The following is a 115,343-nucleotide window of genomic DNA, read 5'->3' on the forward strand; positions in this document are numbered from 1 at the left end:
CTTCGACGGCGAGGGTAAAACCTTCACCGCCGGCGCGGCACTGGGGGACGGCGGCCAGAGTGAGTCGCAAAAACCGATCTTCGAGCTGGCCGAGGGGGCGACGCTCAAGAACGTCATCATCGGTGATAACGGTGCCGACGGCGTCCACGTCAAGGCCGGCACCGATAAGGCTGTAAACGTCGACAACGTGCACTGGACGAACGTCGGTGAGGATGCGCTGACGGTCAAGCCAGGCGGCGCCTCGGTGACCAACCTGAACATCACCAATAGCAGCGCCCAGGGTGCAAACGACAAAATCTTCCAGCTCAACGCTGATGCCAACGTCAACGTCGATAATTTCAAGGCCCGGGATTTCGGTACTTTCATGCGCACCAACGGCGGGCAGCAGGGCGAGTGGAACCTGAACCTGAGCAACATCAGCGCCGAGAACGGCAAGTACGCCTTCGTGAACAGTGATGCCGAGGGGGTGCACCTGACCACCAAAAACATCGATCTGAACAACGTGCAGAATGCCTACAGCAAATTACCGCAGTCTACGAACATCAAGGAGGCGTGAGATGAGCGCAGCACAGACCGGCGCGATGTTCCCCGAAGGCAGCTGGAGAGCGCTGGTGCAGGGTGAAGGCTACCTTAGCGCTGAGCAACGGTTGGCGTATCAGCGGGCTATTGATCTGGTGACTGAGTCATTGCGCGACATCCTGGAGCAACCCGCTTCGACCGTTCACGGGCGGTTCAACCTGACTGCCTATATCGACAGCCTCGAAGCGCAGTTCCGCCGCCACGCCAAGGCTGATGAGGTGCGCGGCGACGCGGCGCTGACGGCCTTCTGGGTGCTGCGCATTTTGTCCGATCGACTGCTCAAGGCGGGAGGTATCGACCGGCGCTGGTAGGTTGGCCATCACTGGGAAAAGAGGCTCGTCAGATGATGAGCCTTTTTTTTGCGAGAGTGGTTTGTCTGCGGGTGTTGACGGTGGATGTAGCACGGCAATCGCGAGCAGGCTCCCACATGGGGTCGCAAAGTGGTCACCAAATCGGTGACCATCCCCAATCCCCGTGGGAGCGAACCTGCGCGCGATTGCTTAATGCGGCGCGCGAGGGATCGTCTTGAGCAGGTCTTCCGGGCTGATATGCCCGACGACCGGCTGCGCGGTGCTGCCCGGCAGCGGTAGGTCGAGGATGTGCCCCTTGATCTTGCCGACCACATGCATCTCGCAGGGTTTGCAGTCGAACTTCAGCGTCAGCACCTCGTCACCATGGATCAACTGCATCGGCGCAACCTTGGTGCGCACGCCGGTGACGCCTTTGGCCTGCTTGGGACAGAGGTTGAACGAGAAACGCAGACAGTGCTTGGTGATCATCACCGGAACTTCACCGGTTTCTTCGTGGGCTTCGAACGCCGCATCAATCAGTTTCACCCCGTGGCGATGATAAAAATCCCGGGCCTTCTGGTTGTAGACGTTGGCCAGGAACGACAGGTGCGACTCCGGGTACACCGGCGGTGGATTGGTCTCGGCCTTGCGCCCACCACGCGGATGGGCTTCGATGCGAGCCGCAGTCAGGGCTTCGATGACTTCGCGGCGCACTGCCTTTAGCTGCGAGTTGGGAATGAAATACGCCTGGGGCGCATCCAGCTCGGTGGCGGTGGCGTGGTACTCGGTGGTGCCCAGTTGGCCGAGCAGGTCGTGCAGTTGCTCCAGCGCCTGTTCCGGCTTGTTCGCCAGGCCGAATGGCCCGTCCAGGCTAACGCTGGCGCTGACGCCTTCCTCGCTGGTGGCAGTCAGCTCCAGGCGCTCTTCGCGCAGGCGTGCATTCCAGGCCAGGCCCACGCGACGCTCTGAGGAGGTCTTGAGCAGGGCTTGCTGCCAGTTGTGATCCAGGTTGCGGCTCAGCGGGTGGTTGGGGCGCAACTGGTGCAGGCCGCCGGGCATCTCGTTGGGCTCGACCCGGTAGCGGTAACGCTTCTGGCCGTCCTCTTCGAATTCGCCCTTGGGCTCGGCAATATTGGCCCGAAAACCCACCACTTCACGCTTGACCAGCACGTTGAGGCCATCGCCGTTGGACAGCGGATCAAAAGTCACGACTTGCAGGTCGCGCTTGCCGACTTTCTCCACCACGCCCACCGGCACGCCGGTAAAGGTCGGGGAATCGAAGGCGCCGATGTCGATCTTGCGCTCGCTGACGAAGTAGTCGGTGCTGCCGCGGTGGAAGGTCTTGTCCGGGTCGGGTACGAAGAAATGCGCGGTGCGGCCGCTGGAAGCGCGGGCCAGGTCCGGACGGTCTTCGAGGACATCGTCCAGGCGTTGGCGGTAGTAGGCGGTGATGTTTTTCACATAGCCCATGTCCTTGTAGCGTCCTTCGATCTTGAACGAACGCACGCCGGCTTCCACCAGGGCGCGGATGTTGGCGCTCTGGTTGTTGTCCTTCATCGACAGCAGGTGTTTCTCGTAGGCAACCACCCGACCCTGGTCGTCCTTGAGGGTGTAGGGCAGGCGACAGGCCTGGGAGCAATCGCCACGGTTGGCGCTGCGGCCGTTCTGGGCGTGGGAGATGTTGCACTGGCCGGAAAACGCCACGCACAGCGCGCCGTGGATAAAGAACTCGATGGCCGCGTCGGTTTCGTCGGCGATGGCGCGGATTTCCTGCAGGTTCAACTCCCGTGCCAGGACCAGTTGGGAGAAGCCGGCCTGATCAAGGAACTTTGCCCGTGCCAGGGTGCGGATGTCGGTCTGGGTGCTGGCGTGCAGCTCGATCGGCGGGATGTCCAGCTCCATCACCCCTAAATCCTGGACGATCAACGCATCGACCCCCGCATCGTACAACTGGTGGATCAACTGGCGGGCCGGTTCCAGTTCGTTGTCATGCAGGATGGTGTTGATCGTGGTGAATACCCGGGCATGGTAGCGATGGGCAAACTCCACCAGCCGGGCGATATCACTGACCTCGTTACAGGCGTTGTGACGCGCGCCGAAACTCGGGCCGCCGATGTACACGGCGTCAGCGCCATGCAGGATGGCCTCGCGAGCGATGGTCACGTCGCGGGCAGGGCTGAGCAATTCCAGATGATGTTTGGGCAAGGACATGTTTTTTATCAGGCAGGTCACGGTCGAAGCGCGCATTGTAGCCGCCAGGCGCCCGGCAGGCACCTGTGGACTTGGATTTGCGCGATATGACCGATATGCGGCTTTCGCCTCGTGGGATCACCCCGGCGAAGCATCAGGGCTGCACCAGCGGTTTCTCCCGGTGTTTTTTGCCAGATACAAGAAGGCATCAGCGGCCTTGATCAGCATGGCCGGAGTCACCTCCTCGGTGCTCGGCCGGCAGGTGGTGATGCCCGCGCTGGCGGTGACCAGGCCCAACGGATGGTCGAGGTGTTCGATGTGCAGCGCCCTGATGGACTCCAGGATCTCTTGTGCGATCTTGGCGGCTCCCGCGCTGTGGGTGTCGGGCAGCAATATGGTGAATTCTTCACCCCCGTAGCGCACCGCCAGGTCACCGGGTCGTTTGATCGTTTGTTGGATCGCTCCGGCGATCGCGCGCAGACAGTCGTCCCCGGCAGCATGCCCGTATTTGTCGTTGTAGCGTTTGAAGTAATCGACATCAAGCATGATCAAGGCCAAAGAGGCGTTCTGACGCCTGGCCCGGCGAATCTCATCGGCCAATGCAATGTCCAGCCGCCTGCGGTTGCCCAAGCCGGTCAGGCTGTCGGTCAGTGCCATGTCCCGCATGGTTTGGTGGGCGCTGCGAATCTGTTTCTCCATGGTCATCCTGTAGCGCAACTGGCTCAACACGATCAGCCCGAAGCCGACGAGTATCACGATCAGGAATATCAGTACGAAGCCGGTCTTGAGCAGATCGTGACGCCAGGGGGCGATGATCGATTCGCGAGACAATCCGGCCTCGACCACCAGCGGATAAGTGGTCAAGGCCCGATAGCCGTACAGGCGTTCGGTGTCGTCGACGACGGCCCTGGCCTCAGCGACGCCCTGATTGGAGTTGGGCAAGTGGTCACGGAAGATCACGCTATTGACCAGGCTCCTGCCGACCACCGAGGCGACGAAGGGTCGCCGGACCAGAATGGTGCCATTTCGCAGAGCCAGGACCAGGGCTCCCTTGTCGTCGATCTTGAAGTCGCCGTAGTAATCCACGAAATAGCTGACTTTGACCGTTGCCAGCAGCACACCGGCAAACGAGCCGTCAGGATTGTTCAAGCGGCGGGAGATGGGGATGATCAGGTCATTGGTGGATCGGCTCCTGATCACTTCGCCGATTCGCACGTTTCGGTCCTCGTGGGTGCGGTGATACTGGAAGTAGTCGCGGTCGGCATTGTTCGCCAATTCCGGTGTTGCTTGCTTGTCCGTCACTATCCACTGCCCGTCGGGGCCGTAGATAAACAAGCCGTGCAACTGCGGCATGATGACCGACTGTTGCACGAGCAGTTTATGGATGCGCGGGATGTCGATGTTCTGCAGGCCATCGCCTTCCACTCGCTCGCTGAGTGCGGCGGTCACCACGTCCACTTGCCGGATGGTGTCTTCGGCGTGCTGGGCGGTCGCCCGCGCCAGGTTCGTCACCGAATCGCGGGCTGAGGCAAAAGCAGAGCGATAGTCACGCCATGTTCTCCAGCCTTCAACGGCCAGGAACACGATCACCACCACCAGCATGAAAGTGATGGTGAGCCGCAAGGCAGCTCCGGCCCGCGCTACCTGAGGGGGAAAGGATTCGTCAGCACTTTCTTTCTTTAGCTGCGGCCGTTCACGTCCGAGCATCAACATTTCCTTCTACAGCAACGCGACTGCGAATTATTAGGACGCAGGCTACCTTATCCGATAACAGCACGTTAGCTGAAGGATTCGAGGCAGGCACAGATCGCAAAGGCAGGGTGGATACCAAGGGCCATAACCCGCAGATCCTCTCAAAAAAGCTGTACAAATCATATTTCATGTACAACTATTGAGTGACCTTCGGTAATCCAGTGATGTTTTTCAATGGCCAGGTCGTTTGCGCTCAAGAAAAGCCTGAACCGGTTCATGGCCTGCGTTTTGGTGCTTTACGCCAGCCAGGCTCTCTGCGACTGGCGCACGGTATTGCCTGACGCCCGTCTGGTGGGGCAAGCCGATTATTCTTGGTACGGGTTCGATCTCTACCAGGCCAGGTTATGGAGTGCTGCTTCGCAACCCAGCCTGGAAACGCCGCTGGCACTCGAGCTCAATTACCGCCGCACGATCAGCAAGCAAACACTGGTGCAAGCGAGCATCGAGGAGATGCTCCGAATCGCGGGTACATCCCTGGACCCCGGACGGCTCGACAGTTGGACCGATGACATGCGGCGGTCCTTCGTCGACGTCAGGCCAGGCAGTCAAATCACCGGGCTTTACCTGCCCGGCAAGGGTTGCCGCTTCTATGTCGACGGGCGCTTGACCCATGAGGTCGCCGACCCAGCGTTCGCTCGAAACTTCTTCGCCATCTGGCTCGATCCCCGCACTCGGCATCCGGAGTTGCGGCAACAGCTGCTGGGGCTCAACAACACGCGCGCGGGAGGAAAAACACCATGACTCGTTTGATGGTTGTGTGGCTTTTAATGATGAGTTTGACCAGCTGCGGCAACGTCAATGTCGATCGTTATGCCGACCAGCAACCGCAGCTGGATCTGGTGCGCTTCTTCAGTCAGCCAATCAAGGCCTGGGGCATCTATCAAAAACGTTCGGGCGAAGTCATCAAGCGCTTCGAGGTCGAGATACTCAGTCACCGCGAAGGTGAACGGCTGATACTCGATGAGCGCTTTCTCTACAGTGATGGCAGCCGACAACGCCGCGTATGGACGCTGACCCCCGATGGCCCGGGGCTCTGGCGCGGTCGCGCCGACGATGTGATCGGCGAGGCGCGGGGAGAGGTGGCCGGCAATGCGCTGCGCTGGCGCTATCGATTGAACCTGCCGGTAGACGGATCGACTTACGAAGTGTCCTTTGACGACTGGATGTACCTGATGGACGAAGACACGCTGATCAACCGTTCGAGCATGAGTAAGTTCGGCGTCGAGTTGGGGCAGGTCACGCTGTTTTTCCGTCGTCAGGGCGGGGGCACGCCATGAACCTGCAAACCCTGATCGAGCTGGCCATCGAAGGCCGGGTACACGAGCTGGAGTTGTGGTCGCTGGAGGGCGGTATCTACGTGTTGCGTGCGCGACTGGACCGTGGGTTTCGTACGTTGCTCGACGACTCGGGACGAACATTGCACTTGCGATCCACCACCCATTTGCGTGAGTTGCTGCGTGACGCGCCGCGGTTACCCTGCATGTTGGTACAGCATGTCGTTCACGACGAAATGTGTGGCCAGCGCGAGGGGCCGATAGAGCCTTTGCGCGTGCCACTTTTTCTGGATGAACCTTGGTAATGATCCTCGCCTGGTGCGGGTTCTGACCTCAGTGGGGATCGGCCAGGCGCAACGCCAACGGCAGCCAGAGTGCCCACAAGGGCGCCAGCACCAGCGCGGTTCCCACGATGCCAAGCGGCAGCGCAACGCCGGCCAAGGGTGCTCCTGCGCAATAGGCCAATGGACCGCCGATCATGCCCAACAATGCACCGCGCCATACTGGCCGCACAGCCCAGGCCAGGCTGTGCCGCAAGCTGGTGGCAAATACCAGCCAGAGCAGCACTAGCCAGAGAGGCAGGGCGCTCTGGCCGAATCCGAACAGACCCAGCACACCGAGGCTCCAGTCCAGCAACATGCCGCACAGCCCCACGCGCATCACCGCCCGCAGCTCGGCCCGGGGCTGTGGGCAGAAACTCAGGTGAGCCAGCAACCCCGCTGCCACAGCCAGGAGCCACCAGGCATTCTGCGCACCCAGCACACATCCCCACCAGCCCAATTGGACCCAAAGTGCGTTGACGATCAGGCTTGCGCGGCTCATCACGCCTGCCGCCGCTCCAGCATAGAGACCTGACGCGCCCCGGGAGCGGCAAAGAGCAGTTGCGCGACGCCGATGGCACGTTCCTGGAATCCACCTTCGCAGTAACACAGGTAGAACTCCCACAGGCGTTGGAAGGTTTCGTCGTAACCCAGTTCCAGCAGAGCTTGGCGTGATTGACGCAAGTTCTCGTGCCAGTGCTTCAGCGTGCGGGCGTAGTGCGCGCCGAAGTCTTCCAGGTGCAGCAGGTTGAGCGGTGTTTGACGGCTGGCGGTGTTGAGCAGGACGGACAACGATGGCAACGCGCCGCCGGGAAAAATATGCCGCTGGATAAAGTCCACCGAGCGTCGTGCCTGCTCATACCGCTGGTCGCGAATGGTGATGGCTTGCAGCAACATCAGGCCGTCATCCTTGAGCAGTGCGGCGCAGCGCCGGAAGTACTCGGGCAAATAGCGATGACCGACCGCTTCGATCATTTCGATCGAGGCCAACTTGTCGTAGCGCCCCTCCAGGTCGCGATAGTCCTTGCACAGCACTTCAATGCGCTGCTGCAGGCCCAGCGCCTCGACGCGCTGGCAGGTGTGGGCATACTGTTCGCGCGATAACGTTGTGGTGGTCACCTTGCAGCCGTATTGGCTGGCCGCGTAAATCGCCAGGCTGCCCCAGCCGGTGCCGATCTCCAGCAGGTGGTCGCCGGGCCGCAGGTCGAGCTTGCGGCAGATGCGTTCGAGCTTGTTGAGCTGGGCGTCTTCCAGGCTTTGTTCGGGGCTTTCGAACAGGGCGGCCGAGTACATCATGGTGGGGTCGAGCAAGCGCTCGAACAAGTCATTGCCCAAGTCGTAATGGGCAATGATGTTGCGCTGCGAGCCGCGCCGGCTGTTACGGTTGAGCCAGTGCAGCCAACGCAGCAGCGGGCGGCCGAGGCGAGCCAGGCCGCTGTCCATTGCATCGAGCACGTCCAGGTTGGCGACGAACACGCGGGTCACCGCCGTCAGGTCGTTGCTGCGCCAGTACCCCTGGATATAAGCCTCACCGGCGCCGATCGAGCCGTTACTGGCGAGCATGCCCCAGACGGCGTCATCCAGAATTTCGACTTCGGCCTGCAGAACACTGGCCGGATCGCCGAAGCTCAACGATTCTCCCTCAAGCAGCAGGCGCAAGTGGCCTTGACGCAGGTGTCGTAATTGGCCGAGGACGACTTGCTTGAAGACGCCGCCGTTGAACAGGCGAAAGCTGCCGGCCTTAGTAACGCTCAGGGTGGGTTCGGGCATGGTCGGGGTCCTTGTGGGCGGTTTCGCCGACGCTCAGGCCGTTTTGGCAGGCCTGATGGTCGTGCAGGGGGGTACGTTTGAAGAGCAGGCGCAGGGCCTGCCAGTAAATGGCGCTCAAGGTGCGCAGGCTCATCCACGGGAAGGCCAGAAAGTGACGACGTACGGCTGCGGCATCGAGAGGCTGGCGCTTGAGCGCGAGGTCGGCCTCGAACACCTTGCTGCCATCGCGCCAGTTCTCCATGTGCACGCGGATATGTGAATCCGCGACCAGGAAACGCATGCGGTAGTCCATGTCCTGGGGCAGGAACGGCGACACATGGAACGCCTTGGCCACCCGGAACGCATGAGGCGCGCCGGGGCTTACCGGCAACACATAGTGGTAGCGTTCGCGCCATGGGGTATTGCGCACTTCACAGAGAATGGCCGCCAGCTGCCCATCGGTTTCGTGGCAGAAATAGAAACTCACCGGATTGAAGGACAGGCCCCAGCTGCGCGGTTGGGTCAACAGCTGAATGGCGCCCTGGGGCGCGGTGCCCAGGGCTTGGGCCAGTAGTTCGCGCACCGCCTCGACCAAGGGAACACCCAGACGTGTGCGAGCGGGCAGGTAATCGCGCTCGCGCCAGCACAGCGGTGCCAAGGGCCAGCCCCGCAGCAGGCGGGACAGGCCCAGCACCTGGCTTTGTTCGGCGAGGTCCAGATAAAGCATGCCGATGGGGTATCGGAATCCATGGGCGCGGGGTGAGTAGCGGCGATGGTCGATCCAGCCGCGGCACAGGCTGCTGTTCAAAGGTATTCTCCGAAATGCCCGGCCACATCCAGCGCACTGACCACGCCGTCTTCGTGGAAACCATTGGCCCAATAGGCGCCGCAGAAATAACTGTGCTGACGCCCTTGCAGATCACCCTGGCGAGCCTGGGCGGCGACGCCGGCGAGGCTGTATTGCGGATGCGCATAATCGAAGCGGGCAAGCACCTTGGCCGGATCCACCACGTCACTCTGATTGAGGCTCACGCAGAAGGTCACTGGGGCGTCCAGGCCCTGGAGGATGTTCATGTTGTAGGTCAGTGCGGCAGGCGCTCGCATTGAACCGCCCAGTCGGTAGTTCCAACTCGCCCAGGCCTGGCGTCGTTGCGGCAAGAGACGAGTGTCGGTATGCAGCAGCACTTCATTGCTGGCGTAGGCCAGAGCACCGAGCACCTCACGTTCCGCTTTGCTTGGCGTTTCAAGCAGTGCCAGGGCCTGGTCGCTGTGGCAGGCAAACACCACTTTGTCGAAACGTTCAAGGCCGGCTGCGCTGAGGATGTCCACCCCTGTAGTGTCGCGGCTCACTCGCTGCACCGGGCAGTCGAGCCGGATGTGCTGGCGAAAGTGCGCGCACAATGGGTCGATGTAACCCCGGGAACCGCCCTCGATCACCCGCCATTGTGGCCGTCGGTTGACCGATAGCAGGCCGTGGTTATGGCAGAAGCGCACGAAGAACTGCAGCGGAAACTCCAGCACTCTGGCAGGCGACATCGACCAGATCGCCGATCCCATGGGCACGATGTAATGGTCGATGAAACGTTGGCCATAATTGTGGACATGCAGGTAATCGCCGAGCCGGGTGGTGCTGTCGATGCGTTGCGCCTTCAAGTCGGCCGTGGCCTGTCGGTTGAACCTGAGGATGTCCTGCAGCATGCCCCAGAAGCTCGGCGACAGCAGGTTGCGCCGTCGGGCGAAAAGGCTGCGCAGGGTATGCCCCTTGTACTCTTGGCCAGTGGCTGGATCATGTACCGAAAAGCTCATTTCAGTGGGGCGGGAAGGCACACCCAACTGGTCGAGCAAACGGATGAAGTTCGGGTAAGTCCAGTCGTTGTAGACGATGAAACCGGTGTCTATCCCATAACGCTGGCCTTGCCATTGCACGTCCACGGTGTGGGTGTGGCCGCCGATCCGGTCGTCGGCTTCGAACAAGGTGATCTGGTGCTGGCGAGCCAACAGGTACGCGCATGTCAGTCCCGATATGCCGCTGCCGATGATTGCGATGCGCATGTTTCAAGACTCCTGGGAAGAACGTGCCAGGCGCCGGCCAAGGGCCAGGCGCCACCGGGCGGGCAAGTGTCCGAGCAGGCGCAGGACGAAGGTGAAGGACCAGGGGAACGCGATGTCCAGCGGTCGCGCCGGCAGGCGTTGGGCGATATGCCGCGCCGCACGTTGTGCCGACCAGCGCATGGGCATCGGGAAGTCGTTGCGGCGGGTCAGCGGTGTGTCGACAAAGCCGGGGCTTATCAAGGTGACATCGATACCCTCGGCCGCCAGGTCGATGCGCAGCGATTCGAACAGATAGCGCAGCGCCGCTTTGGACGCGCCATAAGCGCCGGCACGCGGCAAGGCCAACCAGGTCACCGCGCTGCACACCCCCACCAGATGCGGACGTTGGCCTCGACGCAGCAAGGGCAGGGCCGCTTCCAGGCAGTGGCTGGTGCCCAGCAGGTTGGTGGTCAATACCCGTTCGACCAGACGCGTGTCGAAGCGCTCCGGCTCCAGGTATTCGCAGGTTCCGGCATTGAGTATCACCAGGTCCAACGCCCCCCATCGAGCGTCGAGGGTCTGGCAGATATCGGCCACTTGCGCCGGATCGGTGAGGTCACCCGGCAGCACCAGGACCTGATCCCCATAGCGAGTCGCTAACGCCTCAAGAGGCGCAACCTGGCGCGCACTCAGCGCCAGACGGTGGCCTTGCTCAAGAAGCTCTGAGGCCAATGCCGCCCCGATACCGCTGCTGGCGCCGGTCAACCAGATGCGACTCATGCCAGCCTCCGCTTGAACCAGCCGATCACCGATCCGAACAGGGGCAGGTGCTCGTAGAGCAGGGCGCCAGCGTCGAAGAAATCCTGATGCAGGTAGACCCGTTCGTTCCAGCGTAAATAGCTGCAGCCTTGCAGGGAGATGAGTGCACCGCCGGCCAGACGTGGGTGGCTGTAATGCAACGTCCAGCGTAGATAGCCCGCGCCGGGGCCGACCTCATCAAAGCCATGAAAGTCGTAGCGCACCTGATCGACGTTGGCATACATCTGCGCGAAGTAGTCGCGCAGGGCAGGCAGGCCTTCGATCCGATGCAAGGGGTCCTGGAACTGTATGTCGGCGCTGTAGAGCGCATCGAGCTCGTCCAGGTGACTGGCGTCCAGCTCGGCGAAGGCGCGGGCAAAACGCTGGAGGTAGGCAGACATGTCAGGCTCCGAATTATTGTACAGGTAGTAATTCCTGTACAAGTTTTCGCAGCCTACTGCACGAGTTGTACGTTTAAAAGTATTTTGTATAGGTATTTGTAAGTTTGTATAGATTTTCCGCACGAATCGCCTCGCAGGCTTGGCGCAAAGAAGCATCGTCCAGTGCGTAGGCCATACAGCAGTTTTTTCCTTTCCAGCAACGATAAAAACCCTCGTTTCGCAAATCCCCGCCTGCCAACACAATCGCTTCGACACCTTCTGTCGATCGTCGTAAACGCAGAACAAGAAAAAATCCAGACCCGAGGCGGCGCCATGCCGGCCTGAACCATCCCACTGCCGGAAGTGCACAGACATGCCCGTTGAGACAATACACATAGACACGCTTGTTATAGGCGCCGGCCAGGCCGGCGTGGCCATGAGTGAACATTTGAGCCGCCAAGGGGTGCCTCATCTTGTGGTGGAGCGCAACCGTATTGCCGAGGCCTGGCGCACTGCGCGTTGGGATTCGCTGGTAGCCAACGGCCCGGCCTGGCATGACCGCTTTCCGGGTCTGCAATTCCAGGGGCTCGACCCCGATGCCTTCGCCACCAAGGATCAAGTGGCCGATTACTTCGAAGCCTATGCCAGTACATTCAACGCGCCGATCCGTACCGGTGTGGAGGTCAGGAAGGTCGAGCGTAATATCGGCCGTCCAGGCTTCAGCATTGAAACCAGCGAGGGCCCGATTGAGGCCATCCACGTGGTGGTCGCCACCGGGCCCTTCCAACGGCCAGTGATTCCGCCTATCGCTGCGAATATGGCGCACGTCACCCAGATGCACTCCGCCCAATACCGCAATCCCCGGCAGCTCGCTGATGGCGCGGTGTTGGTGGTGGGGGCGGGTTCGTCCGGGGTGCAGATTGCCGATGAATTGCGGCGCGCCGGCAAGCAGGTCTACCTTTCGGTGGGCGCCCATGATCGCCCGCCACGGGCCTATCGCAACCGGGATTTTTGTTGGTGGCTGGGGGTGCTCGGCGAGTGGGATGCGGAGGCCGTCCAGCCGGGCAAGGAACACGTGACCATCGCCGTGAGCGGTGCCCGTGGGGGCCATACGGTGGACTTTCGCAGGCTGGCCCATGAGGGCATCACCCTGGTGGGCCTGACGAAGTCGTTCAACGGTAGCGTCGTGACGTTTGAGCCCAACCTTGCCGAAAATATCGCTCGTGGCGATGACAACTACCTGGCGCTGCTGGATGCCGCCGATGCCTACATTGCCCGCAACGGCCTGGACCTGCCGCCGGAACCTGAAGCCCGGCATCTGTTGCCTGACCCGCACTGCCTGACCCATCCGATCCTGGAACTGGATCTGGTGGACGCTGGGGTGAGCACCGTGATCTGGGCCACCGGCTACTCGGTGGATTACAGCTGGCTGAAGGTCGACGCGCTTGACGCCAACGGCAAGCCACGGCACCAGCGGGGTGTTTCCAGCGAACCGGGTGTGTATTTCGTGGGCCTGCCATGGCTGTCACGGCGCGGTTCGGCGTTCATCTGGGGCGTGTGGCACGACGCCCGGCATATCGCTGACCACATCGTGAAACAGCATACCTATCTGAACTACCGAGACGCTTCGCAGCGCCAGAGCGAGGACGCTCAACCCCCGGCACTCGATAGCGATTCGAACAGTTCGAAAACCAGCCTCATGGGAGTCCGTTGATGCCTACCCACACTCGCATTCGCATGTTCAACACCAAAGACACCTATCCCAACCAGACGCTGGACAACGACTTATGCCAGGCCGTGCGGGCCGGCAACACCGTCTACGTGCGCGGCCAGGTCGGCACTGACTTCAACGGCCAGTTGGTGGGCCTGGGCGATCCCCGCGCTCAGGCCGAACAGGCTATGCGCAACGTCAAGCAATTGCTGGAAGAGGCCGGCAGCGACCTGAGCCATATCGTCAAGACCACCACTTACCTGATCGACCCGCGCTATCGCGAGCCGGTGTATCAGGAGGTGGGCAAATGGCTCAAAGGGGTGTTCCCGATTTCCACAGGACTGGTGGTCAGCGCCCTCGGCCAACCGCAATGGCTGATGGAAATCGACGTGATCGCGGTGATCCCCGAATAAGGAGAGTGGAGCATGACTTTTTCCATTGTCGGGCGCTGCGCCGAGACGGGCCAGTTGGGCATCGCCATCAGTTCCTCTAGCATTGCCGTCGGTGCCCGTTGCCCCTGGTTACGGGCCGGTGTTGGCGCGGTGTCAAGCCAGAACATCACGCTGCCGGCCCTTGGTCCGCAGATCCTCGACGAACTGGCCGGCGGCCTGGCCGCCCAAGAAGCTGTCGACCGCGCCCTGGCGCGCAATGGCTACAGCCAGTACCGCCAGGTGGCGGTGGTGGATGCCCACGGAGGCACGGCGATTTTCAGCGGCAGCCACGCCTTGGGCAGCCATCACGCGCTGGCCGGTGAGCAATGCGTGGCGGCCGGCAATCTGTTGGCCAGTGTGGGCGTGATCGACGCCATGGTTGCAGCATTCGAACACAGCGAAGGCTGTCTTGCTGCGCGCCTGATGAGTGCTTTGCAGGCCGGGCAGAGCGCCGGTGGTGAAGCCGGAGCGGTGCACTCTGCAGCGCTGTCGGTGGTGGATGAACTCACCTGGCCGATCGTAGATTTGCGTGTCGACTGGGCCCAGGAAGATCCCATTGCTGAGCTGCAGAAACTGTGGCTGGCCTATCAGCCGCAACTACAGGACTACCTGACCCGCGCCCTCGATCCGACCCAGGCCCCCAGCTACGGAGTGCCGGGTGATGAGTGAGCTGCGCAGCCGCGCACTGCTCGCCCGCCTGGTGGGCTTTGCCACGGTCAGTCGCGAGTCGAACCTGGCGCTGATCGAGTTCGTGCGTGGCTACCTCCACGATCTGGGCGTGAGTTGCGAACTGATCTACAACCCCGAGCGGACCAAGGCCAACCTGTTAGCCAGCATCGGCCCAGCGGTGCCCGGTGGCGTCGTGCTGTCCGGTCATACCGATGTAGTGCCGGTGGACGGACAGCACTGGACGGTCGATCCGTTTTGCCTGAGCGAGGCCGGCGGCAAGCTGTACGGCCGGGGCACCGCCGACATGAAAGGTTATTTGGCTGCAGTGCTGGCGGCGGTGCCGATGTTCCTCGCCAACCCGCTTCGCCGGCCCGTGCATCTGGCGTTCTCCTATGACGAAGAGGTCGGTTGCCTGGGTGTGCGCAGCCTGCTGCAAGTGCTGGCGCAACGCATTCCCCCGCCTGCGTTGTGCCTGATTGGCGAGCCCACCCAACTCCAACCGGTGTTGGGCCACAAGGGCAAGTTGGCGATGCGTTGCCATGTCAAAGGGGCGGCCTGTCATTCGGCCTATGCGCCCTACGGGGTGAACGCCATCGAACAGGCAGCGCGGCTGATCGGTCGGTTGGGGGAGATCGGCGCGAATCTGGCCGAACCGGCGCTACACGATCGGCGCTTCGATCCGGCGTACTCAACGGTACAGGTGGGCGTGATCCAGGGCGGCACCGCGTTGAACATCGTCCCGGGGGATTGCCGCTTCGATTTCGAAGTGCGCGCCTTACCGGATTTCGCCCCGCAGGTCGTCGTCGAGCAATTGCGCGATTACGCCGAGCAGGCGCTGCTGCCAGCGATGCGGGCCGTGCAAGGCGACACCGCGATCCGGTTTGAACCCCTGTCCGCCTACCCGGGCCTGGCAACCGCGCCGGACAGCGCCGCCGCGCGTCTGGTTGCCGAGCTGTGCGGCAGTGATGCCTTCAGCACCGTGGCATTTGGCACCGAAGGCGGCCTGTTTGATCAGGCTGGAATCCCGACCGTGGTCTGCGGCCCCGGCAGCATGGATCAGGGGCACAAAGCCGATGAATACGTGAGCGTTGAACAGATGGTGGCCTGCGACCGATTGATGGATCGCCTGGCGAGCCATCTCAGCGAACCCAACGACTTCTTGAGACAGGGAATTTGCGGTGAACGATTTCAATGATTGGAAAGCTCGGGCCGTGCAACTGCGCTTGAAGAATAACGCCCTGATTGACGGCCGGCCTCATGAGGCCGGCACCCTGGGCAGGATGATCATGGCCCCGGCGCTGGTAGCCAGCCATGCCGACATCAACGAACTGGTCGACAAGACCCGTATTGCTGTAGATCGCACCGCCCGCGCTTACGGTCGCCTCTGAGTCCCGTCGCCGGCTCGTGCGGGCGAGCCGGCTTTTCGAGGAACCGCTTCATGTCCAGATCCTTGCGTTGCAATATTGCGTGTGCCCTGGTGCTGTTGAGTGGCAGTGTCATGGCCGCGCCACAGAGCCTCACCGTGATCTCTTTTGGTGGCGCCACCAAGCAGGCCCAGGACAAGGCCTACTTCCAACCCTTCAACGCCAGCGGTGCAGGAAGCATCGTCGCCGGCGAATACAATGGCGAGTTATCGAAGATCAAGGCCATGGTCGCGGCCGGCCACACCAGTTGGGACGTGGTCGAAGTCGAAAGTCCCGAGCTGTTGCGCGGTTGTGAGGAGGGCCTGTTCGAAAGGCTCGATCTGAGCGCCTTGGGTGATCCGGCGAATTTTGTGCCGGGGACTCTCACCGAATGTGGTGTGGCCACTTATGTCTGGTCGATGGTCCTGGCCTATGACCAGAGCAAGTTGGCCAAGGCACCCAAGTCCTGGGCGGATTTCTGGAACGTCACCGAATACCCGGGCAAGCGCGGGTTGCGCAAGGGGGCCAAGTACACCCTGGAAATTGCCTTGCTGGCCGACGGGGTCCAGGCGCAGGAGTTGTACAAGGTGCTCAACACCCCCGAAGGCGTGTCGCGGGCATTCGCCAAGCTGGACCAGATCAAGTCGAACATCCAGTGGTGGGAGGCAGGTGCGCAACCGGCGCAGTGGTTAGTGGCGGGGGATGTGGCGATGAGCGCCGCCTACAACGGTCGCATCGCTTCAGCGCAGAAGGAGGGCATGAAGCTGAGTATCGTCTGGCCGCAAAGCCTGTATGACCCGGAATACTGGGCGGTGGTCAAGGGAACGCCGAACAAGGCCTTGGCCGAGCAATTCATTGCCTTTGCCAGCCAGCCGCAGGCGCAGAAAGTGTTCTCGGAAAACATCCCTTATGGACCGGTGCATCGCAAAACGCTGGCGTTGCTGCCTGGAGCAGTCCAGGAGCAGTTGCCTACCGCCGAAGCCAATCTGGCCGAAGCCCGGGCCGTGGATGCCGAGTTCTGGGTTGACCATGGCGAAGAACTGGAGCAGCGCTTCAACGCCTGGGCAGCTCGCTAGCCATCGAACCATTCTTGCGGCGAGCAGAGCCTTTTGTGGCGAGGGAGCTTGCTCCCGCTGGGCTGCGCAGCAGCCCCAACACTGGTTCTCGCGGTGTGCCAGGTTGATCCAGTCGGTTGGGTTTGGGGGCGCTTCGCCCCCAGCGGGAGCAAGCTCCCTCGCCACAGGGTTCGGTGTTTGACTGGGCATCAGGCCAGCCATTGTTTGAACTGCTCTTTGCAGTAATCCACGAATAACTGCGCAGGTTTGGTCAGGTGCGCGCGCTTGAGCCATCCCGCCGCCAGGGCCGAACCGGTGACGTCCTCGGCGATGTTGACGCGCACCACTTGCTGCCCATCGTAGGTGCAGGTGGAATGTGGCCGGGTTACCAGCAGCGCAAAGCCGAACGATTGCCCGACCATACCACGCACCATTTCGATCGAGGGTGAGCTGAAAACGATGTTCGGTGTCAGGCCCAACTCCTCGAAAATGCTCACGAAATAGGTCCGGCTGGGTTGCACGTCCAACAGAATCATCGGCTCCAGTGCCAAGTCGCGCAGGGACACCTGAGCCTGGCTGGCAAAGCGGTGCCCCGCTGGCAGCAGCGCGTAGGGTTGTTGCGGCGCCATCAGCGCCTCGGTCTCGATGGTGCCGTCCAGGTCGTGCTCATAGAAAATCGCCAGGTCGAAACGCCCCCCCGTCAAACCTTGCACCAGCTCCTGTTGCTCACCGTCCTGCAGACGGATCTCCACGCCTGGGTAACGCTGGCGGAAACCGGCGATCAATCGGGGCAAATACAGGGGTGCGACAGTCTCGAAGCAGCCGATGTCGATCTGACCGCTGACCACGTCGTTATCGGCCAGCGCGTTCTGCTCGAACTCTCGCGCCATGCGCAGCAGTTCCTGGGCCTTGCGATAGAAGCGCGCACCGCTGGGGGTTAGTGACACACCCTGGGCGTGGTGACGGATGAGCAACTGCACGCCGAAACTGTCTTCCAGCCCTTTGACGGCGGTCGCAATCGAGGGCTGGGCGATGTACAGCTTGCGGGAGGCTTCAGCGACGCTGCCACACTCGACAGTGGTGACGAAGTATTTCAGCTGACGCAGGGAATAGGAGGCCACGGTACACCTCGATCAGGATGATTTTTGTCTACCTTACCTTGTGCCGCTTGTGCGAGGGGCGGGCATTGCAACGCATTTTGCTGGGCAATGGCGATATTTGAACTGGGTGAGGATAAGCACGGTTTTGGAACGTACGGCGCCCAGGTTGAGCTCCATAGACCGAAGAGAGAACGGCACCATCACCCATGCCGAAGGACCGATGGGTTCGAAACGTGGCACATGGACTGAAAAAACACCTGCCCAAAAAGCAACGGCAGGTGTTCGGGAAAACCGGCACAGAAGGAGGGGACTGGCCGGGCTATGGCAGGTGAGTCAAGCCACCGGAATCAACGGATCAGCCGCAGCCAGGGCTGTGGCACGGTCGGCGGCCGGAGGGTAGATCCACACCGTGTTGATCTGGGTTTTGAGTTCCTTGGCTTCCTGCCCGACCAGTTTGAGCTGGCGGTCCCAACCTTCGGTGAATACCGCGCCCCAGGCACCCAGGTCCAGGCAAGTCACGTACTTGGGCTGGCTGTAGGTCATCGGCGCGACACCCAGTAGGTCCGCCGCGACGTTGTGGCCAGCATAGCGCCCCAGGGCGATGGCGTGCTGGCAGGACATCGCCGCGTAGTTGCCAAGCGTGTCGGTGGCGGCATAGGCCACGTCACCGCTGGCGAATATGTCGTTCTGTCCCACTACCTTCAGATGTCCATCGACGTGCAGGCGACCTTGAGGGTCGCGAGTGCCCGGCACTTGTTGGGTTAAAGGGCTGGCACGGAAGCCCACGGTCCAGATCACCGTCCTGGACTCGATACGCTGGCCATCCGAAAGGGTGACGCCGTCAGCATCCACCGAGTCGACCGACACATTGACCCTCCACTCGATGCCCAGGTGGTTGGACGCTTCGATGATGGACGGGCGAATACCGTCGCCCATCGACGCGCCGATTTGCGGCCCACGCTCCACCACGATGACGCGGATGTTGGCGTCCTCGCCCAGGATGGCGCGTAAACGCGCCGGCATCTCAGTCGCGGTTTCGATGCCGGTGAAACCACCACCGGCCACCACTACGGTGTTACGGCCAGGGCTGTCCGGCAGATTCTTGAGGGACTTGATGTGGGCTTCCAGGCGTGTTGCCTGTTCGATCTCATCGACGTCGAACGCATGTTCCATCATGCCCTTGAGGTCGGGACGGATCAGTTTGCTGCCCGCCGCCAGCACCAGGCGGTCGTAGCCCAGCGTGCCCTGTGTCCCGAAGACGTCCACGTAGCCAACCCGTTTGCTATCGACGTCGATAGTGCTCGCCGAGCCCTGCACGAATGTTATCCCCACCGCATCGAACAGCCCGCCCAGCGGAGCCATCATGGTGTGGACATTCGGCTCATAGAACCGGGGCCGGATTCGCAACTCCGCTTGTGGCGCCAGGACCGTAATCTGTACGTCATTGCGATCGTGCTGGTCCAGCAGGCGGGCTGCACCGAGGGCGCTCCATACCCCGCCGAAACCTGCGCCAATCACCAGAATATGCTGTTTCATGATTTGCTCCCGAAGACAAAATCGATACGTTGAAAGGGTGGGTTTGCCCCGCGTGCCAGTGCTGCGAAATACCCAAAATTGCGTGGCTTGGATGCTTGAACATCCAGCGCATCCAGCTTCGGCTCGCTGCAGCAGATGGTATTCGCGGCGATCACATCCAACACTTCTACATAGGGTCATCGGGCCTATGCGTGGGTAGGGGGTGAGCTATACGAAGGTATGGGCGGCGCAAGTCAAAAAGGACGTTCAAGTACCGACTCGATGCAAGCGATCAGTGCAGCGCAGTCGAACGGCTTTGGGAAAAATGCCAGCGGTTTGGGAGCCGCCGCGCTGAGACGGGGTGGAGCGCCGGGATGGCCGGTAATGAAGATGACCGGGATACGAATGCCCAGGGAAGACAGCTGTTCATACATCTGAATGCCCGTCATGCCAGGCATTTGTATATCCGATATCAGGCAGGCGGTTTTGCCAGGCTCACTGGAAGACAGAAATTGCAGGGCGTTGGCGAATGTGTTGACCCGATAGCCGTGGGAGCGTAACAAGCCATCCAGCGCAATTCGGACCGATTCGTCATCATCAACGACTGAAATTATTGCGCTGTTGGACATGTTGATACCTGGCAGTGATATCAGGTAGCCATAGAGCCACCCGCGATCATTGCAAGATACGCGGTCCGGGCGTCCCGCCAAGTATACGTGGGTATGAAAACGTTACTGGTCGCGGGCAAGTTCCAAGGCCTGGGCCATGCGTACCAGGTCAGCAAAGGAGCGCGCGGACATTTTGCGCATGGCCTGGCCACGGTGAATCTTGACCGTGATTTCGCTCAAGCCTATCTCGGCGGCAATCTGCTTGTTCATCAGGCCCGACGCCGCCAGCGCCATGACTTGCTGCTCCCTCGGCGTCAGGGTGATGTAGCGCTCAAGCAGGTGTTGGTGGTTGCGCTCGGCCTCGCGACGCAGCCGATCCTGTTGATGGGCGGCGGCCACAGCATCGATCAGGTCCTGCTCGCGAAACGGCTTGGCAAGGAAATCCACCGCGCCAGCCTTCATCGCTCGAACGGTCATGGCGATATCGCCATGGCCGGTCATGAACACGATCGGTAGTTGAACGTTGGCGGCAACCAGCTCGCGCTGGCAATCCAGGCCGCTGGTGCCCTGCAGGCGTACGTCCAGTACCAGGCAACTGGGCAGATCGGGCCTGGGATGCTGCATGAACCCTGCGACCGAGCTGAACAGTTGAACCTGCAGGCCAATGGAGCGCAGCAAGCTGCCGAGGGATTCGCGCAGAGGGGCATCGTCGTCAACGATGTAGACGAGGGGGGCGGTGCAGGTGACTGGATTCTTGTGGGAATAAGGATTCATTGGGGCTCCCCGGACAACGATGCGCACGTTAACAACGGCAGTGCGAACCTGAATGATGTGCCTTGGCTAGCCTCGCTGGTTGCCCAGATCCTGCCCTCATGAAAATCGATGATGGACCGGCAGATGGACAGGCCCATGCCCAGGCCATTTTCCTTGGTGGTGAAAAATGCATTGAACAAGGAGGGCAGAATGTCGGCGGCGATGCCGGTTCCTTGATCGGTCACCTCCAGCACAGCCTCATTGTCTTGCAGCCAGGTGCGGATCTGCAGAATGGGCTCGCGCAGCTTGATCCCGTCCATGGCATGGCAGGCATTGATGATCAGGTTGATGATCACTTGCTGCAGCTGCACGCGGTCCGCGCTGACCTGCATGCCGCTCGTCGCCAGATCCACTTGCACCCTGACTTTGTGATGAGCCAGTTGCTGCTGGACCAAGTAGAGCGTCTCGCTGACGATATCGTCCAGCGGCTCGGGTCGACGCATCGGATCACACTTGCGTGACAGCGCCCGGATGCGGCTGATGACCTCACTGGCGCGACACCCGTTGGCGATGATCCGGTCGAGGGAATCGAGGGCTTCCTTAAGGTCGGGTTCGGGGCGTTGAAGCCACCGGCGGCAGGCTTCGCCGCTGCTGGTAATGGCCGTCAATGGCTGGTTGACTTCGTGGGCAATGGAGGCGGCCATTTCCCCTAGCGAAGTCAGACGGGTGACGTGGGCCAGTTGGGTCTGAGCGCGGAACAACGCTTCTTCGGCCTGCTTGCTGGCGGTGATGTCCATGAGCGCGCCGAGGTACTGGAAACGGCCGTGTTGCAACAGCGAGGGGCTGGCGATCATGTGGATATGCTTGATACGCCCGTCAGGCATCAGCAGGCGCAGCTTGACCTCAATCTGCGGTTCGCGGCGGGCGGCCTGTTCGAAAACTCCGCGTGCCAGCTCAAGGTCTTCGGGGTGCGTGCGTTCGAACATCATCGAAACCGTCGGCGCCTTGCTGGGTGGGTATTCGAAGATCCGTGCAGATTCCTCCGACCAGGATATGTTTTGCCGATCACCGCGAAAGCCCACGCTGCCAGTCTGGCTCAAACGCTGGGCACCGATCAGGTAGGCCTCGTTATGCCGCAAGCTGTCTGAAGCCTGCTTGCTGCGCAGCGCCAGGAAGGCAATGGCCGACAGCGCTGTCAGGCAGCGGAAAAAACCGGTGGTCGAATCCCAGCGATGGTAGCCGCCGTTGTACAGGAACATCGCCGTGAGCAAGAGCATGCACATTAATGCGACGGTGATCACCAGGTTGATCGAGAACAGATTGGCCGCCATCAACAGCAAGGTGATGTACAGCAGGGTGGGGGCCAGGTCGGAGTGGGTTTCTGAATTGATGATGACAATCCCGCAGGCCACCACCAGGCCTACCAGCCAGCCGAGGGCGTTGACCAGCGGATGGGTACTGATTCCCATCGACAGTCGCGGCCCCCTCTGGCATGGGGTGTATCGCAGGCTGTCATAGACGTTCTTGAGCATCGCGGAGGGTAGGGGCACGCTGGCAGACCTTTTGTTTTTACGTGGTCTCGCTCTGGGATGTCGGGGGACAGAGCATCGGTTCGTATCTTAGAAGCGCCGCTTGGGCCGAGGTAGGACATAAAACCCTGAAATTCCGCCAGGCCGTGCCCACACCTCCCTTGTGGCGAGGGGATTTATCCCCGCTGGGCTGCGAAGCGGCCCCTAAACCAGGCAACTCGGTGTGCCAGGAAGATTGAGTTCACTGCTTTAGGGGCTGCTGCGCAGCCCAGCGGGGATAAATCCCCTCGCCACAAAGGCGGTGTTCGCCAGGGGGAGATATACCGAAGTATCGATGATGTTGCCCAAAGGGTGGGCTGAGTGTCCCCACGTACGACAGACACGGGTCCGGTAGGGGAATAGTCTCGTAACACCCCTTCGCCGCAGTGTCTTGATGATGGCGCAGGTGATGAACTTCTCTACCCTGACTCAATGGCCTGGCGCCTGAGGCGACGACTATGATGAACAGAAATGACCTGCGTCGTGCTGACATCAATCTGCTGGTTGTCTTCGAAACCATGATGCATGAGCAAAATGTCACGCGCGTCAGCGAAAAGCTGTTCCTCGGACAGCCCACCATAAGCAACGCTTTGGCGCGCTTGCGGGTGATGTTCGATGACCCCTTGTTCATTCGGTCCGGGCGACTGATGGAACCGACCTTCAGAGCGCGGGAGATTTTTTCTAATCTTTCTCCGGCATTGGACTGTATCGCCGCAGCTTTGAGCCGCTGCCAGACATTCGAACCGGGCACCAGTGAGGCCACTTTCCATATCGGGCTCTGCGACGACGTCGAATATGCGTTATTGCCGGACCTGCTGCGACGGCTGCGAGGCGAGGCGCCGGGCATGACGCTGGTGGTGCGCCGGACCGATCAATGGCAGATGTCGCAGCTCTTGGCCAGCGGAGAGATTTCCTTGGGGATCAGCCGACCCTGGAGCTGCCGGCCAACGCCCGGCGCAAGATGCTACGTGCGGTCCGGCCGATGCTGTTGCGGGCCGATTCTCACCCCGACAAGCTAACCCTGGACCAATTCTGCTGTCGGCCCCATGCCGTGGTGTCGTCCATGGGCAATGTCATTGACGATTCGGACCGAGCGTTATGCCAGATGGGCCGACAGCGTCGGGTGGTGCTGACGGTGCCGCAGTTCAGCGCCTTGCCGGTGTTACTGGCGCAAAGTGACATGATCGCCATCGTGCCGGATTATGTCGCCCGAGCGATGACGATGGCGCCAGGTTTACGGACCGAACCGGCCCCGATTCGCTTGCCTGAGCACGAACTGTCCATGGTCTGGCGCGCAGCCTCCCACAATGATCCGGCTGAACGTTGGTTACGCTCCCGCTGCAGCGCGTTCTTGGCCGAGCAGGCCGATCCGCAGGCGCCATCCAGAAAAGTCGCCTGACAGTAGGGGGCTGGCGCCGTCAGCGGGAAAACCGGTTGCGGTACTCCCGGGGGGAAATCGAGAGATGGCGCTGAAAGGTGTGGCGCATCCGCTCCTCGTCACCGAAACCGCATGAGCGCGCAATCTGGTCGATGTTGCGCTGGGAGTCTTCCAGCAGCCGTCGTGCGGCTTCCAGGCGGAACATCTCGACCGCTTTGGCCGGGGTTCGTCCAGTCTGGCGTTTGTAGACCCGGGCAAAATTGCGCGGGCTCATCCGCGCCTGCCGGGCCAGCCGCTCGATGGTCAGGTCATCGTCGGCCAGATGCTCGGCAATCCATAGGTGCAATGCCTCGAACCCGGCGCTGTCCTGCATCTGTGATTGCAACAACTGGCTGAACTGCGCCTGCCCACCGGGCCGCTTGAGAAATACCACCAGTTCCCGGGCCACCTGCAAGGCCACGTCGCGACCGCAATCGGCTTCGACCAAGGCCAGTGCCATATCAATACCGGCACTGACGCCTGCCGAGGTCCATACGCTGTCCTGCTGGACGAAAATCGCGTCCAGGTCCACTTCGATCAACGGGAAGCCCGTCTTGAGCATCTCGCACATGGCCCAGTGCGTGGCGGCCCGTCGTCCGTCCAACAACCCGGCCTGAGCCAGCAGAAACGTTCCGCTGCATACCGACGCGGTGCGCCTGGCCTTGACTGCGGCCTTTTGCAACCACTGCACCAGATCGACACAGTCGATCATCGCCTGCCGAATGTCCGGTGCGCCGGGGACGATCAGCGTATCGATGAGCGTCCCGTCGAGCTCCCGCAGGGCACGGGTATCCACGACCAAGCCTTCGGCGCTTTGCATCAATCCGCCTGCCAGGCTGGCGGTGTGCATGGCGTAGCCGGGCAGGCCGCGTTCGGTCATGGCCTTGGTGGCGGCCCAGAACACCGTTTGGGCGCCGGTCAGGTCCAGCAAGCCCATCTGCGGATAGGCCAGGAATACCAGGGTGCGCGGTTGGGAAATGGACTCGGCGGCGAGGCCGACATCCAGGGTCATCTCGTTCATGATCGTTTCGCGCTGGTGTTTGTCAGGGCCGGTGAAAGAGTCTATCCGTTTTCGGCACAATTGAACGAGTGGCCTACCAGGCGGAATGGAACTTGCCTGAGCTTGGACCCATAAGCCCTGGAATCATCAAAGGTCGGGTCAATGAACAATGACAACATGGCGCAGCCAGCGGTCTCGTCGGACGGGGTGCCGATGCTGCCGATCAATCGGTTCCGCACCACAGACATCGACGAGCACGCCCGGAACATGGGCGGCTGGCAGGTTAGCTACGACCAGTTGACCCCCGGGCGCTTCGACGGCGAGTTGATCGAGTTCCGCTCCGAGTGGATGCAACTGGTGCGCGACCGCTCTAATCAGGCCCTGACCAAGCAAGGCACGGCCTGGGAGGGCGCCATCACCTTCAGCGTGCCGCTGAGTGCGGACGGGCCGGTCTTTTGTTCCGGGCACCCGATTGTCGAGCCCAGCCTGTTGGTGGCCCGTGGGCATAACCTGCCCGAGCTGCGCACCCCCCAGCATCTGGATCTGCTCGGTGTCGCCATCGACGAGCAGGCGTTGGAGCATGTGCTGGAACGTCAACGCAGCCGCTTTCGAATTACCGATCTTCCCAAGTGTTACCGTCTGGGCAACTCGACGCTGCCCGCCGAGCTTGCGGCGTTATTCGATGAGCTTGAAGGGGGCGAGCAGGGGCGTGACTCATTGCTGGGTTACGAGTCGATTCGTCGTGGCCTGCGTGACACGGTGATGCTGCACATACTGGAATTGGTGGCACCGGACGAGGCGCCGCCGCTCAACCCCACGGCGCGCAAGCGCATGGTCGACCGCGCCCGGGAGTACGCCTTGGCCCATGTCGATGAGCCGCTGTCGATCCTTGACCTGTGCAACCACATCGGTGCCAGCCGACGCAAACTGCAGTATTGCTTCCAGGAAACCCTGGGTATCAATCCCGTGGCCTATTTGCGGGCGTTGCGCCTCAATGCCGTGCGCCGTGAACTGCGTAACGGCGATCAGGCCCTGGGCGTCCAGGAGGTGGCGGCACGTTGGGGCTTCTGGCACTTGAGCCGCTTTTCCAGCGATTATCGGGTGCTGTTCGGTGAGACACCTTCCCAAACCCTGCGTCGCACGCATCTGTGCTGAAAACGGATAACGGTTGACCGGCCGGCTCCCTAGGATGACCCCCAACACCACAGGGTTGGAGGGGCATTCGATGAATCAAAATAAAAAAGCAAACGCCTGGCGCTGTACTTGGTTGACCTTGGGGCTGATCGGTATGGGGGGCGCTGCCCATGGCACCGAAAACGGTGCACCGACCACGGCGGTCGGGGTCTATGATTTCGGCGCGGGCATGATGCCGCCGGCCACGCCCTTTGGCACCGTCGGCCTGCGCACCGCGTTCTATTCGGCCAACGTGCAGAAGGACCGTCACGGCAAGTCCGTGAACAACAATTTCTCCCTGGATGTGCTGTCCATCGGCGTCGCCTATATGCGCATGACCGATTACACCGTGCTGGGCGCCAAATATGGCTTCGGCGCCGTCGTGCCGTTCTTCCAGATGGACGCTTCGGTACAGGTGCAGACGCCAATCGGTCCGCTGGATCTTGCGGCCGATCCGTTTCGCATGGCCGACATCCAGTTGTTGCCGGTGATCCTGCAGTGGACCCTCTCGCCCAACCTGTTCGTCAACACCCAGTTCCAGATCCAGGCACCGACCGGCGACTACGACAAGAACCGCCTGATTTCGCCGGGGCTCAACCACTGGACCTTTTCGCCGATCCTCAACGCCACTTACCTCTCCGACAGCGGTTTTGAAGTGTCTTCCAGTTTCGAAGTCGACATCAACACGCGCAACCCTGCCACTGACTACAAGAACGGCATTGAGTACCGCCATGAATTTGCGGTGGGCCAACACGTCGGGCCCTGGACCGTGGGCGTGGGCGGTTATTACTACCGCCAGTTCAGCGACGACGATGCGCCAGGACTGCAAGCGGGCAATCGCGCCCGGGTGATGGCTGTCGGGCCGGCGGTGAGCTACTTCAAGCCCGGTATGCCGCCGGTGTGGTTGCACGTCTACAAGGAGTTCGACGCGCGTAACCGTGCCGAGGGCTACACCACGGCGCTGCGCATTTCTCAAAGTTTCTGAAGGGACTCGCCATGAACCAACCAAGTAGCGTTTCAACGGCCCCGTTGCGTCAGGCAGGCCTGCGTCAGGGCTTGGTACTGATGCTGGGCAGCAGTTTGACCATTATGGGGTCGGTGATGGTTTCTCCCGTCCTGCCCCGCTTGGGTGCCGAATTCGGCCCCGTGGAACCCCGGGCCGATTTGCTGTTGCCGCTGGCGGTCACCGGGCCGGCCCTGGCAATCGCCCTGTGCGCACCCCTGGCCGGATGGTTGGCCGATCGCGTCGGGCGCAAGGCCTTGCTGGTGCTTGCCACGTTACTTTACGCCGTGCTCGGCGCCTTGCCGGCCATGCTCGATAGCCTGCCCGCCATCGTGGCGACGAGGCTGTTGTTCGGTTGTACCGAAGCGGCGGTCATGACCTGTTGCGCCACGTTGATTGCCGACTACTGGCACGACGAGGAGCGCTTGCGCTACGTCAATCGGCAGGTGGTGACCATCGGACTGGTGGGGGCGCTGTTCTTTGTGGTGGGCGGCGCGCTCGGGGAGCATTCGTGGCGCCTGCCGTTTCTGCTCTATCTCCTGCCGTTATTGCTGGTGCCGGTAATGATGAAGGTGCTGTGGGAGCCGCCGCTGGCGCGGCGCACCGTGACCGAGCAGCCAAACGGCGGGGCAGGGTTGGCCAAAGTGGCGGTGCTGCCGCTGGTGGTGGGCAACCTGATGATTTTTGGCGGCATGGTCCTGGCCTTCGTTTTACCGGTCCAGGCGCCGATGCTGTTGGTCAGCCTGGGCATTACCTCCAGCACCATGATCGGCATGGCAGCGGGGCTGAGCCTGTTGGCGACCCTGGTCGGTTCGCTGATGTGGCCAATGTTGCGCCGTCGCTTCGGCATCGCCGGTTGCAATGCGCTGCTGCTGGGGCTGGCGAGCCTTGGACTATGGCTGCTGACGCGCGCGCAAAGCTACAACGAGGTGCTGGTTTCAGTATTCATCCAGGGCCTGGGGTTCGGGTTGTTGGTGCCCAACGTGATGGCACCGGTGATGAACGCCCTGACCGCCAGCACCCGTGGTCGGGGGTTGGGCGGGTTCACGGCATTTCTCTATCTCGGTCAATTCGCCAGTCCTCTGGTGGTGGCGTGCGTGGGAGGATTCGCCGGCGATCTGCGCCAGTCCATCCAATGGTTAGCGTTCGCCAGCCTTGTCGTAGCACTCCTTTGGCTAATAACCGGTCTGCGCAGGCGTGGTCACGACCAGACCAGCCCTGTCGGCTCACGTCCATCGTCATGAATAAGGAATCCCAAACATGAGTATGCAAGACATCCACCAGTTGATGGATCGCGAAGACGCCATGGGGCTGGCCGAGTGGGTCAGGCGCGGCGAGGTCCGGCCTGGCGAATTGCTCGAGGTGGCCATCGAACGTCTCGAGCGGGTCGAGCCGCAACTCAATGCCGTGGCCGAGCGATTGTACGATTCGGCACGGGACGCGGCGCAAATGCCCCAAATGGGGCAGGGCCCGTTGGCCGGCGTGCCAACGTTGATCAAGGACCTGTTTTCGCCGGTCAACGGTGCGGCGATGACCAACGGCTCCCGCTCCCTGGGAAGCGCGCGGGCGGATTTCGAGGCGGAAGTCGTGACGCGTTTGCGGAGGGCAGGGTGCCAGTTGGTCGGCACCAGTACATCGCCGGAGTTCGGCACGTCGTACTCCACCGAGTCCGCACGGTTTGGCGCGACTCGCAACCCTTGGAACACCGATTACAGTGCCGGGGGCTCCAGCGGCGGTGCCGCGGCGTTGGTGGCGGCCCGGGTGGTGCCGTTCGCCCATGGCAACGATGGCGGCGGTTCGTTGCGGGTGCCGGCGTCCTGCTGCGGCGTGTTCGGCCTCAAGCCCAGCCGTGGCCTGTTGCCGTCGGGGCCGATTGTGGGGGAGGGCTGGGCGGGGATGGGCACGCCCCATGGGATCACCCTGTCGGTGCGTGACAGCGCGGCGTTGCTGGATGCGACCGCCGGGATGGACCTCGGCGCGCCCTATGCCGCCCCGATGCAGGCGCTGCCTTACGTGACAGCGGTGCAGCGCGATCCGAAACCGCTGCGCATCGCCCTGGTCGAGCAACTCGGCCCCTGGCCGACGTCGCCTGAAAGCTTGCGGGCGGTGGGCGAGGCAGCGCGATTGTGCGAATCCCTGGGGCATCGTGTCGAGCCGGTGAACCTGCCGGTGGTGTTGCCGGAATTTCTCGACCAGGTGTTCACCATCATTGGTGCAAGCACGCGCCACTATGTCGATTTGCTGGGTCAGATGCGCGGCCTCGCGGTCCAGGCCGAAGAGCTGGAAGTGCGCACCCGGATCATCCTGCGGGACAAGGGGAATGTGAGCGGCGCCCAATACGCGGCCGCCGTGGAATGGATACACACCCTGGGTCGGCAACTGGCGTCGTTCATGCAGGATTACGACCTGATCCTTACCCCCGTCTTGACCCGTGAGCCGGCACGGATCGGTGAGTTGGACATCCAGGACGTGTGCCTGAGTCTTGATCAATTGATCGAGCGCTACCACAGCTACTCGCCATTCACCGCGTTGTTCAATGCCAGCGGCCAGCCGGCGATGTCTGTGCCGTTGTCCTGGAGCAGCAACGGCCTGCCGATGGGCGCGCACTTTGCCGGTCGCTTTGGCGAAGAAAGCACCTTGCTGGCCCTGGCCGCGCAACTGGAACGCGCCCAGCCGTGGCGTGGTCGGGTGCCGGCGGTGAACGCCTGTCGTCATTGAACGCGGCGATGTTTCAATAAAGCCAAGCGGGCCGGTTCGAAGACGGTACAACCAGCCTCGATGGGGGGGCCGATCTCGATGCCTGATCAGGCCCGCTTCCCACCACTCAGCCGTGCCCGTCCCGAAATCGCTGATCAAAATCCTCCGCCAGCTGCGCCAGGGTGATGCTGCCCAAACGCTTGAGCAGCAACGCCTGGGCCTCATCGAATGCATCCGTCAGCGCCGCATTCACTGCTTGTTCCACCAGGCACTGTGGGTGATCGGTGGACAGGCCGATGGCAAAAATCGACGTGCTGCCCAAGGCTTGATGGATGTCGAGCAGGGTCATTTCTGCCAGGGACTTGCTCAACGTCCAGCCGCCGCGATGGCCTTTTTCCGAGGTGACGTAGCCCTGTTCCTTGAGCAGCGCCATGGTCCGGCGCACCACCACGGGGTTAGTGCCGAGCATCTGCGCGAGAGTATCGGAGGTGGCGGATTGCTGGTGACGGTCCATGTGGATGAGCACATGAAGCATGCGGGACAGGCGCGTGTCGTTTCTCATGATAACGGCGTTGTTCGGTGGTTGAGACGGGCTGAGTATCGCCTGTAATTGCAAAAGTTACGAGATCGTTGACAGCGGCTTTTCAAGGAACTTACGATGTGTCGAGACTTTGGCGGTCCTTCGAACACCACCCTTGGAGAAAGCTCATGGGCTACGACGTCATCATTACAGGCGGCAGTTACGCGGGTATGTCGGCAGGTTTGCAACTGGCACGGGCCCGGCGAAAGGTGCTGGTGATCGATGGGGGGCTACGCCGTAACCGGTTTGCCGCGACTTCCCATGGCTTTCTTGGACAGGATGGCCGCGCGCCCGCTGACATCGCCGAGGATGCCCGTGCCCAGCTCATGGCCTATCCGACGGTGGAGTGGCTGTCGGACACCGTGGTCCAGGCCCGCAAGGAGGAGGGCGGCTTCACCCTGGAAACCGCCCGTGGGCAGCATTTCCAAACCCAACGTCTGCTGCTGGCCACCGGAGTGGTCGATGAGTTGCCGGCGGTGCAAGGCCTGGCCGAGCGCTGGGGAAAAAGCGTGTTTCACTGCCCTTACTGTCACGGTTATGAGTTGGACCAGGGGCCGATCGGCGTGCTGGCAACGTCGCCCATGTCGCTGCACCACGCCTTGATGCTTCCCGACTGGGGGCCGACGACGTTCTTTACCAATGGCGTATTCGAACCGGACCCGGAGCAACGGGCCAGCCTGGAACGACGCGGGGTGACGCTGGTGGCCGAACCGGTCGAACGCATTGAAGGCGAGCGGGCGAATGTGGTGCTGGAAGGGGGGCGCGTGGTCGCCATTGAGGGGCTATTCGTCTTACCGCGTACCCGCGTGGGCAGCGCCTTGGCCGCCTCTCTGGGGTGTGAGTTCGAAGATGGCCCGCTCGGCGCGTTCATCCAGACCGACATGACCGGTGAAACCAGCGTGCCGGGGGTGTTTGCCTGTGGTGACGCGGCCATGCCGTTCGGCTCGGTGGCGCTGTCCGTGGGCGATGGTGTGCGGGCGGGATCGGGCGTGCACCGATCGTTGATTTTCGGCGCACACTGAAAAACCCGCTCCCCGCCTGAAATCTAAACCTGAACCGCCCCGGTTGCCACGGCGAAGGCGAGCATCACCAGGCTGACGCCCCAGGCCCAGAAAAAGGTGTAGGCGATGTGTTTGCGCAACTCCACGCCGGACAACGCCAGGGCCAGGTACACGCTGGGCACCACCGGGCTGATGGAGAAACCGGTGTTTTCACCGATCAGCATGGCCCGGGCCACCGCATCCAGGGGCACGCCTGCGGCGGCGGCCACGTCCCTGATCACTGGCAACAGGGCGAAGTAGTAGGCGTCCGGCGAAAAGATCATCCCCAGGGGAACGCCAAAGAATCCGACGATCACGTGCAGGTATTGAGCGGAGCCGGCCGGCAGAAAGTCGATCAGTGCCAAGGCCATGCCATCGGACATCTTCGCCCCGGACAGCACCCCCAGCAACACGGCGGCGGCCATCATCACCAGGACCATTTGCAGGGCGTCGGAGGCATGGGCCTTGAGGCGTTCGGCCTGGGCGTCCAGGGAAGGGAAGTTCAGCGGCAGGGCAATGCCCAATCCCACCATGAAACAGGCATAGAGTGGAAAAATACCGGTGAACAGACACGCCAGGATCGCGCCGGTCAGCGCCACGTTCAGCCAGTACCGCAGGTCGCGGGGCGAGAGACCGAACTCGCGACCTTCGCTGGACAGGCTGTCCAGATCGACGCTGGCGGCCGCTCCCAAAGACATCGGCCGACGACGCTGGGCGCGCGAGCCCAGTACCGTCGCTACCAGCAACATGCAAACCAGACCCACCAGTTGCACTGGCAGCAAGCCCAGCCAAAGCTCGGTGGCGTCCAGCCCGGAAACCGCGGCGGCCCGGGCAGTGGTGCCGCCCCAAGGCACCATGTTGATCACCCCGGCGGTGGTGCCCACCAGGCACAACAGCATGGCCGGGTTCATGTTCAGGCGCTTGTACAACGGCAACAGTGCCGGAATGGTCAGCAGAAATGTCGCGGCACCCACCCCGTCCAGATGCACCACCGACGTCACCAGCACCGTGACCACTGCCACGGCCAGCGGCTTGCCACCGGTGCTGCGGATCAGCAGGTTGACCAGCGGGTCGAACAGGCCGCGATCACGCATGATCCCGAAAAACAGAATGGCAAACAGAAACAGCGCGGCGGTGGGCGCTACGGTGATCAAACCGGCCTTGATGAACTCGCCAATTTGTCCGGGGTTGAAACCGGCCAGCAGGCAAGCGGCAACGGGGAGGGTGGTGAAGGCGACGACGGGGCTGATCCTGCGCAGCAAGATCAGCCCGATGATGACCAGCATCATCAAAAAACCCAACGTTGTAATCATGGTGCAGCCTCTCTTTTTATTGTTGTCGACGGTACGGGCGCGCGGGTCCTTCAGCCCTGTGGTCGGGGCAGGCGCAGTGACAGCAGCAGATAACTCAAACTCTTGCCATGGCGGTCCAGGCCGCAACTGAGGTTGACGCCGCCTTCCAGGGCGTCTTCGAGGACGAAATTCAGCGCATGCAGATTCGGTAGTTCATAGCGATGCACTTTGGACGGCTGGCGCGTGGCAAATTGTTCGGCGACTCGTTCGCAGGTCAGTTCTCGCAGCAGCCATGGGTAGTGCGCCGGATCGAGGGGCAATACCGCAATGCTGAGGATGTTGCCTTTGTCTCCGGCACGAGCGTGGGCGAAGTCGGCGAGGGTGATCAGGTTCATCAGTACCACTCCAGGGTCGTGTGGATTTCTCTGCGTGGCAGCAGGAAACTGCGGGTGGTGACGGCTTCAGCGAGGTGCCGGCGAACGCCGCCACCGCCGGCCGGACCGTTGGTGTAAAGCGACTCCACCTCGGCCAACAGGGTCTGGACCATTGCCTGATCGGTATGGGTCAGGCCGACGCGCACACGCACATCGTCGAGGGCCGGCGCCAGGGCCAGTCTTTGTTGCAGATAGCGGCCACTGTGGTCATTGAACAGACTGGCGACACCCGACAAATCGATCCAGGGCTGTACGCCTGGCGCCAATCGGTCAAAACGTTGCTGCAGAATCTCCCGGGCCAGGGCGGCACGGGCCACGGCACCGGGGCCGGCATAGGAAATTTCCGCCTCGCCGAACCATAGCCCGCGCACACCGGCCAAGCCTTTGAGCGTATCGGGGCGCGGATGGCCCAGCAGGCCGCTGACCTCAACACGGTCATCACCCAGGTCGTGGACGCGGGCCTGCCCCAGGTCGAGCACCACATCCGGGGTCAGGTAACGGCGCGGATCATGCACCTCGTAAAGCAATTGTTCCTTGACCGTTTGCTCGCTGACGCGCCCCCCGCTGTCCTGGGTTTTGCCAATGATCAAGCGCCCATCCTCATGGATTTCGGCAATTGGGCAACCGAGGTTCGCCGGGTCCGGGATCTCTTTGATCCCAGGGTGGGCAAAGTACCCGCCGGTGACCTGGGTGCAGCATTCCAGCAAATGCCCGGTCGCGGTGGCGATGGCCATTTTCTGCCAGTCGTCGGCGGCCCAGCCCAGCCCGTGGCGAATCGCGCCCACCGCCAGCGAGGGATCGGCCACGCGCCCGCACAGTACGATGCCAGCACCTTCTTGCAGCGCCGTATGAATGCCGTCGGCCCCGGTGTAGACATTGACCGATACCACGTCTGCGGAATCCTGGGGCAGCCATTGCTCGAAGCGCGGCGGGGTTTCTTCCAGCAGGTCATCGCCCAGTACGCAGGCGATTTTCAATGTCCGATAGCGTCCTGCCAGTGTTGCTCGCAGGCGCTGCGCGGCGGCCCTGGGATTGGCTGCGCCACCATTGGTAATGATGGGGATGCCGGCTTCGATACACACATCCAGCATCGGTTCGAGGAAATCGAACAGGCGCGAGGCATATCCCGCTTGAGGATCGAGGCCCCTGCGCAACTGCGCTTCGGCCAGCGTCCGTTCGGCCAGCAGCTCCAGCATGATGTAGCGCTGGCCGTTTCGTTGCGCCAGATCCTGGGCCAGGCGCAAGGCGGCGTCCGGGCGATCATTGGCAAAACCGGCGCCGCATCCGACGAGAATTGTTTTGGTCATGTCCGTTTCCACTGATGGGATGGCCCATAGTGGCGGGCAGGGATTGTTCTGTGAATTTTAAAGGTAGAATCAATTGATCCATTATCTTTATAAGTGCGGCCATGAACGTTTCTTTCCGACAGCTTCGTGCCTTTATCCTGATTGCTGAAACCTCAAGCTTCACGCGCACCGCTGAACAGCTTCACCTGTCCCAGCCGGCCCTGAGCTACAGCATCCGCAAACTGGAAGAGACCATGGGTTTGCAGTTGCTGGCGCGCAACACTCGCAGTGTCGAGTTGACCCTGGCCGGCGAGCACTTCCTGCCCCAGGCCAGGCGCATGCTCAGGGACATGGACGATGCCGTACGCGACGCCCGCGACACTCTCAGCCTGAGTCGTGGCTCCCTGCGCCTGGCGGCCCTGCCCACGGCCGCCGCTTCGTTCCTGCCTGTGGTCATCGCTTCGTTCCAACGCAAACACCCGGGTGTAAGGGTGAGCGTACTGGATGGTCGGGCCGGGGAGATCATGGGCTGGGTGCAGCGCGGCGAGGTGGACGCGGGCATTACCTCGTTACCCGACGACCTGTCCGGGCTGAGCTTCGTGCGCCTGCTGGATGACAATCTGGTGTTGCTGACCCACAAGGATCATCAGCGCGACAGCCTGGACGACTGGAAACGCAGGCCCTACATCGCCCTGACTCCCGACACCAGTATCCGGCCCTTGGCCGACGCGGCGTTACGCTACCTGAACGTCGAGCCTGAGCCGGCCTGGGAGGTGGCGCACATGAGCACCGCCACTGCGCTGGTACGCGAAGGGTTGGGATTTTCCCTGCTGCCGGCCAGTTGCACGGCAGTGTTCAATATTGGTGAGCAGTGCGCGGTGATCGCCATTGACCAGCCTGGCAAGCGTTCGATCGGCCTGTTGCAACGCAAGCCAGTGGCTCAGTCGCCCTCGTTGAGCCAGTTCATGCAGCATTTGCGGCAAACACTTCGCCAGTAATGTCAGTGCCATTGTCATCGCGAGCAGGCTCGCTCCCACAGTGTGTTCCATTTCGTGTTCGTCATAAAACCCTTGTGGGAGCGAGCCTGCTCGCGATAGCGGGATTCCCGTCAGTGCCAGGCGATCTGATCAAACGCTATTGGGTGCCAAACATCGCTGTCCAATAAATCCCCGCATCGCTCTTTGGGTCCACGGCATAGCCGGCGCCCAGCTCTTTGAACTGCGGGTTCATCAGGTTGGCGCAATGGCCGGGGCTTGCCAGCCAGCCGTCCACCACTTTGAGGGCCGTATCCTGTCCGGCGGCGATATTCTCGCCGATCAATTGGCCGAGGTAACCGGCCAGCTCGGCGCGGTCGCCCGGCATACGGCTGTCGCGATCCTTGTGGTCAAAAAAGTTGTTGTTGGCCATGGTCCGGCTGTGGCTCACGGCGGCCAGGGCCAGCGTAGCGTTCCAGGCCAGGGGCGTGGTGGCCGTGAAGGCTTCGGTGCCGCAGCGCCGCGGTTGGGCACGAGCACTGTTGATCAGCTTCAGCAGCTTCTGGCCTTCGGCTTGCCAGTCTCCCAGGCGCGCCGACAACAACGGGCGTGCCAACACGATGCGCCATTCGCGATCCAGGCGACTGACGCCGATGTCGACGAACTGTGGGTCCAGCACCACCTGGCAGAAGCTCTCCCGCACCGCCTTCATCGCAGCTTGCGCGTCCCGCGGCCCGGACAGGCTGATGGCCTGTACGTTGACCATCGGATAGGCCGTGCGGGCCAGCGCCTGCTGCAGGTCGCCAATGCCGTTGGCCGACAGGATCAGCCGCGAGTCCATGGCTAGCGGCGGCAGCTCCAGAGAGGCTTGATCCGCGCAGCTTTGCGACTGGCTGCGGTAAAGGTTGATGGACTCGACCAGTTGCGTCTCTTCGGTGGCCAGGACACTGGTGGCGAAGGCCAGGCCCAGCGACAGCCCGATAAGACGCATGACGGATGAAATGGCACGCATGTAAATCTCCCTTGAGCGGACGGCGCCTATGATGCGCAATTTTTGCCCGGCTGGGGCAACGGTATTCACGCTCTCTTGAAATCCCTTGCAACGGCACCGCTGGGTACCGTTTGGGACAATCCTCAAGTAGTGGGATCAATTTTCAGGCGAATAAGTCCATTTGCGTCGATTTAAGGCCAAAAACCGCCGAATTATCAGCTCATCCAGTTCCCGCCATCGACGTTATAGGTCTGCGCCACCACATACTCGCTCTCCGCCGAGGCCAGGAAAATCGCCATCCCCACCAGATCCTGTGCGGTGCCCATCCGGCCATAGGGTACTTGCGCACCGACCTGACGCTTTTTTTCTCCCGGGGGCAGGTTTTCATGATGGGCGAACAGCGCATCCACGCCGTCCCAGTGCTCTCCCTCCACCACCCCAGGGGCGATGGCGTTGACGTTGACTCGATGCTTGATCAAATCAAGCCCGGCGGATTGGGTCAGGCTGATCACCGCCGCCTTGGTGGCGCAATACACCGCCACCAGGGCTTCTCCACGCCGGCCGGCCTGGCTGGCCATGTTGATGATTTTGCCGCCATGCCCCTGGCGGATCATCTGCCGGGCGGTGGCCTGCAGCGTGAAGAGGGTGCCGGCGACATTGATGCAAAACAGCCGTTCGTAGCTCTGGCGCGTAATCTCCACGATAGGCGCCAGGTCGAACAGCGCTGCGTTATTGACGAGGATATCGAGCTTGCCCGCCCGGGCCACGACCGCCTCGATGGCCTGGTCAATCGAAGCTTGTTCAGTGACGTCCATTTTGACCGCGTAGGCGCTGGCGCCCAGTTCGGCTGCGGTGGCCTGGGCCCGTCCAAGATCGATATCGGCAATCGCCACCGTAGCCCCTTCGTTGATATAGGCGTGGGCGAACGTCCTGCCAATACCGCGGGCAGCACCGGTGACCAGCGCACTTTTTCCTTCCAGTCGTTTCATGGGTTGTCCTGTCTTGAATGACAAAAATAAATAACAGGGGAGCGCGCCCTTGTGGCGCCGATTACAGCAGCGTCAATGGCGCCGGACAAACGCGGGCGGGATCATCGGCTGGTACTTTTTTAACGCCGTGATGTGTCCCTTGGCCGGGTTAAAAAAGTATCGGTGGACGATCAGGTCAGGGCTGGTGAACCGGTGCGCGCCGGGCGTAAGGTGCTGCCTACAGCGACAGAGACGCGCGACATGCCTGATCACCCAACGCCCCTGTTCGAGCAGCCACCGGCCGAACTGGAAGTCATCCTGCCCGAGCCCGAGCACAGTTTTCGCTGGTACGAGCACGACTATCCGTATCCGAAGGCGCGCTGGAACCACCATCCCGAATTCGAGATCCATCTCATTCGTCGGGGCAGCGGTAAATTGCTGGCGGGCGATTATATTGGCCCATTCGGGCCCGGCCATGTGGCGATGATCGGCCCGGGTTTGCCCCACGACTGGATGGGCGACCTGGCCCCGGGCGAGCACTTGGCTGGAAGGGATGTGGTGCTGCAATTCGATGGTGCAACGCTGTTGAGCCTGCGCCGGACGCTGCCTGAACTGGGGGATTTACAGCCGCTGTTCGAAAGGGCACGACGAGGTCTGGTCTTCAGCGGCGACACCGCCGTGAACGCCGCAAGGCTGTTGGAGAGCATCGGCCCGGCGCAGGGGCTCGGGCGGCTGGCAGTGTTTATCCAACTGCTCAACACACTCCATCTCGCCCCGCAGGACCAGGCCCAGTGCCTGGCCAGCCCGTGTTATGCACCCAGCCTGGATGCCCGCAGCTCCGAACGCATCCACAAGGCCTTCGAGTACCTGCAGACTGAACTCACGGGTGACCTGCGCCTGTCGGTGATTGCTCGGCAACTGGACATGAGCGAGCCCGGTTTTTCGCGTTTCTTCAAACGCATCACCGGACACGGTTTCATCGACCTGATGCGCAAGCTCCGAGTCCAGCGAGCCTGTCGGTTGCTGCTACACAGTGAAATGCCAGTGACCGATATCTGTTTTGAGGTGGGTTACAACAACCTGTCCAACTTCAATCGGCACTTCCGCATCGAGATGCACCAGACACCCAGCGAATATCGCGCAGGCGCTAGCCACACAGGCCACTAGACTCTGAACTGCTTCAGCAACCCGTTCAACTGCTCACTCAGCGACTTGAGGCGGGTACTTGCCAGGCTCGACTGTTCGGCCGCCATGGCGGTGCTGTGGGACAGCCCCGCGGCCTGGGTGACGTTTTGGTTGATGTCTTCCACCACATGGGCCTGTTGCAGCGTGGCACTGGCGATGGAGGCGTTCAGGCTGTTGAGGTTGCGCAGGGCCTGACCGATGGCGTTGAGACTGGCACCTGCCAGCCCGGCTTGCTCAATGGTCAATTGCGAAGCACGGCTGCTGTCGCTGATGACTTTCACCGCCGCTTCGGAATGGTTCTGCAAGCGTTCGATCATCGCCTGGATCTCGGCGGTGGACTTCTGCGTACGCTGGGCCAGCAGCCGCACTTCATCGGCCACCACGGCAAAGCCACGACCTTGTTCACCGGCGCGGGCCGCTTCGATCGCGGCGTTGAGGGCGAGCAGGTTGGTCTGCTCGGCAATGGAGCGGATCACCTCCAGCACGCTGCCGATCTGGGTGCTTTCGCTGGCCAGGGTGCGGATCACTTCCACCGCCTGATCAATGGTCTGGGACAGTCGGTCAATCTGCTGCAGGCTGCCGTCGATGTTGACCTGGCCTTGCTGGGCCTGGGATTCGGCGTCGCGCATTTCGCTGGCGGCGTGCTCGGCGTTCTTGGCGACGTCTTGCACGCCGTAGGTCACTTCGTTGATTGCAGTGGCTACCAGTTCCATCTGTTGCGATTGCTGCTGGCTGCGTTCCTGGGCCTGGGCGGCGTCGTTACCCAGTTCGTTGGACGATTGCCCCAGGGCGTGGGCTGAGTCCTGCAACTGGCTGACGACTTCGCGCAATTTGGCGGTAAACGCATTGAAATGCCGGGCCAGTTGCGTCACTTCGTCCTGGCCGTGGGTGTCGAGGGTGCGAGTCAGGTCGCTTTCACCGCTGGCGATGTTGGCCATGGCATTGACCGTTTCCTGCAGTGGCCGAACGATGCTGCGCACGATCAGGGTCAGGAGCAAGCCCATGAGCAGGGTGATCGCCAGGCCGATCAGCGAAGCCTTGATCACTTGAGACTGGAATTCGGCCTGCACGTCATCCACGTACACACCTGAACCGATGATCCAGCCCCAAGGCTCGAACAGTTTGACGTAAGAGGTTTTCGCCACCGGCGCCTCAGCGCCCGGTTTCGGCCAGAGGTAATCCACCATGCCCGCGCCCTTGGCCTTGGCAATGGCGACCATCTCGTTGAACAGCGCAAAACCATTCGGGTCTCGAATCGCCGAGAGGTTCTGGCCTTCGAGTTTCGGGTTGGTCGGGTGCATGACCATCACAGGGGTCAGGTCATTGATCCAGAAGTAGTCATTCTGGTCATAACGCAAGCCGCGCACCGCGCTAAGCGCCTGCTTCTGCGCGACTTCGCGAGTCAGGGTGCCAGCCGTTTCCAGACCATGGTAGTAGTTCAGCACACCACTGGCAGTCTGGACCACATGCTGGGTTTTCTGCACCTTGGCCTGATACAGGTCGGTGTGGATCTGCTTAAGCATGAACGCGCCCAGCGTGAACAACATCACGATGGACACGACCAAGATGAGCCACAAGCGTCGGCTGATCGACACACTGCGCAAGCTATTCATACGCTGTCACTCCGGTTTCTTATTCTTGTCATCTGACCGCCTGAATCCGGCGCGGGCAGGTAGGACCTGGTGCCCAGGAGCCATAACGCGGCAGCGTTATCAGGGCTTGTCTGATAGGATTTCGGCCCCGCGGCGCAAAACCTGAGCCTGTTCCGGTTTTTTCATTGGTTTTTTTGAGAAATCGCAGTCACCGTGCGCCTGCTGTTTACACCTGCATAACGCTTAAATTTTGATGAGACGTGCGCAAGCATAGTCTTTTGGGGGATGAATGGATTTGTGGACCGCCTTTCAGGCACTGATTCTTGGCGTGGTAGAAGGTTTGACGGAGTTCCTGCCGATCTCCAGCACGGGGCACCAGATCATTGTCGCGGACTTGCTCGAGTTCGGCGGGGAGCGCGCGATGGCGTTCAACATCATTATCCAGCTCGGGGCGATCCTGGCGGTGGTGTGGGAGTTTCGGCGCAAGATCTTCGACGTGGTACTGGGCTTGCGTACCCAGCCCAGCGCTCGGCGGTTTACGGCCAACCTGCTGATTGCCTTCATGCCCGCTGTGGTATTGGGCGTGTTGTTTGCAGACTTGATCCACGAATACCTGTTCAACCCGATCACGGTGGCCACGGCGTTGGTGCTGGGCGGTTTCGTGATGCTCTGGGCCGAGAAGCGCCAGCATACAGTGCACGCCGAAACGGTAGACGACATCACCTGGAAGGATGCACTGAAAGTCGGCTTCGCCCAGTGCCTTGCGATGATTCCCGGCACCTCCCGTTCAGGCTCGACCATCATCGGCGGCTTGCTGTTCGGGCTGTCGCGCAAGACCGCGACCGAGTTTTCGTTCTTCCTGGCGATGCCAACCATGGTCGGCGCAGCAGTCTACTCAGGCTATAAATATCGCGAGCTGTTTGTGCCGGCGGATTTTCCGGTGTTCGCCATCGGCTTCGTCACGGCGTTCATTTTCGCCATGATCGCGGTCAGGGGCTTGTTGCTGTTCATCGCCAGCCACAGTTACGCAGTATTTGCCTGGTACCGGATCGCTTTCGGCCTGTTGATTCTGGCCACCTGGCAATTCGGTTGGGTGGACTGGACGGCGGCCCAGCCATGAGCCGCCCAGGCCGCGAGCCGGGCCCAGCAGTGCAGAGTTTGCGGCTCAAGCTCGTGGTATTTGCGCTGGTGTGCGCCTTGCCGCTGCTCGGGTCACTTTGGCTCGGGGTGCGCGCGGTGTCCTGGGTGCCCCTGACGGCCTACGGCCTCGTCAGCATGGTGGCGTTTCTGTTGTACTGGAGCGACAAGCGCAAGGCCCGCGCTGACGCCTGGCGCACCCCGGAAAACGTATTGCACGCCGTGGAGCTGGCCGGTGGCTGGCCCGGGGCGTTGCTGGCTCAACAAGTGTTTCGCCACAAGACCCGCAAGGTGTCGTTTCAGGTGGTGTTCTGGTTCATCGTATTGCTGCACCAGGTGTTCTGGATCGACCAGTTATTCCTGGGCAGTCATCTGCTGATGCTGTTCTGAGCTTACGACAGCAGCAACCCCACCTGGGTGCGCTTGGGCAGCTTGCTCACCACCAGTTGGTGGGAGCGCTGCAGCAGGCCACGCAACTCGTCGGCGCCCAGCGGGTAGGGCGTTTGCATAATGATCCACTGGGCCCGCGCCAGGTACGGCGCCGGGCCAATCCCGGGGCGGTCGCAATGCCCCAGGAACAGATCCTTGTCGACCTTGAATGCCAGTGATTCACCCCGCAGGTTCTGCAAGGCGAACATCTTGTTGCCGGCAATGGAAAATACCCGCACGCCGCCCCATTTGTAGTCTTCCCGGGCGCCAGGCAAACCCAGGCAAAACCGCGCGACATCCGCTTCGCTCAAGCTCATATTTTCCTATCCCCACAGCTTTCGAATGCGTCTACCAGATGGTCGATCCAGGCGCGCACCGCTGGCAGCATGCCGCGTCGATGCGGGTAAACTGCCTGCAGCCAGCCGTCCGGCAGCGACCACTCGGGCAACAATTCCACCAGTGTGCCGTCCTGCAGTTCCTCCTCGCAATACATGCTCGGCAACAAGGTGAAACCCAGGCCGGCGAGGGCGCAGGCGCGGCGCACAATGAAGTCGTCGATGCCTAGTCGGGCTTCCAGGGCCAGTTCGACGGGCTCTGCGTTGGCCTTGAGCAGACGCAGGTGGACCAGGCGATCGGCGTCCAGCGCCCCGAGTATCGGCAGTTTCTTGAGATCCTCCGGGGTATTGATCTGCCGTCCTTCGACGAACGCCGGGCTGGCGACCATGATCAGCCGCGCCTGACGCAGCCGTCGCGTCATCAGCAGCGGGTCTTCGTCCCCCAGATCGCGCACGCGCAATGCCACGTCGATGCCTTCGCTCACCAGGTCTACCCGCCGATTGACCAGCATCATTTCCAGCTGCACTTGAGGGAATTTTTCCAGGAAGCTGGCAATCACCCCGCCCAGCATCTGGTGAGCCAAGCCCACCGGACTGGAAACCCGCAGGCGTCCGCGCGGCTCAGTGGACATGCTCGCCACGGCTTCATCGGCCATCTCGGCTTCCAGCAGCATGGCTTGGCAATGGCGCAGATAACGCTCTCCCACGGCCGTGAGCTTCAACTGGCGGGTGGTACGTTGCAGCAATCGGGCGCCAAGGCGCTCTTCCAGTTCAGCGATACGCCGTGACAGCCGCGACTTGGGAATACCCAACAGGCGTCCGGCCGCGGCGAAACCACCGGCTTCGACCACTTTGGCGAAGTAGTACAGATCATTGAGGTCTTGCATATCGAGTTCTATTGTCCTGTCAGTGGAACGAACTATCGCATTAATACTGACTTATCGGCTATTGGCTTCATCGATAGGATTGTTCTCAATTGATCGCCTGGTCGCGATCCTCACTTGGAGAGCACTCATATGAAACTGTTGCACATCGACTCGAGCATCCTGGGCGACAATTCCGCGTCCCGCCAACTGAGCCGTGACGTGGTTGAGGCCTGGAAAGCTGCCGAAGCGGACGTCATCGTGACCTACCGCGACCTGGCGGCCGATGCCATCAGCCACTTTTCCGCCCAGACCCTGATCGCCGCCGGTACCAGCGCTGAACTGCGTGACGCGGCCCAGAAGCACGAGACTGACCTCAGCGCCTCGACCATGGCCGAGTTCCTGGCGGCGGACGCGGTGGTCATCGCAGCGCCGATGTATAACTTCACCATTCCGACCCAGCTCAAGGCCTGGATCGACCGTATCGCCGTGGCCGGCCAAACCTTCCGCTACACCGAAGCCGGCCCCGAAGGCCTGTGTGGTGGCAAGAAGCTGGTGATCGTTTCCACCTCAGGCGGCCTGCATGCCGGCCAGCCAAGCGGTGTGGCGCATGAAGAGTACCTGAAGGTCATGTTCGGTTTCCTCGGCATTACCGACATCGAGTTCGTTCGCGCCGAGGGCCTGGCTTACGGTGACGAGATGCGCAGCAAAGCCATCAGCGAAGCCAAGCTGCAAATCAGCGAGCAATTCGCCGCAGCTTAAAGACCGCGCAAAAAACACCAGGCCTGGGCGAACCGGCCTGGTTGGTTTGCAGTAGGTCGATCAATACGCGGCTTTTTCGGTACGCCGACGCAGCAGTAAAGTCAGGCCCAGTCCGATGATCGACAGCAGTGCCGCACTGAAAAAGATCGAGGAATATCCCAGATTCAACGCCACCGCGCCCATCAAGGGCCCGGCAATCGCCAGCGCCAGGTCGAAGAACACCGCATAGGCGCTCAGTCCTGCGCCACGGCTGGTATTGGGTACTTGCTTGATGGCCTCCACACCCAACGCTGGATACACCAGCGACAGCCCGAAACCGGCCAGCCCCGCGCCGATCAGCGCGAACGCAGTAGAGGGTGCCAGCCACAGCAACACCAGCCCCAGGGTTTCTATACACATGCAGGCAATGGCCGTCCTGAAGCCTCCGAAGCGGGCGATGCTGGAAATGAACAACAGGCGCGCCAGGATGAAACAGATGCCAAACACCGTCAGGCACCAGGCCGCCCCCGTCCACCCGCGACTGACATAAAACAAGGTGATGAACGTGGTGAGCGTACCGTAGCCGATCGAGGCCAGGCACAGGCTCGTTCCGAACGGTGCAATACGCCCGAACACCGCCCAAAAGGGCAGCCGCTCGCCTCGAATGACCGGCACCGACGGCTTGTTGCGTATCAACAGCAGCGCCGCGCCGGCCAGCAGCGACAATGCGATCCCCAGGCTGACAAAGCCCAGCTCACCCACCATCACCACCCCCAGCGGCGCGCCGATGGCAATCGCGCCATAGGATGCGATGCCGTTCCACGAGATCGAGCGGGCCGTGTGTTCCACACCCACCTGGCCCATGCACCAACTGATGGTGCCCACGCCAATCATTCCCTGAGCCACGCCGAGCAGCAAACGCCCGGCGATCAGGATCAACAGGCTCAGCAGTGGAAAGCTTTGCAGCAGCGTCGAGAGCAGTGTCAGCAAACCACTGAGGACGATCCCGTAAAGCCCATAAACGATTGCCCGCTTGGTGCCGATACTGTCCGACAGCCGCCCGGCCATGGGCCGACTGAGCAGCGTCGCCAGATACTGGGAGCCGATGGTCAGCCCGGCCACCACGGCACTGAAGCCCAACTGTTCGTGGACATAGCCCGGCAACACGGCAATCGGCAGGCCGATGCAGAGAAAGGCGATGAAGGTATAAAAAACGATGGAGATGATCTGCCAGGTGATCGACAGGGAACTGGAGGCGGGTGGGTGTGTTGGCATGAGGCTCGTTCGCGGGCAGCGGTAAGAGGGCCTCATCATGGCGCGCGCCGGGAATAAAAGAAAGCAGGCTAACGGTTTGCCCGGCGGGTGAGGGGCCGCCGCTATCGCGAGCACATCCTGCATAGAAGTGACTGATCCACCGCTTTCGCAAGCAAGCCCGCTCCCACCAGAGGCAGGTGCAGGCTTGCTCCCACAGGCTGTTCTACCTTGAAAACAAAAAGCCCTGTCACAACGGACAGGGCTTTTCACTTGCAGCTTGACGCTTGCGGCTCAGGGCTGTTCTTAGAACAACACCCCTTGGCTGCGCAGGTAATCGTCATAGGTGCCGCTGAAGTCGATCACGCCGTCGGCGCTCAACTCGATGATGCGGGTGGCCAGGGACGATACGAACTCACGGTCGTGGCTGACGAAGATCAACGTGCCCGGGTAGTTTTCCAGCGCCAGGTTCAGCGCCTCGATGGATTCCATGTCCAAGTGGTTGGTCGGTTCGTCCATCACCAGCACGTTTGGCTTTTGCAGGATCAGCTTGCCGAACAGCATACGGCCCTGTTCACCACCGGAAATGACCTTGACCGACTTGAGGATCTCGTCGTTGGAAAACAACATGCGGCCCAAGGTGCCACGAACCAGTTGTTCACCGCCCTGGGTCCACTGGCCCATCCAGTCGAACAGGTTGACGTCGTCTTCAAAGTCGTGGGCGTGGTCCTGGGCGTAGTAACCCAGTTCCGCGGCGTCGGTCCATTTCACAGTACCGGCGTCCGGCTCCAGTTCATTGACCAGGGTGCGCAGCAACGTGGTCTTGCCGATGCCGTTCGGGCCAATGATCGCCACGCGCTCGCCGGCTTCGACGGTGAAGCTGAAGTCCTTGAACAGCGGCTTGCCATCAAACCCTTTGGCCATGCCTTCGACAATGACCGCCTGACGGTGCAGCTTCTTGGTCTGTTCGAAGCGAATGAACGGACTGACACGGCTCGATGGCTTGACCTCGGCCAATTGGATCTTGTCGATCTGCTTGGCGCGGGAGGTGGCTTGCTTGGCTTTCGAGGCGTTGGCCGAGAAGCGGCTGACGAACGATTGCAGTTCGGAAATCTGCGCTTTCTTCTTGGCGTTGTCCGACAGCAATTGCTCGCGGGACTGGGTCGCCACGGTCATGTACTCATCGTAGTTGCCGGGGAACAGACGCAGCTCGCCGTAGTCCAGGTCCGCCATGTGGGTGCAGACACTGTTCAGGAAGTGACGGTCGTGGGAGATGATGATCATCAGGCTCGAGCGCTGGGTCAGCACGTTTTCCAGCCAGCGGATGGTGTTGATATCCAGGTGGTTGGTCGGCTCGTCCAGCAGCAGCACTTCCGGGTCGGAGAACAACGCCTGGGCCAGCAGTACCCGCAGTTTCCAGCCGGGCGACACTTCGCTCATCGGGCCGAAATGCTGTTCGATGCCAATCCCCAGGCCCAGCAGCAGTTCACCGGCACGGGACTCGGCGGTGTAGCCGTCCATCTCGGCGAATTCGGTTTCCAGCTCGGCCACGGCCATGCCGTCTTCTTCGGTCATTTCCGGCAGCGAATAGATGCGGTCGCGCTCGGCCTTGACCTTCCACAGCTCTTCGTGGCCCATGATCACGGTGTCGATCACGGTGAATTCTTCGTAGGCGAACTGGTCCTGGCGCAGTTTACCCAGGCGCACGTTCGGCTCGAGCATGACCTGGCCGCCGGACGGCTCGAGGTCGCCGCCGAGGATCTTCATGAAGGTCGACTTGCCGCAACCGTTGGCGCCGATCAGGCCGTAGCGGTTACCCGCGCCGAACTTGACAGAGACGTTTTCGAACAGCGGCTTGGCGCCGAACTGCATCGTGATGTTAGCTGTAGAGATCAAAGGTTTATCCTGCGGAACATTCAGAGTAGCTAAGGGTGCGGCAGTACCTGTTCAGTACCTGTTTGCGCAGGTCCCGACCGCGCAAAAGCATCGCGGTCGCAAGCGCAAGGGTCCATCCGGCATAAGAGGACAGCAGCATACGGAGCGCCTGACCCAAATAGATGTACGCCGAAGCCGGAATCCGGTATCGGCCAAAAAGGGGGCGCGTAATGTTTGGCGGCAATTGTACTGATCTGGCCGCGTTAACGATAGGGTGTAACCCAGGCAAGACAGTTTTTAACAACGCGGGGATAACCTTTGGTTACGAGTTGTGGCTAAATTGCCGTCTCACTTACGCCATTCCCCACACTGTTCAGTTGTGCGGGAAGTGGCAGCCTGTCCACTTTTGATGTGTGCGGATACTGTGAAACTCATCATTGCCGCGATCTATCTTCTTTCTATCGGTTATGTGCATCTGCGCGGGCGTGTTCGGCACAAGCTCGGGCGCCAGTTGAGCGACCACTCGTCCTTCCTCGCGCCGATCAACTGCCTGCTTTACCTGTGCTCGAAACTGCCCAACAAGCCTTTCCTGAACCCGGCGCAGTTTCCTGACCTGAGCCCGTTGCAGACCCACTGGCAGGAGATCCGCGCCGAAGGCCAGAATTTGCTGCGAGCGGGGGAGATCAAGCGTTCCAACCAGTACGACGATGTGGGCTTCAATTCGTTCTTCAAGACCGGTTGGAAGCGTTTCTACCTGAAGTGGTACGCCGACAGCCATCCCTCGGCCATGAAGCTGTGCCCGCGCACCACTGAACTGGTGCAGAGCATCGGTTCAATCAAGGCGGCGATGTTCGCCGAACTGCCGCCGGGCTCCAAGCTGGTTCGTCATCGCGACCCGTATGCCGGGTCCTACCGGTATCACCTGGGCCTGGAAACGCCCAACGATGCCGGCTGCTACATCAATGTCGACGGTGAGCATTACCATTGGCGTGATGGCGAGGCGGTGATATTCGACGAGACGTTCATTCATTACGCCCAGAACACCACGCCCCACAATCGCATCATTCTCTTTTGCGACGTGGAACGCCCCATGAGATTTCGCTGGGCCGCTGCCTTCAACCGCTGGTTCAGCCGGACCGTGATGGCTGCCGCCGGAGCACCCAATGACGCCGGTGACAAAACCGGCGGCCTGAACCGGGCGTTTTCCAGGCTTTACAGGATTCGCCTGCAAGGCAAGGCGCTGAAGAAGCGCAACCGCAAGCTGTATTATTTGCAGAAGTGGGCGTTCTTCGGCGGTCTGCTGGCGGTCTTCATCTGGATCTGAGCGGGTGACTCTGCGTACCTGCGTCATTCCCCAGGTTTTTGCGCATCCAGTTGCTCCCACATCCTGGCCGTGATTCGCTGGCGATGGTTGTAACCCTCCCAAGGATCGGCGCCCAGGTTTCTGGCCCGCTCAAGCGCTGTATACATATCCCACTGCTGGGCGTTACGCAGGCCATCGAGTTCGGCCCGGGCAATCGGCACGGATACCGGCAGACCTGGCCGAGCGCGCACGGAATAGGCGCTGACGGTGCTGGCGCCCCGGGCGTTACGCAGGTAGTCGACAAATATCTTCCCGACACGGTTCTTCGGCCCCATGGTCGCGGTGATCCGCTGCGGCATCTGCCCGGTCATGAACTGGGAAATGGCCTTGGCGAAAGCCTTGGTAATGTCCCAGCCTTCACTGCGCGCCAGCGGCACGATGACATGCATGCCTTTGCCTCCGCTGGTCTTGAGGAAAGCCCGCAAACCCAGTTCGTCGAGCACCGAGAGGGTCAGGCGAGTCGCCTCGATCATCGCACTCCAGGGCAGCGACGGGTCGGGGTCCAGATCAAGCACGAACAGGTCCGGCGTCTCGATCCGCTCATGCGTGGCGGCCCATGTGTGCAACTCCACCGTGCCCATTTGGGCGGCGCTGACCAGCGACTGGACACTGTCGATTTCCATCAGTGCGGCATGGCCGGGATCCAGTCGCGGATCCAGCTGTTTGATGTGGGGAATGTCCAGGCGATCGGCGTGTTTCTGAAAGAACTGCTCTTCGCCGATGCCCTCTGGAGCCCTGAGCAGGGCAACAGGGCGCTGCTTCAGATGCGGCAGAATCCAGGGGGCGATGTTCTCGTAGTACTGCGCCAGTTCGACTTTCTGAACGCCGCTGACGCTGTCGATGACGCGCTCGGGATGGGAAATCTCCACCCCTGCGACCTGTACGGTACGGGCTTTGCCACGAAGCGCGGTTTTGGCGGGCATGGTTTTTATCGGAACGGGTTGCTCGCGCACAACCTTGTCGGCCGGCGTGTCGTGCAACAGATCCAGGAACACCGCCTGCCGCACCAGGCCGTCGCGGGTCCATTCGGCGAACTCGACTTCACAGACCTCGGTTGGCGCTACCCAATGCACGCTGCGGCTTTGCGCGCTGCTGACCGGTGCGGCCAGTGGCGAATCGTCCTGCTCCAGGCTACAGAGTTGCTCATGCAGTTGTTCGAGCTGGGATTGTGCGAACCCTGTGCCGACGCGGCCGGCATACATCAATCCCTTGGGCCCGTTGACCGCCAGCAACAGTGCGCCGAAACCACTGCGCCGGCCTTTGGGGCGGGTGAAGCCGACGATCACGAACGGCTGGCGCAGACGGCACTTGAGTTTGATCCAGTCGGCGCTGCGGCGCGACACATAGGGGCTGCCCAGGCGTTTGCCGACCACGCCATCGAGTGCGAGGGCGTTGGCACTTTCAAAAATGTCGTGCTGGTTGGCGGAAAACGACTCAGAGAAGCGCAGGCGCTTGCTGGCATTGTTTTTCAGCGCCTTCTTGAGGGCTGTCCGCCGTTTTTCAACCGGCGCCTGGCGCAGATCGACGCCATTTAAAAAAGGCGCATCAAACAGGACGTACACCAAGTCTACCGTGCGGCCAATCTCGAACGACTGTCGCAGGGCCGCAAAGTCAGAGTGGCCGTTGTCATCAAGCGAAACCAGGCCGCCGTCGAGCCAGCTGTCACCCAGATTCAGCTCGGACAACGCATCGGCGTGCAACTGGAGGCGATCGGTCCAGTCCTGTTGATTGCGGCTGAACAAACGCACTTCGCCTGCTTCGATGCGGGCCATCAGGCGATAACCATCGTACTGCACTTCATAACGCCATTCACCGGCGGGGGGCTCTTCCACGGGTGTGGCGCGCTGCGGCAGCAAGCGCTCGGGAAAGCCGTGTGCGCCACCGGTCTGGTTCTGTCGGGTGCGCTTGCGGCTGTGTTTCTGTTCCGGCTCGGCACCGGATAAACGGGCGTATTCACTCTCGGCCTTGGCCATGACGGATTCCCTTGTATTGCTGGCGCCCGGGGGTTAGCCCCGGGAGGCCTTGGTGGCTTTTTTCGCGGGAGCGGATTTGCTGGTCTTTGCCGGCTTTGCAGCGGCTTTCCCGGCAGGCTTGTCTGGCGCCTTGCCCTTGCCGGCCAGGCTGCGCTTGAGCAGTTCGGTAAGGTCGATGACATCGGCGCTTTTGCGTTGCTCTTCGCCCGGGTCGGTTTCCACCGCCTCAAGCCGGCCTTCCTTGGCCTTTTTCTCCACCAGTTCCATGATCTTGTCTTCGAAGCTGTCCCGGTACTCTTGCGGTTCCCAATCGGCGCTCATGTCCTGCACCAACCGCTTGGCCATTTCCAGCTCCCCCTTGGCCAGGGTGGGCTTGATGACTTCATCGCCCAGTTCCAGGATGTCGAGTTCGCGCACTTCGGCGGGCCAGCGCAGCATCACCAGTACCAGCGCAGACTCCAGCGGCATCAGCGCTGCCAGATGCTGGCGGGTATGCAACACGACATGGGCCAGGGCCACCTTGTTGGTCTTGATCAGGGTTTCGCGCAGCAGGGCGTAGACCTTGCCACCGCGTTTGTCTGGCGCCAGGAAGTAGGGCGTGTCGATGTTTTGCAGGGGGATTTTTTCGCTGTCGACGAAAGAAAAAATATCGATGGTCTGGGTGGACTTGGGGTGGGCGGAGCGAATTTCCTCTTCGCTCAGCAGGACGTATTGGCCCTTCTGGTATTGCACACCCTTGACGATATTTTCCTTGGTCACTTCCTTGCCGGTGACCTTGTTCACGCGCTTATAACCCACCGGGTCCATGCTGCGCTTGTCCAGCCAGTCGAAATCCACCCCCTGGGAGGACGTGGCCGACACCAGCGCCACAGGAATGTGGACCAGTCCGAAGCTGATTGCGCCTTTCCAGATTGCCCGTGCCATGGAGGGGTTTCCTTGCCGGTGAATGAGTCATTCAGGTGACCTTACGGCCTTCGCAAAAGTTTCCATGGAGCGCCGGTTGACCCGCCCCCCATTGCCTTCGAGACGCTTGGTTACATCTTCGGACGGACATTTCCCTTAACAACGGCGAACCGGCGGCGTAGCGTGCTTTCGATATGCCTGAATCCAAGAGGTGCTCCGATGAACAGGCTGCTGCTCGCTCTCATGACGCTGTTGCTGACCACTGCCGCCCACTCGGCAACGCCCGACTGTGGGGCCATGGTCCTGGCCCAGAACCTGCCCGGTAACAACAATCCCTATAACAGCCCGATCCGCCGGGCCAACCCCAACAGCATGCAGGGCACCCGGCCCAACGTGCCGATGATCCATAACAACCCGACGGTTCCCGTTCCCCGGCCACCCACGCTGGAAAATGGCGGTATCGGCAACGGGTATCCTCGTTCCGGTCAGCCTGCCGGCTCGCCACGGCCTACCATCAAGTCCACTCCACCGCCGAGGGGCACCTCAAACGACATTCGCTGAGTCCTGAACCTTGGCAGTCTCTATTCACACCACAGAAGGAAGTGTGCATGTTGCGTAAAACACTCCTGGCCGCGTTTTGCGCCAGCGCTGTACTGACCCTCGCCACACCGGCGTCTGCCGCGCAAACCAGGCAACTCAAGAGCGAGGAGGGCACGGTGGAGGTGACCACCGTGGTCAAGGGGCTCGAGCACCCCTGGTCCGTGGCTTTCCTGCCTGACCAACAGGGCATGTTGGTGACAGAGCGAGCGGGCAACCTGCGCCGGGTCAGCCCTGATGGCCAGCTCTCGGCACCGTTGAACGGCGTACCTGAGGTCTGGGCCAGAGGCCAGGGCGGTTTGCTGGATGTCGTGCTGTCGCCGGACTTCAAGCAGGACCGCACGGTTTACCTGTCGTACGCCGAGGCCGGCGATGACGGCAAGGCAGGCACCGCCGTGGGCCGTGGGCAATTGTCCGAAGACCTGCAAAGTCTGAAAAACTTCGATGTGATTTTCCGCCAGCAGCCCAAGCTTTCCACGGGGAACCATTTTGGCTCGCGCCTTGTTTTCGATCGAGACGGCTATCTGTTCATCACCCTTGGGGAAAACAACGAGCGTCCCACGGCCCAGGATCTGGACAAGCTGCAGGGCAAAATCGTGCGCATCTACCCCGACGGCAAGGTGCCGGACGATAACCCTTTTGTCGGTCAGGCAAACGTCCGCCCCGAGATCTGGTCCTACGGCGTTCGTAATCCCCAAGGGGCGGCCCTCAATCCCTGGAACGGTACGCTGTGGGAGAACGAGCACGGCCCCAGGGGCGGCGATGAGCTGAATATCATCGAACGCAGCAAGAATTACGGCTGGCCGCTGGCGACTCACGGCATCAACTATTCCGGGGCGCCGATCCCGGAAGCCGGCGGCAAGACTGCCGAAGGCACGCTTGGCCCTTTTCACGTATGGGAAGTGTCACCCGGGTTGAGCGGCATGGCGTTCTATGAGGGTGATCGCTTCAAGGCCTGGCAACGCAACGTGTTCATCGGTGCGTTGGTGTCCCGGAATCTGATCCGCCTGGAACTGGAGGGTGACAAGGTCGTGCACGAAGAACGCCTGCTGGGTGAGCTTGGCGAGCGCATCCGCGACGTTCGCCAGGGGCCGGATGGTTTCCTGTACGTGCTGACAGATGATGACGATGGGGCGCTATATAAAGTCGGACTCAAGTGATTCGCAACAGTGCCCATTGACTTGCCAGTCACCGGCAGGCTAATTTCCAGTCATGACCCGCACCGTATTGCGTAGCCAGCCAAGCATTATTACCGCCATTCCTTATTTGGCGGGCTAGCTGACGACTGCACCCAACCCGCCTCCGAGGCGGGTTTTTTCTTTCTGTCTCCGGAGTTTTGTCCAAACCAGGAGACCGCTATGCCTACCATCCGTTCCGAGCAAGCCCTGTTAGAACATTACGTCAAGAAAATCCTGGCCGCGCCGGTGTACGAACTGGCCGTGCGTACGCCGTTGCAAGTGGCCGCCGGGCTGTCCGAAGCCTTGAACAACCGGATCCTGCTCAAGCGTGAAGACCTGCAGCCGACTTTTTCTTTCAAGATCCGTGGCGCCTACAACAAACTGGTGCAACTGACCGCCGAGCAACGGGCTCGCGGGGTCATCACCGCTTCGGCGGGCAATCATGCCCAGGGCGTGGCGCTGGCCGCGCGGGAGCTGGGCATATCGGCCAGCATCGTCATGCCGCTGACCACACCGCAGCTCAAGGTGCTGGGCGTGCGCAATCGGGGCGCCGAAGCCGTGCTGCACGGGGAGAGCTTTCCCTTTGCCCTGGCATACGCATTGGAGCTGGCCCGTCAGACCGGACGCGAGTTCGTTTCGCCCTTCGATGATCCTGACGTGATCGCCGGGCAGGGCACCGTCGCCATGGAAATCTTGCGTCAGCATCCAGGCAGGCTGGACGCGATTTTTGTCCCGGTCGGTGGCGGGGGGCTGATTGCCGGGATCGCGGCCTACGTCAAGTACCTGCGCCCTGAAGTTCGCATCGTCGGGGTGGAGTCTCAACATTCCGCCTGTCTCCAGGCGGCGCTGGCAGTCGGTGAACGGGTAAGTTTGGCAAGCGTGGGAACCTTTGCCGATGGCGTGGCTGTCGCGCAAATAGGTGCCTACGGCTTCGATATCTGCCGTTTCTGCGTTGATGAAGTGATCACCGTCACCGACGACCAATTGTGCGCGGCGATCCGAGACATCTATGACGATACTCGGTCGATAACCGAGCCCTCGGGCGCCTTGGCGGTGGCTGGCATCAAGCAATACGTTGCTCACACCGGCGCACGGGGTGAAACACTGGTGGCAATCGATTCAGGCGCGAATATCAACTTCGATAGCCTGCGCCATGTGGCAGAGCGGGCTGGTGCCCGAAGCCATTTGACGTTTTTTACGCCACTTCACACTTTTTTCGAAGCAGCCGACGGGTGCCCGCTCGCCCCGGCGCAATAGGGTCTAATCTAGCTTGCGACGGGATCACAGGCGATTGCAGTTTGCATGAGGAAAAGCCCGCTTCCTTGCAATTTGCACGCACGCTTCAACCGTCTTGAAAGCTAAGTAGTTGATTTGGATCAATCGGGATTTTCTTTAAAGCAGGCATATTTTTTGCGGGATGATTAAGGAGCCGCTTAATGGGCTCATTGATTAGAAACGCCAAGAACGAACGAACGGCACGGCATTCGTAGTCCCAGTCCGCATGGAAGAACGGGCGAAATACCGCCGTCGTGAACATAAATTGGCCGCCTCAACAGGAGAGAGTCGCCATGTTTTTATCTGCCCTCGAAATGCGAAACATCATTGAAAGCAGCTTGTTGCCCAAGCGCTCGCAGTGCACCTTGTCACCTGACTTGTCGATGACAATCAAGATCTATGACGATCATGAAACCGATCGTGTGGCGTTGATCAAGACCGACATTGATGCCAACAAACTGAATGGTTGTCGGGCAATCAACGACCTGATTGCCGAGTTGCGCTCTGAACTCGACCACAATCACCACGCTGGTAATCACTTTCACCAGCAACACCGCATGACCGGGCGCTGATCACGGCCTTGTCTTCCTGAGAATCACGTCCGGGTTCGGTCATTGGCCGAACCCGGTGCCGTGCTTTTACTCAATCGGTTCAGTCCAATTGTTGTCGATAAGGCAGGTCCGGCCCGGTCCGGCCGCACGTCAGCGCAGCCGCGCGCATGGCAAAAGCGAGCATCTCGCTTACCTGCTCCCGGTTCAGGGCATGCAGGCCATCCACCGAATCCAGTTGTTGCTCGGTCAGCCAGGTAATCAAAGCAGCCTGGAAGGTGTCCCCTGCGCCCACGGTATCGGCGATCTGCACCAAGCATGCCGGCATTGACCAGGAGCCGTGCTGGCGGCTGAAGACCGTGGCGCCTTGACTGCCACGGGTAAGGAACACCAATTGGCAACGGTGCTCCAGCCAGCGCTCGATGATGGTCTGTGGCGGTTGGTCGGGGTAAAGAAGACTCAGGTCTTCATCGCTGACTTTGATCAAATCGGCATATTCGACCAGCGTTGCGATTCGCGAGCGCCAAAGTTCAATGTCCGGTTGCGGGTTGAGTCGCACGTTCGGATCCAGGCTGATCAGGCGTTTGCCGCTCTCGCGCCGTACCAAGGCCAGGAGTGTGTCGGCGATCGGCTGCACCACCAGAGAGAAGGAGCCGACATGCAACCCGCGTACGTGGGGACCGAGCACCGGTAGATGGTCCAGGCCCAGTTGCCGGTCCGCGCACCCTTCACCGCGAAAGCTATAGTGGGGCGAACCGTTGGCGCCGACCGCCACCATCGCCAGGGTTGTAGGCGCGTCGAAGTCCAGTACGTACTCGGTGCTGACACCTTCGGCAAGCAGGACCTGGTGCAAGCGTCGGCCCAGGTAGTCCGTGGACAGCCCACCAAACAGCGCCGACTCCACTCCCAGTCGCCGCAGCCCTACCGCCACGTTGAATGGCGAGCCGCCGGCAAGCGCTTTGAAATTGACCTGTGACGCCGGGCCGCCAGATTCCTTTTCGCTGAAAAAATCAAACAGCGCTTCACCACACACCAAATACATAGTTCTTAACTCTCAAAGGGTTGCGACGTATTGTTGATAACATTCGTAAGCTTTTTGCGATGCCGCGACATGCTCGGCAATGGGTCGGGTTTCACTGACTGGGTCGAGCTTGACGCAGCGTTCGCACAAGTCGGCCAGGCTGTCTGGCGAGCCTGAATGGCACCACGCCGCCTGAATCGCTGCACCCAGAGCGGCCGCTTCACTCTGTTCAGTGCAGATGACCGTGGTGTCCATGATATCGGCGACGATCTGCCGCCAAATCGGGCTTTTCGAGCCCCCGCCGATCAGGCGGATGCTCTGGGCCTCGAGCCCGTTGGCGCGCAGCAGGTCCAGGCCATAGCGCAAACCGAAGGTGGTGCCTTCGACCACTGCCCGGCACAGATTGGCCCGGGTCAAGTTGGTGGTGGTCAGACCGAAAAGGCTGCCGGTGGCATGGGGCAGGGCGGGCACCCGCTCGCCGTTGAGAAACGGGAGCATGCACACGCCTTCGGCGCCAATCGGGGCCGCCGCCACCAAGGCATTGAACGCTTCGATGTCCAGCTCCAGCAGCTCGCGCATGACCCCGGTGGCGTTGGTCAGATTCATGGTGCAGATCAGCGGCAGCCAGCCGCCGCTGGATGAGCAGAAGGTTGCCACCGACGGCTGCGCACTGACTGCAGGTTCTGCGGCATAGGCGTAGACCGTGCCGGAGGAGCCCAGGCTCATGGTGATCACGCCGGGCTGGATGTTGCCGGTGCCGATAGCGCCCATCATGTTGTCGCCCCCTCCGCTGGCCACCACCGCGTCGGGGTTGATGCCCAGATGGGCGGCAACGGCCGGCAGGATCCGCCCGACCGGCTGATGGGCCTCGATCAGCTGCGGCAATGCCGATTGCAGCCGGCCGCTGGGATCGATGTGTTGCAGCAGCTGTACGTCCCATTGACGGCTGCGTACGTTGAAATAGCCAGTACCCGAGGCGTCGCCGTATTCGCTGCAATGGCGGCCGGTGAGCCAGTGATTGAGAAAATCGTGGGGCAGCAGGATGCTGGCGATGCGGTTGAACAACTGCGGGTAATGCTCGCGGGTCCACAATAGTTTGGAAACCGTGTAGCCGGGTGCGATGACCACGCCCAGGCGTTCCAGAGAGCCGCTTTCGCCCCCCAGGTGGGCCAAGAGACGATCGTTTTGTGGAGTGCTTTCGGTGTCGCACCATAACTTGGCCGGGCGCAGGACCTGACCTTGATCATCGAGCAGTACCAGACCATGTTGCTGGCCGGAGACACTGAGGCCGAGGATGGCCTGGCCATCGACGCTGGCGGATGCCAGGGCTTGATGGGTGGCCTGGGTGAAAGCGTCCAGCCATTGCACGGTATCTTGTTCGCGCCGCCCGTCAGCGCCGCTGATCATGGTGTGGGCAGCAGAACCGTGTCCCAGGACTTGACCGCTGGTGGCGTCCAGGATCAACGCCTTGGTGCCTTGGGTGCCGCAATCGATGCCCAGGAACAATTGTTGGTTTGCCATAAGAATCCTCGGATCAAAGAACAAAACACAGAACTTGTGGCCAGGGAATTACCTGTGGCGAGGGGATTTATCCCCGCTGGGCTGCGAAGCAGCCCCAATGTATCTGCAGCTTCGGTATATCAGGCAGCACGTCTGGGGGCCGCTTCGCGACCCAGCGGGGATAAATCCCCTCGCCACAAAAAGCAGATCGTGTCAGCAACTCAGTCCGTGTTGGCCAACACCCGCTCAAGCGTGCGCGTGACCCCGTGTTCGCGCAAGCTGTTGCAGCACCACTCGAAGGCCGCCACGAACTCGGGCGAGTGGGGGATGGACGTACCGAAAATCTCATCTACCTCCAGCAGCCGCTGGGTCACCAGCGCATCGTCGGCCACCAGCGCCTGGCAGAACGCCGCCCGCGGGTCCGGGATCGAGTAGCTCACGCCGTTTTCGTCCACGCCTTTCAAATACACGGCCCAGGCCGCCACCACCAGCGCCGCGCGACGGGTTTCGCCGCCGTCGGCAATCAAGCGGTTGATGGTCGGCACGGTGAATTTGGGAAACTTCGACGAGCCGTCCGAACACACCCGCTCCAACTGGTCAGCAATCGCCTGGTTGGAAAAACGCTCCACCAGGGTGTTCTTGTAGTCGGTCAGGTCGATCCCTGGCACGGGTGCCAGCTGTGGGGTCACGTCCAGGTCCATGTACGCACGCATGTAACGCACGAACAGCGGGTCGTTCATGGTTTCGTGGACGAAGCGATAACCCTTGAGAAAACCCAGGTAGGTCAGCGCCAGGTGACTGCCATTGAGCAACTTGATTTTCATCTCTTCATAGGGCGAGACGTCATCGGTGAACTGCACGCCGACCTTTTCCCAGTTCGGGCGACCGTTGACGAATTTGTCTTCCAGCACCCATTGCACGAACGGCTCGCAGACCACCGGCCAGGCATCGTCGATCCCATGTTCGTCATGCAATTGCAGCCGGTGGGCACCGCTGGTCATGGGGGTGATGCGGTCAACCATGGCGTTGGGAAAGCTCACGTTGCGGTCGATCCATTGGCCCAGGTCGGGGTCGCGCAACGCGGCGAATGCCAGCAGCGCCTTGCGGGTGACAGCGCCGTTGTGGGGCAGGTTATCGCAGGACATCAGGGTGAATGCCGCAGTGCCGGCCGCGCGGCGCCTGGCCAGGGCCGCGCAGAGGAAACCGAAGACCGTCTTCGGTTGGTCAGGATGGGCCAGGTCGTGTTGGATTTGCGGCAGGTGGGCCATGAACTCGCCGTTACTGTCGTCGATGCAGTAGCCACCCTCGGTGATGGTCAGCGAGACAATGCGGATGTTCGGATCGGCCAGTTTCTCGATCAGCGCCTGGGCGCCGTCTTCGGCCAACAGCATGTCATTGATGGCACCGATCACCCGAACTTCGGTGTCATCGGTGTCCCCCAGTTCAAACAGGGTAAACAGGTAGTCCTGACTGGCGAGGTCATCCCGGGCACGGCGGTCTTCGGCCCGCAGGCCCACGCCGCAGATGGCCCAGTCGAGGCCTTCGCCGGTGTTCATCAGGGCGTCGGTGTAATAAGCCTGGTGCGCGCGGTGGAAGCCGCCGACGCCAATGTGGGCAATGCCCTGGCTGACCTCGCTCAAGGAGTAAGCAGGCAGGGCGACCTCGGGGTTGAGGTTGTGCAGGTTCTGTCGGTTGAGTTTCATCACAAGTCTCGGCAATCAGGCGGCGACGCGCAGCGCACGGGTGACCGCCACGCCCTCGGCATCGAATAAGTGGCAGTGTTCAGCATCCAGGTGCAGGCTCAGTTGCTCACCGAAACGGCTCGCCAGATCGCCGCGCACCCGCATGGTCAAGGCTTCGCCGGACGCGGTTACAACGTGACAGAACGTATCGCTGCCCAGCCGCTCGCTGACATCGGCGGTGACCTCAAGCGTGCAATCGCCCGGTTGCGCCAGGTTCAAATGCTCCGGGCGAATCCCCAGGGTCACCGCGCCACCGACGCTCAGGCTGGCCCCGTTCAGGGGCAGGCTGATCCGGGTGCCGGCATCCAGCAGGACTTCACAGCCCTGGCCTTCAAGCCGTGTGACCTTGCCTTTGAGAAAGCCCATTTTCGGCGTGCCGAGGAACCCGGCGACAAACAGGTTGGCCGGCTGGTGATACAGCTCCAGCGGCGAGCCGACCTGTTCGACGCGCCCGCTGTTGAGCACCACCACCTTGTCGGCCAGGGTCATGGCTTCGACCTGATCGTGGGTGACGTAGATCATCGTCGCCTGCAGCTCCTTGTGCAGTCGCGCCAGTTCCAGGCGCATCTGCACCCGCAGGGCGGCGTCGAGGTTGGACAGCGGTTCGTCGAACAGAAAAATCTTCGGGTTGCGCACGATGGCCCGGCCGATCGCCACCCGTTGGCGCTGGCCGCCGGACAGCTGCTTGGGCTTGCGCTCAAGCATCGGCCCCAGTTCGAGGATGCGCGCCGCTTCGTTGACTTTCTTCTCGACCTCGGCCTTGGGCACACCGGCCAGGTCCAGAGCAAAGGACATGTTCTTGCGCACGCTCATGTGCGGGTAAAGCGCGTAGGTCTGGAACACCATCGCCAGGTCGCGCTTGGCTGGGCTGACTTCGGTGATGTCGCGGCCGTCCAGTTCGATAGTGCCGTCGCTGACCTCTTCCAGGCCGGCGATCAGCCGCAGCAGGGTGGACTTGCCGCAGCCAGACGGGCCGACGAAGACCACGAACTCGCGGTCATTCACCTCAAGGTCGATGCCCTTGATGATGGAGAAACCTTCGAAGCCTTTTTGCAGATTCTTGATTTTCAGGTTGGCCATGATGATGGGCCTCCACTTGTCATTTATTCAGTTTGGCTGGAGAAGATCGCAGCCTCGTTGCACTCGACAGCTCCTACAGGGCTGGCGAAGCCTGCGATCTTTTGGCGATTCATTTCACGGCGCCGAAGGACAAACCACGCACCAGCTGTTTCTGGCTGATCCAGCCAAAAATCAGGATCGGTGCGCAGGCCAGGGTCGAGACGGCGGATAACTTGGCCCAGAACAAGCCTTCGGGGCTGGAGTAGGACGCGATCAGGGCCGTCAGCGGCGCGGCTTTGGACGAGGTGAGGTTCAGCGACCAGAACGCCTCGTTCCAGCACAGGATCAGCGACAGCAGCACGGTGGAGGCCAGGCCGCCCTTGGCGATGGGGAGCAGCACTCGCACCATTTCCTGCCACAGCGTGGCGCCATCCAGACGCGCGGCTTCAAGGATGTCGCGGGGAATGTCCTTGAAGTAGGTGTAAATCATCCAGACCACGATCGGCAGGTTGATCAGGGTGTAGATGATGATCAACGCCGTCCGCGTGTCCAGCAGGCCAAAGCTCTTGGCCAGCAGGTAGATCGGCATCAGCACGCCCACCGGCGGCAGCATTTTGGTGGAGAGCATCCACAGTAACGTGCCTTTGGTGCGCTGGGTTTCATAGAACGCCATGGAGTAGGCCGCCGGCACCGCGATCAGCAGGCAAAGGGCGGTGGCGCTGAAGGAAATCACCACCGAGTTCCAGGCGAAGCTGAAGTAGTTGCTGCGCTCGTTGATGTGCAGGTAATTCTCCAGCGTCGGCGTGAAGATGAACTGCGGCGGCGTGGCAAACGCATCGATTTCGGTCTTGAAGCTGGTCAGCACCATCCAGAAGATCGGGAAAAAAATCAGGATCGCGATGGCCCAGGCCAGCGTACCCAGCAGCAGGCTTTGCAGGCGACGGGATTGTTGAAGTGTCATGGCTGCGGCCTCAATTCTTGTCGGTGAGGTTTTTGCCGATCATCCGGACCAGGATGATGGCGGCGATATTGGCAATCACCACGGCAATCAAGCCGCCGGCCGAAGCCATGCCAACGTCGAACTGCACCAGCGCCTGGTTGTAGATCAGGTAGGCGAGGTTGGTGGAGGCGTAGCCGGGGCCACCGTTGGTGGTGGTGAAAATCTCGGCAAACACCGACAGCAGGAAGATGGTTTCAATCATCAGCACCACCGCAATCGGGCGAGCCAGGTGGGGCAGGGTCAGGTGCCAGAAAATCGCGATCGGACCCGCGCCATCCAGGCGCGCAGCTTCTTTCTGTTCCTGGTCGAGGGACTGCATGGCCGTCATCAGGATCAGGATCGCGAAGGGCAACCATTGCCAGGACACAATGATGATGATCGACAGCAGCGGGTAGTGGGCCAGCCAGTCCACCGGCTGCGCGCCGAACAGTTTCCACACCGAGGCGAGGATGCCCGAGACCGGGTGGAAAATCAGGTTCTTCCAGATCAGCGCGCCCACGGTGGGCATGATGAAGAACGGTGAGATCAGCAAGACCCGCACGACGCCGCGACCAAAAAACTCGCTGGCCTCCAGCAGCGCACTGATCAACACCCCGAGCACGATACTGATCAGCAACACGCTGCCCACCAGCAGCAGGGTGTTGGTGGCGCCGGGCATGAAACCCGAATCGGTCAGGAAGTACTCAAAGTTCTCCAGCCCGACAAATTCGTTTTCGCCGGGGTAGAGCAGGTTATAGCGGATCAGCGAGAAGTAGACGGTCATGCCCAGTGGCACGATCATCCACAGCAGCAATATGGCCACTGAGGGGCTGACCAGGAACCAGCCGGGATTGGCCAGGCGGCTTTTGCGAACCGGTGGGGCAATCTCGATGGGCGCTTTGGCGGTTGTCGTTGAGCTATTCATGGCATTGAACCGATTTTTTTGCTGAGCCTACGGAGAACCCTTGTGGGAGCGAGCCTGCTCGCGATAGCGATTTATCAGTCACATCAATATTGAATGTGCTGGCCTCATCGCGAGCAGGCTCGCTCCCACAGGAGGCGAGAGCGGGTTACTTGGGATACCCGGCACGCTTCATCTCGCGTTCGGTGGTGGACTGCGCAGCGGTCAACGCCTGGTCCACGGTTTGCTGGCCGGTCAGTGCGCCGGAGAAGAACTTGCCCACCTGGGTGCCGATGGCCTGGAACTCAGGAATGGTCACCAACTGGATGCCCACGTAGGGCACAGGTTTGAGGGTTGGCGCTTTCGGGTCGGCGACTTTCAACGACTCCAGGGTCACCTTGGCAAACGGCGCGGCCTTCATGTAGTCGTCGCTGTAGGTCGAGGTGCGTGTGCCTGGTGGTACGTTGGCGATGCCGTCGGTCTTGGCGACCAATTGACCGTACTCCTTGGACGTTGCCCACGTGGTAAAGACCGTGGCCGCTTCCTTGGCTTTGGAACTGGCCGGGATGGCCAGCGACCAGGAATACATCCACGAGGTACCCTTGTCGGTTTTTTCGTGGGGAGCGAAGGTGAAGCCAACGTGATCGGCCACCTTGCTCTGAGTTTTGTCGGTCACGAACGAACCGGCCACGCTGGCATCGACCCAGATCGCACATTTGCCGCTGTTGAACAGCGCGAGGTTTTCGTTGAAGCCGTTGCTCGAAGCGCCCGGCGGGCCGGATTTCTTCATGTTGTCGACGTAGAAATTCAGTGCCTCTTTCCACTCGGGCCCATTGAATTGCGGCTGCCACTTCTCATCGAACCAGCGTGCGCCATAACCGTTGGCCAGGGTGGTGATCAGTGCCATGTTCTCGCCCCAACCGGCTTTGCCACGCAGGCACAAGCCATATTGTTCCTTGGTCTTGTCGGTGAGTTTTTCCGCGAACTCACCAATCTGGGTCCAGGTTGGGTGTTCGGGCATGCTCAGCCCGGCATCCTTGAACAGGTCGGTGCGGTAGTACGTGATCGAGCTTTCGGCGTAGAACGGCAGGGCATAGAGCGTGCCCTTGACCGACAGGCCTTCACGCACGGACGGAAAAATATCATCCAGGGCATAGCTGGCCGGCAAATCTTTCATCGGTTCCAGCCACCCCTTGGCACCCCAAAGTGCGGCTTCGTACATGCCGATGGTCAACACGTCGAACTGCCCGCCCTGGGTGGCGATGTCGGTGGTCAGACGCTGGCGCAGGACGTTTTCTTCGAGCACCACCCAATTGAGCTTGATGTCCGGGTGCTCGGCTTCGAAGGTCTTCGAGAGCTTTTGCATGCGGATCATGTCGCTGTTGTTGACGGTGGCAATGGTGAGGGTCTGTGCGCCGAAACTGACGCTGCTGAGGGTCATGCAGGTGGAGACAAGCAGAGCTTTTACCGAAGGTTTCATCGCGCACTCCTTTTCCGCGCCCAAAGGCTGCGGAAGGACAGTTATTGTTTTTGTGTCTTCCGGATGAAGGGAAGAATGTGCGCTGATTACAGCCCTCAATCGACGACGTGACAAATCATCCGTCGCACTTGTGCTGATACTTTTTTGCACTGGATGGAAGTTTCACCGATCCGTAGGAGCTGCCGAAGGCTGCGATCATTCTGCTCACGACTCTATTGCCGGTTAAAGATCGCAGCCTCGTTGCACTCGGCAGCTCCTACAGGGTGTTGTGAATCGTCGGGTTTGTTAACCCTGGTTCTGTTCGGTCAACCGCTGCACCGCCAGCCGCCGGTAATGGGAAGGGGTCATGCCCTTGAGCTGCTGGAAGCGCCGGTTGAAGTTGGAAATATTGTTGAAGCCCGATTCAAAACACACGTCCGTCACCGGTTTGTCGCCGTCGGCCAGCAATTCGCAGGACTTGCTGATGCGCAGGCGATTGACGAACTCGATGAAACAGCGGCCGGTGGCCTGTTTGAAGACGCGGCTGAAGTACGTCGGTTTCATGCCCAGATGGTCGGCCACTTCTTCCAGGGACAATTCACGAGCGTAATGGGCGAAGATGTAATCCACCGCCCGGTTGGTACGGTCGATGCTGTGCTCGTCCGCCGGTTGCGAGGCGGTGGCTCCGGAAAGCAATTGATAGTCATCGGTTGCGGCCAGCAGCTCCATCAGGATGAAAAAATGCCCCAGGCGGCTCATGCCTTGGGAATCGGCGATGCGCTGCATCAGGATCATGGCCTGGCGGATGGTGCGCTTGCAGCGAAATTCGATGCCGTACTGGGCGCGCTCCAACAGCGGGGTGACGGTCTTGAGCTCGGCAAACACCTGATGACCGCTCTCGAACAGCTCGTCGGTAAAGTTCACCAGCATGTCACGCTTGGGCACCACTTCGTCCTCGGCCACCTGGCTGATCCAGTTGTGGGGCAGGTTGGGGCCGGTGAGAAACAGCGATTGCGGGTAAAAGTTGCCGATGTAGTCACCGATGAACACCTTGCCGGAGCTGGCGACGATCAGGTGCAACTCGTATTCCTTATGGAAATGCCAGCGCACCAGCGGGCACGGGAAGCCGTGCTGGCGATAGATGATGGACAACCCGTTATGGTCGTCCATCAACTCGTAGGAAGGATCGGTGACTCTTGCTGTTCGGGTCATGGCCTGGCGCTTTTATTGTTATTGCCGTTGGATAATGCCCCCTTCGCCGCACGGGGGCTACCCCGGAGCGTTAGCTGCCTGGCTGTTGCGGTTCTTCTCCTCAATCCACTGGGACATGTACTGAGTGCTCTTGTGCTGATGGTGACGCAACATGCTGCCGGTGAAGTTATCCCGGCGCCGTTGCTCAAGGTCGGCGCGACAGGCTTGGAGGCAGTCAATCAACGCCTGGGCGTGGACCTGTTGGCGGTAACGGTCCGCCAGCAGCGCCAGGCCGTTATCCCGGGCGCGGGTCCATAGGCTCTGTTCGCTGTACAACTGCACAGCGGCGCGGGCGATATCTTCGGCGCTTTGGGCAACCGATCCAGGCCAGGGCATTTCACCGTGCATGGCCTCTGCGCCGATGGGTGTGGTGACATTGGGCGTGCCGCACAGCATGGCATCGATCAGCTTGCCCTTGATGCCGGCACCGAAACGCAACGGCGCCAGACAGACACGCGCCGCCGACATGACCTGTAGCGCGTCTTCGGCCCAGTTCATGATGTGAAACCCTTGGGCCGGGTTGTGCAGCGCCGCAGCCTTGGGCGGGGTGTAGGCGCCATACAGGTGCAGTTGCGCGTCGGGCAGCTGTTGGCGGATCAATGGCCAAATGGCGTTTTTCATCCAGAGCACGGCGTCCCAGTTCGGCGCGTGACGGAAGTTGCCGATGCTCAGGAAATGCGCCCGATCTTCGAACGGCACGCGTTCCTCGCTCGGCAGGTCCAGCATCAGTGGGCACCAATGCAAGAGGTTGCGGGGCAGTTTGAAGTGCTCTACCAGCAGCTCGATCTCGACTTCGGACACCATCAGGCTCAGGTCGCACCGGTGCAGGGCGGCGATTTCACGCTTGGCCAGGTCGGTGCCGGCCATCAACTCGAACGCTTGACGCAGGTCCTGCGCAAACAGATCGCGGAAATCCTGGGAAACGTCATCCTTCTTCAAACGATCCTTGAGCCGCTGATGCCGGGCGTGGCGCAGGCTTTGCAAATCGGACGTCTCCAGCACACGAAGGGCCCCGGGGCAGTGTTTCTCGACCCGCCAGCCGAACTGTTCTTCCATCATGAACTGGTCGAACAACACAATATCCGGAGCCAGTTCAGCGATGAATGCGTCGAAGCTGCTGTTGTTGAGCTCGATCGGCACTTCGTCGATGCCCAGCGCGATCAGGTCGGCACGGTTCTCACCAGGGCCTGCGGGACTGCTGAAGGTAATGTCCCAGCCTTGTCCGAGGAAGGCATCCAGAATCTGCATGACGTGCCCGCTGGCAGCCGATGAGCGCGGCTCGGGCCAGACATAGCCGATAACCAGGACCTTGGTGGCGGTGGGTTGACGCATGAGCGGGTGCTTCCTTGGAACGAATCGACGTGGGCGCTATCAGCGCGGGGCGCCGATAGTGACCAACAATTGCGTCAGGCTCAAGAAAGAATGCCGTTGACCTTATCGCGCAACTGATCAATGGAAAAAGGCTTGCCAATCACCGCCATGCCTTCGGGCACATCAATGCTTTCGGCGTAACCGCTGGCAAACAGAATGGGCAACTGAGGCCGCGCCGATCGGGCCTGCTTGGCCAGCTCGCGACCGTCCATCACCGGCAGGCCGACATCGGTCATCATCAGAGCGATGGGCTGCGCATCATTGCGCAGATACGCCAGGGCCTGTTCGCAGCCGTCCGCTTCCAGTACCTGGTATTCCAGCTCTTCCAGCACGTCGACAATCAACATACGAACGATGTCGTCGTCTTCGACTACCAGAATGGTCGGCTGAGTATCAGGAGCGGGGTTGTGCATGGTAGACATTCTCGGGGTATTGGGTTGGGGAGTGCGCCAAAAAAAACGGCCTTATGCATGAGTAAGTAGCGAGGGGGCACAAGTTCCCAGGGTTGTACAAGAAAGGATCTATAGTACAAGAGCTGACAAGGATCGTCGCTTCCTCAGGCTTTTCGTGGAGTTTGCGCCTTTGCCCCGTCAGAATGTGGATCCAACCGGTATTATTCGGCAAACTCCACGGTTTTCAACTGTCCACCAAGGCTTATTCCATGACTCCTTCGTCTTCGGTTGACGAGCAAAGTTTTCGCAAGCTCCTGAGCCGCAATATCAGTCTGCCCCTGGGTATCGGCGCCCTCAGCGCTGTGTTTTTCGTCGTGCTGATCACCTATCTGCTGTCGGTCATCCAATGGGTCGGGCATACCGATCGCGTGATCAATAATGCCAACGAAGCGCTCAAGCTGAGTGTGGATCTGGAAACCGGCATGCGCGGTTACCTCCTGACGGGCGACGAGCACTTCCTCGACCCCTACGAAGTGGCCAAGCCGCGTATCGCTGTCGCCCTGGAGACATTGCTGGAATTGACAGCCGACAACCCCGTCCAGGTTGACCGGCTGCGCAAGGTACAAGCGCTCCAGGTGGAGTGGGCCAATTACGCCCAGAGCATGATTGACATGCAGCGCAACAGCGGCGATTACCGCGGCGCGGTCAAGGCCGGGCGCGGCAAGCGCTTGACCGATGAAATACGCAAGACCTATGAGGATATCGTTGAATCCGAGCAGCAGCTGCGTGCCGAACGCAACGACCAGGTGCGCGCCACTACCCTCTGGAGCATCGCTCTGTATCTGTTGTTCGTGGCCGCCGTCAGCGGCTTGCTGGCCTATGTCGGGCGCCGGGATCTGTTGGGGCTGTCCAACAACTACAGCGCCAGCCTGAAGATCCAGCAGCAGAGCGCGTTGCATCTGGAAAAACAGGCCTGGCTGCGCAATGGCCAGACGCTGCTGGCCGAGCAGGTCCTGGGGCAACTGACGTTGAACCTGCTGGGTCGCAACATCCTGCAGTTCTGTGCCCAATACATGGGCGCTGTCGTGGCCGCACTTTATGCGCGGGAAGAAAGCGGCCTGCTCAGGCGCGTCGCCACCTACGGCATGTCCCGAGAGAACGAAGAACAACAACAGGTGATCGTTGTCGGCGAAGGCATCGCCGGCCAGGCGGTTCAACAAGCGCGTCTCATCCGCCTGGATGACGTGCCCGACGACTACCTGCAAGTCAGTTCGGGGCTGGGCCAGGGTTTGCCCAACAGTGTGCTGGTCATGCCCACCAGCGACGATGACCGGATCAACGGCGTTATCGAACTGGGCTTTCTGCGACCTGTGACCGATCGCGATATCGAACTGCTGGAACTGGTGGCTGGCAATATCGGCACCTCCATCGAAGCGGCCCGTTACCGGCAGCGTTTGCAGGAAGTCCTTGCCGAAACCCAACAGTTGAACGAAGAGCTGCAAGTTCAGCAGGAAGAACTGCGGACCGCCAACGAGGAGCTGGAAGAACAGTCGCGCATCCTCAAGGAATCCCAGGCGCACCTGGAAGCTCAGCAACAGGAACTGGAACAGACCAACGAGCAACTGGCTGAACAACGCGATGCCATGGACCAGAAGAACAGCGAACTGAACCTGGTGCAGATCCAGTTGCAGGAACGCGCCGAAGAGTTGCAGCGTTCGAGCAAATACAAGTCCGAGTTCCTGGCGAACATGTCCCATGAACTGCGTACACCGCTCAACAGCTCACTGATCCTGTCCAAGCTGCTGGCGGAGAATCCGCAGCAGAATCTCAACGAAGAACAAGTGAAATTTGCCGAGTCGATCTATTCCGCCGGTAACGACCTGCTGAACCTGATCAATGACATTCTCGATATTTCCAAGGTCGAGGCCGGGAAGCTGGAAGTGCGCCCGGAGAACACCGGCGTGACGCGCCTGGTGGAAGGCTTGCGTGACATGTTCATGCCCCTGGCGAGCGAAAAAGGCCTGAGCTTCGAGGTGCAACTGCTGCCCGACGCCCCGGCCATGCTGTATACCGACCGTCAGCGCCTGGAACAGGTACTCAAGAACCTGCTGTCCAATGCCATCAAGTTCACCGAGAAAGGCACGGTATGCCTGACGGTGGCCGGCCAGGCCGGGGCGGGCATCGCGTTCATGGTGCGTGACTCAGGCATCGGCATCGCCGCCGATCAACAACAAAGCATCTTTGAAGCCTTCCGCCAGGCCGATGGCACTACGAATCGCCGGTACGGCGGGACCGGTTTGGGCCTGTCGATTTCCCGTGACCTGGCCAGCCTGCTTGGCGGCTCGATTTCTGTCTCCAGCGAACCGGGGCAGGGCAGTGTGTTTACGCTGGTATTGCCAGAACGCTACGTCGAGTCGGGTGAGCCGCTGGTAGAACCGGGGATGTTCACTGCAGCCACCACGATGGCGCCCCCCGCGCCCCCTGAACCCGTCAGCGCACCGCTGATCGCCCAAGTCGATGTGCCCATCGCCCCCTTCGCCGATGACCGCGACAAGGCACCGTTCAACACCCGGTGCATTCTGGTGATCGAAGACGAGCCCAGCTTTGCCCGGATCCTGTTCGACCTGGCCCACGAGCTCGGTTACCAGTGTCTGGTGGCCCAAGGTGCCGATGAAGGCTTCGACCTGGCCTCGCAGTTGATCCCCGATGCAATCCTGCTGGATATGCGCCTGCCGGATCACTCCGGGCTGACGGTGTTGCAGCGGCTCAAGGAGCAACCTGGAACCCGGCACATCCCGGTACATGTGATTTCCGTCGAGGATCGCGTAGAAGCCGCGATGCACATGGGCGCCGTCGGCTATGCGGTCAAACCGACCTCTCGCGAAGAACTCAAGGAGGTATTCGCCCGCCTGGAAGCCAAGCTGACCCAGAAGGTCAAGCGGGTGCTGCTGGTGGAGGACGATGATTTGCAACGTGACAGCATCACCCGGCTGATCGGTGACGATGACATCGAGATCACCGCTGTCGGCCTGGCGCAGCAAGCCCTGGACCTGCTGCGAAGCAACGTCTATGACTGCATGATCATCGACCTGAAGCTGCCTGACATGCTGGGCAATGACCTGCTCAAGCGCATGTCCACCGAAGATATCTGCTCATTCCCGCCGGTGATCGTCTACACCGGGCGCAACCTGACCCGCGATGAAGAAGCCGAACTGCGCAAGTATTCACGCTCGATCATCATCAAGGGCGCCCGTTCGCCGGAGCGGTTGCTGGATGAAGTGACACTTTTTCTGCACAAAGTCGAATCCCGGTTGTCCCATGAACGGCAGCGGATGCTCAGGACCGCCCGCAGCCGCGACAAGGTTTTCGAGGGCCGTAAAGTGCTGCTGGTGGACGATGATGTGCGCAACATTTTCGCCCTGACCAGTGCCCTGGAGGCCAAGGGGGCGATCGTCGTCATCGGCCGTAACGGCTATGAGGCGATCGAGCGTCTGAACGAAGTCGACGACATCGACCTGGTGCTGATGGATGTGATGATGCCGGAGATGGACGGTTTCGAGGCCACCGCGCTGATCCGCAAGGACCCGCGCTGGCGCAAGCTGCCCATTATTGCCGTGACGGCCAAGGCCATGAAGGATGATCAGGAGCGCTGCCTGGCGGCTGGTTCCAACGATTACCTGGCCAAGCCGATCGATCTGGATCGTCTGTTCTCGCTGATTCGCGTGTGGTTGCCGAATATGGAAAGAATTTAGTGGAACGTAACACTGACATTGAAATCCGTTTGTTGATCGACGCGATCTACCTCAAGTACAGCTACGATTTTCGGGACTATTCCGGCGCCTCCATCAAGCGCCGGGTCCAGCACGCGCTGAGCCAGTTCGAATGCAAGACCATCTCGGCGCTGCAGGAGCGCGTGTTGCACGACCCAGGCATGTTCATGCAACTGCTGCAACTGTTGACGATCCCTGTCAGTGAGATGTTTCGCGACCCGTCGCATTTCCTGGCGATCCGCGAAGAAGTGGTGCCGCTGCTCAAGACCTATCCTTCGATCAAGATCTGGATCGCCGGTTGCAGCACCGGGGAGGAGGTCTATTCCCTGGCGATCCTGCTGCGCGAGGAAGGGCTGCTGGAACGCACACTCATTTACGCCACCGACATCAATCCGCGGTCCTTGGAAAAAGCCAAGCAAGGCATTTTTTCGCTCGAGAACGTGCGGGCCTACACCCAGAACTATCAGCGCGCGGGAGGGCGGCGATCATTTGCCGATTACTACACCGCCGCCTACGATTACGCGATGTTCGACAAAACCCTGCGCGAGAACGTGACCTTTGCCGATCACAGCCTGGCGACTGATAGCGTATTCTCAGAAACCCAGTTAATTTCATGTCGTAACGTATTGATATATTTCAACAAAAAGCTGCAAGATCGCGCGTTCGGATTGTTCCATGAGTCCCTCTGTCACCGTGGTTTCCTGGTACTGGGCAGCAAAGAGACACTGGATTTTTCGTCTTTCGGCAAGCAATTCGAGCCGTTGGTCAAACAGGAACGGATCTATCGCAAGTTATGAACCAGACGATGCACAGATCCAGATCGCCCATCCAAGCCGTTGTCGTCGGTGCGTCCGCCGGCGGCGTCGAAGCGCTGCTCAAAGTCTTTGGGCAACTGCCAAAGGGCTTCGGCGTACCCATTCTGGTGGTGCTGCATCTGCCCGATGAGCGCGACAGCCAGATGGCCCAGGTCTTCGGCCATCGTCTGGCGATACCGGTGCAGGAAGCTCAGGACAAGCAGAACATTCAACCGGGCACTTTGTATGTTGCCTCACCCGGCTATCACCTGTCGGTCGAAGCCGACCGCAGTCTTTCGTTGAGCCTGGAGGAACCGGTGCACCATTCGCGGCCGTCGATAGATGTGCTGTTCGAATCCGCCGCCGACGCCTTCGGCCCGAACCTGCTGGCGGTAGTGCTGACCGGCGCCAACAACGACGGTGCCCAGGGGCTGGCCAAGGTCAGGGAGCGGGGTGGAATCACGGTAGTCCAGGACCCTGACGAAGCCCAGGTTTCGACCATGCCCGAAGCAGCACTTGCCCTGCAAGAGCCCGACCATATCCTCACTTTGCAAGGCATCGGCCAATTATTGGCCGCTCTGGAATGAACCACATGCCAAGAGATATTCAAGCCAAACTGCTGATCGTCGATGATCTGCCAGAAAATCTGTTGGCCCTGGAAGCGCTGATCAAACTCGACGGCCGCCAGGTTTTCAAAGCGCTGTCGGCCGATGAGGCGCTGTCCTTGCTGCTGCAACACGACTTTGCCTTGGCCATCATTGATGTACAGATGCCGGGAATGAACGGCTTTGAACTGGCCGAGCTGATGCGCGGCACGGAGAGGACCCGCAGCATTCCTATCATCTTTGTCAGCGCCGCCGGCCGTGAGCGCAACTATGCCTTCACCGGCTATGAAAGTGGCGCGGTGGATTTCCTGCACAAGCCACTGGACAACCACGCCGTCAAAAGCAAGGTCAATGTGTTCGTCGAGCTGTATCGCCAGAGAAAGGCGATGAAGGAGCAGGTCATTGCATTGCAGGAGAGTCGCCGCGAGCAGGAGGCCTTGTTGCAACAGTTGCAGGCCACTCGCGGCGAGCTGGAACAGGCGGTTCGTATGCGTGATGACTTCATGTCGATCGTCGCCCACGAGGTCCGTACGCCTCTCAACGGCCTGATTCTCGAGACGCAACTGCGCAAGATGCACCTGGCCCGAGACAACGCCGCAGCCTTCAGCCTGGATAAGGTGCGAGCGATGGTTGAGCGCGACGAGCGCCAGATCAAGAGCCTGATCCGGCTGATCGAGGACATGCTCGACGTATCTCGGATTCGTACTGGCAAATTATCCATCCGGCCAAGCCGCTTCAACCTGGCGACCCTGGTTGAAAGCCTGCTGCGCAACTTCCAGCCGCAGATCGCGGCGGCCGAATGCTCAGTGACTTGCACGATAGAGCCATCGGTGGAGGGACAATGGGATGAGTTTCGGATCGAACAGGTGGTGTCGAACCTGTTGACCAACGCCTTGCGTTATGGCGGCAAAGGGCCGATTGAAGTGCGCGTTTTCAGCACGCCTGAGCATGCTTGCGTCGAAGTCCAGGATCACGGTATCGGCATCAGCGAGGAAAACCAGCAGCGCATCTTTCAGCAGTTCGAGCGGGTGTCGTCCAAAGCCGTCACATCCGGCCTGGGCCTGGGTTTATTCATCTCCGAGCAGATTGTGACCGCCCATGGCGGTACTATTACGGTCAATAGCCGCCTCAATGAAGGGGCGTTGTTTCGCGTCTGCCTGCCTTTGCAGAAAACGGTCCTGGCCAAAACCGTCGAACAGACGCAACCTCTGGGTGACCCTACGGTCGTATCAGCAGCTATTGATCGAACAAAGGCTTCTCATGAGTGAAGATGCGCAAGACGTTGTACTGATCGTCGAGGATGACCCGTCGATCCTGATGGTATTGTCGGCCTACCTGTCGGGCGAAGGCTATCGAGTGCTGCAGGCCGAAAACGGTGAGCAGGCGTTCGAGATCCTCGCCAGCAAGCCCCACTTGGACATGATGATCACCGACTTCCGCCTGCCCGGTGGCATCACCGGCGTGCAGATCGCGGAACCGGCGGTCCGCTTGCGTCCGGACCTGAAAGTCATCTTTATCAGTGGTTACGCACAGGAAGTGCGCGACACCGACAGTCCCATCACCCGCACGGCCCCGATTCTGGGCAAACCGTTCGACCTGGATGTGTTGCAGAATATGATGCGCACGATGTTGTCGTAGGCGTGGAGAGGGATGACGGAGGGCGAGGTTTTGTGGGAGCAGGCTTTGCTGCCACAAAATCCCCGGTCACGGACGAACGTTGTGCTGACATTTGGCCGCCTTACACCTTGATCATCTCCCGCACCTTGGCCGTCAACAGGTCAAAGGTGAACGGTTTGGTGATCATTTGCATGCCCGGGTCCAGGAAGCCGCCGCGCACCGCTGCGTGCTCAGCATAACCGGTGATGAACAGCACCCGCAGGTCCGGGCGGATCTGCCGGCCGATTTCCGCCAGTTGCCTGCCGTTCATGCCTGGCAAGCCCACGTCACTGATCAACAGATCGATGCGCTGGCTTGACTGAAGGATCGGCACGGCGCCGTCAGCATCGGCGGCCTCGACGAAGGCATAGCCCAGCTCGCTCAGCACGGCGCTGACCAGCACCCGCACCGCCGGGTCGTCCTCGACGATCAGCACGGTCTCACCGTCCTGCGCGTAAGGGGCGTGCTGGGTATCAACCTGTGGCTCATTGACCTCTTCACCCACGAAGCGCGGCAGATAGAGGTTCACGGTGGTGCCTTTGCCGACTTCGCTGTCAATTGTCACGTGACCACGCGACTGCTTGCTGAACCCATAGATCATCGACAGCCCCAGCCCGGTGCCCTGGCCGATCGGTTTGGTGGTGAAAAAAGGGTCGAACGCACGATTGATGACCGCTTCAGGCATCCCGCAGCCGGAATCCTGCACACTCAATACCACGTAATCACCCGGTTCCAGGTTGGTATAAGCCTCGGTGAAGTCGGCATCCAGCTGTTGATTGAAGGTCTTGACCACCAGTTGCCCACCGTCGGGCATTGCGTCCCGGGCGTTGAGCACCAGATTGAGCAGGGCGCTTTCCAGTTGGTTCGGGTCGGCCTCGGCGATCCAGAGCTGATCGTCCAGTTGCATGTCCAGCCGGACGCTCTCGTTGAGGCTACGCTGCAACAGCTCGCCCATGGACAGCACCAGGGTGTTCATCTGCACCGCTTTTGAGTCCAGCGATTGTCGCCGGGAGAAGGCCAGCAAACGGTGCGTCAGGCCGGCTGCGCGATTGGCCGATGTCACCCCCAGATCGATCAGGCTGTTCAGGTCCTCGGTGCGGCCTCGGGCCAGGCGCCGGCGCAGCAGTTCGAGGCTGCCGATGATCCCGGTGAGCATGTTGTTGAAGTCATGGGCGATACCCCCCGTGAGTTGCCCGACCGCTTCCATTTTTTGCGACTGACGCAAGGCTTCCTCGTTGTGGCGCAGCTGGGCCGTGCGTTCTTCCACTTGTTGCTCAAGGGTCTCGAGGGTGGTTTGCAGGCGCAGTTCGCTGTTACTCAGGTCGATCAGCCGGTCTCGGGCTTCATATTGCCTGCGCCGACCACGCAGCGCGGTGGTGACCACGCTCACCAGCGTGACCGGGTGAAAAGGCCGCTCGAGGAACGTGACGTTGCCCAACTGGGTGCCGATACGCGCCGCAGGGTTCTGTTCCGGCCCACCGTGGTGGGTCAACAAAACAATCGGCAGGTCTGACCAGGCCGGTTGTTCTTCGATATGCAACAACAGCGTTTCCAGATCCGGCCCCACCAGGGCTTCGGAGGAAATCACCAACAGGCCGGCGCCGTGCTCAAGCTCTTCGCACAGATGGCCCAGATGCTGACAGATGAGGCCGCCGAAGCCGGCTTCGCGCAGGATCATCAGGGCAATCTGGCTGTCGCGCCCCAGTGGCGCGAGAATCAACGCCCGCTCCGACAGGGGCTCGGTCAACGTCACTGTGGATCATCCTTGAGCAACGGATTATCCGCTCCCATGTAGTTCGGCACCCCACGCAATACACCCTGGAAAGCTTCCAGCGGTTCGCCAATGGTCATGCCCTGTCTGCCGATGCGGTATTCGCGAATCGTGGATTCGTGGCTGCCGGTGCGTTTTTTTATGATGGAGATCGCTCGGCGGACTTTGCCCAGCGCTTCGAAATAACGCAACAGAATCACCGTGTCGGCCAGGTAGGTAATGTCCACTGGCGCCTGCATGTCACCCACCAGACCGTGTTGCGCCACGGTCATGAAGGTCGCAGCGCCCCTGCGGTTGAGGTAGAGCAGCAGCTCATGTACGTGTAGCACCAGGGCATTTTCTTCCGGCATGGCGGCCTGGTAGCCATTGATGCTGTCGATCACAACAGTCTTGATGTTGCCTTCATCGACACAACGGCGTACCCGATGCGAAAACTCGCCGGGAGACAGTTCGGCGGCGTCCACCTGTTCGATCACCAGGTTCCCGGTCTCTCTGAGCGCTTCCAGGTCGATGCCGACGTTTTTCATGCGTTCAAACAGCAGACCCAATTCTTCATCGAAGATGAACAGCGCGGCTTTTTCCCCACGCTGCACGGCGGCCGCGGCGAAAATCATCGAAATCAGCGATTTGCCGGTGCCGGCCGGGCCCAGGATCAAGGTGCTGGAACCCGTCTCGATGCCGCCGCCCAGCAAGGCGTCCATGCCATCAAGACCACTGGACAATTGCTCGCGCAGGTATTGCCCGCGGTGTTCGGCGGCCACCAGACGCGGGAAGACATGAATGCCGTCGCCCATGATGGTGAAGTCATGATAACCACCACGGTATTTCTGCCCGCGGTATTTGACCACCCGAATGCGTCGCCGCTCGGCGCCATAATTGGGCGTCAGTTCTTCCAGGCGAATCACCCCATGCGCGACGCTGTGCACGGTCTTGTCCAGGGATTCGGTGGTCAGGTCATCAAGCAGCAGCACCGTGGCGTCGTAGCGCACAAAGTAATGCTTGATCGCCAGGATCTGCCGGCGATAGCGCAGAGAGCTTTGCGCCAGCAGGCGGATCTCCGACAGGCTGTCGAGCACCACCCGGGTCGGCTTGACCCGCTCGACCACCTCGAAAATCTGCCGGGTCGCTTCCCCCAGCTCCAGGTCTGAGGAGTACAGCAGGCTTTGCTGGTGCTCGGCGTTGAGCAGGCTTTCGGGAGGGGTCAGCTCGAAGATATGGACATTCTCGTCGATCGTCCAGCCGTGGGATGCCGCGCCTTGGCGCAGTTCACGCTCGGTTTCCGACAGCGTGATGTACAACGAACGTTCGCCGGCCAGAGCGCCGGCCAAGAGGAATTGCAACGCGACCGTGGTCTTGCCGGTCCCGGGTTCCCCTTCCAGCAGGAACACATGGCCGCGGGACAAGCCACCGGAAAGGATGTCATCCAGCCCTTCGATACCGGTGGCGGCTTTAGCGCTGATCAACTCGTTAGATGTAGACAAAAAAAGCCCTCTCATGACTAGGGAAGTGGGCAGCAGGCTGGAGTACGCCTAAGAATGAACTGCCTGAACACTTGACCTTTTGCCGTGATCACGGTTCCGCTTTCGTTGATAAAACGAGGTGGACTGCTCAATTTTCTGGCATCGGCGCAACGCCTACAGGCCTTGCTGCAGCGCCGGATCATCGGGGTTGAGCTGCTCCAGTTGCGCCAACAGGATCTGCACATTCTGCAACTGCCCGGACTCCTTCCAGTAGTTGATCAGCAACACTCGCGCCCTGCGATCAGCCGGGTAGCGCTGGACGATTTCCTGCAACTGTTTCTGCGCTGCTTCCAGCTCCTGTTCGGCATACAGGGTGGTTGCCAGGTCATAACGGTAATGTCGGTTATCGGGCTCAAGCTCCACGGCTTTTGCCAAGCCAAGCAGCGCGTACTCCGCCTGGCCATGGTGCAGCAGCCACAGACCTAATGCATGTTGCAGATAAGCCGACTCCGGCTGGGTTTTCAACTGTTGGGCGAGCAATTGACGTGCAGCGTCGGCCTGGCCCTGTTTGTCCAGCACGTCGATCTGCATGACCAGCGCCGGCAGGTTGTTCGATTGCAGGCGCAGGACTTGTTCTAGCGCCAACTGAGCCTTTTTCAGTTCAGCGTTATGCAAATGCAGCCGGGCGAGCTGATAGTGGGACTCGGCGGTTTGTGGACCGTCTTCAAGCATCTGCTCCCACTTGCCGATGACAAGCTGCATAGGCCCGAAGTACAAACCAAGCTCATCCGGCGATAGGCCCAGCAACGCGTTCACTGCGGCGAAGCGCACGCTTGCGTCTTGATCTTCGAGCAACGGCCCCAGCAACAGGCTGCGTTGGCCGGTTGGCACCAGCCCGCTGATGCTGCCAATGGCCGCTCGACGCACATCCGGCGACTCGCTGTGCAGGTCCGCGTCCGCCAGCTTCAGGGCTTGGGGACTTGGGTAGTTCGGTAGCTCGGCGTGCAGCCATACCCGGCGCTTGGGCGATAGGTCCGGGCGACCCAATTGCTGATAGAGCATCCGCGCCGCGCCTGGCTGCCCATTGCGTGCGTGCTCAAGGGCTTCACTGTAGCCACGTTTGATTGCCTCGGGGATTGGCGGCGTCGTGTTGCGTAGCCACATTGCGACTAGACCGATCACCAACAGGACGGACAGGCTGAGCAACAGATAGCGGCGAGGCGAGGGCATGCAGGTAGTCCATAACCAGGAAGCGTAAAATGCCGCCAGCTTCGGTCAGGTGCAGGCTTGAGTCAAACCTTGAAAGTATTTGCCCCAGACCCTGTGGGAGCGAGCCTGCTCGCGATAGCGGTGTATCAGTTGGCGTTTAAGTTGACTGACATGCCGCTATCGCGAGCAGGCTCGCTCCCACAAAGTATGGCGATATGACCAAAAAAAGCCCCGCGTCCAATAGGGGAAGCGGGGCAAAAATTTGGTTGGTTGCGGCCAACCAAAGGAGCTCGGTTGAATCAGGTCGGTCAGTTGCTGGCTACGGTTTCCGGTTGCCAGCCACCGCCCAGGGCCTTGTAGATCGCGACAATGCCGCGATACAGGTCCACTTCGGCCTGGGCCTGAGTGTCCTCGGCGGCCAGGCGCTCACGTTGGGCATCCAACAGGACGAGGAAATCCTCGGTGCCTTCGCGGTAGCGGATTTCGGCCAGGTCAGCGGCGGCTCGGCTCGATTCGCTCTGCCGGATCAGCGAAATCAGGCGTTGCTGGCGCTTGCCGTAGTCGCTGAAGGCGTTTTCCGATTCCTCCAGGGCCAACAGCACTTGCTGTTCGTAGGTCGCCAAGGCGCCGTCCGCCTCGGCGTCGGCACCGCGCAGACGAGCCCGCACACTGCCCAAATCGAAGGCAGCCCAGGTGATGCTTGGCCCCAGCGCCCAGGCATTGGCCGCCGATGAGCCGATCTGCGAACCGCGCCCGGCGGTAAAGCCCAGGAAACCGCTGAGGCTGACCCGTGGGAACAGGTCGGCCTTGGCCACGCCGATGCGCGCGGTGGCGGCAGCGAGTTGGCGCTCGGCGCTGAGAATGTCCGGGCGACGTTGCAACAGTTCACCCGGATCACCAATCGGCAGGGCCTTGGCGATGGCCGGCAGCTGTTTAGGGCTCAGGTCCACGCTCAGTTTGTCCGGGCGCTCGCCCAGCAAGGTAGCGATGCGGTTGCGCTGGCGTACCTGTTCGGCCTGCAACTGCGGCACGCTGGCTTCGACCGAGGCCAGGCGCGCATCGGCACGGACCACGTCGAGCTGATCGCCGACGCCGGCATCGCGCAGGCTTTCGGTGATCTTGCGCGATGCCTGCTGGTTCTCAAGGTTCGCCAGGGCGATTTTTTCCCGCAGTTGGGCCCCGCGCAGTTGACCGTAGGCATCCACCAGTTCGGCGATCATTGTCACCTGCAACTGATAGAGGTCGGCTTCGACCGCCTGCTGATCGGCATCGGTGGCTTCCAGGTTACGCCGGATACGCCCGAACAGATCCAGTTCCCAAGCCATGTCCAGGCCCAGGTCATAGCGTTCGGTACTGACCCGGTCGGTGGTTTCGCCCGGCACCTGGCCTTTGCCCAGGTTGCTGCTGGCACGGCTGGTGATGGTCGGCATGACGTCATTGCTGGCGTCGTCGCGTATTGCCCGGGCCGCTCGCAAACGGGCGAACGCCACGCGTAACTCGCGGTTGCCTTCCAGGGACCGGGTGACCAGTGAATTGAGCGTCGGGTCTTCGAATTGCTGCCACCAGATCCCTTCGAAACGCGCTCGGTCGAAATTCTTTTGACCGGCGGCACCGTCGGTGGCGGTGGTAATGTTCGCCGCCTCCGTTTGCGGTGCCTTGTAGTCCGGACCCACGGCGCACGCACTCAAGGCCAGTACCAGCAGGCTTGGCACAAACACTTTCAAACTCATTGTTGCGCCTCCAGTTTCAAGGCACGGGCCGCTTTGCGGGCCTCGCTGCGCTCGACAAAGTTGCGGATCAGTACATAGAACACCGGCGTGAGCAGCAGGCCGAAGAAGGTCACCCCGAGCATGCCCGAGAACACCGCGACACCCATGGCATGGCGCATTTCCGCACCGGCACCGCTGGAGAAGACCAACGGCACCACACCCATGATGAATGCGAAGGAAGTCATCAGGATCGGCCGCAGACGCAAGCGGCAGGCCTCCAGCACCGCAGCCAGGGGATTCAGCCCCTCGAGCTGTTTATCCTTGGCAAACTCGACGATCAGAATAGCGTTCTTGCAGGCAAGCCCCACCAGTACGATCAATCCGATCTGGGTAAAGATGTTGTTGTCGCCGCCGGAGAGAATCACCCCGGTAATGGCCGACAGCAGGGTCATCGGTACGATCAGGATCACCGCCAGTGGCAGGCTCCAGCTTTCGTACTGCGCCGCCAGCACCAGGAACGCCAGCAGGACGCAGAGCGGGAACACGAACAGCGCGGTGTTGCCCGAGAGAATCTGCTGGTACGTCAGGTCGGTCCACTCGTAAGTCATGCCATTGGGCAATTCGTCCTTGAGCAGTTTCTCGATGGCTTTTTCAGCCTGGCCGGAGCTGTAGCCCGGGGCGGCGGCACCGTTGATTTCCGCAGTGATGAAGCCGTTGTAGTGCATGACCCGGTCAGGTCCCGAGGTGTCGCTGACCTTGATGAAGGTCGCCAGCGGGATCATCTCGCCACGGTTGTTGCGTACCTTGAGCTGGCCAATCTGGTCCGACTCGAGGCGGAACTGCTGCTCGGCCTGAACGTTGACCTGATAGGTGCGGCCAAAGCGGTTGAAGTCGTTGGCATACAGCGAGCCCAGGTAGATCTGCAGGGTGTCGAAGATGTCACTGACGGCCACGCCATGGGTCTTGGCTTTTTCACGATCGATGGCGGCATCGACCTGCGGCACGTTCACTGTGTAGCTGGTGAACAGCCCGGCCAGTTCCGGCACGTTGTGGCTCTTGGTGATGATGTTCATGGTTTCTTTGTACAGCTCGTCGTAGCCCAGGTTGCCCCGGTCTTCGATTTGCAGACGGAAACCACCGATCGTGCCCAGGCCCTGTACCGGCGGCGGCGGGAAGATCGCCATGTAGGCTTCCTGGATTTCCGAGTACTGGCCGTTCAAGGCCCCGGCAATGGCCCCGGCAGACATGCTGGGGTCCTTGCGCTCGTCGAAAGGCTTGAGGGTCACGAACACGATGCCGGCGTTCGGGCTGTTGGTGAAGCCGTTGATCGACAGGCCAGGGAAGGCCACGGCGCTTTCAACGCCCGGTTGCTTGAGGGCCATGTCCGACATGCGCTTGATCACGTCTTCGGTGCGGTCCAGGCTCGCGGCATCCGGCAGTTGCGCGAAGGCCACCAGGTATTGCTTGTCCTGGCCCGGTACGAAACCGGTCGGGGTATTGGAGAACCCGAAGAACGTCAACACCATCAGGCCCGCGTACACCAGCAGGGCGATGCCGCTGCTGCGAATCACTCGGCCTACCGTACCCACGTAGCTGTGGCTGGCACGATCGAAGAAACGGTTGAACGGACGGAACAGCCAGCCGCCGAAAATCTTGTCCAGGAACCTGGAAAACCGGTCCTTGGGCGCGTCATGACTCTTGAGCAGCACCGCGGCCAGGGCTGGCGACAGGGTCAGGGAGTTAAAGGCCGAGATCACCGTGGAGATGGCAATGGTCAAAGCGAACTGCTTATAGAACTGCCCGGTCAAGCCACTGATGAACGCCGCCGGTACGAAGACCGCACACAACACCAGTGCCGTGGCGATGATCGGCCCGGTCACTTCGCCCATGGCGCGTTTGGTGGCTTCCACCGGAGTCAGGCCCAAACCGATGTTCCGTTCGACGTTCTCCACCACCACGATGGCGTCGTCCACCACGATACCGATCGCCAGGACCAGCCCGAACAGCGAGAGCGCGTTGAGCGAGAAACCGAACAGGTGCATCACGGCGAATGTACCGATCAGCGACACCGGCACGGCCACCAGCGGAATGATCGAGGCGCGCCAGGTCTGCAGGAACAGGATCACCACCAGCACCACGAGGATCAGCGCTTCGAACAGGGTGTGAACCACCGCCTCGATGGAGCCGCGCACGAAGATCGTCGGGTCATAGACGATGCTGTAGTCCATCCCCGCAGGGAAGTTCTGCTTGAGTTCGTCCATTTTGGCGCGAACGTCGTTGGAGATCTGGATGGCGTTGGAGCCAGGGCGCTGGAAGATTGGGATCGCCACCGCCGGCTGGTTGTCGAGCAATGAGCGCAGGGCGTATTGACTGGAGCCCAACTCCACTCGTGCGATGTCTTTGAGACGGGTGATTTCACCGTCCTCGCCGGAACGAATAATGATGTTCTCGAACTCTTCTTCATTCACCAGGCGTCCCTGGGTGTTGATCGAGAGCTGGAATGCCTGGGCATTGGGTGCCGGAGGTGCACCCAGGGCACCGGCGGCGACCTGACGGTTCTGTTCGCGGATGGCGGTGACCACGTCGGTGGCGGTCAGGTTACGCGAAGCAGTCTTGTTCGGGTCAAGCCAGACCCGCAGGGAATAGTCCCCCATGCCGAACAGCTGCACATCACCCACGCCGCCCAGACGCGCCAGCTCATCCTTGATGTTGAGCAGGGCGTAGTTGGACAGGTAGAGCATGTCGTAGCGTTGGTCCGGCGAGGTCAGGTGCACCACCATGGTCAGGTCGGGCGAAGCCTTGTCCACCGTGATGCCGATTCGGGTGACTTCTTCCGGTAACTTGGGTTCAGTCCGCGTGACGCGGTTCTGCACCTGCACCTGAGCGTTGTCCAGGTCGGTGCCCAGCGCGAAGGTGATGGTCAGGGTGATCTTGCCGTCAGCGGTCGATTGCGAGGACATGTACAGCATGTTCTCGACGCCGGTGATGGCTTGCTCCAGGGGCGCGGCCACGGTTTCGCCGATGACCTTGGGGTTGGCGCCCGGGAAGTTGGCGCGCACGACCACGGTCGGCGGTACGACCTCCGGGTATTCGCTGATCGGTAACTGGAACAGTGAGATGGCGCCGGCGATCAGGATCAGCAGCGAAAGCACCGCTGCGAAGATCGGCCGCGAAATGAAGAACTGGGAAAATTTCATCTTGAGTTCAGTCCCTTAACCGCGTGGGGTCGCTGCGGCCAGTTTGCCTGCCGATCCGGAAGCAGCCTTGGCAGGCGCGACTTGGGGCAGGTTGCTGGCTTCGAGCGCTTTTCGTTGTTGTGCCAGGGCGGCGATGGTTTCTTCGCTGGCCATCGGCACGGTTTCAGGCGTGACCGGCGCACCGGGACGAGCGCGTTGCAGGCCCTTGACGATGATGGTGTCGTCCTTGCTCAGGCCCTTGCGCACGATGCGCAGGCCTTCGATCTTCGGCCCCAGCTCGACAGCGCGGTAGGCCGGCTTGTTGTCGGCGTCCATCACCAACACGAATTTCTTGCCCAGGTCAGTGCCGACCGCTTCGTCGTTGATCAGCACGGCTGAGTAAGTGCCGCTGCCTACCAGTTTCAGTCGGGCATACAGCCCTGGGGTGTAGGCGCCATCCTGGTTGTCGAACACCGCGCGACCACGAATGGTACCGGTCTGTGGATTGACCTGGTTGTCGATGAAGTTCATATGGCCCAGGTGCGGATTACCTTCCTCGTTGGACAGGCCCATGTAGACCGGAGTCGCCTGACCGCGCTGGCCCTCGCGGGCAAGGCGGGTGTACTTGAGGAAGACGCGCTCGTCGGCATCGAAGTAGGCGTAGACCTTGTCGGTGGACACCACGCTGGTGAGCGGCGTGACATCGGCGGTCACCAGGTTGCCGGCGGTGATGTCCGCCCGGCTGACGCGACCGCTGATGGGCGACGTGACCCGGGTGAAGCTCAGGTTCAGTTTGGCCAGGTCCAGTTGCGCCTGGATCGCCGCAGCGGCAGCACGAGCTTCCTGGGCAGCGCTGGTGCGCGAATCCGCCAGCTCGGCGGAAATGGCGTTGCTCAAGCGCAGGCGCTCGCCACGCTTGGCTTCGTTCTCGCTGCGGGTGGCGGTGGCACGGGCCTGGGCCAGTTGGGCTTCAAGGCGACGAACTTCAGCCTGGAACGGACGCGGGTCGATCTGGAATAACAGATCGCCTTTCTTGACCAGCGCGCCTTCGGTGAACGCTACGCTATCGATCTGCCCCGAAACCCGTGGTCGGATCTCGACGGTTTCCGGCGCCTCGAGGCGCCCGGTGAATTCGTCCCACTCATTGACCGGCTGCTCCAGCACCTTGGCCACACTGACTTTGGCCGCCGGCATGGATGCCGCCGTATCTGGGGTCTTGCCGCACGCGCTCATCACCAGCACCGCCATCAGTGCGAGGGGAAAGCGCAGTTTTGAAAGTGAATATTCCATGGATAGCATCCGCCAAGAGTATTTGAGATGGGCGGATGATGCGGGGGGAGGCGGTGAGGCACGAATCGAATGAAGCAAAGGTAACTATCATTCGGAATGATATAAGCCATCGCCCAGCCGTCTAGCCTGGGGCTTTCGTTAGGCTGCTATCAATCTTGCTGATATCCCTTCAGGTTGCTAGAGGCGCAAAGCTGCCTGCGGGAAGACTGCTACTGCGGCAGATAACGGTCATGGATGCGCTGGATCTCACCGCTGGCGCGAAGGCTTTCAACGGCCGCCCGCAGCTTCTTGACCATTTTTGGGGAGCACTGCTTGGAGCAGGCCAGATAGAGATCGGCACTGCTCTTGACCGGACTCATCAGCAGTGTTCGCTTGGACACCTTTGGCCAAATATACCGACTCTCAGGGACGCCGTTGAACCAGGCGTCGATACGCCCCATCAAGAGCATCTGGGCGGGGTTGTCGCCGATGGCCAGTGGATAGATCTGGTCGTCGCTGAACCCTTCGGTGCGCAGGATTTCCTGCTGCGCGCTTCCCAGGCCGACGCCGATCTTGCGGTAGGTTTGCCTGGCTTCGGCGAAGCTGCTCACTGGCCGGTCGAGGGTGAAGAACGCTCGCTCCATGGGCATGACCGAAGCGATCCAGGTAAAACGATCCTCACGTTCCGGTGTGCGCGACAGGGGGGCGATCAAGTGATTGCGCTGTTCGCTGACATGTTTCTGTGCCCGGGCCCAGGGAAGGATATGCAGCTTGACGGCATACCCGGCTTGGGTCATGGCTGCCACGGCAACATCGCCGACAATTCCGTGCCCCCTGGGGTCGTCGACAAACGTCAGCGGCGGCGCGTCGAGAATGTGCAGTTCAATCGTCAAGGGGGCGGCGTACGCGCTACCGACAATCAGCATCGGCAATATCAGACACAGGTGCGCGAGTGCTTTTGTACGGCCTTCCAATACGCGTTTGATCCGGCTCATGATCGATACTTCAGGCATTGAAAGTGATGCGCCGTTCCAAACGCTTGGCGCCAGAAACATCGTCCTGCCATGTTTGCCACGGCTTTTTTATCAGTGCATGCCACGCTGTCGGCCTGATTGCGTGTATCTGAAGGTATAGATCATCCGGCCGACAAAAACCTTTTTACTCAGGCCCTGTCCTGGCTTGTTCAGCAATCAGTTGGGCCAGTATCCGTACCGGTTCGGTGAGGCTTTGCCCCGACCGATGCACCAATCCGATATCCCGGTGGAAGGTGTGCTGGCCAAGGTCGAGGGCTCTAACTCCTGCCGGCCAGTCATGCGCCGATGTTTGTGGCACCAGTGCCACCCCCACACCGTTTTCAACCAGCTTGATGATGGCCTCCAGTTCATCCAGTTCACACACCTCGCGCACGGTGAAGTGCATTTGCCGCAGGAAACGATCCACCTGCCGGCCACCGAATGAAGCACGGTCATATCGAATGAATGGAAGGCTGGAAAGGAGTGTCGTCCAGTCTTCCCCCGGCACTTGGCGTGCAACGATCAATCGATACGGCTCAAGTGTCAGGGTCGTCCAGCGCAGGTCGCTCTGAAGCGAGAAGGGCGGACGGATGATGGCCGCCATGTCGATTTCGCCAGCGTCCACCAGGTTGACCAGCTCCATCGAAAGCCCCGGCAGCACCCGCGTACGGCACTGAGGGCATTGCTGATGGAACCTGGCCAACGCGTCCGGCAAATAGGAACGCTGGACGGACGCAATGGCGCCAATGTTCACCAGGACACTGGCCGCAAGCTCCGGGAAGCCACCGCCCAGGTTGTCGTAGAGACGAAGCAACTCTTGCGCCTGCAAGAGGACTTGCTGACCCTCGCGATTGAGGTGGGCCGAGCGTCCTTTGCGGTCGAATATTTCGAAGCCCAACTGCGCCTCCAGGCGCTGGATCTGCGCGCTCACGGCAGCTTGGGTGAGGCCGATCCTGTTCCCGGCCGCCGCGAAAGTGCCTTCCCGTGCCACGGCGATGAGCGTCTTGAGTTCTTTAATCATTCACAAATATTAGTTGTGTTTCTAAGCAATATATATTGATTTTTCCGCCTGTAGCGCCGCACTACGATGGCCTCACCTAAAAGACACAAAAAAGGAATCTTGATGAGCCTCTCACCCTTCCACCTGGCGATCCCGGTTTACGACCTCGCGGGTGCCCGCACCTTTTATGGCGAAGTGTTTGGACTGCAAGAGGGGCGCTCCAGCGCCCAGTGGGTCGACTTCAATTTTTACGGCCACCAACTGGTGATTCATGAGCAGCCCAAAACCGCTGCCCAGGAAAACGTCCACAGCAACCCGGTGGACGGCCATGACGTGCCTGTTCCTCATTTCGGCATCATTTTGGGCTGGGAAGAATGGGAAGCACTGGCCGAACGCTTGAAATCCTTCGGCACCGAGTTTGTGATTGAACCCTACATTCGCTTCAAGGGGCAGGTGGGTGAGCAGGCGACGATGTTCCTGTTCGACCCTTGCGGTAACGCCCTTGAATTCAAGGCGTTCAAGGATATGAGCCAGTTGTTCGCAAAGTAGTCCAAGCAAAGGTGGGCAGGCACAGAGTTGGGGCGACTAAAGATGTAAGAACAGGCGATGGCGATCCTTTGAGGGTATACCCCTTCAGAACCGCACACACATGCCGATACAGCGCGCGTAGATCCTGATTGCGCAAGCGCTTCAGAGGGGGTCGCCCCCCATACTCAGGGCGTATGTGCGCCTGTATCCACTAGGTTTTCGCAGGTCTGCCCATAAGCGGGCCTCAGGTAAGAATCATGTCAGCCCACCCCAGGACCGAGCTGGAAGGCGCCCTTGCCGTATGCAAAGGCAGTTTTCTTTGCGTTGGTTTTTTCAGTTTTTTCGTCAATTTGCTGATGCTGGTTCCATCGTTCTACATGTTGCAGGTGTATGACCGCGCCGTAGGAAGCGCCAGCCAGTCGACTCTGTTGATGCTCACGCTGATCATGTTGCTGCTGATGATCACGATGGGCGGCCTGGAGTGGGTTCGTTCGCGGATTATGGTACGAATCAGTACTCGCCTGGACACGCTGCTGGGCCAGCGTCTGTTCGACGCCAGTTTCAAGCAGGCACTCAACACCAACGGCATGAATGCCACCGCCCAGCCGTTGAGCGACCTTAACGCCTTGCGCCAGTTCCTGACCGGTAACGGCTTGTTTGCCTTTTTCGATGCTCCGTGGATTCCGATCTACCTGGCGGTAATGTTCATTTTTCATCCCTGGTTCGGGTGGATGGGGGTCGTGAGTGCGGTGATGCTAGGGGCGTTGGCTTTCATCAACGAGAAGCTCACTCACACACCGTTGCAGGCTGCCAACCGCGAGCAGATCGCGGCTACCACCTTCACTAACAAGAGTCTGCGCAATGCCGAAGTGGTCGAGTCCATGGGCATGCTTGCAAGTCTGCGTCAGCACTGGAACGGGCAAACCCATAAGGTCCTGACCCTGCAAAGCCTGGCCAGTGACCGCGCCGCGAGCATGATGGCGATGTCCAGGACGTTCCGTCAGATTGTTCAGTCGCTGATGCTGGGCCTGGGCGCCTACTTGACGATCAATCATGAAATTTCGCCCGGACTGATGATTGCCGGCTCCATTTTACTGGGGCGCGCCCTGGCGCCCATCGATCAGTTGATCGGCGTCTGGAAAGGCTTTCTTGGCGCACGCTCGCAATATGCCCGATTACGCGAGTTGCTGGTCAAGATCGCCGCCGAGCCTGAGCGCATGTCGTTGCCGGCACCTGAAGGGGCGATTCGCGTCGAGGGGCTTTCAGTGGGTTCCCCGGACAATCGCAAGCCGATCATTCGCGGCGTGGACTTCCAAGTGGCCGCTGGTGAAGCGGTGGGGATCATCGGTCCCAGCGGCGCAGGAAAGTCGACCCTGGCCAGGGCGTTGTTGGGGATCTGGCCAAACCTGGCCGGGACCGTGCGCCTGGACGGTGCGGACATCAGCCAATGGCGCCGGGACGAACTGGGCCAGTACATCGGCTATTTGCCCCAGGACATAGAACTGTTCGAGGGCAGCATCAGCCAGAATATCTCACGCTTCGGTCCGGTGAATGCGCCTGCAGTGGTCGCCGCCGCGCGCATGGCCGGTGTACATGAACTGGTGCTGCAACTGCCCGATGGCTACGACACATTGATTGGCGCCAATGGCGGTGGACTCTCTGGCGGCCAGCGGCAACGCATCGGGCTGGCCCGCGCCTTGTACGGTGAGCCGCGTCTGGTGGTACTTGATGAACCGAACTCCAATCTGGATGACGCTGGAGAAAAAATGCTCGCCCAAGCGCTGCAGAAACTGCGGCAGAGTCGGGCCACGGTGTTTGTCATTACCCATCGATCCGGGGTGCTGGCGCAGGTGGACAAGCTGTTGGTTCTCAATCATGGCGAGCTGAGTCTGTTCGGGCCGCGCGACAAAATCCTGGCACGGCTGCAGGGCGCGACGCCCACGGCCCACCAGGCTGCCGCGATTGAATCGTAGGGACGGATGAACAACGTTATGCAAGACAGTAAGCACTCATCCGTCGATATGTCCGGGCTGCCAATCGATGACAAACCCGTGCGGCGCATCGGCTACCTCATGCTGCTGGTCACCTTTGGCCTGTTTGGCGGCTGGGCTACCCTGGCTCCGCTCGACAGTGCTGCGCTCGCGCCGGGCGTGGTCACCGTCAAGAGCTATCGCAAGACCGTACAACATCTTGAGGGCGGCATTGTGCGCGAACTGCGCGTGCACGACGGCGACCTGGTGAAAGCCGGCGATGTATTGTTGGTACTCGACAACACCCAGGCGCGTTCGGAGATGGAAGCCATGCGTAGCCAGTTGATCGCCGCGCTCGAACTCCAGGCCCGATTGGTGGCTGAACGTGATGCGCTGCCCGAGCCACCGCTCGTGCCTACGCTGGATCCCAATGATCCCCGAGTGCGCGAGGCTCGCGACAGTGAAGCGCGGATTTTCCAGACCCGACGGACCTCGTTGCTGGGCGAAATCGGCTTGCTGGAGAAGTCCATCGGACAAATCGAAGAACAGATTCGCGGATTCAAGGCCGTCATCGCCAGCAAGCAGATGCTGGCCGCTTCCTATGAAGAAGAGATTGTCGACTTGCGTGCATTGCTTGCCGAAGGCTACGTGGACAAGCAGCGTCTGCGCGAGCAAGAGCGAAGTCTCTCTCGCCTGCAGACCGAAATCGCCGAAAGCCGCTCCGAAAGCGCGCGAGCGCGGGTTCATATCGACGAGGCGCGGTTGAAGATACTGCAACTGAAAAAGACTTTTGCCACCGAGGTCGCAGGTCTGCTGGGCGATGCGCAGACCAAGGTCTATGAATTGCGCGAGCGGCTGGCCACCCTGCAGGACCGCGACCAACGCACCGATATCCTCGCGCCCGAGTCGGGAATGGTCATGGGTATGACCGTACACACGCTGGGCGCAGTGGTCAGTCCAGGCACTGCGCTGTTGGACATCGTCCCGGCCAACGAAGAACTGATTGTAGAAGCACAGCTGTCACCGATGGACATCGACCGTGTCGCACTGGGCAAATTGGCGGACATTCGCTTCAGTGCCTTCAAGAGCAGCACCACGCCAGTCATCGAAGGGCAACTGGTGCAGATATCAGCTGATCGCCTGATCAACAAGGACACCGACGCCGCTTATTACCTGGCACGCGTGGCCCTGACCGACAAGGGACGTCAGGCCCTGGGTAATCTGACCCTGGTGCCAGGAATGCCGGTCGAAGTGCTGATTAATACGGGCGCGCGGACGCTGTTGCAGTATTTGATGCAGCCGGCCAGCAATGCTTTTGCCCGTTCGTTGATCGAGGATTGACATGAAGCTTCTGATCGCGATGAGTCTGGCCCTCGTGCCGCTTGGCGCTCTTGCTGACGACAGCTCGACGCCCCCTTACACAGATCTGTTGCAGCTGCATCAGGAAGCTCAAGGGGCTGACCCGCGTATTTTACGGGCACAAGCCATGGTCCGTAGTGGTGAGGGCAGCGAGCGGGCGGCCTTTGGTCAACTGCTGCCACAGCTCAATGCCAGCGGCAGTGTTAACCGCAGTCGCCGCGATGACGATTTGAATCGTATTCAATACAACGGCAAACGCCTGGCGATGATGCTCAATCAGGTTATTTACGATCCGCAGGTCTGGCGCAGCTATCAAAAGTACATTGAACTGGCCCGCCAGAGCGAGTACGAGTCCGATGACACCCAGGTGCAGGCCAGCATTGATTTATCCGAGCGCTACTTCGCGGTTCTCGCGGCGGAGGACGAATTGGCCCTGGTACGCAGCGAGCTGGATGCGACCGAGCGCAACCTCAAACGGACCCACGCGCTGTATGCACGCCAAATGGCGATGGTGACTGATGTACTTGACCTTGAGGCGCGCGTGGATGCGCTCAGGGCGGACGAGATCGAAGCCAGCAATGAGGTCGAGGTGAGTCGCCAAGCCATGTCCGAACTGGTGGGGCGTGATATCCGTGAGCCGCTCAAGCGCATGGCAGGCAATCCGGCCTTCAGTTTGCCTGCGCAAGCGCAGGACTATTGGGTGCAGACGGCACTCGACAGTAACCCCGCACTGCTTGCCCGCGAGCACGGTATCCGCGCCGCCGAGGCCGCTATCGGTGAAGCCAGGGCGGGACATCTGCCACGGTTGGGGTTGAACTTGACCGCGCAACGCAGTGATATCGGCTATGAAGGCGCGTTGACACCCCGCTCGGACAATCTCGTCGCCTCCCTGGACTTGCAGGTGCCGCTCTACAGCGGCGGCTCCACCCGTGCCCGAGTATCAAGCTCCGAAAACGATAAGGAAGTCGCCCAGCAAGAGCTGGAAGCCTTACGGCGTCAGATCATCACGCAAACCCGAACGGCCTATCTCGGCGTGACAACCGGGCTCAGCCGAATCAAGGCAACACAACGTGCCTTGGAATCCGCCGAAAAATCACGGATAGGCACCGAGAAGGCTTTCGGATACGGCGTCAAGCATGCCGTCGATGTGCTGGACAGTATCAAGGAAGAGTTTCGCGCACGGCGCGACTTCAATCAGTCCCAATACAAGTTCGTGACCAGTTTGCTGGTGCTGCATCGCTGGAGCGGCAGATTGGGGGAGGGGGATATCCGCAGGGTCAACGAATGGCTCGTAGCACCGTCATCTCAATGAAGATAAAAATAGTGGCAAGATGATGTTAAATCCACTCTTTCTGATGCAAAATATCCCTCTGTAATGGCCGCGTCCAGGAAAGGCCACAGACTGCTCAAGGAAGCTTCACATGCCCCATCCCGTTGGTTACTCGTTTGTTTCGTCCGCAAAGCTGACCGGCAATGCGCAAGTCAATAGCTTGCTTTATGGCACTTATTGGATGGGCAACTCGTGGAGTACCGGCACGTTTACCACGCCCCTGACGTATAGCTTCGTCACTGCGGACTCGCGTTTCGCCATTAATTACAGCAGTGATAATGAATATGAGTCCATCTACCTCCTGACGTCAGCGCAGCAAAACGCCATCGTCAGCGCACTCGGCACCTGGAGTTCGGTCGCCAATCTCAAATTCACACGGGTCAACGAGTCCTCCACCAATGTCGGTGATCTGCGCTTCGGCGGCTATCTGGATATGGACGAAGACACCGCTGCCTGGGGCTATTTTCCCGCCCACACCGCCAGTGCCGGTGATGTCTGGATCGGGCCAGTGACGAACGACCCGACTCCCGTCAAAGGCACGTACGACTATCTGACTTTTATGCATGAGATCGGCCATGCTCTGGGCCTCAAGCACCCGTTCTCACAAAGCCTGTCAAACCCCACGGTACTGGCGCCTCAGTTCGATGATGTCCGCTATACCATCATGAGTTACGACAGTGCTTATTCCTATGAGCCAACCACGCCCATGTTGCTGGACATTGCCGCCATCCAGAGCCTCTATGGGGCCAACACTCAGTGGCAAACCGGCAACAACACATACAGTTGGGCGGCAGACCAATCGGTTTTCGAAACGATTTGGGACGCCGGCGGCAATGACACTATCGATGCCACCAATCAGGTCGCAGCGGTGCGCATCAATCTGAACGAAGGCCAGTTCAGCAAAATCGGTCAAGCGTTCATCGACCTGGACACCCAGGCGGCGTTCAACGAAGGACTGGCGATCGCCTACGGCGCAAAAATTGAAAACGCAGTCGGTTCGGCCAATGACGACACGCTCATAGGTAACGCACTAAACAATCTGCTAAATGGCCGTGCCGGCAAGGACATGATGATCGGCGGGGCGGGTAACGATACTTACGTCGTCGACAACGGCGGTGACGTGGTTCAGGAAAGCAGTGCCCTCAATGGAGGAATCGATAGCGTTGTTTCATCCATCAACTACATTCTTGGCAGCTACCTGGAGAACCTGACACTGAGCGGCACCGGCAACCTCAACGGTACCGGCAACACGCTGAACAACCGTATCACCGGTAACGCTGGCGCCAACACCCTTTCGGGAGGGGCGGGCAGCGATACCCTGGATGGTGGCAGTGGTATCGACACGCTGATCGGTGGCACCGGCAACGACACTTACGTGGTCGATAACATCGGGGACCTGATCAGCGAAACCAGCACCCTGGTCAGCGAAGTGGATACGGTGCGCTCCTCGGTAAGCTGGACCCTGGGCAACAATCTGGAAAATCTCACGCTGACCGGATCAGCCTCTCTCAATGGCACCGGCAATGCGCGGGGCAACGTAATGATCGGTAACGCCGGCAGCAACCTGCTGAACGGCGGCGGGGGTATCGACACGTTGATCGGTGGCGTCGGCAATGACACCTACGTGGTCGACAACCTCAGGGACATCGTCCGTGAAACCAGCACACTGGCCAGTGAAATCGATACTGTGCGTTCCTCGGTGAGCTGGACCCTGGGCGCTAATCTGGAAAACCTCGCCCTGACCGGCGCTGCTCACCTCAGCGGCACCGGCAATGCTCTGCGTAACGTACTGACGGGTAATGCGGGCAATAACGTGCTCAATGGAGGCGCAGGCAACGACACACTGGACGGCGGTAGTGGTATCGACACGCTGATTGGTGGCACCGGCAACGACATCTACGTGGTCGACAACCTCAGGGATATTGTTCGTGAGACCAGCACTCTGGCCAGTGAAGTCGATACTGTGCGCTCCTCGGTAAGCTGGTCCCTGGGGGCCAATCTGGAAAACCTCGCCCTGATCGGCACTGCCCACCTCAGTGGCTCCGGCAACGCCCGGAACAATGTGCTGATTGGCAACGTCGGCAACAATCTGCTGAACGGTGGCAGTGGTATCGACACGCTGATCGGCGGCACTGGCAACGACACCTACGTGGTCGACAACCTCAGGGACGTGGTCCGTGAGACCAGCACTCTGGCCAGTGAAATCGATACCGTGCGCTCCTCGGTGAGCTGGTCCCTGGGGGCCAACCTGGAAAACCTCGCCCTGACCGGCGCTGCTCACCTCAATGGCACCGGCAATGCCCTGCGTAATGTACTGACGGGTAATGCGGGCAATAACGTGCTCAACGGAGGCGCCGGCAACGATAGCCTGAACGGTGGCGGTGGCATCGACACGCTGATCGGCGGCAGCGGCAACGACACCTACGTGGTCGACAACCTCAGGGATATCGTCCGTGAAACCAGCACCCTGGCCAGTGAAATCGACACCGTGCTCTCCTCGGTGAGCTGGTCCCTGGGTGCCAACCTGGAAAACCTCACCCTGATCGGCAATGCTCACCTCAATGGCACTGGCAATACATTGGGTAACGTGCTGATTGGTAACGTCGGCAACAATGTGTTGAACGGCGGAGCAGGTAACGACACCCTGGACGGTCGCAGCGGTATCGACACACTGATCGGCGGCACGGGCAAGGACACTTACGTGGTCGATAACCTCAGGGACATCGTCCGCGAAACCAGCACCGCAGTCAGCGAGATTGATACCGTGCGCTCCTCGGTGAGCTGGTCCCTGGGGGCCAACCTGGAAAACCTCACCCTGGTCGGCAGCACCCACCTCAATGGCACCGGCAACACATTGGCTAATGTGCTGATCGGCAACGCCGGCAACAATGTGCTGAACGGCGGAGCAGGTAACGACACCCTGGACGGTGGCAGCGGTATCGACACGCTGATCGGCGGCACCGGCAATGACACTTATGTGGTCGACAACCTCAGGGACATCGTCCGCGAAACCAACACCACGGTTAGCGAGATCGATACCGTGCGCTCCTCGGTGAGTTGGAGTCTGGGTGCCAACCTGGAAAACCTCACCCTGACCGGCACCGCCCACCTCAACGGCACCGGCAACGCCCTGGGCAACGTGCTGAACGGCAACACCGGCAACAACGTGCTGAACGGTGGAGCAGGCAACGATAAACTCAACGGTGGCGCAGGCGATGACACGCTGATCGGCGGCGTTGGCAGTGACACTCTCACGGGCGGCACTGGAGCCGATCGATTTGTTTTCAGTGCGCTGAATGAACTGGGTACGGGAAGCGCTCGCGACGTCATTACCGACTTCAGCAGCATCCTGGGCGATAAGATTGACCTATCGAAACTGGCTGCTGATGTCCTGAACGCGCCAATCAATGGGTTCAGCTTCATCGACTCGAACGACTTCACCGACGCGGGACAATTGCGCTTCGTCGATCAGGTGCTTTACGGCAACATCAATGGCAATCTGGATGCGGATTTCGAAATCCAGCTACTGGGCGTCAATACCTTCAGTGCCAACGATCTGATTGCTTGATAAAGCGGTGTCCTGACGCTTTGAGACAGTGAGAGCATTGCCCAATGCCGACTCGGCTTATAGCGACGCCCTGACTACCAATGGGCAATCTACTGGCTGGGCGCCCGACACCTCGAGGTTCTCGATCAGGTGCCGGGCAGCCCTGCGCCCGATCTCGTAGTACGGCAGTTGGACCGTGGTCAGTGGCGGAATGAACAGCTCGGCGATGCCGATCATGTTGTCATAGCCGAGCACCGCAACGTCGCCGGGAATCTTCAGGCCACGGCCCAGCAACAACTGATAGGCACAGAAGGCGATACGGTCGTTGCCGCAGATCAGAATGTCGAACTGCGGTCGCCCCTCGATGATGTGCCGGTCGAGAATGGCTGCGGTTTCACCGTAGGCATCGTGATCGGAAAGGTCGTATTGCAGGAGCGCTTCAGGCGCCAGCCCAAAGGCCTGGCAGGCACTTTGCAAACCTTCTTGTCGCAGGCTCCAGGCAAGGCTCTGTTTTGGCAGATTGATACACAGAGGGCGCCGATAGCCTTGGCTCAAGGCGTGATGCACCGCTCGATGCTGCCCCGTTTCATCGTCGGGCACATAGCTGACCAGGCGAGTGTCATCGGCCAGGCAATTGGCGAGTACCAGCGGTTTGCTCTTTAAACGCTCGGGGATGCTCACCTGGCGCAACCCCATGGCACTGAAGATCAGCCCGTCGGGACGGTGTGACATCATCAGGTCGATGTTCTGCTCGGTGGGCGGGTTGCTCAACAGGTTGAGGATAAACACATTCCAGCCGGCTTGCTGCGCGGTCTGCTCGATGGACAGTAGCAGCTCGACGGCGAAGGGGGTGGTGGCGGTATCCAGTGCGAACACACCGATGGTTCGCGCCTGGAGATTGTCCCCGCGCATCCTGCGCGCCGAAAGGCTCGGTACGAATTGCAGTTCGTCAATGGCGCGACGCACCCGCTGGAGGGTTTCCGGGCTCAGTTTTTCCGGGGTGTTGAGCGCTCGGGAAACCGTCATCAGGGACACGCCGGCCAGCTGTGCAACGTCTTTCACTGAAGTCATGCGAGATGCGGCCGGTCAGGTTGACGCCGAATCATGACACAGGCTCCGGGCTTCTCGCGACTCGAATGACGATGCTCATAGCCACCCCGAGGCCAAAGGCCACGCATGGGTGATGGAGACATCCCCGCCAGTCCCGCTTGCGAGTAACTTCACCCCCAGGCTGTTGGGCTGGGGGTAGATGCGGCTGCTGAGACTGAAGCGGCCGCTTTGCTCAAACACCTCGATGGACGAGCGGTCCAGAAACACACGCAGTTGCAGAGGCTCTTGTTCCCGGTCGATCGCCACGCTGCGTTGACCGCTCACTTGTGCCCCCGAACGACTGCGGTCGAGCACCAGGCGCTGCAGTGACGCATCGTAGTAAAGCAGGGTGTATTCATCGCCATCGGCACTGCATCGCAAGGCGATGCCCAGGGTGCCTTCGGTGCAGTCGAGTAAATTCAACTGCACATGGATCTCGAGCCTGTCGCCATTCACTTGCGGCACCCACCGAGTGCCCGATTCACCCCACGCAGGCGTGCTTGGCAACGGCGCCTTGCGCAACGCCGTCAATTCCCGGGCCGGGAACACCCTGAGGCGATCAGCATGCAATTGCAGCTCGCGGGGCAGTCCGAGCATGCCGCACCAGTGATGGGGCTGGCTCGGCATCGGACTTTCCCACATGTCGAGCCACGCCCACACCAGGCGCCGACCATCGGCGGCTACCAGCGTTTGCGCGGCATAGAAGTCATGGCCGTTATCCAGCTCGATAAACGGCCCGCCGCTGAAATGCCATTGGCTGTCGAGTTGCCCCACGCGATAGCCGGTCTGGTACTTATTGAGCCGCTCGTAACCCTCTGGGCGCATGCCCTGGGGGGAGTACAGCAGCACGTCGCGCCCATTGAGCCGAAACAGATCCGGGCACTCCCACATATAGCCATCGCCCTCGTTGCCACGGGATACATAGTCAAGGAACTCCCAGGCGCGCAGATCGGTGGAACGGTACAACGGGAGCAAAGGCGTATCGCCCAGGCGTGCGCCAGCAATCAGGTACCAATAGTCGTTGTCCTTCCAGACCTTGGGATCACGAAAATGCATGATCGCATCTTGCGGTGCTGTCTCGATGACGACACCCTGCTTGACGAACCGGATGCCGTCGACGCTGGTGGCAAGACACTGGACCTGGCGGATCTGGCGTTCGTCACCCACTTCCCCCAGCCAGGTGTGCCCGGTGTAGATCAACGCCAACGTGTCGCCACACACCACCGCACTGCCGGAAAAACACCCGTCGCGGTCAAAGTCATCGCCCGGCGCCAGCGCGATGGGCAGGTGCTGCCAATGGACCAGGTCAGCACTCTTGGCATGCCCCCAATACATCGGGCCCCATTTTGCGTCGAAGGGGTGATGTTGATAGAACACGTGATACTCGCCACGGAAATACACCACTCCGTTAGGGTCGTTCATCCAGCCCGCGGGCGGGGCAAGATGATAATCGGGGCGATAGTCATCGATGACGCGGGACAGGCCAGCGTTCAGCGCCTGTTGCGCAAGCTCAAGGGTCGCGGACATGGGAGCGTTCATGGGATTCACACACACGGTCATAGGGCGCCTGCTCGTACCGAGCGCTGGGCAATATCATCCAACGGGGTTTCGAGGGTTTGTGGGTGGCGCCTCAAGGCCGTACCGTCGGCATCGAACAGGTGCAGATTGTCGATCTCCACCTGCAGTTCGACCCGATCGCCCACTCGCCACCCGGCGTGGACCTCACAGCGACAGATCATGGGCTCATCCTGGCCGGTATCGAGGTGTACATAGGTTTCGCTGCCCAGGTATTCGACCCCGATCACGGCGATGCCAGCAGTGCCCTGTGCCGCCTTGAGCGTCACATGTTCCGGGCGAATCCCCAGGCTCAGTTGGCTGTTCGCCGCCAGGCTCGAGCTGTCAAAGGGCAGGGCGGTCCTGCCCAATACGAGGCTTTCAACCAGGCTGCTTGCGCCTGGCGTATGCAGGCTCGCAGCAAGAAAGTTCATTCTGGGCGAACCCAGGAAACCGGCGACAAAGCGAGTGGCCGGGCGCTCGTAGAGCTCCCGCGGCGAGCCAACCTGCTCGATGTGGCCGCCATTGAGCACGACAATCTTGTCGGCCAGGGTCATCGCCTCAACCTGATCGTGGGTCACGTAGATCATGGTGGTGCCCAGTCGAGCATGCAGTCGGGCGATTTCGTTACGCATCTGCACCCGTAAGGAAGCGTCCAGATTGGACAGCGGCTCATCGAACAACAAAATGTCCGGCTCCCGCGCCATGGCCCTGCCCATGGCCACCCGCTGACGCTGCCCGCCCGACAGTTCCTTGGGCTTGCGTTGCAGCAGTTTATCCAATTGCAGGATTTGCGCGGTTTTCAACACGCGCTCACGCAGGCTGGTCTTTTCGGTCTTGGCCAGTTTCAGACCAAAACTGATGTTGTCGTAGACGCTCATGTGCGGGTAGAGCGCGTAAGACTGAAACACCATACCGACGCCACGCTCGCGCGGCTCCAGGTCATTGACCCGGCGACCGTCGATCAGTAGGTCGCCGGCGCAGATGGAGTCGAGCCCGGCGATCAGTCGCAGCAGGGTCGATTTTCCGCAGCCCGAGGGGCCGACGAACACCACGAATTCACCGGCGGCGATTTCCAGGCTGACGTCGCGAAGAATGCGCATGCCGCCCAATTGTTTGTTCACGTTGTCTAGCTTCAACTTGATCACGATGCTGTTCCTTGTCTTTGTTGGGATCAACCCTTTAACGCACCGGTAGTGAGACCGGAAACGATTCGGCGCTGGAAGATCAGCACCAGAATCACCAGTGGGACGGTGACCAGCACCGAAGCGGCCATCAACAGCCCCCAAGGCAACTCATGGGAGCTGCCGCCGGAAATCAGGGCGATGGCCACCGGCACCGTGCGCTGCGTGTCGGTGAGGGTGAAGGTCAGGGCGAACAGGAACTCGTTCCACGCAGCAATGAACGCCAGCAGGCCGGTGGTGACCAGCGCCGGCCAGAGCAGCGGCAACAACACGCGGGTCAGGGTGACCCAGGGCGAAGCACCGTCCATGATCGCCGCCTCTTCCAGCTCATGGGGCAGTTGGCCCATGAATGTGGTCAGCACCCAGACGGTGAACGGCAGGGTGAAGATCGTGTAGCTCAGGATCAGCGCCCAGGACGTGTTGTACAGGCCCAGGGCGCGGATCACCTCGAACAGCCCCGACAACACCGCGACCTGGGGAAACATCGACACGCCAAGGACCATCATCAGCACCGTGCCCCGTCCACGAAACTTCACCCGGCCCAGGGCATAGGCGGCGGTCAGGCTGAGGAACAGCGCCAGTGCGACCACACCCAGGGCAACCACCAGCGAGTTGCCGATCGCCCGCAAGAACGAGGCCTGCTGGAGCACGGCGGCATAGTTGGAGAAGTCGGGGTTGTCGACCCAGTAGCTCACCTGGAACAAGGCGCTGGACGGCTTCAGCGAAGTCACAATGGCGTAGTAGAAAGGGAAGACCGCATACAGCAGCAAAATCCCGATCAGGCACCAGAACCCGACGCGCAACAGCGCTTTTTTCAGTAGGTGCGGGCTCATGAGCGAACCTCCATTTGACGGCGTCCGAGGTACAGATAAATCATGGCGATGACTGCGACGACCAGAAACAGCAAGGTCGAGGCAGCGCTGCCGTAGCCCACATCCTGGAACTCCATCAGGTGCTGGCGGGCGTAGACCGACATGCTCATGGTGCTCGACGAGTTGGAGGTCAGCACATAGATGACGTCAAACACCCGCAACGAATCGAGGATGCGGAAGATCGCCGCCACCAGCAGCGCAGGCATCAGCAGCGGCAGGGTGACTCGCCAGAACACCTTCAGCGGGTGAATGCCATCGACGCGGGCGGCTTCGTAGCAATCGCCCGGCAACATCTGCAAGGCCGCCAGCATCAGCAGCGTGACGAACGGGACGGTCTTCCAGACGTCGACGATGATCACTGCCCACATCGACAGGTCGGCGTCTGCCGTCCAGGCCAGGGGCGCGTCAATCAGGCCGGCGCCCAGCATCAGATGATTGATGATGCCGAACTGGTCGTTGAGCATCCATGACCAGATCTTCGCCGAGACAATGGTGGGTATCGCCCAGGGAATCAGAATCAGTGCCCGCACCAAGGCGCGCCCGGTGAACTTGACGTTCAGCAGCAGCGCCACCAACAGCCCCAGCACCATTTCCAACCCCACTGAAACCACAGTGAAATGCAGGGTGTTGCGCACCGCGTTCCACCATTGTGGATCGACTAGAACGCCCGACCAGCCGGTGCTGCTGTGCAACAGATAATTACTCAGGCCGATAAAGCTTGCGTCACCGGTGTCGGCCAGGCTGGCGTCGGTCAGACTGAACCAGAATGTACGCAGCAGCGGCCAGGCCGCCACCAAGGCCAGACACAGCAGCATCGGAGTCAGGAACAGCCACGCGGCGCGAACCCGGCGGCGTTGTACCGGGGTTTCCCGGGCGGGCAGCAGCTCGTCACCGGTGGCCAGGGTAGTGGAGACAGACATGGTGATTTCCTTCCTTGTGGCTTACCAGTTCCGGCGCTTGATGCGTGTCAGTTCGCTTTCCAGCTCAGCCAGCGCCTGATCGACCGGCACTTCGCCGGCCAGCACGCCATGCACTTGATCGAAGAACGCATTGGAGACCCGTGGATAGCGATCGGCGGTAATCGAGGCAGGGCGCATGACCCCATCCTTGAGAATGCTGCGCAGTTGACTGTAGTAAGGCATCGCCGCGAGTAACTCGGGGTCTTGATACAGCGACTCGATCACCGGGTTATAGGCACCGACCAGGGCACGATGTTTCTGCTGCTGAGCACTGCTCAGGTAGCTCACCAGTTCTGCGGCCAGCTTGGGGTTGGCGCTGTAGCGCGACACCGCCAGGCCCCAGCCACCGAGGGTGGAGGCGTGGGTGCCCGTCTCGCCACCGCGGGGCAGGGGAGCCACGCCGACCTTGTCTTTTACGACGCTATCCGGGCTTTGCACCAGGGCCCAGACATACGGCCAGTTACGCATGAACAGCGCATTGCCCGACTGGAACACGCCACGTCCTTCTTCCTCGGTGTAGTTGAGTACGCCGCGTGGGGAAATGTCTCCTACCCAGCTCTTGGCCAGCGTCAGCGCGGTTCTTGCCGCCGGGCTGTTGACCACGATGTCGCCTTGCGGATTGACCAGCCCACCTTGCGGCTGGCTGCTGATCCACTCCAGTGCATTACACGTCAGGCCTTCATAGGCGCGGCCCTGGAAGACGTACCCCCAGGCATTGGCGTTCCCGGCATTGCGCTCAGCCTGTTGGACTTCCCGGGCGGTTGCAGTCATTTGCTCCCAGGTCTGCGGCACCTGCTTGTGGTACTTCTCGAGCAAGTCCTTGCGGTAATACAGCAGGCCCGAATCGGTGAACCAAGGCATCGTCACCAGCCGGCCGTTCACCGTGGCGTTGTCCACCTGGGCCTGGAAGTAGCCCTCGGTCGCGTTGGCAGGGAGCACCTCGCGCAGGTCCATCAGATGTTTGGCCAGCATTCCCGGCCACACCATATCGATTTGAATGATGTCGATGTCGCTGGACCGGGCACTCAGGATTTGTTGATAGAACGACAACCTTTCGGTGGCCGAGTTAGGCGTCGAAACCACTTCGACACTGTTGCCGGTCTGCTTCGACCAGGCGTCGACAGCCTCCTTGCACAGCTGCAATTCAGCACCCACCGCACCGCAGGAGATTGTCAGGTTGGCGGCGGTCGAGAGGGATGGAAGCCCGACACAAAGGCCGAGCAGCGCAGCAGGAAGGAGCGATTTGAGCTGTTTCATAAAGCCCTCTTTATTTTTGTTTTTAGAAAAGTTAACGTTAACATCGCCAAATGTAGCAGCGTATTTGCGATGAGGCATCCTTTTTTTCATGGTTTTTGACAATTCAAAGGCCGAGAAAAAAAGACCATTGCGGGAACACAAAAATAAAAACAAAACAGGGAAATCCACATGCAGAAAGCATCAAGCTGGCTTCTCGCAGGCGTGCTCGGCACCTCGGCAGCCACCGCTCACGCAGCGACGCTGGAAGAACGCATGGCCGCGTTCGAGGCTCGTGCCAGTGCCGCGGAAAAACGTGCAGCGGCCGCCGAACAGCAAACCCAGGCCCTGGCCAGGGAACTGCAACAACTCAAACGCGCCGCTCCCGCCCTCCAATCAATGGCATCCCCTGCAAGTGTCGCCACGTCGACTCTGGACACGCGGCTGGCAAAACTCGAAGCCCATCAACAGAGCCTGGAAAAAAAGGACAGCGGTGCACACCTCACCGACGGGTTCAGTTTCAAGGGCTACGCCCGCTCCGGGTTGTTGGTCAATGACGGGCTGGGTGGCGGTCGTGGCGGTCCTTATACCACCCCAGCAGGTTCTGTCGGCGGCGCCGTCGGGCGACTCGGTAACGAGGACGACACCTACATGCGTATCGACCTGTCGAAAGAGCAGTACGCGCAGAACGGCACCCGCTCGAAATTCACGGTGTCCATCGCCGATGGCGTAGAAAGCTCCAATGACTGGACCGCCGACGAAAGTAACCTGAACGTGCGCCAGGTGTTTACCGAACTGGACCATATCGCGGCGTTCAAGGGGAACTCGGTGTTCGAGAATTCCACCCTTTGGGCAGGCAAGCGGTTTGACCGGGACAATTTCGATATCCACTGGCTGGACTCGGACGTCGTCTACCTGGCGGGCACCGGCGGTGGCATCTACGACGTGCAGATGAATAAGAACTGGCGCTCGAATTACTCGCTGATCGGTCGAAACTATGGGGAGTTCAGTGACGGCGGTGTCAACGCTGATGTGGAAAGCTACGTCCTGACCTCCAACCAGTTTTTCGATAATGGGCAGTGGCAATGGATGTTCAACGCCATTGGCGCCAAGGAAAACGACATCGGTACTCGTAGCAATGAAGCGGGCCTGACGCCTGCGGACTCCGGCTTGCACAGTATGGTGGCCAATCACCAGAAGACCTTTTTCGGCAGGGAAGGCTTCTTCAAAACGGCGTTGCTCTATGGGCAAGGCCTGGGGGCAGAGGTCAAGAACATTGGCTCGGACGGCGAACTGATCGACGACGCCCGCGCTTTGCGTCTGGCGCTCTACGGTGAGACACCCATCGCTCCCGGCTGGCGCATCGGTCCGAGTTTACTGGCCGAGCAGAGCAAGGACCGCTACGTCAAAGGGGATGACTACCGCTGGATGACACTCAACGTGCGCCTGGCCAATGAAATCAACAGCAATTTCGAAATGGCCTACGAGATGAGCTGGCAAACCATGGACCTCGATCCCAAGGGCTACCTGCAACGCAACGCAGTCGACGGTAACTTCTGGAAGTTCACGATCGCCCCGACCTTCAAGCCTGATTTTGGGGACCTTCTCACACGCCCCGAACTGCGTGTGTTTGCCAGTGTCATGGACTGGTCCTCGGATCTGGACAGGTACAGCGCCGCCGATTCGTTCGGCAAGTCTGACTTCAATTCAGGCGGCGTGTGGCAATACGGGATACAGATGGAAACCTGGTTCTAAAGGGCTGGGGGTATCTTCAAAGAGAATCACACCGTCAGATTTACCTCCGCGGCCTCGTCAAATTTCGACCGGGCCGCTTCAACCTCAGGCAGTTTGTCGAGCGTCCATTTATGCAGTTCGCGAAATGGCTGTTGCAGCGTTTGACCCAGTGGGGTGATCTCATACTGGACCGCCACGGGCGAGAACGAAATCACCTTGCGTGAGACAAGGCCATTTCTTTCCAGCCGCCGCAGGCACTGTGTCAGTGCTTTCTGAGTGACGCCCTCCAGGCGGCGCTTGATGGCATTAAAGCGGTGCGGGCCATCATCCAGCACCGCCAGCACCATCATTGACCACTTATCGGCGATCTGGTCGAACAGCGCCCGGCTTGGGCACTCCGACGAGAAACATTGCGGCTTTAATTCCAGCATCGAAGTTTCCTCATATATACCTAGGCGACTCTAGGTGCCTAATTGACATTTGGTTTACAAAATATACTTATATGGCTTCCAAAAGCAAACGGAGCCCATCCAATGTCAAACCCTGATACCAGCATACTATTTCGTCCTTTTTCGATCCGCTCGCTTGAACTGAAAAACCGGATTGTCATGGCGCCGATGACGAGGCAATTTTCGCCGCAGGGCATCCCCGGTGAAGGGAGCGCTGCCTACTACCGGCGGCGGGCTGAGGGTCGGGTCGGATTGATTTTGTCAGAAGGCACCGTCATCGACCGTCCCGCTTCACGTAACGGTTCCGGCATTCCTTTTTTCCACGGTGAAGCAGCGCTAGCTGGATGGAAGAACGTCATCGATTCTGTTCACACTGCTGGGGGCCGTATGGGGCCGCAACTCTGGCACACCGGTGCAGTGCGTGACGTCAGCGGTTGGGAACCTGATGCACCGGTTGAAAGCCCATCTGGCCTCGATTCGCCAAACGACCCGCGCGGCGTGGCAATGAGCGAAGAGGACATTGCAGACACAGTTGCTGCTTTTGCCAGGGCAGCGGCGGATGCCAAACGGCTGGGTTTCGACACAGTCGAGATCCATGGGGCTCATGGATATTTGGTGGATCAGTTCTTCTGGGCGGGTACCAATCAGCGCACCGATCGTTATGGCGGACCGACGATCAAAGAGCGCTCGCGCTTTGCCGCTGAGATTGTGTCTGCCGTTCGTCATGCGGTGGGCCCTGAGTTCCCTATTATCATGCGCGTTAGCCAGTGGAAGCAGCAGGACTTTGGGGTGCGCCTCGCCGAGACCCCTGCATTGATGGAAGAGTGGTTGCTACCGTTGGTTGAGGCGGGTGTTGATGTGCTGCATTGCTCGCAGCGACGCTTCTGGGACGCTGAGTTTCCCGAAGTCGATGGTGAGAACGGGCTGAACTGCGCGGGCTGGGCAAAGAAAGTCACTGGCGCCACGACTATTAGCGTCGGTTCGGTCGGGCTGGACAATGATGTTACTCACGCCTTCGCTGGCAAGGGATCAACCCCCGCGAGCCTGGAGCGGCTCGTCGAGCGCATGGAGCGCGAAGAGTTTGATCTGATCGCTGTAGGGCGTGTTCTGCTGAGTGACAAGGAGTGGGTCGCCAAAGTGGAAAAAGGCGATTACGCAGATCTGAAGGGCTTCAATCCGGCATCTTTAGCCGAATTGGTTTGAGTCTTGGAGAGTGTCATGCCACACAGGTGATCCCGTAACCGGTGGACCTTGAGAGGTAAATTTGGCCAGCCGGCGCAGGTTCTGCATGCCTTGCCGGCTGGGCAGCGGTATTCCTCGATCTCTTCATTCCAGTGGAAATCGTTGCTCGAAAAACTGTCGTTCTTGCGCTCGGTTTTGTCCCACACCGGCGCGTGAGGTTCGATGTCTTTTTCCTCCACCAGACGCCAAGGATTGGTGCTAAGTAGCGATCGCCTGCTCGTCGTCGGCCCGGAGCTTGTCCAATACTGAGCGCTCCGGACGCGGTGCACCGAGATGCAGGTAACGTAGTTCATCCATAAAGGCACTCCAAAGCGAAGGGCCGCCCTTTTCCAGCACCTCCGCGCGCAAAGACGCTTCCTTGCTCGGATGCGTATGCCGAACACCCCATGCAGCCAAATGCGCGAGCAGAGGTACAAGCTGTATCGCCGCTTCCGTGAGGCTGTAAATTACTTTCTGCTGGTGATTCGGATCCGGGCATCGTGTCAGCAGGCCAGAAGCGGTCAAGTGTTTCAGCCTACTCGCGAGGATGTTCGTGGCGATGCCTTCCTGGTTTTTCTCCAGCAGGACGCCATAAGTGCGTCTGTTCTCGAACATAACATCGCGGATAACGATCAGGCTCCAGCGGTCGCCGATCTGCTCAAGCGTCAGGTTGATCGGGCAGCCCGATCGTCTTGTTTGTTGCACAGTTACTCTCCTTGAATACCCACTTGCATTGTGCAAGCTGTTCAAATACTATTCAACCACTTGCACATTGCAAGCGCCATGGTGGCTCAGCCGGATCGGCGAAAAAATCGAACATCCGGGGCTTTCATCACGGGTAACACCGGCAATTCGATGCTGCGTATGGCCGGAAAGGCGGTAACAGCGACATGGCACGATGAGCTGGCGTTTTGCTAAAGATCATTACAGCTGTACGTACCTACATACCCACCACACACAATGGTTAAGAACACTATGAAATTCTCCACCATCACTTCGCGTACCCTGCTCGCGGTATCGTTAGCCTTCGCGGGTGCCTTCGCTGCCGTAGCTCCGGCCCAAGCCGCAGCGCCGATGCAGCACAAGCAGGTGCCGGGCTTCTATCGCACGATGATTGGCGACTATGAAGTCACTGCGCTCTATGACGGTGGCGGTAGCATCGACTCCAGTCTCCTACACGGTGATCCCGCGCTCATTCAGTCCCTCTTGGCGCGCTCCTTCCAAAACGATCCCAAGCAGGTTTCGGCAACCGTCCAAGGCTTCCTTGTCAACACTGGCTCCAAACTCGTTCTCATCGATACCGGTTCAGGCGGTCACTGGGGCCCTCCCACGCTGGGCAAGCTCGTACAGAACTTGAAGGCCTCCGGCTACAAGCCGGAGCAGATTGACCTGGTTCTACTGACTCACCTTCACGCTGACCATGCCGGCGGTATCTACCAAAACGGGAAACGCGTCTTTCCGAACGCGACCGTGATGATGACGAAGGCCGACGCCGACTTCTGGTTGTCGAAGGAAATCATGGCCAAGGCCCCGGAAGAAGCAAAGATCTTCTTCAAAGTCGCACAGGATGGCGCCGCGCCTTACATCGCCGCAGGCAAATGGAAGCCGTACGAAGGCATGGCCGAAATCGTCCCCGGTATCGCACCGTATGCCATTCCCGGCCACACGCCCGGTCACACTGGCTACATGATTTCCTCAAAGGGTCAGTCGCTGCTCATCTGGGGCGACGTAGCTCATGTTGGCGCCGTCCAGATGCCGCATCCGGAAATCAGCATTGTCTTCGACTCAGACAGCGCGACGGCCATCAGAACGCGTGAAGCCCTTTTGGTAAAGCTCGCTGCGGACAAAACGATGATTGCCGCAGCCCACATGCCGTTCCCTGGCCTGGGCCGTCTTCGCAAAGCCGACAACGGCGAGGGCTATGACTGGGTGCCGGCGACTTTCCTCAACCTGGAGTGAGCTGATCATGACTTACGATTCATCTTCCGTCCGGGAGCTTCGGGATGCGATGTTCGCCTTCGACTTTGCGCATCCTGTACGCACCATTGAGACGCTCCGCGTCGGCATGGAGGCCATTTCACAAGCGAACCCGCCGGCGGCCGACCTAACCGTCGAGGCGATCAAGCTCGATGGCGTGGCCGCGGTGGCGATTACAGCTCCTGGCGCATCTAAGGACCGAGTCATCTACCATTTCCATGGTGGTGGCTGGGTGGCTGGCTCTCCTGCCTCGCATTTGGGCATGCTTGGGGAGCTGTCTCGAGCGGCAAAGTCCCAGGTCATCGTTCTGGACCACTCCAAGGCACCCGAGCACCCATTTCCAGCGTCCTACGACGAGTCCATCCGCGGCTACGAAGCCGTGCGTGCGCTTGGCAAGCCGTTTGCCGTGACAGGTGATTCCAGTGGCGGTGGCATGGCTCTCAACGTTCTGGCCTATGCAGCCTCGAAGGGCCACAAGGACGCACGAGCAGCGCTACTCATTAGCCCATGGGCAGACTTAACGCTGACGCTGCCCTCGTTAACGCAACTGGCTCACCGCGACCCAATGGTCAACGCGAGCGCGATGCGGGAGATGGTAGAGGCTTACGCCGGCAACCACGATTTGAAGGATCCGCGCATCTCACCCATGTTCGCCGACATGCACGGTTTTCCTCCGCTGCTCATACATGTCGGAAGCGACGAAGTACTTCTCGACGACGCGCTTGAAATTGACCGAAAGGTGCGCGCGGCCGACGGCGAGTCGCACCTTGAGGTCTGGCCGGAGATGCTCCACGTCTGGCACATTCAGACAGCTTCTTTGCCTCAGGCCCACGACGCTCTCCAGAGAGCCGGCGAGTTTCTCATCGGGCACCTCGCTGACTAGCACGCGCACGCACACTGCAAAACCGCAGACACTAGATAGGAGATGGTAATGACTACTGACGCCACCCCACCGGGGACAGCGTGGATGCAAATCGTCAAGAAGAAAGGAACGAGCGACTTCGCGACGTCGTTCACTGCTGACGCCAGCCTTCAGACCTCAGCCCTCAGCAAGACCGTGATCGGCCCGACATCCATCGGGGCATTCTTTGCCGCGACAAGTACGATGTACGAAGATTTCGTGTTCACTGCGGAGACGGTTGACGGTGCGAAGACTTACCTGGAGTGGGATGCCATCCACGGGGGTAAGCCGATCGCCGGCACCACCATCATCACTCGGAATGAGTCTGGCCTCGTCCGCAATATCAAGCTCTTTCAAAGCCCGTTCCCCGTCGTTCGTGAGTTCTCGGCGGGCCTGAAAGAGCGACTCGAAGAAACACTCGGTCAAGACTTCTTTAGCTAAGCCGGGCCAATTCGTCGCCGTGTATTAGCTGAGCAACACCACTGAGGAACCACTCATGCCAATTTTCCACGCCCACATTCCAGCTCAAAAGTTCTCTAGCGAAGAGAAACGCGCGCACCGAGCCGGAGGCACTGCAGGTGGCAGTCCTTGCGCGCGTCCCCAAAGAGGTAAGCTATGACCGATTGGCATTCCTGCGAACCGGCACAGGGACATTCCCTGCGGCACGATCCGCTCAACGCCATCGTTGCTCCGCGCCCGATCGAATGGATCAGTACTGTTTCCAACGACGGCGTACGTAACCTTGCTCCCTACAGCTTTTTTAACCTATTCAACTACAAGCCGCCGATCATCGGCTTTTGCTCGCTTGGCGCGAAGGACTCGCTCGCCAATGCGCGTGCGACCGGCGAGTTTGTATGGAATCTGGCGACGCGAGAACTCGCCGAGGCGATGAACGCCTGCTTGGAAGCGGCGGTGCCCGGTCATCCACCGTTTAAGTGTGCGACGGTTTGAATCAAAGACTCTCAGGATCGCCAAAAAACATTTTGACTGGGCTCTAGCATGGTGGTTTCAGATTAAAAATATTTGGTCTTGCCCCCAGTGTTGCCCCCAATCGCCGTCGGTACACGAGTAGCCATCCTTCCGGAATCGCCGCGTGTGCGCCGTCCCTCAAAAGGGGTTAGGGCTCGAAGCAGGGGAAGGTATATAGAGTATCCAGGCGAGTGCAAAACGGCGGAGGTCAGGCGTCACGTCCGACCATCTTCGGACAAACGGCCTATTCTTGGACTTTTGGCCTCTATACGGTGTAGCTCAACGAGGAAAAATACGCGCGGGCGGTGGTCCGCGCGGCCGAGGGGCTGCCGCTGATAGCAGGCACGCGGTGTCCTGTGAAAACAGAGAAAGGTACGTCAGGTTAAGGACTTGGGTCCGATGAGCTATTGTCAGAACTACGTGGCTGGATCTGAAATGCTCTTGCCTGTGCGGCCCAGGAGAATAGATCGTTGTATGTAAGGAACGTTTGCTCCTCGATGCCATCCGTGTAGCTGTAGCCAAACAGTTTAAGCCCGATCTTGTCGTCTTCTATCGCATCACTCGGCTGCATAAGCAGCCACTTCAGATAACGTGAAAAATTTTCGGCGGTGAGCCCTATGCTTTTGATGTTTTTTCTGAGGTAGCCTTCTGCTTCGTGGTGCTGACCTTCTGATGAGAGATCCTTCACGGCATCGCAGGAGGTGAGAACCTCTCTGCAACAAACCAGAGATCGGTAGACTCCCATTTCGCATCGCAGGTTTGATAAACGTTGTTTGACGCCCCAGGCCACGAAGTGGGCCTGATCGTGCAAGGCTTTGAAGCTTGTGTTTTTTCTCAGTCGAGCACAAAGGGTACAGGCCGACTGCTTCACGGATTCGCTTTTCAACGTGTGTTTTGCAGATTTGAACTCGATGAGAAAGAAGTGCTCCCCTACGGCGAAAAACTCATCTGCATTCAGTTTCCTGTCGGCTGCATTGACCGGCGCATTCATGTCAACCTGCCCCATCGATCGACAAGCCGAGCGCAGGTTCTTCCTGAATCGCTCGATTACGCTGTCTTCAACGCCTTCCATTCATAGCTCCAGATCAAGGTAAAGTGCAAATCTTACGTTCTCAACCGCTTGGCAACAGCATTTTCATCAACTATTGCAATAGAGATCGTTTTTTCGTTGATTCTTTTTCGTCTGTAACAGAATTTCCTAACGCCGTATTCTCCGCTCTTCACTTCAAGCACGAGCAGCCCTTTTTCCGGATGGACGATCAAAAAATCGATCTCTCCGGTCGGCCTTGCTTGAGGGGCAACCTTGTTCACAGCGAAGCAGAGCCAAGGAAGGCTATGGATGACAACGTACTCGTCCGGTAGCTCCGTCTTGAAGATGGTGTAGATATCTCGTTCGCCCTTGCTGTTAGTGTCGCAAGGTCTGTGGTCAGGAATCATCCTTGCCATCAATGCCGCGCCTTCTACTGATTTTACTCAATACCCCGCAGGTGGGCCTGAGGCGCGTGAGGTCCTCGGGCAGTCCGGGATTGGATAGGGTAATTAGGGTTGTTCGCGAACCCGCATCCAGTCGAAAAAATCTTCGGATGCAAAACCGACGCTGCAGTTGGCGTCGAACCGCTCGTTGATCTTGATGAGAGTCATCCGCTGAGCTTCTTGTGGTGAGGTTGGGAAGAAAGCTCCACCAGGTTCGCTATGCATGAAAAAATCGCCGAGCTTGGCTCCGCAGTTTTCGCAGTGATTCATCAGGTAACGGCTGCCTACCGTTTTGCTGTAGGCCGGCTTGAACTTGTTGGTGAAGTGATGGATCTGCTTCGTGACCAAGGGAGAGAGACTGGCGACGTTGGAGACCGTTCCGCGACACCCAGGGCAATTCCATTCGCCGAGGTTGCTTGTGAGCGCGAAATCTTCGTCCTCATCCTCGTAGTAATCGAACTCTTCGTGTTGCTCGGGCAGCTTGAACGAAAACACGCGGGTCAAATTGGAGCAGCCCCAGCAGTCGGACACTGACTCTATGACGTAGTAATACGGTGCTCTGACACTAAATTCAGGTCCGTGCTCTAGGTCTGCGTGCTCTGTTACGGGCAGCCATTGAGCCAAGGGACCGATGTCGACCCCCTCGGGGATGTACCAAGTCTTGAGGCCCGGGTCCCACCTGGCACCGAGTGATTTCGCTTCACCTTTTTCTGAGAAGGGGACTTTCAGATCAATCCTTGCCATTTCTGTATCCGTACGTATTGCTCATCAGTAAGCGCAGCTTTAACCTGAAGCGACTTATGGAATCTTGATCCCCAACGCATTCAGCGATGGTGTATCCATCCGGCCATTCACGGTCAGCCCACTGTCCATCTGAAAGGCCATCAACGCACCACGTGTTGCTTTGCCCATCACCCCATCAATGGAGCCTTGATAATACTGGCGCACCATCAGCGCGGTCTGCACACGGGTGACCAGGTTGCTTTTCTGCTCATTGGTCGCGCGGCTCTTAGAAGTGCTCGAACTTGTCCCGCTGCTAGTGCCAGACGACTGATAAAGGCTGTTGCTGCTTGGGGTGCTGCTCGAAGCACTCGGCGCGCTGTAGCTTCGGGTACTGGTAGCGGGTGGGCTGTAGTAGCGAGGTGCGCTATAGCCACCCGAGCCGCTGTAGTGAGAACTGTGCGAACTGTGGGACCGGTGTGAACTGTGCGAGCGATGCGCTGCATAGATGTTGACGGTGTTTGGCGCATTGAGCGTATCGGCAAATACCGGGGGCTGTAGTTTGTCGTTGGGTTGCCAGTTCGCATCGGCGAGCGACAGATGGCCCGCCTGTGCCAGGGTGGTACCTGCCATTGGCAGCAAGCTGATCCCACTGATCAGGACTTTCCAGCGGTCGAGCAATTTCACTGTGCACTCCTTGCATAGGCGCTAAAGGCCTCGGGCGATAGTAGTTGTACGCCGCGGCTCTGCCAGCGGTCGGTGTGGGATTTGAAGAAGCCAGAGCAATGTTTGACGGCAGCACATTGTTGGCAGGTATCGATGAACAGATTCTTCCAGTCCGAGATGCTCTGGCGGGCGAAACGCGAGAGGTGGGCCGGGATCAGGCACAGGGGTAAGTTGTAGATCGAAACCGGCACTCCGCGGTTGAACAGGAAATACACGGCCTGGCTTAACGACTCCTGATAGTCCAGCGGGTCAATCCACAGTTCTTCGTAGTTTTTCCTGGCCAGGCCGGTGCTTTCGATACCCATCAGCGCAACATGCCGCACGAAGGGCAGGTTCCTGAACACGTAGTGGGCGAGCTCGGGCAAGCGTGGCGTGGTCAGGCGATTGAGTACCACGCGTATCTCGATGATCTGGTTGGCGCGCGCCAGGTTGTAAAGACCTTGCAGGGTTTCGCTGAACGCGCCTGGAGCCTGCACCACATGGTCATGGTCTTCGGCATTGTCGGCATACAGGGGGATGCCCCAGCTCAACTGAGGGTGGCTGATGGCAGAGAGCGCTGCGATCCAGCTCGGGTCTTGGAACAGACGCCCGTTGCTGAGTACATGAATGGATTTCTGTGGCAAAACGGCTTTGCACTTGGCCAGGATTTCAAGCAGGCCGTCGCGATAAAGCGTTGGTTCTCCGCCGCTGATTCCCAGATTTTCCTCGCCCGAGTCCATCAGGTCGATCAGCCGTAGGTTCTCCTCGATGTGCCAACGGTCATCGATATCTTTGGGCGGCTGCGAGCACATCAGGCAGAGGCTGTTGCAACGATCGGTCATGAACAGCAGGTTGCTGTCTGAGCCTCGTCGATAGAGCACTCGCACCAACGCGCTGCCTGGAGTGATGGCAATGACATCGCCGGGCTGCACGACATCCGCATCTTTGGGGGTGTGCAGGTATGGCCGCGCGCTGTCGAAGTCGCCGATCACTGGCTCCGGGATCAGGAATCCTCCCACTGGTAATGAGAGCAGATGCGGGTTCCGTAGCCGTTCTTCGTTTGGCAGCCAAAGCAGCAGGTCACCGAACTCAGCGCTTCCGGCACATACTGCCAGGCCTTGTTCGATGAACTCATCCAGAGTGATGACCTTGAGCAGTTTCGGCTCATTCAGGTGATGGATTTCGAAGCGGGTATCTTTGCGCAGCATCGCATCAGCCCCTGTAACCCGGAAATCGAACATCGTTGTAAGAGCGCCTGCTCAACCAAGACAGCAGCACTCTTTGCACGTTGTCGTCGCCATCGCAAAGCAGGCCGAAGAGATGCTTCAGCAACCCCATATTTTTTCCGCAGAAGCTGCTGAACACTCGGTGTCCTATCGGGTCAGCTTGGCGGGCATAGTGTTCGATGGGGTCAGCACCACAGTACGGGACAAGTGCGCAGTCGGAGCAGCCCGGCAGCGCCTCTGCTACACCACTGGCGAGCAACGCATCCATAACGGGCGATGTGAGTAATTCAGACAAGGGTTGCTGTACGGTGCCGAGCCTCAAGCCGTCTTCACCCATCTCCAGCAACATTCGGGCTTCGTCCGAAGGATAGACGTAACCGTCATAGTTGTAGACAAGCGCCGCAGTGCCTGCGCCAGCGGGGGAGCGCAGGTCTACATAGCCGGAGGAGAAGGGTGTCAGGATATTCTTCAGCAACAGGCTCGTATAACTCTCTGAGAGGTAGACGCCCTGTTGGTTGATATGCAGCAAATAGGTCAGTGCCTTCTTGTAGAAGGCCAGGTATCGCTCAATAGGGTAATCAAGTCGATGGGCAATCTTGGTGGCAAACCCATAAGGGCTCAGAGGCCGAAGCGAGATGCTGGAAAAGCCCTGGCTTACATACTCATCGATGATCGCTTCAGGTTGTTCGAGGCTTCTTGAAGTCAGCGTGGTCAGCGCGGAAACTGCATCATGACCAAGGCGTTCGCGGACCCACTGGATGCCTTTTACAGTGCGTTCGTAGGAGTCTCGTGACGGGGTAGGGCGGTTGGCATTGTGCAAGGGCGCGGGCCCATCGAGCGAGGTCGAAAACTGGATGCGATTTTGTTCTGCGAAGTCGAGTATTTCCTCCGTCAGGTGGTGCAGCGTGGTGGTGATGACGATCTGGATATCCCGTTGTTCGACCACGTTTCGTTCAATGATCCATTCGACAATCTGGCGGACGCGCTCGAAGGCCAGAAGCGGCTCGCCACCCTGAAACTCCACAGTCAGGGCGGGAGCGTTCGATTCGAACAGGCGATCGACCGCCGCCTGTGCATCCGCTTCCGACAGGTCGTGGCCGGATCCTCCCAGAGGGGCACGGGACACCTGGCAGTACTGGCAGGTGTGGTTGCAACGCAATGTCACTACGAACAAGTGCAGTGCTGGGCCCTGGAAGAGGAAGTCCTTGCGGCTGCGATACTGCGCGGCCATTTCCGGGAACGGGTCGTGGCGGCCTGGTTCGTAGATGAAGTGGCGGGCCAGCAGGTCCTTGTAAAAAGGCGTACCTGTTTGAACGTCGAAGTAACTGAGGGCCCGTAATTGTGCGTCGTTCACGTGCATGTACTCACCGGTATCGGAAGTGAGCAGGATGTCACGGTCACGTCCCGTGTTCATGCGCATGAATCGAAAGGGCAGCAAGTGGTAGTGCTTGGCGTCTGTCGCAATCAGTGTCACTGCGAAACCCCACATCCAGCGAGCGCGGCTTGGGCTAGGACTTCACGCAACCCTACTGTTTCGCGGTTGATATGGTCGCGTAGGGCGAAGTCGTTCAGATGTTGAAGGATCAGCGAGTGAGCCTGCTCCGGGGAAAGTACTAGCCTTGCTTCAGCGGCGTGGGCGGTGAGACTTATCTGATTGGCTTCAATACCGACCTGGATCGCGACAGTGTCGGCCAGGGAATAAGCGGCGCGTTGCACCACGCTGAGCGGGTAGGCAGCGCTGTCGAGCTTCAGCGTGACTGGCCATGTCATCGGAACCGCTCCTTCAAATCCGTTGGGAACGTGTGGATATTGCGGGTTTTCGAGGCATTGTGCCATCATAATTTTTCACATTTGCTCCTGCCAGGCTCTCGGTGTTGTTGTACATGATCGCCTACCGCCGTTGTCTTGCCCCCCCCGGGCGACACGGTTTGTCGCCCGACACTGGAAGATGGGGTCAAACGCCACCGAGACCCTCATCATGAAAAACCTGTTCGCTTTCATTGGACTGTGCGTAGTGCTTAAAAAGAGCTACGAGCTCTATACCGAATACACCGAGCTCAAGCGAGAGCAACGCCAGCGGGCAGACTCCTGACGTGCCTGCCGTAATGGACTGGAGGATGATTTCGGGGTGGAACCATCGCGCAGTTATGGCAGAATGCCATGCTGCTGAATTGGATCCACTGCAATGCCCGACCGCTGTAGCGGTCGCTGAGAGTACAAGGAAGTCTTGATGTCCCAGGCTAAAGACACACTGCTCAGGCTGTTTGCCTTGTTGCGCCTTATCCCTACCGAACCGCAGCGTATCGCCACCACGACCTTGCTGGAAAAGCTGCGTGACAAGGGCTTTTCGGTGACGCTGCGCTCGATCCAGCGCGATCTTAACCGGCTGTCCATCCCATTCTCGCTGCAGTGCAACGACAGCGAGGTGCCGTTCCGCTGGAGCTTCACCAAGAACGCGCCGTTGGAGCTGCAGGACATGGACGCCTCGACGGCGCTTGCCCTGTACCTGTCGGAAAGCTACCTGAACACCTTGCTACCGCAGACCGTGCTGGACCAGCTCGGCCCGCAGTTCCTCCGGGCCCGCAACTTCCTCGGTAACCTTGGCCACAACGGCCTGGCCGACTGGTCGCGGCGGGTGCGTGCGGTGCCTAATGGCAAGACTCTGATCCCGGCCGCCATCGCTCCGAGAACCTGGACCCAGGTGTCCCAGGCCTTGCTCGAGCGTCGACCGCTCGACGTGGCCTACCGCAGCCGCAGCAAGTGCGAACTCAAGCTGTTTCGCCTGCACCCAGCGGGCTTGGTTTCGCGGCACTCCATCAGTTACCTGCTGGCCTCGGTAGATGGTTACGATGACGTGCGCCAGTTCGCCCTGCACCGCATGCAGCAGGTCGCGGTGGTCGACGCCCCGTCGCCGTTGCATGGCCAGTTCGATGTCGACGACTACATCGCCACCGGAATCT

General features: G+C 60.2%; 102 protein-coding genes and 4 pseudogenes (2 of these 106 running past the window's edge). 44 read left to right on the forward strand and 62 right to left on the reverse strand.

Annotation, left to right across the window (positions count from 1 at the left end; all coding sequences use genetic code 11):
- Both BM132_RS03665 and BM132_RS03670 read left to right on the forward strand, forming a co-directional pair.
- On the forward strand, positions 1–556 hold the 3' end of the coding sequence (locus BM132_RS03665; protein WP_092453893.1) for a pectate lyase. Its footprint begins 863 nt before the window's first position; the window shows 556 of its 1,419 coding nt (coding positions 864–1,419); its start codon lies beyond the left edge, outside the window; the stop codon is at positions 554–556.
- A gap of 1 nt (position 557) precedes the next feature.
- The gene (locus tag BM132_RS03670) at positions 558–890 is read left to right on the forward strand and encodes a hypothetical protein (RefSeq protein ID WP_092453348.1); all 333 of its coding nucleotides are present in this window, start codon (positions 558–560) and stop codon (positions 888–890) included.
- 189 nt (positions 891–1,079) lie between these two features.
- Here the strand turns inward: BM132_RS03670 and BM132_RS03675 are convergent, their stop codons facing one another.
- Both BM132_RS03675 and BM132_RS03680 read right to left on the reverse strand, forming a co-directional pair.
- Complete coding sequence (locus BM132_RS03675) at positions 1,080–3,080, reverse strand: peptidase U32 family protein (RefSeq protein ID WP_092453895.1); 2,001 nt, start codon at positions 3,078–3,080, stop codon at positions 1,080–1,082.
- A gap of 117 nt (positions 3,081–3,197) precedes the next feature.
- Positions 3,198–4,766 (reverse strand): sensor domain-containing diguanylate cyclase, encoded by a 1,569-nt coding sequence (locus tag BM132_RS03680; protein WP_092453350.1) that lies wholly within the window; start codon positions 4,764–4,766, stop codon positions 3,198–3,200.
- A gap of 219 nt (positions 4,767–4,985) precedes the next feature.
- Between BM132_RS03680 and BM132_RS03685 the strand changes: the two genes are divergently transcribed.
- From BM132_RS03685 to BM132_RS03695, 3 genes are read left to right on the forward strand one after another with little or no spacing between them, the layout of a single operon-like run.
- Positions 4,986–5,552 (forward strand): chalcone isomerase family protein, encoded by a 567-nt coding sequence (locus BM132_RS03685; RefSeq protein ID WP_092453352.1) that lies wholly within the window; start codon positions 4,986–4,988, stop codon positions 5,550–5,552.
- Positions 5,549–6,088 (forward strand): DUF3833 domain-containing protein, encoded by a 540-nt coding sequence (locus BM132_RS03690; protein ID WP_092453354.1) that lies wholly within the window; start codon positions 5,549–5,551, stop codon positions 6,086–6,088. The genes BM132_RS03685 and BM132_RS03690 overlap by 4 nt, the downstream gene beginning before the upstream one ends.
- Positions 6,085–6,390 (forward strand): DUF6482 family protein, encoded by a 306-nt coding sequence (locus BM132_RS03695; protein ID WP_047229154.1) that lies wholly within the window; start codon positions 6,085–6,087, stop codon positions 6,388–6,390. The genes BM132_RS03690 and BM132_RS03695 overlap by 4 nt, the downstream gene beginning before the upstream one ends.
- A 28-nt stretch (positions 6,391–6,418) precedes the next feature.
- Here BM132_RS03695 and BM132_RS03700 read toward each other — a convergent pair whose 3' ends face one another.
- The 7 genes from BM132_RS03700 to BM132_RS28420 form a co-directional block, all read right to left on the reverse strand.
- Complete coding sequence (locus tag BM132_RS03700) at positions 6,419–6,907, reverse strand: DUF2878 domain-containing protein (protein WP_092453356.1); 489 nt, start codon at positions 6,905–6,907, stop codon at positions 6,419–6,421.
- Positions 6,907–8,175 carry an SAM-dependent methyltransferase gene (locus BM132_RS03705; RefSeq protein ID WP_092453358.1) on the reverse strand — a complete coding sequence of 423 codons (1,269 nt, stop codon included), beginning with the start codon at positions 8,173–8,175 and terminating at the stop codon, positions 6,907–6,909. Before BM132_RS03705 ends, BM132_RS03700 begins: the two co-directional genes overlap by 1 nt.
- A complete protein-coding gene (locus tag BM132_RS03710; protein WP_092453360.1) occupies positions 8,147–8,962 on the reverse strand; it encodes a DUF1365 domain-containing protein in 816 nt (271 codons plus the stop codon). Before BM132_RS03710 ends, BM132_RS03705 begins: the two co-directional genes overlap by 29 nt.
- Positions 8,959–10,206: an NAD(P)/FAD-dependent oxidoreductase gene (locus BM132_RS03715; protein ID WP_092453362.1), complete on the reverse strand. Its 1,248-nt coding sequence runs from the start codon at positions 10,204–10,206 to the stop codon at positions 8,959–8,961. The genes BM132_RS03710 and BM132_RS03715 overlap by 4 nt, the downstream gene beginning before the upstream one ends.
- 3 nt (positions 10,207–10,209) lie before the next feature.
- Positions 10,210–10,965 carry an SDR family NAD(P)-dependent oxidoreductase gene (locus BM132_RS03720; RefSeq protein ID WP_092453364.1) on the reverse strand — a complete coding sequence of 252 codons (756 nt, stop codon included), beginning with the start codon at positions 10,963–10,965 and terminating at the stop codon, positions 10,210–10,212.
- Positions 10,962–11,384: a nuclear transport factor 2 family protein gene (locus BM132_RS03725; protein ID WP_092453366.1), complete on the reverse strand. Its 423-nt coding sequence runs from the start codon at positions 11,382–11,384 to the stop codon at positions 10,962–10,964. The genes BM132_RS03720 and BM132_RS03725 overlap by 4 nt, the downstream gene beginning before the upstream one ends.
- 73 nt (positions 11,385–11,457) lie before the next feature.
- Positions 11,458–11,811: a hypothetical protein gene (locus BM132_RS28420; protein ID WP_177218133.1), complete on the reverse strand. Its 354-nt coding sequence runs from the start codon at positions 11,809–11,811 to the stop codon at positions 11,458–11,460.
- Between BM132_RS28420 and BM132_RS03730 the strand changes: the two genes are divergently transcribed.
- The 6 genes and pseudogenes from BM132_RS03730 to BM132_RS03755 all read left to right on the forward strand — a co-directional run bounded on the left by BM132_RS03730 (position 11,737) and on the right by BM132_RS03755 (position 16,653).
- Entirely contained in the window at positions 11,737–13,077 is a 1,341-nt protein-coding gene (locus BM132_RS03730) for a flavin-containing monooxygenase (protein ID WP_092453368.1), read from the forward strand. The genes BM132_RS28420 and BM132_RS03730 overlap by 75 nt on opposite strands.
- Complete coding sequence (locus BM132_RS03735) at positions 13,077–13,487, forward strand: RidA family protein (RefSeq protein WP_003201555.1); 411 nt, start codon at positions 13,077–13,079, stop codon at positions 13,485–13,487. Before BM132_RS03730 ends, BM132_RS03735 begins: the two co-directional genes overlap by 1 nt.
- Positions 13,488–13,499: 12 nt before the next feature.
- A complete protein-coding gene (locus BM132_RS03740; RefSeq protein WP_092453370.1) occupies positions 13,500–14,174 on the forward strand; it encodes a DUF1028 domain-containing protein in 675 nt (224 codons plus the stop codon).
- Positions 14,167–15,369 (forward strand): acetylornithine deacetylase, encoded by a 1,203-nt coding sequence (gene argE, locus BM132_RS03745; protein ID WP_092453373.1) that lies wholly within the window; start codon positions 14,167–14,169, stop codon positions 15,367–15,369. Before BM132_RS03740 ends, argE begins: the two co-directional genes overlap by 8 nt.
- Positions 15,370–15,442: 73 nt before the next feature.
- A pseudogene (locus BM132_RS28630) lies at positions 15,443–15,562 on the forward strand (hypothetical protein); the annotation flags it as partial.
- 110 nt (positions 15,563–15,672) lie between these two features.
- On the forward strand, positions 15,673–16,653 hold the full coding sequence (locus tag BM132_RS03755; RefSeq protein ID WP_256244142.1) for an ABC transporter substrate-binding protein: 981 nt from the start codon (positions 15,673–15,675) through the stop codon (positions 16,651–16,653).
- 188 nt (positions 16,654–16,841) lie between these two features.
- Here BM132_RS03755 and BM132_RS03760 read toward each other — a convergent pair whose 3' ends face one another.
- The 5 genes from BM132_RS03760 to BM132_RS03780 form a co-directional block, all read right to left on the reverse strand.
- The gene (locus tag BM132_RS03760; protein WP_092453377.1) at positions 16,842–17,753 is read right to left on the reverse strand and encodes a LysR substrate-binding domain-containing protein; all 912 of its coding nucleotides are present in this window, start codon (positions 17,751–17,753) and stop codon (positions 16,842–16,844) included.
- 312 nt (positions 17,754–18,065) lie between these two features.
- Positions 18,066–19,268 carry an NAD(P)/FAD-dependent oxidoreductase gene (locus BM132_RS03765; RefSeq protein ID WP_092453379.1) on the reverse strand — a complete coding sequence of 401 codons (1,203 nt, stop codon included), beginning with the start codon at positions 19,266–19,268 and terminating at the stop codon, positions 18,066–18,068.
- 233 nt (positions 19,269–19,501) lie between these two features.
- On the reverse strand, positions 19,502–19,876 hold the full coding sequence (locus BM132_RS03770; protein ID WP_092453381.1) for a response regulator transcription factor: 375 nt from the start codon (positions 19,874–19,876) through the stop codon (positions 19,502–19,504).
- 102 nt (positions 19,877–19,978) lie between these two features.
- On the reverse strand, positions 19,979–20,629 hold the full coding sequence (locus BM132_RS03775; protein ID WP_092453383.1) for a response regulator transcription factor: 651 nt from the start codon (positions 20,627–20,629) through the stop codon (positions 19,979–19,981).
- Positions 20,626–22,077, reverse strand: coding sequence for a sensor histidine kinase (locus BM132_RS03780; RefSeq protein ID WP_092453385.1), 1,452 nt, complete (start codon positions 22,075–22,077; stop codon positions 20,626–20,628). The genes BM132_RS03775 and BM132_RS03780 overlap by 4 nt, the downstream gene beginning before the upstream one ends.
- A gap of 557 nt (positions 22,078–22,634) precedes the next feature.
- Here BM132_RS03780 and BM132_RS03785 point away from each other — a divergent pair.
- A pseudogene (locus BM132_RS03785) lies at positions 22,635–23,575 on the forward strand (LysR family transcriptional regulator).
- A gap of 19 nt (positions 23,576–23,594) precedes the next feature.
- On the opposite strand, the gene BM132_RS03790 reads toward BM132_RS03785, so the two are convergent.
- Positions 23,595–24,605, reverse strand: coding sequence for a GlxA family transcriptional regulator (locus BM132_RS03790; protein WP_092453897.1), 1,011 nt, complete (start codon positions 24,603–24,605; stop codon positions 23,595–23,597).
- Positions 24,606–24,755: 150 nt separating this feature from the next.
- Between BM132_RS03790 and BM132_RS03795 the strand changes: the two genes are divergently transcribed.
- The 4 genes from BM132_RS03795 to BM132_RS03810 all read left to right on the forward strand — a co-directional run bounded on the left by BM132_RS03795 (position 24,756) and on the right by BM132_RS03810 (position 29,487).
- On the forward strand, positions 24,756–25,748 hold the full coding sequence (locus BM132_RS03795; protein WP_092453387.1) for a helix-turn-helix domain-containing protein: 993 nt from the start codon (positions 24,756–24,758) through the stop codon (positions 25,746–25,748).
- Positions 25,749–25,818: 70 nt separating this feature from the next.
- Positions 25,819–26,751, forward strand: coding sequence for a SphA family protein (locus tag BM132_RS03800; protein WP_092453389.1), 933 nt, complete (start codon positions 25,819–25,821; stop codon positions 26,749–26,751).
- Positions 26,752–26,762: 11 nt separating this feature from the next.
- Positions 26,763–28,013, forward strand: a complete 1,251-nt coding sequence (locus BM132_RS03805) for an MFS transporter (protein ID WP_092398051.1) — start codon at positions 26,763–26,765, stop codon at positions 28,011–28,013.
- A gap of 16 nt (positions 28,014–28,029) precedes the next feature.
- Positions 28,030–29,487: an amidase gene (locus BM132_RS03810; RefSeq protein ID WP_092398053.1), complete on the forward strand. Its 1,458-nt coding sequence runs from the start codon at positions 28,030–28,032 to the stop codon at positions 29,485–29,487.
- Between the two features lie 106 nt (positions 29,488–29,593).
- On the opposite strand, the gene BM132_RS03815 is transcribed toward BM132_RS03810, so the two are convergent.
- A complete protein-coding gene (locus BM132_RS03815; RefSeq protein ID WP_092398055.1) occupies positions 29,594–30,028 on the reverse strand; it encodes an Rrf2 family transcriptional regulator in 435 nt (144 codons plus the stop codon).
- Positions 30,029–30,174: 146 nt separating this feature from the next.
- On the opposite strand from BM132_RS03815, the gene BM132_RS03820 reads away from it, so the two are divergent.
- Positions 30,175–31,068 (forward strand): NAD(P)/FAD-dependent oxidoreductase, encoded by an 894-nt coding sequence (locus BM132_RS03820; protein WP_092453391.1) that lies wholly within the window; start codon positions 30,175–30,177, stop codon positions 31,066–31,068.
- Positions 31,069–31,091: 23 nt separating this feature from the next.
- Here BM132_RS03820 and BM132_RS03825 read toward each other — a convergent pair whose 3' ends face one another.
- Genes BM132_RS03825 through BM132_RS03835 form a run of 3 tightly spaced genes read right to left on the reverse strand, consistent with a single transcriptional unit; the run spans position 31,092 to position 34,119 of the window.
- Complete coding sequence (locus BM132_RS03825) at positions 31,092–32,399, reverse strand: CitMHS family transporter (RefSeq protein WP_092453393.1); 1,308 nt, start codon at positions 32,397–32,399, stop codon at positions 31,092–31,094.
- A 50-nt stretch (positions 32,400–32,449) separates the two neighbouring features.
- Positions 32,450–32,773, reverse strand: coding sequence for an AtuA-related protein (locus BM132_RS03830; RefSeq protein WP_177218136.1), 324 nt, complete (start codon positions 32,771–32,773; stop codon positions 32,450–32,452).
- Positions 32,773–34,119: an acyclic terpene utilization AtuA family protein gene (locus BM132_RS03835; RefSeq protein ID WP_092453397.1), complete on the reverse strand. Its 1,347-nt coding sequence runs from the start codon at positions 34,117–34,119 to the stop codon at positions 32,773–32,775. Before BM132_RS03835 ends, BM132_RS03830 begins: the two co-directional genes overlap by 1 nt.
- A 101-nt stretch (positions 34,120–34,220) precedes the next feature.
- Between BM132_RS03835 and BM132_RS03840 the strand changes: the two genes are divergently transcribed.
- A complete protein-coding gene (locus BM132_RS03840; protein WP_092453399.1) occupies positions 34,221–35,096 on the forward strand; it encodes a LysR family transcriptional regulator in 876 nt (291 codons plus the stop codon).
- Positions 35,097–35,232: 136 nt separating this feature from the next.
- Here the strand turns inward: BM132_RS03840 and BM132_RS03845 are convergent, their stop codons facing one another.
- Together BM132_RS03845 and BM132_RS03850 are read right to left on the reverse strand one after the other, a co-directional pair.
- Complete coding sequence (locus BM132_RS03845) at positions 35,233–36,084, reverse strand: CAP domain-containing protein (protein WP_092453401.1); 852 nt, start codon at positions 36,082–36,084, stop codon at positions 35,233–35,235.
- 194 nt (positions 36,085–36,278) lie between these two features.
- Positions 36,279–37,052, reverse strand: a complete 774-nt coding sequence (locus BM132_RS03850; RefSeq protein WP_092453405.1) for an L-iditol 2-dehydrogenase — start codon at positions 37,050–37,052, stop codon at positions 36,279–36,281.
- Positions 37,053–37,292: 240 nt separating this feature from the next.
- Between BM132_RS03850 and BM132_RS03855 the strand changes: the two genes are divergently transcribed.
- Positions 37,293–38,198: an AraC family transcriptional regulator gene (locus BM132_RS03855; RefSeq protein ID WP_092453407.1), complete on the forward strand. Its 906-nt coding sequence runs from the start codon at positions 37,293–37,295 to the stop codon at positions 38,196–38,198.
- On the opposite strand, the gene BM132_RS03860 is transcribed toward BM132_RS03855, so the two are convergent.
- The gene (locus tag BM132_RS03860) at positions 38,195–39,829 is read right to left on the reverse strand and encodes a methyl-accepting chemotaxis protein (protein WP_092453409.1); all 1,635 of its coding nucleotides are present in this window, start codon (positions 39,827–39,829) and stop codon (positions 38,195–38,197) included. The two genes, BM132_RS03855 and BM132_RS03860, sit on opposite strands and share 4 nt — an antisense overlap.
- A gap of 268 nt (positions 39,830–40,097) precedes the next feature.
- Here BM132_RS03860 and BM132_RS03865 point away from each other — a divergent pair, with 268 nt between their 5' ends.
- Complete coding sequence (locus tag BM132_RS03865; protein WP_092398075.1) at positions 40,098–40,928, forward strand: undecaprenyl-diphosphate phosphatase; 831 nt, start codon at positions 40,098–40,100, stop codon at positions 40,926–40,928.
- Complete coding sequence (locus BM132_RS03870; protein WP_092453411.1) at positions 40,925–41,335, forward strand: DUF1294 domain-containing protein; 411 nt, start codon at positions 40,925–40,927, stop codon at positions 41,333–41,335. Before BM132_RS03865 ends, BM132_RS03870 begins: the two co-directional genes overlap by 4 nt.
- Positions 41,336–41,337: 2 nt before the next feature.
- Here BM132_RS03870 and BM132_RS03875 read toward each other — a convergent pair whose 3' ends face one another.
- Entirely contained in the window at positions 41,338–41,691 is a 354-nt protein-coding gene (locus BM132_RS03875) for an MmcQ/YjbR family DNA-binding protein (protein ID WP_092398079.1), read from the reverse strand.
- The gene (locus tag BM132_RS03880; protein WP_092398081.1) at positions 41,688–42,596 is read right to left on the reverse strand and encodes a LysR substrate-binding domain-containing protein; all 909 of its coding nucleotides are present in this window, start codon (positions 42,594–42,596) and stop codon (positions 41,688–41,690) included. Before BM132_RS03880 ends, BM132_RS03875 begins: the two co-directional genes overlap by 4 nt.
- A 129-nt stretch (positions 42,597–42,725) precedes the next feature.
- Here BM132_RS03880 and BM132_RS03885 point away from each other — a divergent pair, with 129 nt between their 5' ends.
- Positions 42,726–43,334 carry an FMN-dependent NADH-azoreductase gene (locus BM132_RS03885; protein WP_092453413.1) on the forward strand — a complete coding sequence of 203 codons (609 nt, stop codon included), beginning with the start codon at positions 42,726–42,728 and terminating at the stop codon, positions 43,332–43,334.
- 60 nt (positions 43,335–43,394) lie between these two features.
- Here the strand turns inward: BM132_RS03885 and BM132_RS03890 are convergent, their stop codons facing one another.
- Positions 43,395–44,588, reverse strand: a complete 1,194-nt coding sequence (locus tag BM132_RS03890; protein ID WP_092398085.1) for an MFS transporter — start codon at positions 44,586–44,588, stop codon at positions 43,395–43,397.
- A 282-nt stretch (positions 44,589–44,870) separates the two neighbouring features.
- A complete protein-coding gene (locus tag BM132_RS03895) occupies positions 44,871–46,460 on the reverse strand; it encodes an ABC-F family ATPase (protein WP_092398087.1) in 1,590 nt (529 codons plus the stop codon).
- 403 nt (positions 46,461–46,863) lie between these two features.
- Between BM132_RS03895 and lpxO the strand changes: the two genes are divergently transcribed.
- Entirely contained in the window at positions 46,864–47,763 is a 900-nt protein-coding gene (gene lpxO / locus BM132_RS03900; protein ID WP_092453899.1) for a lipid A hydroxylase LpxO, read from the forward strand.
- A gap of 23 nt (positions 47,764–47,786) precedes the next feature.
- On the opposite strand, the gene ligD is transcribed toward lpxO, so the two are convergent.
- Complete coding sequence (gene ligD, locus BM132_RS03905; protein WP_092453415.1) at positions 47,787–49,775, reverse strand: DNA ligase D; 1,989 nt, start codon at positions 49,773–49,775, stop codon at positions 47,787–47,789.
- 33 nt (positions 49,776–49,808) lie between these two features.
- Positions 49,809–50,699 (reverse strand): non-homologous end joining protein Ku, encoded by an 891-nt coding sequence (locus BM132_RS03910; protein WP_092398091.1) that lies wholly within the window; start codon positions 50,697–50,699, stop codon positions 49,809–49,811.
- Between the two features lie 198 nt (positions 50,700–50,897).
- Between BM132_RS03910 and BM132_RS03915 the strand changes: the two genes are divergently transcribed.
- From BM132_RS03915 to BM132_RS03935, 4 genes are all read left to right on the forward strand, one after another.
- Entirely contained in the window at positions 50,898–51,239 is a 342-nt protein-coding gene (locus BM132_RS03915) for a hypothetical protein (RefSeq protein ID WP_092453417.1), read from the forward strand.
- A gap of 47 nt (positions 51,240–51,286) precedes the next feature.
- Positions 51,287–52,435, forward strand: coding sequence for a PQQ-dependent sugar dehydrogenase (locus tag BM132_RS03920; protein WP_092398096.1), 1,149 nt, complete (start codon positions 51,287–51,289; stop codon positions 52,433–52,435).
- 198 nt (positions 52,436–52,633) lie between these two features.
- Positions 52,634–53,710 (forward strand): threonine ammonia-lyase, biosynthetic, encoded by a 1,077-nt coding sequence (gene ilvA, locus BM132_RS03925; protein ID WP_256244116.1) that lies wholly within the window; start codon positions 52,634–52,636, stop codon positions 53,708–53,710.
- Positions 53,711–54,021: 311 nt separating this feature from the next.
- Positions 54,022–54,300, forward strand: coding sequence for a DUF1652 domain-containing protein (locus BM132_RS03935; protein WP_092398102.1), 279 nt, complete (start codon positions 54,022–54,024; stop codon positions 54,298–54,300).
- A 79-nt stretch (positions 54,301–54,379) separates the two neighbouring features.
- Here the strand turns inward: BM132_RS03935 and BM132_RS03940 are convergent, their stop codons facing one another.
- The 10 genes from BM132_RS03940 to BM132_RS03985 all read right to left on the reverse strand — a co-directional run bounded on the left by BM132_RS03940 (position 54,380) and on the right by BM132_RS03985 (position 65,972).
- Positions 54,380–55,318 carry a carbohydrate kinase family protein gene (locus BM132_RS03940; RefSeq protein WP_092453419.1) on the reverse strand — a complete coding sequence of 313 codons (939 nt, stop codon included), beginning with the start codon at positions 55,316–55,318 and terminating at the stop codon, positions 54,380–54,382.
- Between the two features lie 12 nt (positions 55,319–55,330).
- Entirely contained in the window at positions 55,331–56,818 is a 1,488-nt protein-coding gene (gene xylB, locus BM132_RS03945; protein WP_092453421.1) for a xylulokinase, read from the reverse strand.
- A gap of 200 nt (positions 56,819–57,018) precedes the next feature.
- Complete coding sequence (locus tag BM132_RS03950) at positions 57,019–58,500, reverse strand: mannitol dehydrogenase family protein (protein WP_092453423.1); 1,482 nt, start codon at positions 58,498–58,500, stop codon at positions 57,019–57,021.
- A 15-nt stretch (positions 58,501–58,515) separates the two neighbouring features.
- Positions 58,516–59,619, reverse strand: coding sequence for an ABC transporter ATP-binding protein (locus tag BM132_RS03955; RefSeq protein ID WP_092398110.1), 1,104 nt, complete (start codon positions 59,617–59,619; stop codon positions 58,516–58,518).
- 109 nt (positions 59,620–59,728) lie between these two features.
- On the reverse strand, positions 59,729–60,559 hold the full coding sequence (locus BM132_RS03960; protein WP_047229111.1) for a carbohydrate ABC transporter permease: 831 nt from the start codon (positions 60,557–60,559) through the stop codon (positions 59,729–59,731).
- 10 nt (positions 60,560–60,569) lie between these two features.
- Positions 60,570–61,502: a carbohydrate ABC transporter permease gene (locus tag BM132_RS03965; protein WP_092453425.1), complete on the reverse strand. Its 933-nt coding sequence runs from the start codon at positions 61,500–61,502 to the stop codon at positions 60,570–60,572.
- A 145-nt stretch (positions 61,503–61,647) separates the two neighbouring features.
- Complete coding sequence (locus tag BM132_RS03970) at positions 61,648–62,958, reverse strand: ABC transporter substrate-binding protein (protein WP_092398114.1); 1,311 nt, start codon at positions 62,956–62,958, stop codon at positions 61,648–61,650.
- Between the two features lie 285 nt (positions 62,959–63,243).
- On the reverse strand, positions 63,244–64,149 hold the full coding sequence (locus BM132_RS03975) for an AraC family transcriptional regulator (RefSeq protein WP_092398116.1): 906 nt from the start codon (positions 64,147–64,149) through the stop codon (positions 63,244–63,246).
- 57 nt (positions 64,150–64,206) lie between these two features.
- Positions 64,207–65,520 (reverse strand): glycosyltransferase, encoded by a 1,314-nt coding sequence (locus BM132_RS03980; protein WP_092453427.1) that lies wholly within the window; start codon positions 65,518–65,520, stop codon positions 64,207–64,209.
- A gap of 80 nt (positions 65,521–65,600) precedes the next feature.
- Positions 65,601–65,972 carry a response regulator gene (locus BM132_RS03985; RefSeq protein ID WP_047229106.1) on the reverse strand — a complete coding sequence of 124 codons (372 nt, stop codon included), beginning with the start codon at positions 65,970–65,972 and terminating at the stop codon, positions 65,601–65,603.
- Positions 65,973–66,220: 248 nt separating this feature from the next.
- Here BM132_RS03985 and BM132_RS03990 point away from each other — a divergent pair, with 248 nt between their 5' ends.
- Genes BM132_RS03990 through BM132_RS04010 form a run of 5 tightly spaced genes read left to right on the forward strand, consistent with a single transcriptional unit; the run spans position 66,221 to position 72,758 of the window.
- A complete protein-coding gene (locus tag BM132_RS03990; protein ID WP_092453901.1) occupies positions 66,221–69,703 on the forward strand; it encodes a response regulator in 3,483 nt (1,160 codons plus the stop codon).
- Positions 69,703–70,518, forward strand: coding sequence for a CheR family methyltransferase (locus BM132_RS03995; RefSeq protein WP_092453429.1), 816 nt, complete (start codon positions 69,703–69,705; stop codon positions 70,516–70,518). The genes BM132_RS03990 and BM132_RS03995 overlap by 1 nt, the downstream gene beginning before the upstream one ends.
- Positions 70,515–71,102: a chemotaxis protein CheB gene (locus BM132_RS04000; RefSeq protein ID WP_092453431.1), complete on the forward strand. Its 588-nt coding sequence runs from the start codon at positions 70,515–70,517 to the stop codon at positions 71,100–71,102. The genes BM132_RS03995 and BM132_RS04000 overlap by 4 nt, the downstream gene beginning before the upstream one ends.
- Before the next feature lie 5 nt (positions 71,103–71,107).
- On the forward strand, positions 71,108–72,388 hold the full coding sequence (locus BM132_RS04005) for a hybrid sensor histidine kinase/response regulator (protein WP_092453433.1): 1,281 nt from the start codon (positions 71,108–71,110) through the stop codon (positions 72,386–72,388).
- A complete protein-coding gene (locus tag BM132_RS04010; protein ID WP_092398126.1) occupies positions 72,381–72,758 on the forward strand; it encodes a response regulator in 378 nt (125 codons plus the stop codon). The genes BM132_RS04005 and BM132_RS04010 overlap by 8 nt, the downstream gene beginning before the upstream one ends.
- A 100-nt stretch (positions 72,759–72,858) precedes the next feature.
- Here BM132_RS04010 and BM132_RS04015 read toward each other — a convergent pair whose 3' ends face one another.
- The 8 genes from BM132_RS04015 to BM132_RS04050 form a co-directional block, all read right to left on the reverse strand.
- A complete protein-coding gene (locus BM132_RS04015; protein WP_092398128.1) occupies positions 72,859–74,529 on the reverse strand; it encodes an ATP-binding protein in 1,671 nt (556 codons plus the stop codon).
- Positions 74,526–76,028, reverse strand: coding sequence for an ATPase domain-containing protein (locus BM132_RS04020; RefSeq protein ID WP_092398130.1), 1,503 nt, complete (start codon positions 76,026–76,028; stop codon positions 74,526–74,528). Before BM132_RS04020 ends, BM132_RS04015 begins: the two co-directional genes overlap by 4 nt.
- A gap of 153 nt (positions 76,029–76,181) precedes the next feature.
- The gene (locus BM132_RS04025; RefSeq protein ID WP_092453435.1) at positions 76,182–77,237 is read right to left on the reverse strand and encodes a hypothetical protein; all 1,056 of its coding nucleotides are present in this window, start codon (positions 77,235–77,237) and stop codon (positions 76,182–76,184) included.
- A gap of 287 nt (positions 77,238–77,524) precedes the next feature.
- Entirely contained in the window at positions 77,525–78,946 is a 1,422-nt protein-coding gene (locus BM132_RS04030; protein WP_092453437.1) for an efflux transporter outer membrane subunit, read from the reverse strand.
- Positions 78,943–82,122 carry an efflux RND transporter permease subunit gene (locus BM132_RS04035; RefSeq protein WP_092398136.1) on the reverse strand — a complete coding sequence of 1,060 codons (3,180 nt, stop codon included), beginning with the start codon at positions 82,120–82,122 and terminating at the stop codon, positions 78,943–78,945. Before BM132_RS04035 ends, BM132_RS04030 begins: the two co-directional genes overlap by 4 nt.
- A 15-nt stretch (positions 82,123–82,137) precedes the next feature.
- Complete coding sequence (gene mexE / locus BM132_RS04040; RefSeq protein WP_092398138.1) at positions 82,138–83,391, reverse strand: multidrug efflux RND transporter periplasmic adaptor subunit MexE; 1,254 nt, start codon at positions 83,389–83,391, stop codon at positions 82,138–82,140.
- 209 nt (positions 83,392–83,600) lie between these two features.
- Positions 83,601–84,365, reverse strand: a complete 765-nt coding sequence (locus BM132_RS04045) for a substrate-binding periplasmic protein (protein WP_092398584.1) — start codon at positions 84,363–84,365, stop codon at positions 83,601–83,603.
- A gap of 163 nt (positions 84,366–84,528) precedes the next feature.
- Entirely contained in the window at positions 84,529–85,404 is an 876-nt protein-coding gene (locus tag BM132_RS04050; protein ID WP_092453439.1) for a LysR family transcriptional regulator, read from the reverse strand.
- 102 nt (positions 85,405–85,506) lie between these two features.
- Between BM132_RS04050 and BM132_RS04055 the strand changes: the two genes are divergently transcribed.
- The 5 genes from BM132_RS04055 (at position 85,507) to BM132_RS04075 (ending at position 94,138) form a co-directional block, all read left to right on the forward strand.
- On the forward strand, positions 85,507–85,932 hold the full coding sequence (locus BM132_RS04055; RefSeq protein ID WP_092453441.1) for a VOC family protein: 426 nt from the start codon (positions 85,507–85,509) through the stop codon (positions 85,930–85,932).
- A gap of 236 nt (positions 85,933–86,168) precedes the next feature.
- Positions 86,169–87,884 (forward strand): type I secretion system permease/ATPase, encoded by a 1,716-nt coding sequence (locus tag BM132_RS04060; RefSeq protein ID WP_092453443.1) that lies wholly within the window; start codon positions 86,169–86,171, stop codon positions 87,882–87,884.
- Positions 87,885–87,902: 18 nt separating this feature from the next.
- Positions 87,903–89,222, forward strand: coding sequence for an HlyD family type I secretion periplasmic adaptor subunit (locus tag BM132_RS04065; protein ID WP_256244120.1), 1,320 nt, complete (start codon positions 87,903–87,905; stop codon positions 89,220–89,222).
- A gap of 1 nt (position 89,223) precedes the next feature.
- Positions 89,224–90,552 carry a TolC family outer membrane protein gene (locus BM132_RS04070; RefSeq protein WP_092398148.1) on the forward strand — a complete coding sequence of 443 codons (1,329 nt, stop codon included), beginning with the start codon at positions 89,224–89,226 and terminating at the stop codon, positions 90,550–90,552.
- A 109-nt stretch (positions 90,553–90,661) separates the two neighbouring features.
- Positions 90,662–94,138, forward strand: a complete 3,477-nt coding sequence (locus BM132_RS04075) for a M10 family metallopeptidase C-terminal domain-containing protein (protein ID WP_092453447.1) — start codon at positions 90,662–90,664, stop codon at positions 94,136–94,138.
- A gap of 57 nt (positions 94,139–94,195) precedes the next feature.
- On the opposite strand, the gene BM132_RS04080 is transcribed toward BM132_RS04075, so the two are convergent.
- The 6 genes from BM132_RS04080 to BM132_RS04105 form a co-directional block, all read right to left on the reverse strand.
- Complete coding sequence (locus BM132_RS04080) at positions 94,196–95,188, reverse strand: LacI family DNA-binding transcriptional regulator (protein WP_092453450.1); 993 nt, start codon at positions 95,186–95,188, stop codon at positions 94,196–94,198.
- Between the two features lie 75 nt (positions 95,189–95,263).
- Positions 95,264–96,766 (reverse strand): glycoside hydrolase family 32 protein, encoded by a 1,503-nt coding sequence (locus tag BM132_RS04085; RefSeq protein ID WP_177218137.1) that lies wholly within the window; start codon positions 96,764–96,766, stop codon positions 95,264–95,266.
- Complete coding sequence (locus BM132_RS04090) at positions 96,763–97,908, reverse strand: ABC transporter ATP-binding protein (RefSeq protein ID WP_092398156.1); 1,146 nt, start codon at positions 97,906–97,908, stop codon at positions 96,763–96,765. The genes BM132_RS04085 and BM132_RS04090 overlap by 4 nt, the downstream gene beginning before the upstream one ends.
- A 26-nt stretch (positions 97,909–97,934) precedes the next feature.
- On the reverse strand, positions 97,935–98,777 hold the full coding sequence (locus BM132_RS04095) for a carbohydrate ABC transporter permease (protein ID WP_092453454.1): 843 nt from the start codon (positions 98,775–98,777) through the stop codon (positions 97,935–97,937).
- On the reverse strand, positions 98,774–99,736 hold the full coding sequence (locus tag BM132_RS04100) for a carbohydrate ABC transporter permease (protein ID WP_092453456.1): 963 nt from the start codon (positions 99,734–99,736) through the stop codon (positions 98,774–98,776). The genes BM132_RS04095 and BM132_RS04100 overlap by 4 nt, the downstream gene beginning before the upstream one ends.
- Before the next feature lie 21 nt (positions 99,737–99,757).
- A complete protein-coding gene (locus BM132_RS04105) occupies positions 99,758–101,032 on the reverse strand; it encodes an ABC transporter substrate-binding protein (protein ID WP_092453458.1) in 1,275 nt (424 codons plus the stop codon).
- Positions 101,033–101,200: 168 nt separating this feature from the next.
- Between BM132_RS04105 and BM132_RS04110 the strand changes: the two genes are divergently transcribed.
- The gene (locus BM132_RS04110; protein WP_092453460.1) at positions 101,201–102,763 is read left to right on the forward strand and encodes a carbohydrate porin; all 1,563 of its coding nucleotides are present in this window, start codon (positions 101,201–101,203) and stop codon (positions 102,761–102,763) included.
- 26 nt (positions 102,764–102,789) lie between these two features.
- Here the strand turns inward: BM132_RS04110 and BM132_RS04115 are convergent, their stop codons facing one another.
- Positions 102,790–103,173 (reverse strand): winged helix-turn-helix transcriptional regulator, encoded by a 384-nt coding sequence (locus BM132_RS04115; RefSeq protein WP_092453462.1) that lies wholly within the window; start codon positions 103,171–103,173, stop codon positions 102,790–102,792.
- 102 nt (positions 103,174–103,275) lie between these two features.
- Between BM132_RS04115 and BM132_RS04120 the strand changes: the two genes are divergently transcribed.
- Positions 103,276–104,394 carry an NADH:flavin oxidoreductase gene (locus tag BM132_RS04120; RefSeq protein ID WP_092453464.1) on the forward strand — a complete coding sequence of 373 codons (1,119 nt, stop codon included), beginning with the start codon at positions 103,276–103,278 and terminating at the stop codon, positions 104,392–104,394.
- Between the two features lie 77 nt (positions 104,395–104,471).
- On the opposite strand, the pseudogene BM132_RS28635 reads toward BM132_RS04120, so the two are convergent.
- Positions 104,472–104,615, reverse strand: a pseudogene (locus tag BM132_RS28635) (IS5/IS1182 family transposase); the annotation flags it as partial.
- 16 nt (positions 104,616–104,631) lie between these two features.
- Positions 104,632–105,117, reverse strand: a complete 486-nt coding sequence (locus tag BM132_RS04130; RefSeq protein WP_092398169.1) for a winged helix-turn-helix transcriptional regulator — start codon at positions 105,115–105,117, stop codon at positions 104,632–104,634.
- 270 nt (positions 105,118–105,387) lie between these two features.
- On the opposite strand from BM132_RS04130, the gene BM132_RS04135 reads away from it, so the two are divergent.
- The 4 genes and pseudogenes from BM132_RS04135 to BM132_RS04150 form a co-directional block, all read left to right on the forward strand.
- Positions 105,388–106,371 (forward strand): MBL fold metallo-hydrolase, encoded by a 984-nt coding sequence (locus tag BM132_RS04135; RefSeq protein WP_092453468.1) that lies wholly within the window; start codon positions 105,388–105,390, stop codon positions 106,369–106,371.
- Between the two features lie 7 nt (positions 106,372–106,378).
- Positions 106,379–107,272 (forward strand): alpha/beta hydrolase, encoded by an 894-nt coding sequence (locus BM132_RS04140; RefSeq protein WP_092398173.1) that lies wholly within the window; start codon positions 106,379–106,381, stop codon positions 107,270–107,272.
- Between the two features lie 48 nt (positions 107,273–107,320).
- The gene (locus tag BM132_RS04145) at positions 107,321–107,731 is read left to right on the forward strand and encodes a hypothetical protein (protein WP_092398175.1); all 411 of its coding nucleotides are present in this window, start codon (positions 107,321–107,323) and stop codon (positions 107,729–107,731) included.
- Between the two features lie 174 nt (positions 107,732–107,905).
- A pseudogene (locus BM132_RS04150) lies at positions 107,906–108,238 on the forward strand (flavin reductase family protein); the annotation flags it as partial.
- Between the two features lie 403 nt (positions 108,239–108,641).
- On the opposite strand, the gene BM132_RS04155 reads toward BM132_RS04150, so the two are convergent.
- From BM132_RS04155 to hxsD, 7 genes are all read right to left on the reverse strand, one after another.
- Positions 108,642–109,331: a hypothetical protein gene (locus BM132_RS04155; RefSeq protein WP_092453470.1), complete on the reverse strand. Its 690-nt coding sequence runs from the start codon at positions 109,329–109,331 to the stop codon at positions 108,642–108,644.
- 32 nt (positions 109,332–109,363) lie between these two features.
- Positions 109,364–109,705 (reverse strand): nuclease-related domain-containing protein, encoded by a 342-nt coding sequence (locus BM132_RS04160; RefSeq protein ID WP_256244121.1) that lies wholly within the window; start codon positions 109,703–109,705, stop codon positions 109,364–109,366.
- Positions 109,706–109,798: 93 nt separating this feature from the next.
- Positions 109,799–110,476, reverse strand: a complete 678-nt coding sequence (locus BM132_RS04165; RefSeq protein ID WP_092453472.1) for a DUF5710 domain-containing protein — start codon at positions 110,474–110,476, stop codon at positions 109,799–109,801.
- A 54-nt stretch (positions 110,477–110,530) separates the two neighbouring features.
- Positions 110,531–111,139 carry a His-Xaa-Ser repeat protein HxsA gene (gene hxsA / locus BM132_RS04170; protein WP_092453474.1) on the reverse strand — a complete coding sequence of 203 codons (609 nt, stop codon included), beginning with the start codon at positions 111,137–111,139 and terminating at the stop codon, positions 110,531–110,533.
- The gene (gene hxsC, locus BM132_RS04175; RefSeq protein WP_177218138.1) at positions 111,136–112,365 is read right to left on the reverse strand and encodes a His-Xaa-Ser system radical SAM maturase HxsC; all 1,230 of its coding nucleotides are present in this window, start codon (positions 112,363–112,365) and stop codon (positions 111,136–111,138) included. The genes hxsA and hxsC overlap by 4 nt, the downstream gene beginning before the upstream one ends.
- Positions 112,366–112,369: 4 nt before the next feature.
- Complete coding sequence (gene hxsB, locus BM132_RS04180; protein ID WP_092453477.1) at positions 112,370–113,857, reverse strand: His-Xaa-Ser system radical SAM maturase HxsB; 1,488 nt, start codon at positions 113,855–113,857, stop codon at positions 112,370–112,372.
- The gene (gene hxsD / locus BM132_RS04185) at positions 113,854–114,153 is read right to left on the reverse strand and encodes a His-Xaa-Ser system protein HxsD (RefSeq protein WP_092453478.1); all 300 of its coding nucleotides are present in this window, start codon (positions 114,151–114,153) and stop codon (positions 113,854–113,856) included. Before hxsD ends, hxsB begins: the two co-directional genes overlap by 4 nt.
- Before the next feature lie 460 nt (positions 114,154–114,613).
- On the opposite strand from hxsD, the gene BM132_RS04190 reads away from it, so the two are divergent.
- Positions 114,614–115,343, forward strand: partial view of a helix-turn-helix transcriptional regulator gene (locus BM132_RS04190; protein ID WP_092453479.1) — the 5' portion only. 353 nt of this gene lie beyond the right edge of the window; only the first 730 of its 1,083 coding nucleotides appear in the window; the start codon lies at positions 114,614–114,616; its stop codon lies beyond the right edge, outside the window.

The sequence above is a fragment of the Pseudomonas sp. NFACC45 genome (genome assembly GCF_900113505.1).
Classification (GTDB): Bacteria; Pseudomonadota; Gammaproteobacteria; order Pseudomonadales; family Pseudomonadaceae; genus Aquipseudomonas; species Aquipseudomonas tehranensis.

Bases quoted from the DNA above. Each gene is read 5' to 3' on its own strand.
- BM132_RS03810 (WP_092398053.1), top strand. From the start codon at position 28,030: ATGAGTATGCAAGACATCCACCAGTTGATGGATCGCGAAGACGCCATG.
- BM132_RS03815 (WP_092398055.1), bottom strand. From the start codon at position 30,028: ATGAGAAACGACACGCGCCTGTCCCGCATGCTTCATGTGCTCATCCAC.
- xylB (WP_092453421.1), bottom strand. From the start codon at position 56,818: ATGGCAAACCAACAATTGTTCCTGGGCATCGATTGCGGCACCCAAGGC.
- BM132_RS04155 (WP_092453470.1), bottom strand. From the start codon at position 109,331: ATGGAAGGCGTTGAAGACAGCGTAATCGAGCGATTCAGGAAGAACCTG.
- BM132_RS04055 (WP_092453441.1), top strand. From the start codon at position 85,507: ATGAGCCTCTCACCCTTCCACCTGGCGATCCCGGTTTACGACCTCGCG.
- BM132_RS28420 (WP_177218133.1), bottom strand. From the start codon at position 11,811: ATGTTCACTCATGGCCACGCCGGCCTGGCCGGCGCCTATAACAAGCGT.
- BM132_RS03705 (WP_092453358.1), bottom strand. From the start codon at position 8,175: ATGCCCGAACCCACCCTGAGCGTTACTAAGGCCGGCAGCTTTCGCCTG.
- BM132_RS04070 (WP_092398148.1), top strand. From the start codon at position 89,224: ATGAAGCTTCTGATCGCGATGAGTCTGGCCCTCGTGCCGCTTGGCGCT.
- BM132_RS03675 (WP_092453895.1), bottom strand. From the start codon at position 3,080: ATGTCCTTGCCCAAACATCATCTGGAATTGCTCAGCCCTGCCCGCGAC.
- BM132_RS03800 (WP_092453389.1), top strand. From the start codon at position 25,819: ATGAATCAAAATAAAAAAGCAAACGCCTGGCGCTGTACTTGGTTGACC.
- hxsD (WP_092453478.1), bottom strand. From the start codon at position 114,153: ATGACATGGCCAGTCACGCTGAAGCTCGACAGCGCTGCCTACCCGCTC.
- BM132_RS03920 (WP_092398096.1), top strand. From the start codon at position 51,287: ATGTTGCGTAAAACACTCCTGGCCGCGTTTTGCGCCAGCGCTGTACTG.
- BM132_RS03975 (WP_092398116.1), bottom strand. From the start codon at position 64,149: ATGACCCGAACAGCAAGAGTCACCGATCCTTCCTACGAGTTGATGGAC.
- argE (WP_092453373.1), top strand. From the start codon at position 14,167: ATGAGTGAGCTGCGCAGCCGCGCACTGCTCGCCCGCCTGGTGGGCTTT.
- BM132_RS04030 (WP_092453437.1), bottom strand. From the start codon at position 78,946: ATGAGTTTGAAAGTGTTTGTGCCAAGCCTGCTGGTACTGGCCTTGAGT.
- BM132_RS03940 (WP_092453419.1), bottom strand. From the start codon at position 55,318: ATGTATTTGGTGTGTGGTGAAGCGCTGTTTGATTTTTTCAGCGAAAAG.
- BM132_RS03735 (WP_003201555.1), top strand. From the start codon at position 13,077: ATGCCTACCCACACTCGCATTCGCATGTTCAACACCAAAGACACCTAT.
- BM132_RS03770 (WP_092453381.1), bottom strand. From the start codon at position 19,876: ATGTCCAACAGCGCAATAATTTCAGTCGTTGATGATGACGAATCGGTC.
- BM132_RS03980 (WP_092453427.1), bottom strand. From the start codon at position 65,520: ATGCGTCAACCCACCGCCACCAAGGTCCTGGTTATCGGCTATGTCTGG.
- BM132_RS04005 (WP_092453433.1), top strand. From the start codon at position 71,108: ATGCCAAGAGATATTCAAGCCAAACTGCTGATCGTCGATGATCTGCCA.
- BM132_RS03935 (WP_092398102.1), top strand. From the start codon at position 54,022: ATGTTTTTATCTGCCCTCGAAATGCGAAACATCATTGAAAGCAGCTTG.
- BM132_RS03825 (WP_092453393.1), bottom strand. From the start codon at position 32,399: ATGATTACAACGTTGGGTTTTTTGATGATGCTGGTCATCATCGGGCTG.
- ilvA (WP_256244116.1), top strand. From the start codon at position 52,634: ATGCCTACCATCCGTTCCGAGCAAGCCCTGTTAGAACATTACGTCAAG.
- BM132_RS03880 (WP_092398081.1), bottom strand. From the start codon at position 42,596: ATGCAAGACCTCAATGATCTGTACTACTTCGCCAAAGTGGTCGAAGCC.
- BM132_RS03985 (WP_047229106.1), bottom strand. From the start codon at position 65,972: ATGCACAACCCCGCTCCTGATACTCAGCCGACCATTCTGGTAGTCGAA.
- BM132_RS03970 (WP_092398114.1), bottom strand. From the start codon at position 62,958: ATGAAACCTTCGGTAAAAGCTCTGCTTGTCTCCACCTGCATGACCCTC.
- BM132_RS03830 (WP_177218136.1), bottom strand. From the start codon at position 32,773: ATGAACCTGATCACCCTCGCCGACTTCGCCCACGCTCGTGCCGGAGAC.
- BM132_RS04105 (WP_092453458.1), bottom strand. From the start codon at position 101,032: ATGAAACAGCTCAAATCGCTCCTTCCTGCTGCGCTGCTCGGCCTTTGT.
- BM132_RS03840 (WP_092453399.1), top strand. From the start codon at position 34,221: ATGAACGTTTCTTTCCGACAGCTTCGTGCCTTTATCCTGATTGCTGAA.
- BM132_RS04135 (WP_092453468.1), top strand. From the start codon at position 105,388: ATGAAATTCTCCACCATCACTTCGCGTACCCTGCTCGCGGTATCGTTA.
- BM132_RS03790 (WP_092453897.1), bottom strand. From the start codon at position 24,605: ATGACCCTGGATGTCGGCCTCGCCGCCGAGTCCATTTCCCAACCGCGC.
- BM132_RS03910 (WP_092398091.1), bottom strand. From the start codon at position 50,699: ATGGCACGGGCAATCTGGAAAGGCGCAATCAGCTTCGGACTGGTCCAC.
- hxsC (WP_177218138.1), bottom strand. From the start codon at position 112,365: ATGCTGCGCAAAGATACCCGCTTCGAAATCCATCACCTGAATGAGCCG.
- BM132_RS03885 (WP_092453413.1), top strand. From the start codon at position 42,726: ATGAAACTGTTGCACATCGACTCGAGCATCCTGGGCGACAATTCCGCG.
- BM132_RS03860 (WP_092453409.1), bottom strand. From the start codon at position 39,829: ATGAATAGCTTGCGCAGTGTGTCGATCAGCCGACGCTTGTGGCTCATC.
- BM132_RS03775 (WP_092453383.1), bottom strand. From the start codon at position 20,629: ATGAATCCTTATTCCCACAAGAATCCAGTCACCTGCACCGCCCCCCTC.
- BM132_RS03950 (WP_092453423.1), bottom strand. From the start codon at position 58,500: ATGAAACTCAACCGACAGAACCTGCACAACCTCAACCCCGAGGTCGCC.
- BM132_RS04145 (WP_092398175.1), top strand. From the start codon at position 107,321: ATGACTACTGACGCCACCCCACCGGGGACAGCGTGGATGCAAATCGTC.
- BM132_RS03855 (WP_092453407.1), top strand. From the start codon at position 37,293: ATGCCTGATCACCCAACGCCCCTGTTCGAGCAGCCACCGGCCGAACTG.
- BM132_RS03720 (WP_092453364.1), bottom strand. From the start codon at position 10,965: ATGAGTCGCATCTGGTTGACCGGCGCCAGCAGCGGTATCGGGGCGGCA.
- ligD (WP_092453415.1), bottom strand. From the start codon at position 49,775: ATGGCCAAGGCCGAGAGTGAATACGCCCGTTTATCCGGTGCCGAGCCG.
- BM132_RS03740 (WP_092453370.1), top strand. From the start codon at position 13,500: ATGACTTTTTCCATTGTCGGGCGCTGCGCCGAGACGGGCCAGTTGGGC.
- BM132_RS03845 (WP_092453401.1), bottom strand. From the start codon at position 36,084: ATGCGTGCCATTTCATCCGTCATGCGTCTTATCGGGCTGTCGCTGGGC.
- BM132_RS03960 (WP_047229111.1), bottom strand. From the start codon at position 60,559: ATGACACTTCAACAATCCCGTCGCCTGCAAAGCCTGCTGCTGGGTACG.
- BM132_RS04075 (WP_092453447.1), top strand. From the start codon at position 90,662: ATGCCCCATCCCGTTGGTTACTCGTTTGTTTCGTCCGCAAAGCTGACC.
- BM132_RS04045 (WP_092398584.1), bottom strand. From the start codon at position 84,365: ATGAGCCGGATCAAACGCGTATTGGAAGGCCGTACAAAAGCACTCGCG.
- BM132_RS03680 (WP_092453350.1), bottom strand. From the start codon at position 4,766: ATGCTCGGACGTGAACGGCCGCAGCTAAAGAAAGAAAGTGCTGACGAA.
- BM132_RS03870 (WP_092453411.1), top strand. From the start codon at position 40,925: ATGAGCCGCCCAGGCCGCGAGCCGGGCCCAGCAGTGCAGAGTTTGCGG.
- BM132_RS04010 (WP_092398126.1), top strand. From the start codon at position 72,381: ATGAGTGAAGATGCGCAAGACGTTGTACTGATCGTCGAGGATGACCCG.
- BM132_RS03850 (WP_092453405.1), bottom strand. From the start codon at position 37,052: ATGAAACGACTGGAAGGAAAAAGTGCGCTGGTCACCGGTGCTGCCCGC.
- BM132_RS04160 (WP_256244121.1), bottom strand. From the start codon at position 109,705: ATGGCAAGGATGATTCCTGACCACAGACCTTGCGACACTAACAGCAAG.
- BM132_RS04140 (WP_092398173.1), top strand. From the start codon at position 106,379: ATGACTTACGATTCATCTTCCGTCCGGGAGCTTCGGGATGCGATGTTC.
- BM132_RS03955 (WP_092398110.1), bottom strand. From the start codon at position 59,619: ATGGCCAACCTGAAAATCAAGAATCTGCAAAAAGGCTTCGAAGGTTTC.
- BM132_RS03915 (WP_092453417.1), top strand. From the start codon at position 50,898: ATGAACAGGCTGCTGCTCGCTCTCATGACGCTGTTGCTGACCACTGCC.
- BM132_RS04115 (WP_092453462.1), bottom strand. From the start codon at position 103,173: ATGCTGGAATTAAAGCCGCAATGTTTCTCGTCGGAGTGCCCAAGCCGG.
- BM132_RS04080 (WP_092453450.1), bottom strand. From the start codon at position 95,188: ATGACTTCAGTGAAAGACGTTGCACAGCTGGCCGGCGTGTCCCTGATG.
- BM132_RS03965 (WP_092453425.1), bottom strand. From the start codon at position 61,502: ATGAATAGCTCAACGACAACCGCCAAAGCGCCCATCGAGATTGCCCCA.
- BM132_RS03820 (WP_092453391.1), top strand. From the start codon at position 30,175: ATGGGCTACGACGTCATCATTACAGGCGGCAGTTACGCGGGTATGTCG.
- BM132_RS03765 (WP_092453379.1), bottom strand. From the start codon at position 19,268: ATGAAACAGCATATTCTGGTGATTGGCGCAGGTTTCGGCGGGGTATGG.
- BM132_RS03670 (WP_092453348.1), top strand. From the start codon at position 558: ATGAGCGCAGCACAGACCGGCGCGATGTTCCCCGAAGGCAGCTGGAGA.
- BM132_RS04025 (WP_092453435.1), bottom strand. From the start codon at position 77,237: ATGCCCTCGCCTCGCCGCTATCTGTTGCTCAGCCTGTCCGTCCTGTTG.
- BM132_RS04065 (WP_256244120.1), top strand. From the start codon at position 87,903: ATGCAAGACAGTAAGCACTCATCCGTCGATATGTCCGGGCTGCCAATC.
- BM132_RS03780 (WP_092453385.1), bottom strand. From the start codon at position 22,077: ATGGGAATCAGTACCCATCCGCTGGTCAACGCCCTCGGCTGGCTGGTA.
- BM132_RS03875 (WP_092398079.1), bottom strand. From the start codon at position 41,691: ATGAGCTTGAGCGAAGCGGATGTCGCGCGGTTTTGCCTGGGTTTGCCT.
- BM132_RS03685 (WP_092453352.1), top strand. From the start codon at position 4,986: ATGGCCAGGTCGTTTGCGCTCAAGAAAAGCCTGAACCGGTTCATGGCC.
- BM132_RS03990 (WP_092453901.1), top strand. From the start codon at position 66,221: ATGACTCCTTCGTCTTCGGTTGACGAGCAAAGTTTTCGCAAGCTCCTG.
- BM132_RS04000 (WP_092453431.1), top strand. From the start codon at position 70,515: ATGAACCAGACGATGCACAGATCCAGATCGCCCATCCAAGCCGTTGTC.
- BM132_RS04085 (WP_177218137.1), bottom strand. From the start codon at position 96,766: ATGACCGTGTGTGTGAATCCCATGAACGCTCCCATGTCCGCGACCCTT.
- BM132_RS03725 (WP_092453366.1), bottom strand. From the start codon at position 11,384: ATGTCTGCCTACCTCCAGCGTTTTGCCCGCGCCTTCGCCGAGCTGGAC.
- BM132_RS04165 (WP_092453472.1), bottom strand. From the start codon at position 110,476: ATGGCAAGGATTGATCTGAAAGTCCCCTTCTCAGAAAAAGGTGAAGCG.
- BM132_RS04050 (WP_092453439.1), bottom strand. From the start codon at position 85,404: ATGATTAAAGAACTCAAGACGCTCATCGCCGTGGCACGGGAAGGCACT.
- BM132_RS03835 (WP_092453397.1), bottom strand. From the start codon at position 34,119: ATGACCAAAACAATTCTCGTCGGATGCGGCGCCGGTTTTGCCAATGAT.
- BM132_RS04095 (WP_092453454.1), bottom strand. From the start codon at position 98,777: ATGAGCCCGCACCTACTGAAAAAAGCGCTGTTGCGCGTCGGGTTCTGG.
- BM132_RS04035 (WP_092398136.1), bottom strand. From the start codon at position 82,122: ATGAAATTTTCCCAGTTCTTCATTTCGCGGCCGATCTTCGCAGCGGTG.
- mexE (WP_092398138.1), bottom strand. From the start codon at position 83,391: ATGGAATATTCACTTTCAAAACTGCGCTTTCCCCTCGCACTGATGGCG.
- BM132_RS03690 (WP_092453354.1), top strand. From the start codon at position 5,549: ATGACTCGTTTGATGGTTGTGTGGCTTTTAATGATGAGTTTGACCAGC.
- BM132_RS03695 (WP_047229154.1), top strand. From the start codon at position 6,085: ATGAACCTGCAAACCCTGATCGAGCTGGCCATCGAAGGCCGGGTACAC.
- BM132_RS03700 (WP_092453356.1), bottom strand. From the start codon at position 6,907: ATGAGCCGCGCAAGCCTGATCGTCAACGCACTTTGGGTCCAATTGGGC.
- BM132_RS04100 (WP_092453456.1), bottom strand. From the start codon at position 99,736: ATGTCTGTCTCCACTACCCTGGCCACCGGTGACGAGCTGCTGCCCGCC.
- BM132_RS03865 (WP_092398075.1), top strand. From the start codon at position 40,098: ATGGATTTGTGGACCGCCTTTCAGGCACTGATTCTTGGCGTGGTAGAA.
- BM132_RS03730 (WP_092453368.1), top strand. From the start codon at position 11,737: ATGCCCGTTGAGACAATACACATAGACACGCTTGTTATAGGCGCCGGC.
- BM132_RS03805 (WP_092398051.1), top strand. From the start codon at position 26,763: ATGAACCAACCAAGTAGCGTTTCAACGGCCCCGTTGCGTCAGGCAGGC.
- BM132_RS04120 (WP_092453464.1), top strand. From the start codon at position 103,276: ATGTCAAACCCTGATACCAGCATACTATTTCGTCCTTTTTCGATCCGC.
- BM132_RS03715 (WP_092453362.1), bottom strand. From the start codon at position 10,206: ATGCGCATCGCAATCATCGGCAGCGGCATATCGGGACTGACATGCGCG.
- BM132_RS03795 (WP_092453387.1), top strand. From the start codon at position 24,756: ATGAACAATGACAACATGGCGCAGCCAGCGGTCTCGTCGGACGGGGTG.
- BM132_RS03890 (WP_092398085.1), bottom strand. From the start codon at position 44,588: ATGCCAACACACCCACCCGCCTCCAGTTCCCTGTCGATCACCTGGCAG.
- BM132_RS03755 (WP_256244142.1), top strand. From the start codon at position 15,673: ATGGCCGCGCCACAGAGCCTCACCGTGATCTCTTTTGGTGGCGCCACC.
- BM132_RS04060 (WP_092453443.1), top strand. From the start codon at position 86,169: ATGTCAGCCCACCCCAGGACCGAGCTGGAAGGCGCCCTTGCCGTATGC.
- BM132_RS04110 (WP_092453460.1), top strand. From the start codon at position 101,201: ATGCAGAAAGCATCAAGCTGGCTTCTCGCAGGCGTGCTCGGCACCTCG.